The organism is Janthinobacterium sp. JC611 (assembly GCF_018682595.1).
Lineage (GTDB): Bacteria > Pseudomonadota > Gammaproteobacteria > Burkholderiales > Burkholderiaceae_D > Janthinobacterium.
Window position 1 is genome coordinate 397,013 of the sequence record NZ_JAFLJN010000003.1, and the last position, 115,343, is coordinate 512,355.

Below are 115,343 nucleotides of genomic sequence, written 5' to 3' on the forward strand. Positions count from 1 at the left end.
GCCAGGTTCACGCGCGTGAGGATCTGCTGCGCCAGCTCGGTGGCGGGCGCGCGCTTCATGCGCCTAATCATCAGCGGCATGGCGACGTTGTCGAGCGCGGAAAACTCGGGCAGCAGGTGGTGGAACTGGTAGACGAAACCCAGCGAGGCGTTGCGCAAGTCGCCGCGCGCCTTTTCGCTGAGGTTGGCGAAGTCCTTGCCCAGCAGGGTCACCTTGCCGCTGGTGGGCGTATCGAGGCCGCCCAGCAGGTGCAGCAGGGTCGACTTGCCCGAGCCGGACGCGCCGACGATGGCGACGCGCTCGCCGCGGTGAACGTCGATGTCGATGCCGGCCAGCACCTGCACCTTGTAGCTGCCCTGCGTGAAAGTCTTGCCCAGGCCGCGGCAGGAAAGCACGGCGGAATCGGCGGAAGCGCCGTTGGAAGCAGGTTTGTTCAGATCGGTCATGGTCGTAGTCAGTGGTTTATTCATAGCGCAGGGCTTCCGCGGGTTTGACGCGGGCGGCCCACCAGCTTGGGTACAGGGTCGCCAAAAAGGCGAGGATCACGGCCAGCACGCCGATCTTGGCGACGTCGGGCCAGCGCAGGTCGGACGGCACGGTGCTGATGAAATAGATGTCCTTGGAGAGGAATTGCACGCCCAGCAGGTGCTCGATGAAGGGCACGATGACGTCGATGTTCATGGCCACCAGCACGCCGCCGCCCACGCCCAGGATCGTGCCCAGGATGCCCACCAGCGCGCCCTGGATCATGAAAATCTTCATGATGGAACGGGGCGAAGCGCCCAGAGTGCGCAGAATCGCGATGTCGGCCTGCTTGTCCGTCACCGTCATCACCAGGGTCGACACGAGGTTGAAGGCGGCCACCGCGATGATCAGCGTCAGGATGATGAACATCATGCGCTTTTCCGTCTGCACGGCGCTAAACCAGTTGGCGTTCAGCTTCGACCAGTCGCGCAGCCACAGGTCGCCCGGCATGGATTTTTTCAATTCCGCCGCCACTTGCGGCGCCCGGTTCATGTCGGCCAGGCGCAGGCGCAGGCCGGACGGGCCATCGATGCGCAGCAAACGCTGGCCGTCTTCGATATTGATGAAGGCCAGGCCGGCGTCGAATTCGTTGTGGCCCGCCTGGAAGATGCCGCTGACGGTAAAGCTGCGCATGCGCGGCAGCACGCCGGCCGGCGTGACCTGCCCCTGCGCCAGCATCAAGGTGACCTTTTCGCCGAGGTTGACGCGCAGGGCGCGCGCCAGCTCGATGCCCAGCACGATATTGAAGGTGCCAGGCTGCAGCGCCTTGAAGCTGCCCATGCGCGTCTGGCCGGCCACGTCGGAGACGTTCGGCTCTTCCTCCGGCAGCACGCCGCGCACGATGGCGGGACGCAGCGCATCGTCGCGCAGCAGCATGCCCTGCGTTTCCACGAACGGCGCGGCGCCCTTCACGGCCGGATTCTTGAACGCTTGCGCCGCCTCGGCGCGCCAGTCCGGCATGCTGCCGCTGTTGTCGAACACCTCCACGTGGGCCAGCACGGACAGCATGCGGTCCGTCACTTCCTTCTGGAAGCCGTTCATCACGGACAGCACGACGATCAGCGCGGCCACGCCCAGGCCGATGCCGGCCATGGAAATGAGCGAGATGAAGGAGATAAAACTGTTGCGGCCACTGCGCTTGCCGGCTCGCGTGTAGCGCAGGCCGACCAGCCATTCGAAGGGCAGATTCTTGAAAATACTCATTGTTCAGGCGGTCTTTATCGTTTCTTGATGTGTTATTCGTAGCGCAGCGCCTCGGCCGGCTTGACGCGCGCGGCGCGCCAGCTCGGGTAGATGGTCGCCACCAGCGCCAGGCCAAAGGCGATCAGGCCGATCTGCGCCACGTCCAGCCAGTGCACGTCGGACGGCACGGCGCTGATCTGGTAGATTTCCTTCGAGATGAAGTGCAGGCCGAAGATGCCTTCGATGAAGGGCACGATGACGCCCACGTTCAGCGCCAGCACGACGCCGCCGATCACGCCCAAGGCACTCCCCAGCAGGCCGACCAGCGCGCCCTGGATCATGAAGATCTTCATGATGGAGAATGGCGAAGCGCCCAGGGTGCGCAGGATGGCGATGTCGGCCTGCTTGTCGGTCACCGACATCACCAGGGTCGAGACAAGGTTGAACGCGGCCACGGCGATGATCATGCTGAGGATGATGAACATCATGTTCTTCTGGCTTTGCACCAGCGCATACCAGCTGGCGCTGGCGCGCGACCAGTCGCGCATCCACAGCTGGCCCGGCATCGAGGCCTTGAGTTCACGCGACACCTGCGGCGCCTGGTTCATGTCGTGCAGGCGCAGACGCAGGCCGGACGGGCCATCGAGCTGCAGCAGCTGCTCGGCGTCCTGCATGTTGACGAAGGCCAGGCTGCCATCGAGTTCATTGTGGCCCGCCTCGAAGATGCCCGTCACCTTGAGCGCGCGCATGCGCGGCATGACGATGCCGTTGGCCGGGTCGCCCGCCTTTGGCTCGCGTTCCAGCATCAGCGTGACGTTCTGCCCCACTTTCACGTCGAGCGCCTTGGCCAGGTCGATGCCCAGCACGATGTTGTAGGAACCTGGGGTGAGGTCCTTGAAACTGCCCTGCTTCATCTGGGAGGCCACGCTGGAGACGGTCGCTTCCTGCTGCGGCAGCACGCCGCGCACGATGGACGGGCGCATGGTTTCGTCGTTCAGCAGCATGCCCTGGGTTTCCACGAACGGCGACACGGCCTTGACTTGCGGGTTGGCGTAGGCGGCGCGCTCCTGCGCCTGCCAGTTCGGCATGGAGCCGCTCGTGTCGAACACTTCGACGTGGGCCAGCACCGACATCAGCCGGTCGGTGACTTCCTTCTGGAAGCCGTTCATGACGGACAAAACGACGATCAGGGCGGCCACGCCCAGGCCGATGCCGGCCACGGAAATGAGGGAGATGAAGGAAATGAAGCTGTTGCGGCCACTGCGCTTCCCGGCGCGCGTATAGCGCACGCCGACCTGCCACTCGAAGGGAAATTGTTTGATGATGCTCATGCGCTCCCGCGACAACGATGATATGCGAGCGCGCAGTGTGCCACACAATGGGCATTTCATGCATCAACTCTGCGTGAAACAGCGCACGCCGGCCCTATTTTACCTCCTGCGCCAGGCCGAAAACCCGCAACAGCTGCCCCGCCAGCGCATATTGCCGCATCTGCGCCAGGGTCAGGCGGTGCAGCTGGTCGATGCGCCGCTGCTGTATCGTGAAATAGCTGTCGCGCGTCTGGATGACCTGCTGCAGGTTGCGCCGGCCCGCCTCGTACTGGATGGCCCCGCCGCGCACGACGAAGGCCATCTTCCTTTCCTGCTCGTCGAGCAGGGCCAGGGTGCGCTGCGCATTGGCGATGCGCGGCAGCATGCTGGCCAGGTCGGCGCGCGTGCCCTGCTCGGCGCGCGCCACGTCCGCCTCGGCCGCCTGGGCGCGGCTGACGCTCTCGTCGCGCTGCGCCAGGCTGCCGCCGCCAAGCGGGAATTCCCAGCTCACGCCCACCGACCAGCCCCGCTGCTGGATGGTCGACGGCGGCGGCGTCGTCTTGTTATTCAGCAGATGGCTGACATTCAGATCGATTTTGGGGGCCAGGGTGGCCGCCACGCCGCGCACGCGCAGCTGCGCCGCGGCAGCCCGCTCGCGCGCGGCGCGCAACTGCGCCTGCTGCGTATCGGCATGCTCCAGGGCTTGGGCCGGCAGCGGTGCAAAGGCGAAATCGGCAAACTGCGCCACCGGCTCGAAGGCCAGCGCCTCGAGCTTGATGCGCGCCGCCTGCTGGTCCGTCAGCAAGCCGTCGTGCACCAGTTCCGCGTCCAGCTGCGAACTTTGCGCCAGTTCGCGGTCCACTTCCGACGATTTGCCCAGCTCCGCCTGGCGCGTCACCTGCCGCACCAGCTGCGTCACGTCGCGCAGACGTTCCTGCGACTGCAGCAGGTTGCGTTCCAGGCGCTGCATGTCGAAATACGCTTCGGCCAGCTTTTCCGCGCTTTCCGCGCGCGCCCGCTCCACGTCGAAGGCGGCGCCCGCCATGTCGCGTTCGGACGCATCGAGTTCGGCGCGGTCGGCGCCGCCGTTGTACACGTTCCAGCGCACGCTCGCTTCCACCTGGTGCGTGCGCCGTTCCACGTCCAGCGCGCCATCGAGGTCCTTGCCGCGGCCCCGCGTCGCCTGCAGCGCCGCCGTCGGGAACAGGCGCGAACGGGCCTGCCTGTAGCGCGCTTCGGCGGTGGCCAGCGCCGCCTGCGCCGCGATCACCTGCGGATCGCGCGGCACCGCCCGCGCCAGCAAGGCGGGCAAGCCGCGCGTGGACTGCGCCTGGAAGGTGGCCGGCGGCGCGGTTTGCGCCGCCGCATTGGCGCAGGCGAGCGCCATGCACAACAAAAAGGCACGCATCACCGCTCCTGCAGGGAAGACTGCAAGCCGCGCAGCACGGGCTTGAACACATATTGCAGCACCGAGCGGCGCCCCGTCAGGATGCCCACGTCGACGGGCATGCCGGGCGTGACGGGCAAGACCTTGCCATGCGCCGTCAGCTGGCTGCGGTCGGTACTCAGCTGCACTTCGAAATACGGCTCGTTGCGCTCGTCGGGGATCGCGTCGGCGCCCACGCGCACCACCTGCGCCTGCATGCGTCCATAGGTAGTGGCGTCATAGGCCAGCACATTGGCCGAGGCGCGCTGCCCCACGTGGATAAAACCGATGTCCGACGGTTTCACGCGCACGGAAATCAGCATTTCCGAATCGGCGGGCACGATTTCCAGGATAGGTTTGCCCGGCTGCGCCACGCCGCCCACGGTCGCCACCAGCACGCGGTTGACGACGCCGTCGACGGGCGCCGTCACGTCGCGCCGGCTCACCTGGTCCTGCTGGCCTTTCACGGTGCTGGCCAGCGCGCCCGCCTTGGTTTCATATTCGCTGCGCTGCGCGCCCCACTGGCCGCGCATGCGCGCTTCCACTTCGCCCGCCTGCGCCTGCGCCTCGGCCAGGGTGGCCGCCAGGCGCGGCACGGACGCGCGCAGGCCGTCGAGTTCCGTGCGCTGCTGCTGCACGCGCTGCTGCGCATTCAGGTAGTCGCCGCGCGAACCGGCGCCCTCCTTGAACAGGCGCTCCTCGATCGACAGGCTTTCCAGCGCGATCTTCAGGCCCGTATCGAGTTGGGCGATGCGGCTGTGCGCCTCGGCCAGCTCGCCGCGCCGGCGCGTCACGCCTTCGCGCGCGGCCGCCGTGGCCGAGGCGAATTCGCGCTGCCCATCGCGCCACAACTGCGTTTCCTTGGCGATCAGCTCGGGCGCCTCTTTCTGCCATTCCGGCGCAAACCGGGGAGCAGCACCGGACAGCAGCGCATCGAGGCGCGCCCTGCCCGCCAGCGCGGCCAGGCGGTTCTGCACGCTGGCGCCCAGGTTGGCCTCGTACTGGGCCGTGTCCAGGCGCAGCAGCAAATCGCCGCGGCGCACCCGCTGGCCCGGCTTCACCAGCATGTCGCGCACGATGCCCCCTTCCAGGCTTTGCACTTCCTGCAGGTGCGACGGCGGCGTGATGGCGCCACGGCCATGCACGGAGACGTCGAGCTGGGCGAAGGCGGCCCAGGCCAGCACCAGCACCAGCAGCACGGCGATCAGGGCCAGCATGCGGATGACGATGCGCCGCGGCTCCCTTTCCGGGTCCGGATGGGCCGCCGGCAGAGGGCGGGCGTTCGGGGCGTTCAGCGCGCTCATGCCGCCACTCCCTGTTCCACCGCAGGCTTGGCCGCCTGGCTGTTCAGCACCCGCATGACCTCGTCGCGCGGGCCATCGGCCACGATGCGCCCCTTGTCGAAGACGATCAGCCGGTCCACCAGCGCCAGCATGGCCATGCGATGGGTGACCAGCACGATGGTCGTCTCTTTTAATGTCCGCAGGCGGGCGATCAAGCGCTGCTCCGTGGCCGGATCGAACATGCTGCTCGGCTCATCGAGCAGCAGCATCGGCGGTTTCACCAGCAAGGCGCGCGCCATGGCCACGGCCTGGCGCTGGCCGCCGGACAGGCGCTCGCCCCGCTCGCCCACTTCCGTCGCCACGCCGTTGGGCAGCTGGGTGATGATGTCATCGAGGCAGGCCAGGCGGATGGCGTCGAGCAGGCTTCCGTCGTCCGGCTGGCTGCGTCCCAGTTCGATGTTTTCGCGCAGGCTGCCGTGGAACAGGGTCACGTCCTGCGGCACGTAGCCGATCTGGCGGCGCAGGCTCAAGGGTTCCAGCTGGGTGCTGGCCAGGTCGTCGAACAGCACGCTGCCGCTCTGCGGGCCATATTGATTCAGCAGCAACCGCAGCAGGGTGCTCTTGCCGGAACCGAGCTTGCCGATCACGCCGACACGTTCGCCGGGGCGTATCTGCAGGTTGAGCTTATCGAGCAGCGGCGGCGAATTCGGATAGGCAAAGCCCACGTCGCGAAATTCGATGCGCCCGGACAGGGGCGGCGCCTGCAGGCCGGCCGCGTCGTCGTCGGTCGGCGCTTCCATGATTTTATTGAGTGCGCGATACGACAATTTGGTCTGTTCCCAGCGCATGATCAGGCCCGCGATCTGGCTCACGGGGGCCAGGGCGCGCCCCGTCAGCATGCTCACGGCGATGATCTGGCCCAGGGTCAGCAGGTGTTCGCCCATCAGCAAGGCACCCGTGGCCACGACGGCCACGCCGGACAGCGCCAGCACGGCCGTGTTGATGTAATTGACCCTGCTGACGATTTCGCGCGTCTCGACGCTGTTGGCGGCGATGGCCACCGTCAGGCTTTCCCATTTGCGCCGGCTCCATGCTTCGGCGCCCAGCGCCTTGATGGTGTCGAGGCCATTCATGGTTTCAAACAGGTGCGCCGTGCGCTGCGCGCTTTCCTGCATCGAGGCGGCCACGTGGCGCGCCAGGGCCGCGCGCGAGGCAAAGGCGACCAGCAGCAGGATCGGGATGGCGGCCAGGGGCACGAGCACGAGCCAGCCGCCCACCAGGGCGATCACCAGCAGGAACAGCAGCAGGAAGGGCAAGTCGCCCAGGGTCGTCAGCGTGGTGGAAGCAAAAAATTCGCGCACGGATTCGAAATCGCGCACGGTATTGGCCAAGGTCCCGCCGGAAGCGGGCCGGCTGGCCGCGCGCAGGCGCAGGCACTGGGCGAAGATATTCGACGACAGCGCCACGTCCATGCGGCGCGACGCCGTTTCCACCAGTTCGCCGCGCAGCAGGCGCAGGGCCAGCTCGAAGCCCGTCAGCACCACCACGGCGATCGTCAGCACCCACAGGCTGGCCGTGGCATTGTTCGGTATCACGCGGTCGTACACGGCCATCGCATAGAACGGCACCAGCGCGCCGATGACGTTGAGCACCAGGGTGCCCAGCAAGGCCCAGCGGAAGACCCAGCGGTTGCGGTTGAAGACATCCCAGAACCAGCGCCCCGCCGCCGGCACGCTGTAGAGCAAGCTGCGCTGGTCGAAAAACATCACGGGCCGCACGGCCACCCAGCGTCCATCGGGCACTTCCCGCGCCAGCGCCGCCGCATCGAGCCAGGCGCTGCCGGCGATGCCGGGCACATGGCATTCATATTTACCATCGGCAATCGCCAGCACCACCAGCGCCTGCCCTTCCCCGTTGAGCAGCAAGGCCGGCATTTCCGTGGCGCGGCGCGGCTTGTCCGCCGCCAGCGCGGTGCCGGCCAGGGTGGCTTGCGCCAGCGCCTGGTCGAGGAAACCGGCGGCGGCCGGGCCGGCCTGGGCCGCCACGCTGGCGCGCAGGCGCTCGGCCTGCACGGCCACGCCGAAAAAACGCGCCAGGAAAACGATGGCCTCGGCGATGGCATGGCTGGACGTGCCGGCGGAAGCGGTGGAGGTGTCGGGGGGTCGGGTCATGATGGATTCACAGTAAAACGCTGCGGCGCGCCGGTCGGGCGCGCCGCAGCGGGATCCTATCGCTTGCGCGACGGGCGAGGATTAATGCAGCGCGGCAGCGCCCTTGCGGCGGCGCGCCATGAAGCCCAGCAAGCCCAGGCCCGCGACCAGCATGGCCCAGGTTTGCGCTTCCGGCACGGGCGACACGCTGAGCAGGGTTTGCGAAGCCGGGTTGACGCTCGTCAAGCTCGTGTAGTTGTACAGGTTCTGGATGGCGCCATTGCCCGTGGCCACGCCCAGCATGGTGTTGGCCTGGCTGACGACGGCATTGCTCAGGTTTTTGAAGCGCAGCTCGCCCGTCAGCAAGTTCGTGTTGTCGTTATTCAATTCCCACAGGGCCAGCTGGAAGGCGGCGGCACTGTTGGCGCTGGTCGACACATTCGCGACGGACGAGGCGTAATACCCTTCATACAGGCGCTTGACGGCATCGCTGGCGGCGAAGGCGCCGCTGCTGTAGCTGTTCGAACTGTTGCTCAATGCGACGTGGGGATCGAGGCAAAACGCCAGGAAAGTGTTGCTGTCGTACTTGACTTCCCACAAGGTCGGCGAGATGGCGCTGCCCGGGCCGAAGGCGCCGCCGGCAGCCGTAAACAGGCTGACGCTGTGGGAATCGACAACTTGCAGGTTGGAAACGGCCAGGGCGTTGCCGCTGGCAAGGGCGAACGTGGCTGCGGCGATGGCGCCGCGAACGAGCAGGTGCATGGATTGTTTCATGGTGGTTTCCCTATTTCTGTTATCAAGTGTGGAAAAAAGCGTGGAAAAGCGCCGGCGCCCCGTGACGGGCGCGCCGGTGCGGCATTGCCGGGCAGGATTACGGGCCGGCAAGGGACATCAGGCAGCCATTTCCTGGGGCTGGGCATGCGCGTGGGCCATGGCGCGGCGCAAGACTTCGGCCATCTCGGATTGGGCATGGACTTCGGCGGCCGGGGCCGCAGGGGCGGCGGCGACGGTGGTCACCGCGCCATCCTGGCCCAGCACCACGTCGAGCGTGCTGTCGTCGCGCAGCAGGTCGGCCATGCTGGGCAGGCGTACGCCGGCGGCGGCCGCATCCTTGGCGTCGACGTTGAAATACACGTCCGTCATGTCGACCGTCTTGCCGTCGGCCAAGGTGGCGCTGCTGCGTTCCAGGTGCAAATTGCTGTTGGCGTCGAGGAATGGCAGTTCCGTGTAGCTGACCGCCAGGCTGGCCACGCCCGCGTCGTGCAGCGACATCAGCTCGCCGTCGTCCGTCACGCCGTTGCTGTTGGCGTCGCGCCAGATGCGCAGTTCGGCGAACTTGTCATCGCGCGCATCGACCACGCCGTCGTGGTTCGAGTCATAGCTGGACAGCTTGGCGAAGCCCGTGCCCTTCTCGTTGCCGCCGAACAATTCGGAGATATTATCGATCTTGCCATTGCCATTGCCGTCGATGGCCAGCAAGCCGTCGTGGGCCGAGACCCAGCCCGTCTGGATGGCGCTGCCCGTGCCCAGCAAGTCGAAGCCGCCGTGGAAATCGGCGCGGGCGATCGTGTGCACGCCGTCACCGTTGAGGTCGATCACGATGGGCGTGATGGCCGCATCCCAGCTCATGTCGTTCTGTCCCGACGCCAGTTTCAATATGTCCGTGTAGACCACGTTGGCCGTCGTGCCGTTGCTGTTGACGTCCGAATCGATGTTGTCGTTCGTGCCCACGTTCTTCGCGCCCCAGCGCCACGTGTCCATGGCGTAACCGGCGTGATACACGCCCGACTTGTCGAATTTGAGCGAATAACTGCCCGGATCGAGGTTGCTGAACAGGTAATTGCCGTAGGCATTCGTGTAGGTGGTGGCCAGCAGCACGCCGCTGCCCGAGTACAGCTGCACCTTGATGTTGGCGATGCCCGCCTCGTTGGCGTCCTGCACGCCGTCATGGTCGGCGTCGCGCCACACCTTGTCGCCCAGGCTGGCCTTGCGGTAAATGCCCGCATCCCAGCTCATGTCGTTTTGGCCCGCGGCCAGGTTGATCAGGCCCGAGCGCCCGGTGCCCGTATCGACGTCGGAATCGGCCGTATCGCTGCCGACATTCGCCTTGGTGTAGTAAAAGCCCGAGGGACGGATGACTTCCACCTTGTAGCTGCCGGCCGCCAGTTCGCTGAACAGGTAATTGCCGCTGGCATTGGTCGTCGTCGTGGCGATGACCTGGTTATACGCATTGAGCAGGTTGACCTTCACGCCCGCCACGCCCAGTTCGCCCGCATCCTGCACGCCGTTGTAGTTATTGTCTTCCCACACGCGGTCGCCGATGGAAGCCGTGTTGAGCTTGATCAGGCCCGCATCCCAGTCCAGCTGCACGTCGCCCGATTTCAGGGTGACCCAAGTGGTGGTCAGGCCGGTGGCCGGATTGACGTCCGAATCGGTGGCATAACCGCCGATATCGGCCTTGGTGAAGCCGTAGCCGGCCGGCGGCACGAAGCCCAGGTAGTAATTGCCGGGCACCACGTTGCTGAACAGGTAATTGCCGCTGGCATCCGTGGTGGCGCTGGCCACCACGGCGCCCTGCGCGTTGTACAGGTTGACTTTCACGCCGCCCACGCCCGCCTCGCCCGCATCCTGGGTGCCGTTGCCGTTCGCATCGAACCACACGCGGTCGCCGATGGAGGCCGTCTTGTACAGGCCCGCATCGAGATCCTTGTAGTTCTGGCCGGCAGCTACCGTCACCTGGCCGCTGTTGCCCAGCGCATTGATGTCGCTGTCGAGCGCGTCGTTGCCGCCCGCATCCTTGACGGTCGTCAAATAGCCGGCGGGCGCCACGACGGCGATGGAATAGGTACCGGGATCGACGCTGAAGTTGTAATAGCCGGTGGCGTCCGTCACGGTCGAGCCGATCACGCTGCCGGCCGCATTCTTCAGCTGCACGGTGACGCCGCCGATGCCGGACTCGCCCGCATCCTGCACGCCATTCATGTTGCTGTCATGCCAGACCCGGTCGCCCAAGGTCGCGGGCAAGGCCACGATGCCGGCGTCCACGCCGTGGTTGCTGTCGCCCGAGGCCAGCAGCACTTGCGCCGTGCGGCCGTCGGCATTCGCGTCCGAATCGCGCTGCTCGTCGCCGCCCTGGTCCTGGCCCGTGAAAGCGTAGCCGGCTGGCAAGGTGGTTTTATCGAACTGCACGCTGTAGGCGCCCGGCTTCAAATTCGTGAACAGGTAGTTGCCATTCGCATCCGTGAGCAGCGGGCTGCCGACGGCGTTGCCCGACGCATCGAGCAAGGTCACTTTCACGCCAGCCACACCCGCTTCGCCCCCATCCTGCACGCCGTTCTTGTTGCTATCGAACCAGACCCGGTCGCCCAGTTCGGCCGTGCGGTACAGGCCCGCATCGAGGCTCACATTGGTCTCGCCGGGCGCCAGGGTGACGGGCGCCATCTTGCCGCTGGCATCGATGTTGCTGTCCTTGCCCGCGTCGCCGCCCTGGTTCGCCGCCGTCGGCACATAGCCGGCGGGCGCCACCACGGTGACCGAGTAGGTGCCAGGATTGACGTCGAAGTGGTAGCCGCCGCTGGCGTCCGTCGTCGTGGTGGCCACGACATTGCCGGCCGTATCCTTCAGTTGCACGACGACGTTGGCGATGCCCGCCTCGCCCGCATCCTGCACGCCGTTGGCATTCCTGTCTTCCCATACGAAATCACCGAGGTGGGCCATCGGCACCTTGAAGGTCAGGTAATGGGGCGCCAGGCTCAGGTCCTGCGCATTGCAGCCGGCCGTGCCGCCATCATCGCGCACCTTGAAACCGAGGTCGAAGTCGCCGGCCACGGTCTGGCTCGGCACGAAGACCAGGTGGCCCGCGCGGATATCCTCGATGGAAACCTCCGTGCCCACCGCAACGGCCACGCCATTCAACAGGACCTGGCCCGCCGTGGTGGTATTGGTGATGACGATGGACTTGAAGCCGTCGTGCTCGACGTCGTCGTGGAAGCCGAAATCGCTTTCGCCCAGCACCACGCTGGCGCCGTCGACCAGGGTGAAGGTCTTGTCGGCCGCGTCGGGCGCGTCATTGACGGGATCAATGATGACTTGCAGGCTCAGCTGGACGATGTCGCCGTTGCCCTTGTCGATCGTCACCTGAATGGTGGAAAAGCTGCCGTTGTAGTTGGCGGCCCAGTCGCCGGGACGCACGTACACGGTGTCCGCGTCGAGCATGCCGAACAGGGGCGTGTTCTCCGTCGATTCCGTATCGTCCGGCAACAAAACCGTGAAATTCTTGATATTCAGTTCGCCTTGCACCGAGTAGCCGGCCTGGATCAGCAGGTCGCGGATGTCGAAATTCTTGTTGATGTCTTCGCAGACGTGGACCGTGGTCGACAGGTTGTAGGTAGTCATGCGGCCTCCTGACGGTACGCCACGGCGGCGGCAGGAGCGGAAATACGGGGGGCCAGGGCGCGATCAGCCTGGCCGCGCAAAGCGGCGAATGTATACATAGATGGGCTTCCAAGAAGAGACTTGTTAAAAAAATGAAGCCGGCAGATCTTGCATACAGTTTCGAGGGACACAGGAGCCAGACGACGCAACCACGCATCAGGGAGTGATTGTCTTTCCGATATTTAAGTTGTCGCAATTATATCCGCTATATTTTCAAAAGCAAATTAATTTCCAGTAATATCAATAAAATTTTTATAATTTTTTGCGTCTTTCCAGCGCCGCCGGTGTTGCCATCACGGGCCTGAAAACAGATGCGCCTTCTCGGCCCGCACCACAATCGCCTACAATCTCGGGATGAATCAACTTACCCTCGTCCTGCCCTTCGCCTTGCCCAATGCCGAACTGGCCGCCGACCTGCTCAAGGTCTTGCAGGCGCCCGCCCTGGCGGCGCTGCTGTCGCGCACCTCGACTTGCAATTTAGAAACTTTTGACAACGCCAACCGCCTGCTGCCGCACGAAGCGTGGCTGGCGCACGCGCTGGGCCTGTCGCCCGCGCCCAACGGCGAGGCGGCGCAGGCGGCCTTCGCGGCCCAGGCCATGCGCGGCTACGGCCTCGTGCCGGAACCCGGTGCGCGCTACTTCCTGCTGCATCCGGCCCACCTGGCCATCGCCCGCAGCCATGTCAGCCTGGAAGACTTGCGCCAACTCAAGCTGAGCGAAGCGGACGGCCGCGCCCTGTTCGACATCGCGGCCCCCTATTTCAACGAGATCGGCCAGCCCCTGTCGTATGGCGATGCGGGCACCTGGTTCATGCGCGCCGATGGCTGGAGCGATTTGCAGTGCGCCTCGCCGGACGCCGCCACCACGCAGGACCTGTCCGTCTGGATGCCGGAAGGCGAGCACGCGCGCGCCGCGCGGCGCCTGCAGAACGAAGTGCAGATGCTGTGGCATGAACATCGCGTCAACGCGGCGCGCGAAGCGCGGGGCTTGAAAGCCATCAACTCGTTCTGGATCTGGGGCGCCAGTGTGGCCACGGCGCAAGCGACGCGCTGCGCGGCCAGCCTGCATACCAGGGACGCGCCCGGCTGGCTGGCCGCGCTGGCGGAACCGGCGCGGCGCGATGCCGGTCCAAACAGTGTGCTGGCGGACCAATCCGACGCCATCGTCGTGCTGGGCGGCTTGACCGAAGCGGCGCAGGCGCAGGAATGGGGCCTGTGGCTGCAGCAGCTGCAAGCGCTGGAAGCCCACTGGTTCGCGCCCCTGCTGGCGGCCGTCAAGGATGGCCGCCTGGGGCAGTTGCGCCTGGTGCTCAGCCACCGCGACGCCTGGCTGGACTGCACCACCAGCAAGCATGCGCAGCGCAAATTCTGGCGCGCGATTACCCTGAACAAGTTGAAAGCATCATGACCCGTACCCGCATCGCCACCCGTCCCTGCCCCTACCGCGAATCCGAATTGCTGCGCCAGGGCGGCATCCATCCCGTGCTGGCCCGGCTGTACGCCTCGCGCGGCCTGTCCGACGCGAAAGAACTGTCGAGCGAACTGGCGGCCCTGATGCCGCCGTCCGGCTTGCTGCACATCGGCGCGGCCGGCGTCTTCCTGGCCGACGCGATTGCCGCAAAAAAACGTATGGTCATCGTCGCCGACTACGATTGCGACGGCGCCACCGCCTGCGCCGTGGCCATCCGCGGCTTGCGCGCCATGGGCGCCGACGTCGATTTCATCGTGCCCAACCGTTTTGAATACGGCTACGGCCTGACGCCGGAAATCGTCGCACTGACGGCCCGCGAAAAGTCGCCCGACATCATCATCACCGTCGACAACGGCATCGCCAGCATCGACGGCGTGGCCGAGGCCAACCGGCGCGGCATCCAGGTGGTCGTCACCGACCACCATTTGCCGGCCGACACCCTGCCCGACGCGGCCGTCATCGTCAACCCGAACCAGCCCGCCTGCGGTTTTCCCAGCAAACATCTGGCGGGCGTGGGCGTCGTGTTCTACGTCTTGCTGGCCCTGCGCGCGGAGCTGCGCCGCCGCGGCGTGTTCGATGCGCAGACGCAGCCCAAGCTGGACAACCTGCTCGACCTGGTGGCGCTGGGCACGGTGGCCGACGTCGTGCGCCTCGATACGAACAACCGCATCCTCGTCGCCCAAGGCTTGAAACGCATGCGCAAGGGCAATATGCACGCGGGCGTGGCCGCCCTGTTCCGCGTGGCGGGCCGCGAAGCGCGCAGCGCCACGCCATTCGACCTGGGCTTTGCCCTGGGACCGCGCCTGAACGCGGCCGGACGCCTGCAGGACATGTCGCTGGGCATCGAATGCCTCATCACGGACGACGAGGGACGCGCCTGGGCGCTGGCCCAGCAACTGAACGACATCAACCTGAAGCGGCGCGAAATCGAAGCGGAAATGCAGGATGCGGCGCTGCTGCACCTCGATGCGTTCGAACCGGCCAACAGCAGCACCATCAGCGTCTTCGACGCCTCCTGGCACCAGGGCGTGATCGGCATCGTCGCCTCGCGCCTGAAGGAAAAATTCTATCGCCCGACCATCACGTTCGCGCCCGGCGCGGATGGCTGGATCAAGGGTTCGGGCCGCTCGATTCCCGGCTTCCACTTGCGCGACGCGCTCGACCTCGTGTCGAAACGGGCGCCCAGCCTGATCGACAAGTTCGGCGGCCACGCCATGGCGGCGGGCCTGACCATCCGCGCCGACGCCTTCGACGCGTTTTCCCAGGCCTTCGAAGCCGTGGGCCAGGCCTGGCTCAGCGCCCAGCAGCTGGAGCGGGTGGTGGAAACGGACGGCCCGCTGGAAGACGCGTATTACACGACGGCCTTCATCGAGCTGATGGATGGGCAAGTGTGGGGCCAAGGCTTCGCCCCGCCCGTCTTCTGCGACGAATTTCGCGTCGTCAGCCAGCGCATCCTCAAAGAGCGCCATCTGAAACTGCTGCTGGAAAAGAACGGCGTGCGCTTCGACGCCATCTGGTTCGGCCACACGGACGCGCTGGGCGAACGCACGCGGGTGGCCTTCCGGCTCGATGCGAATGAATACAATGGCACGACGAAAGTGCAGTTGATGGTAGAGCACGCCGAGCCTGCCTGAGCACGCGGCATGCAGCTGTTGCCCTGCCTCAAACATCCGCCAGATAGTCAACATTCCCCCGAAGTAATAGCGTATCTAGTCATACAGGCAACCGCCGGTTGCCATGACTGGGAGGAAATCGCATGGAATACGGGGGATTCTGGCGCCGCGTGGGCGCGTTTTTTATCGATACGGCCATCATGCTGCCGCTGGTCCTGCCGATCATTTATCTGGGGCTGCCCTGGAGCCAGTCATTCCTGCTGTACTGGTTTTTGCCCGGTCTGGCGCTCAACCTTGCCTACAATGTTTACCTCGTCAGCCGTTTTGGCGGTACACCCGGACAGTTGCTGTGCAAATTGCGGGTGCGCATGCTCGACGGTGCGCCAGTGACGCATCAGGCGGCGCTGCTGCGCTATTCCATAATGCTCACACTGACAACACTGGCTGCCATCGCGGGCATTATCACTACCTTGCGCATCGATGAAGGCGCCTACGCTGCAATGACCTTCACGCAAATATCCGCCCACATAGCCCGTTCTAAACCCGGCTGGTCTGTGACGCTCGATACGCTGACGCAACTATGGATATACAGCGAATTCGTGGTGCTATTATTTAACAAGAAACGCCGCGCCCTGCAGGATTTCATGGCCAGCACGGTCGTCGTCAAGCTGCCGGCCCGCGCCGCGCAGCCGCTGCCATCCCCCTCCACCTGAACGAAAGCCAAACCGTCGTGCTGACCGGCCTGAACCACCTCACCCTATCCGTGCACGACGTGGCGCGCAGCGTCGTTTTTTACCGCGACACCCTGGGCCTGCGCCTGCATGCGTGCTGGGACCGGGGCGCGTATCTGTCGGCCGGGGATTTGTGGCTGTGCCTGTCGCTGGATGAAGAAGGCACTGCCGCGCTGGGCAGCCCCGGCTACACGCACTATGCGTTTTCCATTTCCCCGGAAGACTTCGCCGCCTTTGCCGCCTGCCTGCGCGCCGCCGGCGTACCCGAATGGCAGCAAAACCGCAGCGCCGGCGATTCCCTGTATTTCCTCGACCCGGACGGCCACCGGCTGGAAGCCCATGCGGGCAGCCTGGCGCAGCGGCTGGCGGCGTGCCGCGCGGCGCCGTATCAGGGCATGGTGTTCGAGGATTGACGCTTGAAGGCAGCACATTCGATGAATTCATGAAATTCATTAAAAATTAAAAAATACAAGCAGCGTTACCCTGAAAAAACACTGTCCTCCATCGATACCCCTCTGACAATCTTGTTCTTAATACCTGACCAAGCTGACAAAATTGCTTCCCAGAATAGGCAAATCCGCCACATTTCATTGCAAAACTTGAAATGTTGATTGAAAATAGTTAACACTTATTTGGTAAATTCACTAGAATTGATAGCGCATCAGCTAATTCCTAGTAATGCATGATCAGTTCTGAGGGCAAACCCGTCGAAAGGCGGGGACGCAAAGCCACCGGCCTACCGCGCGCAAGCGCCACGGCAGCGGGGCTGCCAATGCAAGGGCCGGGACCGCCAGCGCGCGGCGCCATGCCTGGATGCATTGTCGAGATGTGGCCCTCGCCCAACTCGGAGAGTTTCGCCATGAAAAAGATCCTTCCCCCGCATCCCCGTCACGGGCGCTTGCTGCTGGGCGCCACCGCAGCCCTCCTGCTGGGGGCGTGCGGCCCCGGCCAGGAGGCTTCGACGCCGCCCGCCGCCATCGCCACGGCCGCGACGCAGTTCACGGTCGAGGTGCCCGTCATCCCCGCCGCCGTCGGCGCACTGGTGGCGCAACCGATGTTCCATGCGGCCCCGGCCCTGCTCGACGCGCCTGACGGACGCGACAGCGCCAACAGCAGCGGTTCGGCCCACTGGCGGCCGCACTTGCAGAACGTGCCCGGCGCCATGCGGGACATGACCACGCGCCGCCTGACGGCGCAACGCATCGCCGCCGCGGAACAGACGGCGCAGAACATCGCGCCGCTGCTGGACGGCGGCGCGGGCGACAGCGCCGCGCCCATGGCCGGCAGCAGCGTGGTGGCGACCTATTCTCCCGCGCAAATCCGCGCCGCCTACGACTTGCCCGCCCTGCCGGCGGCCGGCACGGCGCTGACGCCAACCCAGGCGGCACAGCTGGGCGCGGGGCAGACGATCTACATCGTCGACGCCATGCACAACCCGAACGCGGCGGCCGAACTGGCCATCTTCAACCAGAAATTCGGCTTGCCTGGCTGCACCACCAAGGCCATCGCCACGAATGCCACCCTGCCATTGCCGCCCGCCCCGGCCAGCGGCTGTGAATTTTCCGTTGTCTACAACACGCCATCGAGCACCATGACGGCCACCGCGCCCGCGTACAACTCGGGCTGGGCCATGGAAATCGCGCTCGACGTGCAGTGGGCGCACGCCACAGCGCCGCTGGCGCGCATCGTGCTGATCGAGGCGCCCGACGCCTCCATCAACAGCCTGCTGGGCGCCGTGCGCCTGGCCAACCTGATGGGGCCTGGCGTCGTGTCGATGAGCTTTGGCGCCGCCGAAGGCAGCTGGACGGCCTCCGTCGACAGCGCCTTCACGGGCAAGAACATGAGCTACCTGGCCGCCACGGGCGATTCGGGCAGCGGCGTGTCATGGCCGTCCGTGTCATCCAACGTGCTGGCCGTGGGCGGCACCACGCTCAGCTACAGCGGCAGCGGCGTGCGCAGCGAAGCGGCCTGGTCCGGCACCGGTGGCGGCATCAGCGCCTACACGGCCCTGCCCACTTACCAGACGGTCAGCGTGCCCGGCCTGACCAACCTGCTGCGCCGCAACGTCGCCGACGTGGCCTTCAATGCCGACCCCGCCACGGGCCAGTACACGGCCGTGATGACGCCGGGCAGCAGCACCGCCAGCTGGCTCAGCATCGGCGGCACCAGCCTGTCCACCCCGCAATGGGCCGGCCTGGTCGCCATCGCCAACGCCAGCCGCGCGCTGCAAGCGAAGACGGCGCTCGGCTTGCCGCACAATATCTTGTACGGCCAGATCGCCACCGTACCCGGCACCTTTGCCAGCAGCTTTGCCGACATCACGCGCGGCAGCAATGGCACGTGCAGCGTGTGCACGGCCAGGGTCGGCTACGATCCGCTGGGCGGCCTGGGCACGCCCAACGTGAAAAGCCTGCTGGCCAGCCTGTCGGGCACGCAGATCGCCCCGGCCGCCCCCGTGGTGGCGCCGGCCAGCATCAGCGGCGCGGCCGGCAAGCCGCTGTCGTTCACCGTCTCGGCCACCGCCTCGAATCCACTCAGCTACAGCATGCTGGGCGCGCCGGCCGGCATGAGCATCGCCGCCACGGGCGTGGTCAGCTGGACCGCCCCCGCCGCGGGCACGTATGCCGTGACCATGGTGGCCAGGGATACCGTCAGCGGCCTCAGTGGCCAGGGCGTGTACAGCATCGTGATTGCCCCCGTCGCGCCGCCCGTCGTCGCCGCAGGCGCCATCACGGGCAAGGTTGGCACGGCGCTGACATTCAATGTCAGCGTCACCGCCGCCAATCCCGTCAGCTACACGCTCGCCGGCGCGCCGGCCGGCATGAGCATCAGCAGCGCCGGACTGGTGAGCTGGGCCGCGCCCGTGGCCGGCACCTACGCCGTCACCGTGACGGCCACGGACAGCAAGACTGGCCTGAGCGGCAAAGGCATCTACACGGTGGCCATCGCCGCCCCGCTGCCACCCGTGGTCACCGTCGCCAGCGTCAGCGGCAAGCCGGGCGTGGCCCTGTCGTTCACGGCCACGACGGTGGCGCCCAACCCCGTCACCTACAGCCTGTCGGGCGCGCCGTCCGGCATGACCGTCAGCGCCGCCGGCGTCGTCAGCTGGGCCAGCCCCGTGCTGGGCAGCTACAGCGTGGCCGTCATCGCCAGGGACAGCAAGACGGGCTTGACGGGCCAGGCCGTGGCGACGGTGAAAATCGCCGCCGCCGGCCCCACGATCAGCGCCGCCGCCATGACGGGCGTGGCCGGCAAGGCCATGAGCGGCAGCATCGTGCTGACGGCGCCGGGCGCGAACGCGCTGTGGATCTCGATCAACGGCGCGCCGCTGGGCATGCAGTTCTCCATGAGCGGCATGACGATCACGGTCACCTGGCCGCAGCCGGTGGCCGGCAGCTATGCGCTGAAGGTCGTGGCGCTGGACAATAACGGCTTGTCGGCGCAGCTGACCGTGCCGGTGACCGTCACGGCCAGATAAGCTGGCGCAGTCCGCCCGCCAACGGGGCGCACCGGGACTCCTGTCCTGGCGCGCCCCGTTTTTCATGCGCGCGGACCTTGCAACGAATCCATAAAAGGAGTATAAATAATCCACAAACAGAGTTTTAACGAAGGATACGCCATGCATCTCGCCTACGCCTACCCCAAGAGCCGCTTCGAGCCGGCCGTGCTCGTGGACCTGAATGCCAAAGCCGAGCGCGAGCGATTGTCGCAGGCGGCATTGAAAGGATTTTTCAAGCTGGCCGCCGCCTGGAAACTGCGCGACGACGATGCGCGCGAATTGCTGGGCGGCCTGTCCAGCAGCGCCTGGTACGAGTGGAAGAAGCACCCGGACCGCGTGCTGGAAGTGGACCGCATCACGCGCATTTCCTATTTGCTGGGCATCTACAAGGCTTTGCACATCCTGTATGGCGACAAGCTGGCCGACGAATGGGTGAGTTTGCCCAACAAGAATCCCATCTTCGGCGGCCGCACGCCCCTGTCGCAGATGCTGGCCGGCGGCTTGCTGGCCATGCAGACGGTGCGCAAGCTGCTCGACGCGCGCCGCGGAGGACTGTGACCTTGCCTGCCGCCCCGCATACCGCCCTGCCGCCGCTGGCCGCCTTGCGCCAGATCGACACCTGCCGCCTGATTCCCTCGCGTTTCGCCGACATGGAAGATTCCGTGCTGGCGCCGTTGGCCGAGGACGACGACCACTTGCGCGAGCTGTTTGAACTCGATAACGCGACGAATGCGCGCCTGGTGGCCGAGTACGGCGGCGCGCCAGGAATTGGCGTGGACGAGCTGGTTTTTGGCGTGCCGCACTTTCGCATCATTAACGCCGCCTACACCTACGCCCGGCCGGAAGGGGCGCGCTTCAACGATGGCGAACGGGGCGCCTGGTATTGCGCCTTCGACATGAAAACGGCGCTGGCCGAGATCATTTTCCACAAGACCGTGGAATACCAGGAAATCGACCATTTCGACGACAGCGTCAGCTACCAGTCGCTGCTGGCCGATTTTTCCGCCAGCTTCCACGACTTGCGGGGACAGGAGCGCTATGCGGCCTGCCTCGACCCGGCCAGCTACATCGCCTCGCAAGACCTGGCCGCCATCCTGCTCGAGGCGGGCTCCATGGGCATCATCTTCCCCAGCGTGCGGCGCGCTGGCGGCACCAACCTGGCCTGCTTCCGCCCCGCCCTCGTGGGCAATGTTCGCAAAGGCGCCGCCTATCGGTTAACATGGCGGGGTACGCCGACGCCGCAGGTGGAAGCGCTGTAAGCTCCGCCCCTGCGCGCAACGGCACCCAACTCACCGCAACCTGATATTTCGCATGCAAACCAATCCTGAAAAAGACACCGAACTGCGCCTCAAAGTCAACAGCGAAACGGCCCGCCTGGCCTGGAGCGAACTGGAAAAGCACTTCGCCCAAGGCAGCGTCGTCTGGGTCGCCAATGAACTCGACCTGGTCGAAGTGGCCGTGCGCATCTCGCACGACGACAAGGCCACCATCACGCAATGGATGGCCGACGGCAAGCTGGCCAAGGTCTCGGACCAGCAGGCGCTGGACTGGCAAGCGGCCGATGCGTCCCTGTGGGCCGTCGTCGTCAGCCCGTTCATTCTGGTGCAGCAGGAAAAGCCCACCAAACACTGACACTTGCAGGCTGCGCTCGGGCATCGGGCGCAGCGTGATAAGTTTGACAATGCGCCAGCCCGCGTCAGTGCCCGCCCCCCAGATACGCCGCAATCACCTTCGGATCGTTCTTCAGGCTTTCGGCCGGGCCATGCACGGAAATGCTGCCGTTTTCCAGCACGTAGCCGTAATCGGCCACGTTCAGGGCGGCGGCGGCGAATTGCTCGACCAGCAGCATGGTCACGCCTTCGGCCTTCAATCGCGTGATGATGCGGAAGACTTCCTCCACCAGGATAGGCGCCAGGCCCATCGACGGCTCGTCCAGCAGGATCACTTCCGGGTTCAGCATCACGGCGCGGGCCATGGCCAGCATCTGCTGCTCGCCGCCGGAAAGCGTGCCGGCCAGCTGGTCGCGCCGCTCCTTCAGGCGGGGGAACAGCTCCAGCGCCTTGTCCAGATCGCCCTTGATGTCGCCTTTCGGGCGCGCCCGCGTAAAGCGGGGGAAGGCGCCCAGCAGCAGATTGTCCGTCACCGACATCGAGGCGAACACCCTCCGCCCTTCCGGCGAATGGGCCAGGCCGGCGCGCGCGATCTTGTGCGAATCGAGGCCCGTGACGTCCTTGCCGCCCAGGGTGACGCTGCCGGACTTGGGTTTCAACATGCCGGAAATGGCGCGCATGGTGGTGGTCTTGCCGGCGCCGTTCGAGCCGATCAGGGTCACCAGCTTGCCCTTCGGGACGTCGAGCGAAATGCCGTGCAGGACTTCGACTTTGCCGTAGGCGGCGTGCAGATTATGAATGGTCAGCATGGTCTTCCTCTCAGTGCGCCGCTGGCGCCAGGGTTTCGGCGCTGCCGCCCAGGTAGGCTTCGATCACCTTCGGATCGCCCTGGACAAGCGCGGGCGCGCCTTCGGCGATCTTCTGGCCGAAGTCGAGCACCGTCACCACGTCCGACAGGGCCATCACCACGTCCATGTGGTGCTCGATCAGGATGATGGTGATGCCATGCTCGCGGATCTTGCGGATGATGGCCATCAGCTCCTTGATGTCGGGCGCCGTCAGGCCCGCCGCCGGCTCGTCGAGCAACAGCAAACGCGGGTTGAGACCCAGCGCGCGGCCGATTTCCAGCAACCGCTGCTTGCCATACGGCAGATTGCGCGCCTCTTCGTTGGCCAGGTCCGCCAGGCCGACGAATTCGAGGATGCTGGCGGCCCGCTCGCGCGCGGCCGCCTCCTCGCGCCTGTAGCGGGGCGTGTGCAGCATCACGTCCAGCACGTTCGATGTAAACGTGTTGTGCAGGCCGACCAGCACGTTTTCCGTCGCCGTCATCTCGCCGAACAGCTGCACGTTCTGGAAGGTGCGCGCCACGCCGCCCAGCGCGATCTCGGACGGCGTGCGCCCGGAGATCACGGCGCCGGCAAACTCCACCTTGCCCGCCGTCGGCTTGTAGATCCCCGTCAGCACGTTCATCATCGTGCTCTTGCCCGAGCCGTTCGGCCCGATCAAGCCATGCACGGAGCCTTGCGTGACGGTCAGGTCCACCTGGTTCAGCGCCTTCAGGCCGCCGAACTGCATCAGGGCCTGGTCCACCCGCAGCAGGGTCGAACCCTGTTGCCCGCCCTGGGCGTGGTCAAACGGCGCCACGCCGTGCGAGGCGACGGCTTGCACGTGGCGCCGGCCCTTGCCGATAAAGCTCATCAAAAAGCCGACGATGCCGTCCTGCAGGTAGTACACGACGAACAGGGTCATCAAACCGAAGATGGTCAACCGCCAGTCGACCATGTTCTCCAGTCTGTAGGAAAACGCGGCCAGGCCGATGGTGGCCACCAGGGGCACGAGCACGCCGCGCAGGGTGGATCGTTTTTTCGCCAGCATGAAGGCGGAGCCGATCACGCCCAGCACGGCGGCGGCCACGGCGATCTTGCGGAACAACTCGATGTCCGACAAGAGGCTGGGCAGCATGACGACGATCAGGGCGCCGATCAGGGCGCCCGAGCGCGTCTTGCGTCCGCCCATGATGACGGCCAGCAGGAACAGGATCGTCAGCTCGAAGTTGTAGGTATTGGGCGAGATATACTCTTCCGAATACGCGTACAGGCTGCCGGCCAGGCCCGCGAAACCGGCGCTGATGACGAAGGCATAGACTTTATAGCGGTAGACGGACACGCCCATGCAGTCCGAGGCGATGGGACTGTCGCGCAGCGCTTCGAAGGCCCGCCCGAGGTTCGACTTCAGGATGCGGTGCACCACCACCAGCGAGATCACCAGCAGCGCGGCGACCATGTAGTAGTACTCCACTTCCGTCAGTTTATGGCCGAACAGGACGGGCTTGTGGATCTTGATGCCCATCGGGCCTTCCGTCAGGAAGCTCATTTCATTGATCAGGATTTGCACGATGGTGCCGAAGGCCAGGGTCACCATGGCCAGGTAGGGCCCCGTCACGCGCAGGGCCGGCAAGGCCAGGATGGCGCCGAAAACGGCCGCGCCGAAAATACTAGCGGGGATGGCCAGCCAGAACGGCGCGCCCAGCTTGAACACCAGCACGCCCGTGGCGTACGAACCGATGCCGAACAGGCCCGCGTGACCCAGCGACACCTGCCCCGTGTAGCCGACGACGATGTCGAGGCCGAACAGCAGGATGGCGTAGATCAGGATGGTCTCGGCCAGGTGGATATAGTAAGGGTTCGGAATGACGATGGGGAACAGCGCGAGCGCGGCCAGGCCTGCCGCGCTCAGCGCCAGCATGGTGATTTTCTTGTTCATGTGATCCTCAGACTTTCTTGATCGCGGCTTTGCCGAACAGGCCGGACGGCTTGACGGCCAGCACCAGCAGCAGGAGCAGCAGGCCTGGCACTTCCTTGTAGCCGGTGGAGATGTAGTAACCGGTGGTCGTCTCGGCGATGCCCAGGATCAGGCCGCCGACGATGGCGCCCACGCCCGACGTCAGGCCGCCGATGATGGCCACGGCAAACGCCTTCAAGCCCAGCGAGGCGCCCATGGTGGCCCCCGTCAGTGTCAACGGCGCCACCAGCACGCCCGCGAAGGCGGCCGTGGCCGACGACAGCGCGTAGGAAAAAGTGATGACCATGCCCGTATTGATGCCCATCAGGCCGGCCGCGTCGCGGTCGTTGGCCGTCGCCACGACGGCCTTGCCGTAGATCGATTTGCGGTTGAACACTTCCACGGCCAGCATGATGGCCAGCGCGCCGACGATGACGGCCACCTGCATCTGCTGCACATTGGCGCCGAACACCTGGAACGGCGCGGCCGACAGCGGCGACGGGAACATCAGGTCATCCTTGCCCCAGATGTTTTCCGCCACGTTCTTGAAAATGATGGCCAGCGCGATGGTCGACATGATCCAGCCGAATTCGGACTTGATCTTGATGGCGGGCCGCACGCCTATCCATTCGACGAACACGCCCTGCAGGGCGCCGAAGACGATGACGATGGGGATCATCAGCAGATAGCTCATGTACGGGCCGCCGTGGATAGTGCCCACCAGGGAAAGGCCCACGAGCGCGCCCAGCATCAGGGATTCGCCCTGGCCGAAATTGAGGGTGCCGGAAGTGGCAAAGGTCAGCTGGTAGCCGAAGGCGATGACGGCATAGATCATGCCCAGCGCGATGCCGCTGAAGACGAGCTGCAGGAAGATTTCCATGGTGTTCCCCGAAGGACGGAAGATAAAAAAATGGCCAGTCCTGATTCCTCAAGGCTGGCCACTGTGCGGCATGCGTCCGCCAGGCTTATTTCGCCAGGACGACCTTGCCGTCCCTGACTTCGCCAAACACGGTCAGGTCGGCCGTGATGGCTTCATGGTTGGTCTTGCTGAACGGCTTGTTGTAGGTGGTGACGGCGCCTTCCACTTTCTCATTCAGGTTTTCCAGCGCGGCGCGCACCTTCGGGCCGTCCGTGCCGCCAGCCTGCGTGATGGCCGCGGCCAGCAGGTAGATGGAGTCGTAGCCCTGCGCGGCCGAGACGGCCGACGGCATGCGGCCGCCCGATGGCTTGTAGGCGGCCACGTAGGCGTCGATGAAGGCCTTGCGCTTCGGCGTGCTGGCATCCTGGATGAAGGTTTGCGGCATGCGCGTGCCATTGCCGTTCTTGCCCGCGTTGTCGATGAAGTTACCCATGGCCAGGGTCCAGCTGCCGATCAGCGGCACTTTCCAGCCCAGTTTTTCCATGCCGTTGGCGATCTGCGCCAGTTCCGGGCCGATGCCGTAGGTCAGCACGACTTCCGCGCCCGCCTGCTTGGCTTTCAGCAGCTGGGCCGTCATGTCGACGTCCTTGATGTTGTATTTTTCAACGGCGACGGGCTTGATGCCCTTCTTGTCGAGCGCCTTTTCCAGGTCTTCGCGGCCCAGCTGGCCATAGTTGGTGGAGTCTGCCAGGATCGCCACTTTCTTGAACTTGCGGTTCTCGATGGCCTCATGCACGATCATGCCGGACTGGATGGTGTCATTGGCGGCATTGCGGAAGATGTAGTTTTCCGGCTGGTCGGCGAATTGCTTGGTGACGATGGAGCCCGTCGCCACATTGTTCATGACGGGAATTTTCGCTTCCTGGTAGAAGCGCTGCGAAGCGAGGGCCACGCCCGTGTTGATGTAGCCGACGGTGGCGGCGACCTTTTCCTTGTTGATCAGCTCCTGGGCGATCTGCACGCCGCGTTCGTTCTTCGCTTCGTCATCGCGCTCGATCAGCAGCAGGGAACGGCCGAGTACGCCACCCTTGGCATTGATTTCAGCGACGGCCAGCTTGACGCCGTCGCGCATCGATACGCCCATCGGCGCGGAACCGCCCGTGAACGGACCGGACACGCCGATCTTGATGGGGTCGGCTGCGACCGCCGCCTGCGAGAAACCCAAAACCAAACTTGCCACGAGCAATTTCTGTTTCAAATTCATTGTCATCTCCTGTGCTACAACGTTTTGAATGCCACTTATTTTTATAGTCGTACGCTGGATAACCGCCCCATCGATAAATCATTGTAGGTGAGTAAACATGCACCAGCAACAACTACATATGACGCGTCGCAACATGCGGAAAAGACGCAATTGCTGGCCCCTTGTCAGTCTTTTGTAAGGAAAATATGACGCAAATTGGCGCAGCTGCGCCATGCGGCAACAGCCCTGCCGCCGATGCGGGACCGCCAGGCGACTGCGACGGCGAACTGATCTGGCGCAATACCGGTGCCGTCCAGCATGCTAACGTCGGCCATGCCAGCGCGTGCGCGCCGGTCCAATCAGCCGCTCCCACCGCATGGAGGCCCTATGCAGCGCCCGTCGAACTCGTCCATTGCCCCACTGTTACTTGGCGCCGTCGCCAGCCTGTTGCTGGGCGGCTGCGCCACCGACCTGGCGCCTGTGCGCACCTTCGCCGAACAGACGCACCAGATGTCGACCCACTTCGAACCCATGCTGGAGGGCGGCGTGCACAGCTGCATGGACAAGGCCATGCGCAAGCGCCTGATCCTGGCGGAGCGTTTCGATGCGCAAGCCAGCGAACAGGCGGCACGCGCCGATTGCGCCGCCATCGCGCAAGCCAGCGCGTCGGTCGCCAGCCTGAACGACGTCCTGCTGCGCTACGCCCACACCCTGGCGGCGCTGGCCGATGACAAGCTGCCCGTCTACAAGGAGGAGTTTGGCGGACTCGGCGATGCGCTGGGCGGGCTGGCGCAGCCAGGCGGCGGCGCGCCCCTGCTCGACGCGGATAAGCTGGCCAAGGTCGTCAAATTGAGCGAACACCTGAGCCGCCTGGCCACGCAGCGCCTGCAGAAATCGGCCTTGCGCGAACTGCTCGACGAACAGGAAGCCGTCGATATCGTCAGCGATGCGCTCAAGGAGTATGCCCAGCGCAGCTACCGCGCCGGCCTGCAGGAGGAATTGCGCGACCTGGACCTGCTGCGCGGCGCCGTCGACAAGGCCGCGCCGCGCGAACCGCTGGCCGCCAACTACATCCGCACGCGCTTGCACCTGGAAGGCCGGCAATTGCAGGAAAGGGAAAAAATCGTCGCCGCGTATGTGGCCGCCGTCGACGCGCTGCAAGCGAGCGTGGCGGCGCTGCGCACCAATCTCGAGCACTTGCAGGCGCCCGAACTGGAACGGCAGCTGGCGCAGTTTTCACGCGACGTCGCCACGCTGCAGCGGCAAGCGGCGTTCTATGCCCCCGCCCGCTGGTAAATGGCAGGCCCACCGGAGAATCCCATGGCCCAACTGACCGAACTGACGAAAGACCAAAGCTACGCCATCGCCGACAGCCTGGCGCAAGCGTCAAGCCTGGTGCTGGAATTGCGCATCCGCGAACGCGAAGCGCTGGCGCCGGACGAGCGCGCGCTGCTGGAGCAATATGAAAACCACCTGGACCAGATGGTGGCCCTGTTCCGCGCGTATGGCATTTACCTGACGGCCGAAGGCGCGGAACAGGCGCGCGGCGACATCGAAGGCGCCATCGCCAAGGGCAAGCTGCAGCTCAAGCGCGTGGCCGACGTCAAGACGGCCATCGCCGCGGCGGCCAGGCTGGTGGACCTGGGCGCCGCCATCCTGTCGCGCGACCCGTTCGCCATCGGCGAGGCGGCGGCCAGCCTGCGGGCCAGGCCGAAGAAGGAAGAGGCGGCCTGATCAGCAGGTTGCCGCCCTATTCGATGCTGAGTACGCCCTGATCAGAGCTCAGGTGCGTACCTGCGCCATCTGCCGTTTCGCGCAGGCTCCGGGCGTAGCCGCCTGCCGCCGGCGCCGACGTCAACGCATAATGGACGCCAGGTTTCAGGCCCGTGGCCAGGATGGCGCCGCCAGCCAGCGGCGAAGTCCAGTCCATGCGGGCAGCGGGAGCCGCTTCGCGATTGAACAAGGCGTGCAACTGTCCGCCCAGCAGCAGCGCCTCCGTGTTGGCCGCCGCCGACAGGCGCGTGGCACTCGGCGCAGCGGCTGGCCCCGTGCCGCCGTCATTGTCGGCAACAGCCAGCACATGCAGGAAGTATTCGGGCGCGTTCAGGGCAGGTGCTGCGGGAGCCGCCACTTCCAGGCGCCAGGCGCCGACATCGCTGGTCAACGATTGCTGCTTGCTGACCAGCGGCGTTTGATTACGCCACAGATAACTGCCATCGGCCTGGCGCCGGCGCACGGTGAAACGGCAATCGGCACCGTTGCCGGCAACCTCGCCGGTTTCGAGATTGGTCTGCGCGCAGCCATTTCCCCCTTCCTGCGCGCCCCCTACCTTGCGCACGCTGGCATTGAGCGGCAGGATCGTCTGTGCCGTCAACATGCCGCCGCCATTGCGAATGGTGACGATGCGCTCCTGGCCCGCGTTGTAGCCCAGCTGATACTGTCCATTGCCCAACGCCGTCACGCCCGGTGCGCCGGATACGGGATCATTTGCCGTATGCAGCAGGAAGGTGGCCGGCAAGGCCTGCTTGCTGCGCACGCTATCGAAGATGACGGCGACCGGCTTGCCCCAGAACGATGGCGAGCGCAGGAACAGCACGTTGCGCACAAAACCGTTGGCCATATCGAGCTTGCTGGACGCATAGGCCTTGCTTGCGTTGCCGCTGGTGTAGGTGTACTGCGGCGTATTTTCGTAACGGATGATGCCGTCAAGCGCATTGACTCCCGCAGGGCTGATTTCCTCTATGGTCGGATAGCCCTGTCTCGGCGCATAGAACCATTGGCCGCCGTCATTGCTAAACTCCCTGTCGCCGCGCGTAAAACGCTCATTTTTATCGAATATCAGCAGCGTATTATGGGCAATGCTGCGCGTATAGTAATTCCACCAGTGGCTGCTGCCATATTCTTCATACAAGCCGGTGTCGAGCAGCAGCGGAGCCTTGTAATTGAGAGAAAAACTGTTCTGATCGAAGTGCTGGTGATTTTCCGCAATAAAGGACGTCGATTTAAATTCCAGCAACGTGGCATTCGCATAGTCCCAGGTATCGCGCATCAACACCTGACCCGACGTCCTGAAATGGCGCGACAGTTCAAGCGACTCCAGCGGCGCCACAGGCAGTTGAACGGGCCACAACAGCCGTTCCAGTATCAAGGCATCGGGCGAACTGCGCGACGCCACGACATGCTCGCGATAAAACTGCCCGGCCACGCCGTCCGCCGTATCCGTGACCGCGCCCAGCGCCAGCTGCCCTATCAATGTACTGCCAAGCGGCGTCGTGAAATTATCACCGCTGGCGGGAAAGCTGCCGTCATGGCGCAAGCCGTAGATATACGGATAAATCAGCCTGGCTTGCCAGTCGGCCTGCATCAGGGGCGCCGTCCCCGTACTTTCCAGCGCGCTGCGCCACAGGAGCAGGCGTTCGGGGATGCTCGATACGCCATAGGCAAAGCCCATATGGTGGCCGCCATCGACCGAAATACGGGCGCGTGCCGCGAGAAAGCCCTTTTCATAGTGCGCATACGACGTTTCGATCATCGGCAATACTTCCGGATGCTCGTCGACGATGGCCAGCAAGCCCACCGTGACATTATTGACAGCGCTAAACGGATGGCCGCTGATATAGAAATTGGCAATGGAAGGCTTCGATTCGCTGCGGTCCCACTGTTCATACACGGGCTTTTTCTTGCAATCAAAGCTGGTGCTGGTGATATATAGCTGCTGGTAGCCGCACATCGAGACAAACAGGTTTTCATAGCCCTTGCCCGTATCGGCGGCGATCGTTTCCTTGATTCTCTGCGCCGTCAGGTCGCGGTAGCTGCCAAAGCCCACGGCGTCGGGAACGGCGCGGGCGCCCGTCTCGGCAAACAGCCAGTCGTACAGGATGCCCATGGCCCCCACCCGTCCACCCGACGACCACTCCCCGCCGGCAACGGGGGGCGTCACCAGCAACTTGTCGAGGTAATTCAGGGCGCCATCCAGATACTTCGCATTGCCCGTCAGGCGGTACGCCATGGCCAGCATCTGCGCACTTTCATAAATCGTGCCGCGACTGCCAGTTGCTACGTTGCACAGGTCCGGCACGCCGCTGGACGGCGGAATCAGCGGGCATGCCTGAAGCGTGGCCACCCGTCCATTGACGCGCTCCAGGAAGCTGTACCAGGCCTTGTTGAGGGAAGCATCCATCAGCGGTGCCTGCCACAATTCCTGGCCGCCGCCATCGAACAAACGGAAATTGCGCATGGTTTCATTGCGCCGCATGCCTATCCGGCTTATCTGACCATCCGCCTGCCACTCGATAGGTGGCGTGGCGCCGGTGCCGTCGACCGTTCGCCAGCCTGTGGGCACGACAACACCATTGACTCTCAATTCAATTTTATGGGCCTGGCTATTCCATGACAATTGAATGCGCGACCAGACATCGGGTTTCAGATCGATCCTGGCGGCAGACAAATACTGGGCCAGTCCATTGACCTGGAAACCGACCTGGAAACCGATGCTTTCCCCCATCGCGCCAGCCGGGCTATCGTAGGAATCAACGTGGCGGATAAAAAAGGCATTGCGGCTCGCATTGAATTCACCAAAAACCTGCTGGTTGACGCTATCGAGCGGATCCTTGCGCTTGGGCAACAACTCCAGGCTGATGCTGCCACCTGCGGCAGGAAATGTAGCTGGCAAATTCGGCAATTGCGGTTTCAGCACATCGAAACTGGCCTGATCAAGAAATAGCCGTGGATGGCCTTGCTTGATGGGCGCGGGCAATTGCGCCATAGCGGGAGAGGCAAGCAGGCAACACATGCCCAGCATGGCATGCGCCATTTTCCTCGGCAGGAACGGCATACGACTTCGGCGGTGGCTTACCACTGTTTTCTGTTGGTGAATCATTTGACTTGGCACACGGGCTCCCGGAATCATCCAGTTAATAAAAAAACCATACGGCGAATATTGCCATACAATTTTTCAAAAAAGCTAATGATGATCTTCAAATAACAGACTATTGAAAGAAAATCTAAGCAGTAATAATTATCACGAAGAATTGATATTTCCATTCAAAAACTAACAATTCCTTCAACACATGACAATTACAACCAGCCTCCTCCGTTAGCCGGCGATACCCTCAGGGCTCGGGCGGACGGTGTCCCATCGCATGCGTGGCCATCTTCAGGTACAGGTTCGCCTGTTCCTCGCTGTGCGCATAGCCCATGCGTCCTTCGCCCAGGGCGACGGATTTCTGCTGCAGCGCTTCCGGGTACTCCAGGTCGCAGGCGGCGTCGAGCCAATGGCGCGCCTGCTCCGGGTCAGTTTCGAGCAGCAGGTTCGCCACGATGAACATGGCCGGCGCCACGCCGCGTTGCGCGGCCAGTTCCAGCCAGCGCAGCGCGGCGGCGCCGTCCTGCGGTCCGCCCATGCCGTTCTTGTGCATCAAGCCCAGGTAATACGCGGCGGGTCCGCCGCCCTGCGCCGCCGCCTGTTCGAACAGGGCGCGCGCCTGCGGCTGGGTCGCCTCTCCCGCGCGCATCAAGACCTTGGCCCGGGCCGTGGCGTCGGGCGCCGCCGCTGCCACGGGGGACGCCAGGGCGGCAGCCAGCAGCAGGTTGGCCAGCATCATTTCGACAGGTCGAGCTGGTACAGCGCGAAACCCTTGCCCGCGCCGTCGTCCGCCTTCAGCTGCTTGACGTTGGCGATGCCGGCCGCCTTCGCCAGCTCGATCACGTTCGGCGCGGAGTGGAACACCACCGGGCCTTTCGTCGCGGCCCTGGCAAAGGTCCAGCTGCGCGCCGAGCCGTTTTTCGCGCGCGTCAGGTTTTTCTGCCGCGTGACGTAGGCGATCAAGAGTTCGCGGTTGTTGTCGGGCGAGGCCACCACCGTCTTGCTGCCGTCGAGGCCAGGGAAATTGCCGCCGCCGCTGGCGCGGTAGTTATTCGTTGCGATGAGGAATTCCTGGCCAGGGTCCACCGGCTTGCCCTGGTACGTGAGTCCCTGGATGCGCCGGCCCGGCGGCTGCGTGACGTCGATCTGGTAGTGCACGTCGGCGCTGGTGATGGCGTCGAAGTTGTAGCTCGGGTGGGCCGTGTTGACCAGTTCCTGCGGCTCCGTCCTGTTGACATCGATGGTATTGAAGCGCCGCGCCGACTGTTCCAGCCAGGCTTTCAGTTCCGCGCCCGTCATCTTCACGCCATACAGCGCGTTCGGATACAGATACAGGTCGGCCGCGTTGTTCAGCGCCACATTGCCCGCCTTGACGTCCGTGTAGTCGGACACGCCGGCCGAACCGCTCTTGAATGGCGACGACATCGACAGCACGGGCAGGTGCGCGTACTGCGGCAGGTTCGCCTTCACATACGCGGCCAGGTAGGCCGCTTGCGCCTGGTTCACCACCTCGATGGCGCTGACGTCGCCCACGTCGGCGAAATACGTCGACATGCGGAAGTCCGTGGCGCCCACCGGCGTCTGCACGTAGGCGATGGTGGCCGCGTGTTCCTCGGCCACCAGCCTGGCGATGGCCGCGTCGGGCTGGACGTAACTCTTGTCCGCGTTCTGGATGCCGCGCGCTTCCACCGTGGTGGCGTTCTTGTCGACCACCCACCGCTTGCCGTCGTGATGCAGGCGCAAGCCGATCACGCCCAGGTGCTTGCCCCACAAATTGGCCATCACGGTGGGCACGCCGTTGACCAGGCCACGGGCCTTGTCGACGCCGGGCAGATTAAACTGCGGCGCCGTGCTGGCCGCGTTCGGGAACAGCTGGTGCGAATGGCCGATCAGCATGGCGTCCACGCCCGGCACTTGCGACAGGTAGTAATTGCCGTTTTCCATGGTCGGCGAATACGGGCTGTCGTCGAGGCCGCCGTGCGAGATGGCCACCACCAGCTCGGCGCCCCTGGCGCGCATCTCGGGAATATATTTTTCCGCCGTCTCGCGCACGCCCTGCGTGTAGACGCGCCCTTCCAGCCAGCGCTTGTCCCAGGCCATGATGGTGGGCGGCGCGAAGCTGATGATGCCCACCTTCACGGTGGCGGTGATGGCCTTGCCATCGGGGCCGGTGGCCGTGATCTGCTTGTCGAGGATGTGATATGGCGCAAACAGGGGCTTGCCCGTCCTGGCGCTGTAGACATTGGCCAGCACTTGCGGGAACGCGGGACCGGCACAGCGCGGCTTGGCAGAGTCGACGCTGTCGACGTCGAACTGGTTGCCCGTCACCTGGCTCAAAAACGCCAGGCCGTAGTTGAACTCGTGGTTGCCGATGCCGCCGCCGTCCACTTTCAGCAGATTCATGGCCTTGTAGATGGCCAGGGTCTGGTCGCAGGCCAGCGGTTTCACGAGGGCCTGGTAGTCGGCCAGCGCCGTGCCCTGGATGGTGTCGCCGTTGTCGAGCAAAAGGTTGTTCGGATACTGCGCGCGCGCCTGGGCGATCAGGGCCGCCGTGCGTTCCAGGCCGATCGACGGTTCCGCCTGCAGCTTGTAGTAATCATAACTGAGCACATTCGCGTGCAAGTCCGTCGTCTCCAGCAGGGCCAGGGTGGCGCTGCTGCCGGCCGGCGCGGCCGATGGCGCCCGGGCAGGTCCGGTGGCGGCGGGCGGCAAGACGCCGCAGCCGGCCAGCAGCAGCGGTAACAGGGCTAGACGGGGAAGTTGAAGCATGATGTATTCCTGTGGAAAGACAATATCGCCAGCATCATACGCAGCCCGGCAGCCATCTTCAAGGCAAAAATATTGTCGTAAAAACAGCAAAATGACGATTTTATTGCCCCGCGCGCCATCGATTCGGCGCCGCCGGCATCAGAAACGCACCGCGCTCGCGTATAATTCAGGGTTTGATTTCACCATAGAAGACCAGAACATTATGGAAGCCGAACGCATCAATATCATCTCCGCCCTGCTCAACGACCTGACGGTCCGCGAAGCCGAACTTCGGAGGTATCTTTGACTTCACTGTCAAGTCGGAGAAACTAGAGCAAGTCAACGAAGAACTGGAAGATCCGACCGTCTGGAACGATCCCAAGCGCGCCCAGGACCTCGGTAAAGAGAAAAAGGCGCTGGAAGCCATCGTCTTCACCCTGGCCAAGGCCGATGCCGACCTGCGCGACACCCGCGACCTGTTCGACATGGCCCGCGAAGAAGGCGACGACGAGACGCTCGAAGCGATCGAACAGGACGTGCAGGAAATCCGCAAGGTCATCGAAAGCATGGAATTCCGCCGGATGTTCAACAATCCGATGGATCCGAACAACTGCTTCATCGACATCCAGGCCGGCGCCGGCGGCACGGAAGCCCAGGACTGGGCTTCGATGCTGCTGCGCCAGTACCTGCGCTATTGCGAACGCAAGGGCTTCAAGGTCGAAATCCTCGAGCAATCCGACGGCGAGGTGGCCGGCATCAAGACGGCCACCCTGAAGGTCGAGGGCGATCACGCCTACGGCTTCCTGCGCACGGAAACGGGCGTGCACCGCCTGGTGCGCAAGTCGCCATTCGACTCGGCCAACGGCCGCCACACCTCGTTTACGTCGCTGTTCGTGTATCCGGAAGTCGACGATTCGATCGAGATCGACGTCAACCCGGCCGATATCCGCGTCGATACCTACCGCGCGTCGGGCGCCGGCGGTCAGCACATCAACAAGACCGACTCCGCCGTCCGCATGACCCATGCGCCGACCGGCATCGTGGTGCAGTGCCAGAACGACCGTTCGCAGCACCGCAACCGCGCCGAAGCGATGGAAATGCTGAAAGCGAAACTGTACGAGCATGAACTGCGCAAGCGCATGAGCGAACAGCAGAAGCTGGAAGACTCGAAGACGGACGTGGGCTGGGGTCACCAGATCCGCTCCTACGTGCTGGACCAGTCCCGCATCAAGGACTTGCGCACCGGTTTCGAGACGGGCAATACCAAGGGCGTGCTCGATGGCGACATCGACGACTTCATCTCCGCCTCGCTCAAGCAAGGCGTGTAAGGATGAACGCATCCGCTCCGGCGCCGGCAAAGCAGGCCTTCCTGTTCGACATGGATGGCACGATCGTCGACAACATGGCCTTCCACACGACGTCGTGGCTGGCGTTCTTTGAACGCCAGAGCCATGCGCTGGATGCGGACGCCTTTTTCCGCGACACGGCGGGACGGCAGGGCCGCGAAATCATCGCCAAGTACCTGGGCGAGGAAGCCGACCACGTTGCCCTGCTGGCGGAAAAGGAAATCGTATACCGCGAACTGTACGGCCCGCACCTGGCCACGGTGGCCGGCTTCGACCGGCTGATCGCCAGCGCGCGCCAGGCCGGAGTCGGGCTGGTGGTGGGCACGGCCGCGCCGGACGAGAACATCGCGTTCACGCTCGACGGCCTGGACCTGCGCCACCGCTTCGACGCCATCGTCGGCGCGTCCGACGTGGAACGGGGCAAGCCGCACCCGGACGTGTTCCTCAAAGGCGCGCAGCTGGCCGGCGCGCTGCCCGAGAACTGCATCGTCTTCGAAGACGCGCCCCTGGGCGTGGAGGCGGCGCGCCGTGCCGGCATGCGCGTCGTGGTGCTCACCACCACCCTGCCGGCCGAGGCGTTTGCCGCATTCGACAACGTCATTGCCATCGTGCCGGATTTCTCCGCGCTCGACGTCGACGCACTGTTTGCCAGCATGGCGCCAGCGCTGGCGCCACATCATCAATCATCACCAACGAAGAACACCATGACTACGGATATCCAAGAACAAGCCGCCGCCCCCGATGAAAACAAGATCATCGCCGAGCGCCGCGCCAAGCTGGCCACACTGCGCGAACAAGGCGTCGCCTTCCCGAACGATTTCCGCCCAGAGCACAAGGCGGCCGACCTGCACGCGCAATACGACGACAAGTCGCGCGAAGAGCTGGAAGCCGAACCTGTCACCGTGGTGCTGGCCGGCCGCATGATGCTCAAGCGCGAAGCCGGCAAGAAAGCCGCTTTCGCCACCCTGCAAGACGCCTCCGGCCCGAAGGCCGACGGCCGCATCCAGATCTACGCCACCCTGGACCTGACGGGCGAAGCGGCCATGGCTGCCCTGCACCACTATGACCTGGGCGATATCCTGGGCGTGACGGGCACCCTGTTCAAGACCAAGACGGACGAACTGACCATCAAGGTCACGCAACTGCGTTTGATCACCAAGTCGCTGCGTCCGCTGCCGGACAAATTCCACGGCCTGGCCGACCAGGAAACGAAGTACCGCCAGCGCTACGTCGACCTGATCATGAACGAAGAGACGCGCCGCACCTTCAAGGCGCGCACCGCCGCCATCTCGTCGATCCGCCGCTTCATGGAAAAGAACGAGTTCATGGAAGTGGAAACGCCGATGCTGCACACGATTCCCGGCGGCGCGGCGGCCAAGCCGTTCATCACGCACCACAATGCGCTCGACATGCAGATGTTCCTGCGCATCGCGCCCGAGCTGTACCTGAAGCGCCTGGTCGTGGGCGGCTTCGACCGCGTGTTCGAGATCAACCGCAACTTCCGCAACGAAGGCGTGTCGATCCGTCACAACCCGGAATTCACGATGATGGAATTCTACGCGGCCTACACCGACTACAAATGGCTGATGGACTTCACGGAAGCCGTCATCCGCCAGGCCGCCATCGACGCGCACGGCACCGCCACCCTGACCTACGGCGGCCGCGAGCTGGACCTGGCCAAGCCGTTCCACCGCCTGACCATCGTCGAAGCGATCAACAAGTACGCGCCTGGCTACACGCCGGAACAGTTGAACGATGCGGAATTCATCAAGGAAGAGCTGAAGAAATTCGGCGTCAAGCCGTTTGCCACGGCCGGCCTGGGCGCGCTGCAACTGGCGCTGTTCGAAGAGACGGCGGAAGCGCAGCTGTGGGAACCGACTTACATCATCGACTACCCGGTCGAGGTGTCGCCACTGGCGCGCGCTTCCGACACGGTGGCCGGCATCACCGAACGTTTTGAATTGTTCATGGTGGGCCGCGAGATCGCCAACGGCTTCTCCGAGTTGAACGACGCGGAAGACCAGTCGGCCCGCTTCCTGGCGCAAGTGGCCGCCAAGGACGCCGGCGATGAAGAGGCGATGTTCTATGACGCCGACTACATCCGCGCGCTGGAATACGGCATGCCGCCAGCCGGCGGCTGCGGCATCGGCATCGACCGCCTGATGATGATCATCACGGATTCGCCGAACATCCGCGACGTCCTTCTGTTCCCGCATTTGCGCCGCGAAGAGTAATCGCGGACGCACACCGATAAAAAGCCGCCTGGTCTTGCGATCAGGCGGCTTTTTTACGTCTGTCGCTGGCCGTCAATCGGCCAGGGTCACGCGCTGGTGGCTGCGGCTGGCCTGCTGCGCCGCCAGCGCCGTGGCCAGCGCGCGCATGCCATCGTCGCCGGTAGCGGCCGGCTGTCCTTCGCCGCGCATGGCGCGCTGGAAGGCGCGCACCGAGCGCACGTACAGGTTTTCATGCTCGACGGGGATGTCGACACTGCCGCCGTCGCGGGTCAGGCAAATTGTGCCGACGGGGCGCTGCGTCATGACGCCGGTGGCGAAGATCGTGCCCTGGGTGCCGATGATTTCCACGCCGGACAGCGAATACAGCGCATTGAACGCGTCGTGCACCTGCACCAGGGTGCCGTTGTCGAACTCGATGACGGCCATCAGGCCCTCTTCCAGCCCGGCCACCGTCATGCCGCCGCTGGTGGCGCAGGCCGTGACGTGGCGCGGCTCCGAGTCCAGCAGGAAGCGCAGGGTGTCGACATCGTGCACGAACATGTCGAGCGTGACGCCGCCCGACTCCGGCGCGTCCAGGCGCCAGCCGCGCAGGTGCTGCGGCAGGTTGTTCGCGTGCAGCACGCGGCCATACAGGGGTTGGCCGATCTCGCCGGCGCGTATCAGCTCGCGCACCTTGCCGTGGCTGGCGGCGTTGCGCAGGTGGTGGTTAATCCCCAGCACCACGCCCGCCTCGGCGCAGCCGTCGACCATGCGGCGCGCGTCGTCCAGGTTCAGCGCCAGCGGCTTCTCGCACAGCACGTGCTTGCCGGCGCGCGCCGCCTGCAAGGTCTGCGCCATGTGCCACTCGTTGGTGGTGCTGATGTAGACGGCGTCCGCGCCAGGGTGCGCCAATGCCGCATCGAGGTCCGTGTAGCTGGCGGCGATGCCGAACTGCGCGGCAAAGGCGGCGCCGCGCGCGGCGTCGCGGCTGACCACGGCCAGCACTTCCGCGTCGCCCTGCTGGCCGATTGCGTCGACCATCCATTCGCGCGCCACGGTGCTGGCGCCGACCAAAATCCATCCGATCTTCTTCATTCGATTCTCCCGTTAAAAAGTGTGGCGCAGGCCCAGGTTCCAGGCCTGGTTGCCGCTGCCGCTGCCGTTGTCGGTGGCGTTGCCCACCACGTAGGCGGCGCCGTTGCGGTTGTCGATATGCGCGTAGGCCGCATACAAGGTGCTGCGCTTCGACAGCGCATACGTGTAGCCGATGCCGATCTGGGAGGCGTCGCCGTTGGCGGCGCGCCGGTCGTCGCGCCGCACGTACGAGAACAGGACGCGGTGCGGGCCCACCGGCACGGTGGCGCCCAGCATCAGGTCCGCGCTGTCGACCGTGGTGGCGGCGCCGGCGACGCTCTTGCTGACGGCGACGGCGCCATGCGCCTTGACCACGCCGAAGTCCCAGGTGGCGCCCAGCACCGTGTTGCGCGCCCTGCCCGCCACCAGCGCGGCGGACAGGGTGTTGGCGTCCTGGTGCGCCATGCGCAGATACAGCGGCCCGCTGGCATAGGTGGCCGCCGCGCCCTTGTAGCGCCGGGCCGACGCGTCGCCGGGCACCTCGCCGAAGCCGTAGGCCAGTTCGCCGGAAAGCCCGCCGCGCACGGGCGAGCTGTAGGTGATGCTGTTGTCGACCCGGCTGATGTAGCCGGCCGTGAAGACATTGCTCATCCTGCCCGCGAAGCCCAGGTAGAACGGGTCCAGCGCGCCCAGGCTGCTGTCGATGAAGGTGTACTGGCGGCCCAACCGCAAGGTGCCCGCCGCGCCGGCGAGGCCGACGAAAGCCTGGCGCCCGAACAGCAGACCGCCCTGGGCCGAGGCGCCCGTGTCGGCCAGGATGCCCGCATCCATCGTAAAGATCGCCGCCATGCCGCCGCCCAGGTCTTCGCTGCCCTTGAAACCCAATCGCGAGCCGTTGGCGATGCCGCTGGTCAGCTTGAGCACCCTGCCGCCGGCGCCGCCGCTCTCGGACACCACACCCAGATCCATGATGCCGTACATGGCCACGCTCGACTGCGCCGAGCACAAGCCGCTGCCGGCGCCGATGATCAATGCCCCTACTACCTTCTTCTTCATCTCTTTTCCTGTCTGTGGATACTGCGCTTAACTCACCAGATGGCGCGGACGCTCGCCGCGCAAACCCGTCAGCAGGTTGTCCACGGCCTGCTGCGCCATGGCGTAGCGCGTTTCGTGCGTGGCCGAGCCGATGTGCGGCAGCGCCACCACGTTGGCCATGCCCGGCAGCGGATTGTCCGGCGCCAGCGGTTCGCGCTCGAACACGTCGAGACCGGCGCCGTGGATGGTTCCCTGCTGCAGCGCCTCGATCAACGCCGCCTCGTCGACGATGCGCCCGCGCGAACCGTTGATGAAGATGGCGCCGGGACGCATCAGCGCGAATTCGCGCCGGCCCATCATGCGTTCCGTCTGCGCCGTCAGCGGCAGCACGACGCAGACGAAGTCCGACTCCGCCAGCAAGTCGTCCAGCGCCACCTGGCGCGCGCCCAGCGCCGCCTCCACCTCGGGTACCGCTTCGCCATTCACGTACAGCACCTGCATGCCGAAACCGAGCGCGGCGCGGCGGGCGACGGCGCGGCCGATGCGGCCCATGCCCAGCATGCCGATGGTCTTGCCATGCACGTTGACGCCGTACTGGCTTTCGCCCACGCTGCGCGTCCAGCGTCCCGCCTTGACGAATTCGGCCAGTTCGACGACGCGCCGCGCGCTGGCCAGGATCAGCGCGAAGATCGTGTCGGCCGTCGTTTCCGTCAGCACGTCCGGCGTATTGGCCAGCAAAATGCCCCGCTCGCGCAGGTAATCGACGTCGAACTGGTCGACGCCCACCGAAATGGTGGAAATGATGCGCAGCTCTTTGGCCGGGTCCAGCAATTCGCGGTCCAGGCGCACGCTGGCGCCCAGCAAGCCGTGCGCGCCGCGGATGGCGGCGGCGAAGGCGGCGCGGTTGCCCGCATCGATCGCCTCGAAGTACGTCACCTCGCACTCGGCGCGCAGGCGCGCCAGCAGCGGCTCGGCCAGTTTTTTATACACAAGCACATGTTTTTTCACGAGTGTTTCCCCTGTTCGGTTCAAGATGGGACCAGCGCGTCGAGCTGGGCGCGGGTCGGCAAGCCTTCCATGTCGCCGGCAACCTGGATGGCAAAGGCGCCGACCCGGTTGCCGCGCCGGACCGCCTGCGCCAGCGGCAAGCCTTCCAGCAAGGCGCTGACCAGGCCGGCCGCAAAGCCGTCGCCGGCGCCCACCGTGTCGACCACGTTGGCCACGCGCTCGCCCGGCACCATGCCGCTGTCGCCCTCGGCCGTGCGGTAATACGCCCCTTCTGCGCCCAGCTTGACGACCACCAGGCGCGCGCCCTGCTGCAGATAAAAGCCGGCGACATCGTGCGGCAGGTCGTGGCCGGTGAGAATTTTCCCCTCCCCCAGACCCGGCAGCACCCAGTCGGCCTTGGCGGCGAGGCGGTTGATCTGTTCGACCATGACGGCTTGCGACGGCCACAGCGAGGGCCGCAGGTTCGGGTCGAACGACACGCTGCGGCCATGCCCGCGCATGAAGTCGAGCGCCTGGCCGGCGAACGCCAGGCTGGTGTCGGACAGCGCCGCGGCCACGCCCGTGGCGTGCAGGTGGCGCGCGGACAGGAAATAAGCGGGGTCGAAGTGCTCGGGCGCCAGCCGGCTGGCGGCGGAACCCTTGCGGAAGTACTCGACCAGCGGATCGGCGCCGTTCTCGGCCTTTTCCTTCAGCAGGAAGGCGCTGGACTGGCCGGCGACGGTGACGACGCGGCTGCAATCGACACCCTCGGCCTGCACGCTGGCGCGGATGAAGCGGCCGAAGGAATCGTCGCCCACCCGGCTCAGCCAGCCGACTTTCAAGCCCAGGCGCGCCAGGCCGATGGCGACGTTGGTCTCGGCGCCGGCCAGGCGGCGCGTGAAATGCGCCACACCCGCCAGGTCGCCCGTTTGCTCGGCCACGAACATCGCCATCGCCTCGCCGTAAGTGACGACGTCGAGCGCGTGCCCCCCTTGAATGTCCTTTTGGCGCAGTTCTTGTTCCCTCATGCGGCCTCCAGCATCTGAATGTAACGGCCCGTTTCGGCCACCAGGTCGGCGCCCTCGAGCGGGAATTCGATGGCCCGCTGCACGCCCGGCGCGAAATGCGCGAAGACGGCGCGCCAGGCCGGATCGGCCTCGGAGACGGCGCAGGCGGACAGCCGGCCCGCATCCTCGATGACGGCCTTGCAATGCACATAGCGCACGTACGGCGCCAGCTGACGCGCCGCCTGCTGCGCGTCCTCGCCCACCCAGCGCCAGTTGCCGATGTCGAAGGTCAGTCCCACGGGCAGCCCGGCCTCGCCTGCCGCCGCCAGGAAGCGGGCCATGCTCGCCAGCTTGCCGCCATGGGCCGTCTGGTCGTTTTCCACCAGCAGCGCCACGGGCGCGGCCGCCAACTGAGCTTTCAAGGCTTGCAGGTCCGGTGCGGCCGGGTAGTGGCCGAGCGACACCTTCAGGTAGCGCGCCCCCAGGCGCGCCGCCTCGTCCAGCATCTGTTGCAGCTGCGCGTGCCGCGGCAGTCCATCCGCGCCCCACAATTCGATGGGCGTGGAATACACCGAGTACATGCCGCGCGCTGCCACCGCCGCGCCCATGCGCGCCAGGTCCGGCAAGTCGGAGGTGAACAGTTCGCGACGGATCTCGATGCCGGCGCCGCCCGCATCGGCCACCACGTCGATGAAATGGCTTTGCCCCAGCTGCCTTACCCTGCTTGCGCCATAGGCCGACGCGGCCACCAGGACAGGGCTCACTTGATCGCTCCCGCGCCGACGAACTGGCGCGCTTCCGGCGTTTGCGGATTGCTGAAAAAGGCTTCCGACGGTCCGCTCTCCCACACCAATCCCTGGTGCATGAAGACGGTGACGTCGGCCATGCGCCGCGCGAATTCCATTTCGTGCGTCACCAGCAGCATCGTCATGCCCGCCTGCGCCAGTTCTTCCATCACCTTCAGCACTTCCTGCGTCAGTTCCGGGTCGAGCGCCGACGTCACTTCGTCGAACAGCATCACCTGCGGCTCCATCGCCAGCGAACGGGCGATCGCCACGCGCTGCTGCTGGCCGCCCGACAGCTGCTCGGGATAAGCCTCGCGCTTGTGCTCCAGGCCCACTTGCTTGAGCACGCGCAGCGCCGTGGCGCGGCCCTGCGCGTCGGGCACCTTCTTGACGATGCGCGGCGCCAGCATGACGTTTTCTTCCACCGTCAGGTGGGGGAACAGGTTGTAGCTCTGGAAGACCATGCCGACATCCTTGCGCAGGTCGAGCAGGTGCTCCTGGCGCGCCGTCAGCGTATGGCCGGCCACGACGATGCTGCCGCTGGCTATGGTTTCCAGGCCATTGATACAGCGCAGCATGGTGCTCTTGCCCGAGCCGCTGCGGCCGATGACGGCGACCACCTGGCCGCGCTCGACGGCGAACGACACGCCCTTGAGCACGTGGTTGGCGCCGAAGCTCTTGCTGATATTATCGATTTCAACGATGGGCATGGAATTTCCTTTCCAGTGAATGGCTGTAGCGCGACAGCGGATAGCACAGCGCGAAGTAGATCAGGGCGACGACGGGGAAGACGATGAAAGGCAGGAAGGTCGCGTTGCTGACCAGTTGCCCTGCGCGCGTCAGTTCCACCACGCCGATGATCGAGGTGATCGAGGTGTTCTTGATGATCTGCACCATGAAGCCCACCGTCGACGGCAGCGAATGGCGCAGCGCCTGCGGCAGGATCACGTAGCGCAGCTGCTGGTAGCGGTTCAGCGCCAGCGCGGCGGACGCTTCCCACTGCTGCCGCTGCACGCCTTCGATGCAGCCGCGCCAGATCTCGCCCAGGTAGGCGCTGGCAAAGATCGTCATCGCCGCGCCGGCCGCGATGAGCGGCGACAGCTTGTAGCCGAACAGGGCCAGGCCGTAATAGGTCAAGAACAGCACGATCAGCACGGGCGTGCCCTGGACCAGCTGGATGTACAGGGCGCTGAGGCAACGCAGGAACGGGCTGCGCGCCGTGCGCAGCAGCGCCACCGCGAAGCCGGCGATGCCGCCCGTGATGAAGACGATCAGCGACAGGCCGATGGTCCAGCGCGTGGCCTCGAGCAGGAATTGCAGGTTATCCCAGGAAAAGTCACTGATCATGTCATGCTCCCATGCGCGCCGCGCCCAGACGGCGGCGGCGTTTGAAGACGATCTGGCCCAGCACCCAGAAGCCGAAGCGGAACAGCAGGGCCAGCAGGATGTACAGCACCATCACGACGATGTAGATCTCGAAGCTGCGGAAGGTTTCCGCGTCGAGCAGGTGGGCGGCGGCGGTCAGCTCTTCGGCGGAAATGGCCGACACGACGCTCGAGGCGAGCATCATCAAGGTGAACTGGCTGGCCAGCGCCGGATACACTTTTTCCAGCGCCGGCAGCAGCACCACGTGGCGCATCACCTGCCAGCGCGTCATGCCCAGCGCCTGCGCCGCTTCCAGCTGCGACGGATGCACGGCGCCGATGCCGGCGCGTACGATTTCCGCCGCGTAGGCGCCCAGGTTGACCGTCATGGCGACGAGCGCGGCGCCGTTCGCGTCGAGCTGCAGGCCCAGCGACGGCAAGCCGAAGTAGATGATGAACAGCTGCACCAGGAACGGCGTGCTGCGGATGATCTCGACATACGCGCGCACCGCCGCGCGGGCATGGGCGGGACCGTTCTTCAGGATGACGGCGGCGCACACGCCCACCGCCAGCCCCAGCACCATCGCCATGGCGCTCAGGCGTATCGTCAGCGCCGCGCCCCACAGCAGGCGGTCCAGCGATTGCATGACGAGTTCGAAATGAAATTCATACGGCATACTCAACTCCTTGTCTGCGTGCGCATCCCCGGCCGCGCCACCGTGGCGGCGCGCCGTGCGGACGAACACTCGCCTGTGGTATCAGAAGGTCGGCAGCGCCGGCAGCGGCGCGCCGCTCCACTTGCGCGCGATGGCGTCGAGTTCGCCGTTCAGCTTGACGTAATAGATGAAGTTGTTGAGCCACTGGTGCAGCTCGAAGTCGCCGCGGCGCACGGCCATCGAATTGGGCTGCAGCGAGTAGGCGAAGCGGACCTCGATCTTGCCCGCGCCGCGCGTCTTGATGATGTCGAGCGCCATCGTGCTGGGGATCGAGACGGCGTCGACCTGCTTGCTGAGCAAGGCCTGGGTGACGGTGGCGTCATCCTCGAAACGCACGATATTGGTGCCGGCCGGCGCCATGCGGCTCAGCGCCGTGTCATTCGTGGTGCCGCGCGTCACCCCGACCTTCTTGCCTTTCAAGTCGGCCAGGGCCTTGAACTTGCCGCCGACCGGCGCGACGATGGCCAGTTCGAAGGCGCTGTAGGGCATGGTGAACATCAGGGTCTTGGCCCGTTCCGGCGTGGGCGCCAGGGTCGCCACGAGGAAATCGACCTTGCCCGATTCCAGCGACGGCACGCGCGACGGCGCCGTCAGCGGCACCACTTCCACGGGCAGGTTCAGATATTTGCCGATCAGGTTGGCGACATCGACGTCATAGCCGACGGGCGCGCCCTTGGCGTCGATGCTGCCGAACGGCGGCGTGCCGCTGACCACGCCGATGGTCAGCTTGCCTTTCTTGAGCAGGTCGCCCAGCGTCTGGGCGCCGGCGTCGGCCGCCGCGCCCAGGGCGCACGTGGCGGCCAATGCGCAAGCCAGTATTTTCGAATAGAACAGTGTCGTCATCTTCATGTTTCCGTCTCCTGTGATCCCGGTGCCGGCCTCGTCGAGGCACTTCCGGGAATAGTGTCAAATGGACGATTTATTTCGTCTCTTGCCGTATCACTCCAACTGCATGCCAACCATTGCCCTGCCTGACTATTCACGCCCCTTTCCAGTGTGAAGAAATTCCATGAAACCGGTTCCAAAACTTACCCAAAAAAAAGGGCAACGCCCTCTTCCCCGTCAATCGCCGTTCTTGCGTGCTGCGTTCCCCTGGGTGGAATTGCGCACAATCAGCTTGCCTGGCAACAGCACCTCGCGCGGCGGGCATTGCTCGCCCTGCAGGCGCGACAGCATGCACGTCATCGCCGAAAAGCCGATCTCGTAGGTCTGCTGCTCGATCGTGCTCAGGCCCGCCAATGGCGACCACGGCAATTCGTCAAAGCCCAGCAAGCCCACGTCCTGCGGCATGCGCAGATCAAGACGCTGCAGCATCAGCGCCAGTTCCAGCGCCACCATGCCGTTCGAGGCCAGCAGCGCCACGCGGCGGCCGCGCCACTGCGCCAGGCATCGACGCACCTGCGCGTCGATCAAGGGCCGGTCGTCCAGGTCCACCGCCAGCACTTCGCCCACGCAAGCCGGATGTTCGGCCATCACGGACTGGAAACCATCGGCGCGCATCAGGCGCGAGCTGACGCCCGTCAAGGGCGGCGCGACGAAGGCGATGGCGTCGAAACCCTGTTCGATCAAGTGTCGGGTTGCCAGGCGGCCCGCCTGCACATTGTCCAGGCCCACCAGGTCGAAATCGACGCCCTCGATGCGGCGGTCGACCAGCACGATGGGCATGTCCGCCTGCTGCAGGTCGGACGACTCGATGTTGCGCCCCTGCGTGTTGACGATCAGCCCTTCCACGCTGTACGAGCGCAGCGCCGCCAGCGACTGCCGTTCGCGCTGTTCGTCATTGCCGGTATTACACAAGATCAAGGTATAGCCATGCTGCTGGCAAGCCGCCTCCACGCCTTGCAGCACGGCCACCGTGTAGGGATTGAGCATGTCGGCCACGACCATGCCGATCAGGCGCGTGCGTCCGCGCTTGAGGCCGCGCGCCATCTGGTTCGGCTGGTAGCCGAGGCGCGCGATGGTGCTGCCGATCTGCTGGCGGATGTGCTCGGACAGGGCATCGAGTTCGCCGCCGAGAAAGCGCGACACGCTCGTCTTCGACACACCCGCCTCGCGCGCCACCTGGGCGATGGTCACGGGCCGTGCCGGCTCGCCGGAGACTGTTTTTTTATTGCCGCGTACTGAATCCAAGCTTGCTCTCCACTACCTGTTGACATGTATGTTTTGATTTTGGAACCGGTTCCAAAGATAGCATCCGCGCATCGATGACGCAAGCGATTTGATTGCCTGTGGCGGCGAAGGAACACGCTGGCTGCATGGATGGGAACGCGGAAGAAAAGACGCCGCCCGCCCCCGGCGGATGCGGGGGACGGGCGGCGCAGATTGATAGACGGCTTACTGGATCACGGTATAGCAAGGCACGTACGCCGTGCCCGCCAGCTTCATGCGGTGCTGCGCCACGAACGAGGCCAGCAGCGCATCCATCGGGCCGGCGATGGATTTGTCGCCGTGGATCTCGAAGTTGCCGTGCTCTTCGATCGAGCGGATGCCGTCATCCTTGACGTTGCCCGCCACCACGCCGGAAAACGCGCGGCGCAGCTGGGCCGCCAGCAAGTGCGTGGGCTGGTTCTTGTGCAGGCTCAGGTTGCGCATGTTTTCATGCGTGGGCTGGAACGGCTTCTGGAACTCGTGATCGATCTTCAGCAGCCAATTGAAGTAATACGCGTCGCTGTGCGCCTTGCGGAATTCGCGCACCTGGCGTATGCCTTCGAGCATCTCGCGCGCCACCAGTTCCGGGTCGTCGATGATGATCTTGTAGCGCTGCTGCGCTTCCGGGCCCAGGGTGTCGCTGATGAACTGGTTGATCTGCACGAAGTACTCGCGCGACGTTTCCGGCCCCGTGAAGATCAGCGGGAACGGGATCTCGGCATTGTCCGGGTGCAACAAAATGCCGAGGATGTACAGAATCTCTTCGGCCGTGCCGGCGCCGCCGGGGAACACGACGATGCCGTGGCCGGCGCGCACGAACGCTTCCAGGCGTTTTTCGATGTCCGGCATGATGACGAGGTCATTGACGATGGGGTTAGGCGACTCGGCCGCGATGATGCCCGGCTCGGTGATGCCCAGATACCGTCCATTGTGCAGGCGCTGCTTGGCGTGGCCGATGGTGGCGCCCTTCATGGGGCCCTTCATGGCGCCAGGGCCGCAACCGGTGCAGATATCGAGGCTGCGCAAGCCCAGCTGGTAGCCCACTTCCTTCGAATAGTTGTATTCGGCGCGATTGATCGAGTGGCCGCCCCAGCACACGACCAGGTTCGGGTTGAGCTGGGTTTGCAGCACGTTGGCGTTGCGCAGGATGTGGAAGACGGCGTCCGTCACGCCTTCCGTGCTCTGCAAATCGAATTTCGGGTTGCCCGTGACTTCATCGCTGACGAAGATGATGTCGCGCAGCACGGCAAACAAATGCTCGTGGATGCCCTTGATCATCTTGCCGTCGACGAAGGCGATGGCTGGCGCGCCCTTGATGTCGAGCTTGATGCCGCGCTCGCGCTGGATGATGGAGATTTCAAACGATTGGTAGCGCTCCAGCAAGGCGCGGCCATCGTCGATGGTGCTGCCGCAATTGAGGACCGCCAGCGCGCAGCGGCGGAAAGTGTTGTACAGGCCGCCCTGGCTGGTGTCGAGCAGTTTGTTGACTTCAGTCTTGGAGAGCACGTCCAGGCGGCCTTCCGGTGAAACCAGAGTATCGATAACGTCGTGTTCCATAATGCGAAAAATCCCTTTAAAAATCGATGCTCGAAGGTCTTGCAGCCTCAATATACGACAAGTCAGGCAAGTTGTGCTGTGCCGCCAGCAAATCGCCGGGGCCGCCCTTGCCTGCAAACCGGTTTGACTAATATGAAACAGTCATTCTTGCTAATGCGAATCGAAATCTTCGCTCAGCGCAATTTGTAGATTAGAATGCCAGCCTATTGGAATTCCCGTGCGTGAGGTTCTTCATGAGAGTCCCCGCCGCCCGCAGGCTTCCATAAGTTCGTTGTATCGATTGACTATAATAATTTTTCAGGAGGAACCGCATGAGCGGTGCGACTACGCCCAACAAGGAAGCCGTTATTCCCGAGTTCAAGCAGATTATGGGCCATCCGAGCCCATTGTGGATGTTGTTCATGACTGAATTCTGGGAACGCTTCGCGTTCTACGGAGTTCGCTGGGCGCTGGTACTGTACATCGTGGCCCAGTTCCACGGCGGCGACGGTTCGGGACAGGCAGCGGCCAACCTGACCTACGGTTCCTTCCTCGCGCTGGTGTACGCCGGCGCCCTGTTCGGCGGCTACATCGCCGACCGGGTCATCGGTTACCAGCGCTCGATCTTGCTGGGCGCCATCTTCATGGCCGCCGGCCTGTTCTGCATCTCGGTACCGAACCAGGACATCTTCAACCTGGGCCTGGCCACCATGATCGTCGGTAACGGCATGTTCAAGCCGAACATCTCGACCATGGTCGGCAAGCTGTACACGACGGCCGATCCGCGCCGCGACAGCGGCTTCACGATCTTCTATATGGGCATCAACATGGGCGCCATGGCAGCCCCTGTCTTCACCCAGTGGCTGGCCGAGTCGATCTTCGGCACCAGCGCCATGCCTTCGTACAAGATGGTCTTCATGGCCTCCGGTTTCGGCATGCTGATCAGCCTGGTGTGGTTCTTCATCGGCCGCCGCGCCCTGAAGGGCATCGGCGCGCCGGAAGCCGGTTCCGGCAACCCGATGCGCGTCGTCTGGGTGGCCGTCGGCTCCCTGTGCGTGATCCCGCTGATGTACTTCCTGCTGACCGTCGGCGCTGAAAAGCTGCAAATCGTGCTGACCGTGCTGTTCGTCGGCCTGGCCGTGATGCTGATGATCGAAGGCATACGCAACGGTAAAATTGCGCGCGACCGCGTCATCGCCATGCTGCTGATCTTCGTCTTCAACATCCTGTTCTGGATGTTCTTCGAACAGGCTGGCAGCTCGTTTACCTTCCTGGCCGACAAGATCGTCAACCGCGACCTGGGCTTCTGGATCTTCCCGACCGCCTACTTCCAGACCGTCAATTCGGTCGCCATCATCGTCTTCGCGCCCATCATCGCCGCCGTCTGGGTCTTCCTGGCGCGCCACAACGTCAACCCATCGATCCCGCGCAAATTCGGCCTGGGCTTGCTGGGCAATGCGCTGGCCTTCGGCCTGCTGATCTTCGCTCTGTCGAGCCTGGTTGGCGCCGATAACAAGATCCCGTTCTGGACCCTGACCACCGTGTACGTGCTGCAATCGATCGGCGAGCTGTGCCTGTCGCCTATCGGCCTGTCGATGGTGACCAAGCTGGCGCCGGTGCGCCTGGTCGGCCTGGGCATGGGCGGCTGGTTCCTGTCTACCGGTATCGGCAACAATCTGTCGGGCATCTTCGCCAGCCACGTCAGCGGAACCAGCGGCATGTCGGTGCAATCGGCCCTGTCCGGCTACACCTTCGGCTTCTGGTCCCTGCTGGGCGCCGGCGTCGTGCTGTTCCTGATCGCACCGTTGATCAACAAACTGATGCACGGCGTGAAGTAAGCGTCCAGTCGTGACTCCGAACGGCGGCCTGCGGGCCGCCGTTTTTCATTCCGGCAGCCGTTTTCCCCGTGCCGGACGGTACAATACGGCCAGGGCCAGCGGCCATCCACCCACATTACTGAAAAATCCCATGTCCAGCATCTCCACCACCACGCCCCTCTCCGACGACGAATACGCCGAACTCGACACCCTGCTGGCCGCGCCCGCCCTGGCCGGCCGCGCCATGGATGTGTCGATGCTGGAAGGTTTTCTCACGGCCGTTGCCCTGAGCCCGAAACACATCGCGGCTGAGCAATGGCTGCCCTGGGTGTGGGACAAGGCGGCCGGCAGCGCCGCGCCGGCACAGGACGAGGCCAGCGAACGGGCCGCCAGCCTGGCCCGGCGCCACCACGCCTACATGGTCGAATGGCTGGCGAAAGACCCGGACAGCTTCGAGCCCATTTATGTGTGCGGCCCCGAATGGAGCGTGCCCGCCTGGTGCGCCGGTTTTGTCCTTGGCACCAGCCTGGACAAGCCCCAGTGGGCGGCCCTGGCCGTCAGCCACCCGCAGTACCTGGCGCCGTTCCAGCACCTGGCCACGGCCAGCGAACTCGATGACGAGGCGGCCGAAACGGCCATGGATGGCGTGATTCCTTCCGTGATCGCCATCAATGCGGCCTGGGCGCGCCAGCGCCACCTGAAACAAAGCCAGCCCGGCGCCACCGTGCTGCGCGAACTGCCGAAGACGGGCCGCAACGACCCATGCCACTGCGGCAGCGGCAAGAAGTATAAAAAATGCTGCGCCGACGCCGATAGCGCGGCGAACTAAGGCAGCACCTCCTTGCGCCAGCTGCTGACGGCCATCCTGCGCTTCCTGCTGCGCCACGCGCTGCAGTTCGCGCTGTTCATCGTCATCCTGCTGGCCGGCCGCCTGCTGCTGGCCGAATGGCGCGCCTACAGCGCCGGCAGCGAAGCCGTCGCCGCGCTCAGGCTGGCCGCCGACGGCGCCGATGATCATGGCGCCGGCCTGGCCGCCGCAGCCACGGCGAGGGTCAACGCCCTGCAGCACGCTTCCCAGGCGGCCATCGCGGCGCGCCTGGCGCACGTGCAGGCGCAATTGACGGCCTTGCGCGCGCGGCAGCAACCTTCGCTGTTTACCCTCCCCCTGCCCGACACGCACACCCTGGCCCTGCACGCGCAGGACGAAGCGGCGCGCCGCGTGGAGATCGAAGTGCTGGCGCAGGAAGCCCGCTATCTGACCTCGCTGCAAGCGGCGCTCAAAGGCGAGGATGCGCGGCACACGCTGGCGCGCCTGCATGCGCAGCACGTCCAGGCTTACGCGGCGCTGCAAAATAATCTGCGCCAGCGCCGGGAACTGGAAGCGCGGCACCCGCTGGCGGCGCACCTGCCCGGCAACGACGCCCACACGCAACTGTCGCGGCTCGAAGCGGAAGGCCAACGCCTGCGCGAGATCAACCTGCAAGCCTACCAGGCGTGGCAGGCGCAACGCGCCCGTACCGGCGCTGCCACTCACGCCGCCCATCCCGCCCCATTCGCCATCGACGAGCAAGCCTTGAGCGGCGCGCTGGCGCCCGTGCACGCGGCCATCGCGGCCGGAGAGAGCCAGCTGGCGCGCAACTGGATCGCCCGCTGGCGCGCGCCCGTCATGGACGTGGCGCCCACGGCCGCCCTGCTGGTGCTGTCGGCCATCCTGCTGCCCCTCATCATCAAGGCATTCTTTTACTTCGTGCTGGCGCCCGTCGCCGCGCGTCTGCCGCCGCTGTCGATCGCGCGCGAACTGCAACTGGCGGGCAGTTCGCTGCCACTGCCGCCGCAGGGGGAGTCGCGCATCTCCGCCGTCTCGCAGGGATTGCTGCTGCAGCCTGGCCAGCGGATGCTGATCCACCCCGAATACCTGCAATCGTCACCCGTCAGCAGCACCAAGCGCACGCAGTGGCTGCTGGACTGGCGCTTTCCGTTCACCAGCCTGGCCGCCGGCATGGTGGCGCTGACCCATTTGCACAGCGACGAGCAAGCGTGCGTGACGATTTCCGCCAGCGACGACCCGCTGCTGGAAGTGGCCGTCGTCCACCTGCCGGCCGGCAGCGCATTGGTCTTCCAGCCGCGGGGACTCGTGGGCCTGGTCTGCGACTCGAATGAGCCGCTGGCGATATCGAGCCACTGGCGCCTGGGCAGCCTGCATGCCTGGCTCACCTTGCAGCTGCGCTTCATCGTCTTTCGCGGCCCCGTCACGCTGATCGTGCGCGGTTGCCGCGGCGTGCGCCTGGAGCGGGCCGGCCAAGGGCGCTCCATCAGCCAGTCCGCCACCCTGGGTTTTACCACCGACGTGCTGTACTCGACGCTGCGCAGCGAAACCTTCATCCCCTACCTGCGCGGCCAGCAGGCGCTGCTCAACGACCGCTTCGACGGCGACAACGGCGTCTACCTGTACGAAGAAACCCCGCGCCACGGCAAGCAGCCGGGCAAGGTGGGCAGCTGGTTCGAGGGTTTCACGGACGCGATCCTGAAAGTGTTCGGCATCTAGCCGCGAAAATACGATGGACGATTTCCTGTTTGCCGATTTCCTCGAGGACCATGCCGCGTATGCGGCGGTAGAGGCTTACTGGCGGGCGCGCCTGGCCTTCCTCGACGGCCACTGCGCGCCGTATCTGCGCACGGCGTTTGCCAACGGCCAGCCGTTTTATGACGGCAATCCCATCGTCAACCTGGCCGACCGCAACGCCGGCAAGGCGGCGCGCATCGTGCAGCAATGCCCGTTGGAATGCGGCCACGGCTACACGAGCTTCGAGCGAGCCATCGAGCTGGCCGACGGCGACGGACACCGCCCGGCGCAGGAAAAGGTCATCGTGCTGACCCTGACGCAGGCAACGGCGCAGACGGCCGAAGATGAGCTGCGCGCCTGGTTTGCGCCGGCGTAGGGCCGCACGCTACGCCGCAATCGAATGCGACACCGTCAGCCACTCGCCCGGCTGCAAATTCGCTGCCGCCTCGCGCGTGGCCAGCACGCCGTCCGGGTCCAAATCAGACCGGTTCAGCTTGTAGGAATAGGCGAAATCGTCGGCATCGAATGCCTGCCCCGCCTTGACGTAATACTTGAAGCCGACAAAGGAGTCGGGATTGGTGACGACCGAATACTCAAGCGTGACATTGTTCATGGCGGGCCTCGTCGACGGTGGTGTAGCGTCCATTATGCGTCAATTCCGGCGGCGGCGACGCGGCGGATGATCCTTGCGGCAAGTCAATAGCCGTGCCGGCGGCCAGCGCTACAGTAGCCAAAGCCAACCACCACGCCATCGCCGCCATGCGCACCTTGCTCACGAAAATCAGAAACACCCTGGCGCCGCAGGCGGGCCTGCCGGCGGCGGCGCGCATGGAGCGGCTGTCGGACCGGCGCGGCCTGCCCGCGATGGACCCCGGCGCGCAGGCCGTCGTCAAGGCCTGCACGGCCTGGCTGTGCGCGGCGCAGGACCATTCCAGCTCAAACGACGGCGGCGTCGCGCGCGACTACAGCCTGCTGACAGGCTGGTCGAGTTCCTACCCGGAGACCACCGGCTACATCATCCCCACCTTCATCGCCCTGGCGCAGCGCACGGGCGATGAAGGTGGGGATGATGCGCTGCACCGGCGCGCGCGCCGCATGCTCGATTGGTGCGTGGCCATCCAGTTCGCGGAAGGCGGTTTCCAGGGCGGGAAGATCGACTCGACGCCGCGCGTGCCCGTCACCTTCAACACGGGCCAGATTCTGCTTGGCCTGGCCGCCGGCGTGGCAGCATACGGCGCGGACTACGACGACGCCATGCATCGCGCGGCAAGATGGCTGCGCGACAGCCAGGATGCCGACGGCTGCTGGCGCCGGCACCCGACGCCGTTCGCCGGCGCGGGCGACAAGGCCTACGAAACGCACGTGGCATGGGGATTGTTCGAAGCGGACCGCATCGCGCCGGGCCACGGCTATGGCGCGGCCGGCCTGCGCCAGGTCGACTGGGCGCTGAGCAAACAGCGCCCCAACGGCTGGTTCGATTCGAACTGCCTCGACAAGCCGCTGCTGCCCCTGACACATACCATCGGCTATGCCTTGCGCGGCCTGCTCGAAGCGCAGCGCTTTTCGGCGCGCGCCGACTTGCTGGACGCCGCCGCGCGCACGGGAACGAGCATCGCCAGGGCCGTGGCGGCCGACGGCTACCTGGCCGGCCGCCTCGGTCCCGCCTTCCAGGCGGGTGCCCGCTACGCCTGCCTCACGGGTTCCGCGCAAAACGCGCACTGCCTGTTCCTGCTGTACCGGCTCACGGGCGAGCGGCACTACCTCGACGCGGGGCGCCGCCTGAACCGCTACGTGCGGCGCGCGGTCAGCATCGACGGTCCGGCGCACGCACGCGGCGGCGTCAAGGGGTCGTTTCCCGTCGATGGCGACTACGGCGCCTGGGCTTACCTGAACTGGGCCGCCAAGTTCTGCATCGACGCCAACCTGCTGGAACTGGACCTGGATCGGGAAGCCGGCGATGCTTGAACAGGCCAGGCGCGCCGCCAGGGCCGCGCTGGAAGCGTGGCGCCGCGCCGCCGGCGCCCGGCACGTGCGCCACAATGCACCCCACGTGACGCGCGCAGGATTGGCCGCCGATCTTGCGCGGCTGGGCATCGCACCCGGCGATACGCTGTTCGTGCATTCCTCGCTGAAAAGCCTGGGCTACGTGGAAGGCGGCGCGCTGGCCGTGGTCCATGCCCTGCAGGACGCCGTCGGCCCGCAAGGCACCCTGCTGCTGCCCGCCTACTACCTGCCCGGCGGCACGGTGCGCGCCGCCTGCGCCATGCCCGATTATGTGTTCGACCCGCGCCGCCATGGCACGCACATGGGGCGCCTGCCGGAAGCGCTCCTCGCCAGCGCGGGTGTCCGGCGCAGCCTCCATCCCACCCATTCCGTCTGCGCGTGGGGCCGCCATGCCGCCGGCCTCACCGAAGCGCATCACCGTGCGCCCTCGATCTTCGGCATGGGTTCGCCTTGGCAGCGCTTCATCGGCTGCGAGCAGGCGAAGGTGCTGGGCCTGGGCATTTCCATGGGGCCGGTGACCTTCTATCACGCGCTGGAAGACGCCATGGGCGACGCCTTTCCCGTGCCAGTGTGGGAAGACAGAACAGCGCTGCTGGCTTGCCGCGACCACGCCGGCCGGCGCTGGGACGTGCCGGTGCGCCCTTTCGACCAGGCCGTCGCACGGCGCCGCATCGACCATCCGGGCCGCGGCGACCTGCGCGCATACTTTCACCGCGAATTCGACGCCGCCGGCCTGCGCGTCAACGGCCAGGTGGGCGACGCGGCGGCGTGGTGGATTCCCGCGCAGGGGTTTTATGACCACCTGCGCCAGCTGGCGTCCGAGCACGTGACGATCTACGCGAGCGCGGCGCAGCTGGCGGCGCGGCCCATCGGACGCGCATAAAAAAACCGCCCGGTGCGATCCGGGCGGTTTTCATTGGAGTGCTTAAAACATCAAGCCTGCGGGCTGCTCGTCTTTTTCTCTCTGGCGACGATATACAGCAGCACGATGATGACGGCATACGGCAGCAGCGAGAGCGCGTCCGAGTGCAGGCCCGCGTAGAACGGGTTACCGTGCTCGGCCCAGTCGGCCATCATCTGGTCGAAGTGCGTCAGCACGCCGGCCGTGATGGCGATGATGATGCCGGCCAGCGCGCCGCCGGCGATGTAGCCGGACGCCAGCAGCACGCCCGAACTGCGGTCGCCCGCCAGCTGGCGCTCTTCCTCGTTCAGTTTCGCGTTGTGTTCCAGCTTGCTGTTGCGACGGTCCGCCAACCAGCGCACCAGGCCGCCGACGAAGATCGGCAAGGTCGATGACAGCGGCAGGTACACGCCGACCGAGAACGCTAGCGACGGGATGCCGGCCATCTCCAGCACCACGGCGATCATCACGCCGAACAGCACCAGGGTCCACGGCAGCTGCTGGTCGAGGATGCCCTTGATGATGTAGGACATCAGCACGGCCTTCGGCGCGTCGTATTTTTTGACTTCCGAACCGTCCGGACGCTTGCTGTAATGGCCATTGATGCCCGGATCAACCAGGTAGGCCAGTTGGCCGTCTTCCTTGACGAAATACTTGCCGGCCGGGCCGCCCACGGTATCGGTCTTTTGCCAGACTTTATACGTGTTGTGGTCGGTCTCGGCTTGCGGGCCATGCAGCTCGCCCGTCACCGTCAGCTTGGACGCATCGACCGTCAGACCAGGCGCCACTTGCGCGGCCGGCACGTAGACGGTGCTCGCCTCGTTCAGCTTCAGCAGGATCGGACCGAGGATCAGCGCCGACGACAGCGCGCCGGCCAGGATCGCGTACTGCTGCAGGCGCGGCGTGGCGCCCACCAGGTAGCCGGTCTTCAAGTCTTGCGAGGTGGTGCCCGCATTGCTGGCGGCGATGCAGACGATGGCGCCCACCGACAGGGCCGTCACGTAGTAACGCCCGCCCGTCCAGCCCATGATCAGGAAAATCAGACAGGTAAACAGCAAGGTGGCCACGGCCATGCCGGAGATCGGGTTCGACGAAGAGCCGATTTCGCCCGTCAGGCGCGACGACACGGTGGCGAACAGGAAGCCGAAGACGAGGATCAGCAGCGCACCGAGGAAATTCATGTGCAGCGGCGTGGCGAAGGTGATCACGGCGATGATGGACAGGCAGCCGATGACGACCCATTTCAGGGGAATGTCCTGGTCCGTGCGCAAAGTCGAATCGGTCTTGACGCCCTTGCCGATGCCTTTCAGGCCGGCCGACAGGCTGCGCCAGATCATGGGCATGGCGCGCACCAGCGAAATCAGGCCGCCGGCGGCCACGGCGCCCGCGCCGATGTACAGCACGTAGGCGCTGCGCACGTCGTCGGCGCCCATTTCGCTGATTAACTTGGTACCCGGCGAGAGCACGGTGGTCAGGCTGTCGCCGAAGAACTTAATCATCGGGATCAAGAGCAGGTACGACAAGACGCCGCCGGCCGCCATGGTGGCGGCGATGCGCGGGCCGATGATGTAGCCCACGCCCAGCAACTCGGGAGAGATTTCGGCGCCGATGGAGCCGCCCTTGAGCGGCGCGGCGAATTCCACGCCCGGCGTGTCCTTCCAGCCCTTGAACGAGATATTGAAGACCTTGTACAGCAAGCCGACGGCGAAACCGCCGAAGATGATCTTCGCGCGGCGCTTGGCGTCCAGCGCGGCGGCCGAATCCTTCTCGATGCTTTCGCCGGCGGCGATGCGCGATTCTTCCGTGGCGGCCGCCTTCAGCACTTCGGCGCAGGCCGTGCCTTCGGGGAATTTGAGTTCCTTGTGCTGGTCGACGATCATGGTGCGGCGCATCGGGATCATCATCAGGATGCCCAGCAGGCCGCCGAGGACACCGACCAGCATGACGCGCGAGATTTCCAGGTCGAAGCCCAGGATCAGGATGGCCGGCATGGTGACGCCCAGGCCGAAGGCCAGCGATTCGCCGGCCGAACCGGCCGTTTGCGTGATGCTGTTTTCCAGGATCGACGAATCCTTGCCGCCCACCTTCTTGGCCAGGCCGAACAGGGTGATGGCGATGACGGCGACGGGGATCGAGGCGCTGACTGTCAGGCCCACTTTCAGCACCAGGTACAGCGAGGAGGCGCCAAAGACCATCCCCAGGATGACGCCCATGAACAGCGCGCGGAAGGTCATCTCGGGCAGCTTCGCATCGGCCGGGATGTAGGGCTTCACGACGCTCGGTGTTGCATCTTTTGCCATGGATATTTCCTTAATTTTTAAAAATAAACAGCCCGGATCGACGCCCGGGCTATTTTCTTGAAGCCGAGACTATCGCACAGCCGCGTTTCGATGAAAAGGTTTTTTGCTCCCCGTCCCGGCGCCCCGCCCGCACGGGAGCGCCGGCGCATTGGTCTATAATCGCTGCCACCGTGCCCTGCACGTTCACGTGAGACTGCCTTGACTGCCAAACGAACCGGATTCCCCTGGCCTTCCCGCCGCGCCACCGTGCGCGGCTTCATCCTCGCCGGCTGCGCCGCGCTGGCCGCCGCCCTGCTGCTGGCCGCCTGGCTGTTCCTGTACGTGCGCCCGCGCCTGCCCGAACTGGACGTCATCACCGACTACCAGCCGAAGATACCGCTGCGCGTCTACACGGCCGACAATGTGCTGATCGGCGAATTCGGCGAGGAGCACCGCGACTTCGTGCCGATTGCGCAGGTGCCGGAAATGATGAAAAAAGCCCTGCTGGCCATCGAGGACAGCCGCTTCTACGAACACCACGGCATCGACTTCGTGCGCGCCGGCGGCGCCGTGCTGTCGAACCTGCGCCACGGCTTCGGCCACGGCGGCGGCTCCACCATCACGATGCAGGTGGCGCGCAATTTCTTCCTGACGCGCGAAAAGGTCGCCTCGCGCAAGCTCAATGAAATCATGCTGGCCCTGAAGATCGAAGCGGCCCTGTCGAAAGACCAGATCCTCGAGCTGTACATGAACCAGATGTACCTGGGCCAGCGCTCGTTCGGCTTCGGCAGCGCGGCGCAGACCTATTTCGGCAAGCCGCTGCATGAGCTGTCGATCGCGGAAATGGCCATGCTGGCCGGTTTGCCGCAAAACCCCTCGCGCCACAACCCGATCAGCAATCCCAAAAAGGCGCACGCGCGCCAGCAGCTGGTCTTGAAACGCATGCGCGAACTCGATTACATCAGCGAAGGCCAGTACCGGCAGGCGCTGGCGCAGCCGCTGCATATCAACAGCCGCGGCAAGCAGGGTTTCGACACGCACGCCGAATACGTGGCCGAACTGGCGCGCCAGGCCGTGTATGCCCAATACAAGGAAGACAGCTACACCAAGGGCATCAGCGTCTATACGACGATCCTGAAGACGGACCAGGATGCGGCCTACGCCTCGACGCGCCGCAACGTCATCGCCTACGACCAGCGCCACGGCTACCGCGGCCCGGAAACCTTCATCGACATGCCGGCCGACCCCGAGCAGCGCGACGACGCCATCGATGCTGCGCTGCAAAAACGCCCGGACAGCGACGGCCTGATCGCCGCCGTCGTCACGGAGGTGGCCAGCGGCAAGGTCGTGGCCGACATCGGCGACGGCGACGCCAAGGCCATCACGGGCGACGGCTTGCGCTTTGCCGCCCCGGCCCTGTCCGCCAAGGCGGGCGCCGGCATCAAGCTGCGCCCGGGCGCCGTGATCCGCATCAGCCAGGATGGCAAGGGCAACTGGGCCATCACGCAAGTGCCGCTGGTGGCCGCGGCCTTCGTCTCGCTGGACGCGGAGACGGGCGCCTACCACGCCATGGTGGGTGGCTTCGACTACAACCTGCAAAAGTTCAACCACGTCACGCAGGCCTGGCGCCAGCCCGGTTCGGCCATGAAACCCTTCGTGTACTCGGCGGCGCTGGAAAAAGGCTTTTCGCCGGCCACCCTGATCAACGACGTGCCCCTGGAAATGCAGGCGGGCGGCAAGGTGTGGGCGCCGCAGAATGACGACTTCAAGTTCGACGGTCCCATCACCATGCGCTACGCGCTGGCGCAGTCGAAGAACGTGGCCTCGGTGCGCATACTGCGCGCGCTGGGGGTGTCATACACGCACGACTTCCTGGAGAAATTCGGCTTCGACCCGGCCCGCCAGCCCGGCAATCTCACCATGGCGCTGGGCACGGGTTCCGTCACGCCCGTGCAGATGGCGGGCGCCTACGCCCTGTTCGCCAATGGCGGCCACCAGGTGGAACCCTACCTGATCGACCGCATCGTCGACGCCAGGGGCACGGTGCTGATGCAGACCAAGCCGCCCGCGCCAAACGACGACAAGACCCTGGCGCTGGACCCGCGCAACGCCTTCGTGATGGACAGCATGCTGCGCGAAGTGACCCGCACGGGCACGGGCGCGGCGGCGACGAAAAAACTGGGACGCAGCGACATCGCCGGCAAGACGGGTACCACCAGCGACGCCGTCGACGGTTGGTTCGCCGGCTACGGCGGCGGCATCGTGGCGGTGGCGTGGATGGGCTATGACGAGCCGAAATCGCTGGGCGGACGCGAATTCGGTTCGACCCTGGCCATGCCGATCTGGATCGACTATATGCGCACCGCGCTCTCCACGCGCCCGCAAGTCACGCGCGCCGTGCCGGCGGGCCTGAGCCAGGTAGACGGCGAGTGGCTGTACGATGAATTCATCGACATGAATGGCGTGAAAACGCTGGATATGGAGGTGGAGACGCCGACGGATCCGGCGGCGCTGCCGGAGACGGTGCCGGTGGAAACCAACTAGTGAAAAAGCCAGGAGCGATCCTGGCTTTTTTTCGACGGCGTTTTTTTACAACGCCCTGGTCATGCTCAGGTATCCGCGCACCGTACCGACGACGCTATCGGCGAAATCGTCGACATTGACCTTCGCCGCGCGGTACTTCCAGCGCTTCACGTACCAGTCCTGGAACAGCGCCAGGCAGTGCGCGGCCAGCAGGGTGGGATCGCCCTGCGGCTTCGGTTCGATTTCGCCGATGGTGGATGCGATCAGTGTCTGCACATACAGTTCCGAATTCTTCGCCATGCTGCGCTGCTCCACCTGCAGCACGCGCGAATCCATGAAGACAAAATAAAACCACGGCTGCAGCACTTCGGACAGGTAGATCGATGAGCGTATCATCGCCTCCAGGCGGTCCAGCGGCGACTTCACGTCGGCAAACAGCAGCGGCAAGGCTTGCGTGGCATGGCGCACCACGTCCTCGATCATTTCGGCCAGTTGATCCTTGCTGGTGATGTAGCCATACAGGCCGCCCATCGACAGCCCCGTCTCGCGGCACAGGTCGCGCAAGCTCATGGCGCGGAAGCCCACGTCATTGGCCAGGCGGAAGGTGGCGACGAAGATGCGCTCCAGATTTTCCAGCGCCGGCTTGCGGCGCTTGACGCCGATGCGCTCCGCGTGGCGGTCAAGAATATATTCCCAGATGTTTTCGCCATTTAAAGGCGTCATCTGCTGAAACTGTTCAAAATTAAAATGGGTCGACAAGTGCATTCCCAAATAACGGTGTAGGAGCGATATCCATGCCATGCCGGTACACGGCACGGCAAGATGGCGGGACGGCTGATGCGGGCCCGATTATAGCTCAGGAAAACAACTGTGACTTTGCAACTATGCAATAAGCGCAACAGCACCGCCAAATTTCCACAGTTATTGCGCTGCATCATGTAATTCACAGCAATTTATATCCAGCAGTGCTACATTCAACAAACCGAGCGCTCGCTATTTTTAATGCATCGAGAATGTGCAGGAGCGCGCGGATCATCGCTACAGCATCGACATTTCCATATTATTCAAATAACGGAGACAAAATGAAGACACGCTTCTGGCAACTGCTATCGACCCTGCTGCTTTCCCTCGCCATCCTGCCCGGCAGCGCCAGCGCCGCCGGCTACACGCAAACGAAGTACCCGATCGTGCTCGTGCACGGCCTGTTCGGCTTCGACAAGCTGGGCCCCGTCGAATATTTTTATGGCGTCCCCGACGCCCTGCGCAGCGGCGGCGCGCAAGTGTATGTGACCACCGTGTCGGCCGCCAACAGCACGGAAGTGCGCGGCGAGCAGCTGTTGTCGCAGGTGCGGCAAATCCTCGCCGCCACGGGCGCGGCCAAGGTCAACCTGATCGGCCATAGCCACGGCGGCCCCACGGCCCGTTATGTCGCTTCCGTGCGGCCCGACCTGGTGGCGTCCGTCACCAGCGTGGCCGGCGTCAACAAGGGTTCGAAGGTGGCCGATATCCTCAGCGGCGCCATTCCCAACACCAGCGGCGCGCTGGGCAACGCGCTCGCCTCCCTGATCGGCATTTTGTCGGGCAACAAGGGGCTGCCGCAAAACGCGGGCGCCTCGCTCACTTCCCTGTCCACGGCCGGCTCGCTGGCCTTCAACAGCCGCCACCCGCAAGGCATTCCCACCAGCGCCTGCGGCGAAGGCGCCTACCAGGTGCAAGGCGTGTATTATTTCTCGTGGAGCGGCGCGCAGCCGTACACGAACGTGCTCGACGTGGGCGACCCTGCCCTGGCGGCCATCAGCCTGGCCTTCGGCGGCGTCAAGAACGATGGCCTGGTCAGCAGCTGCTCCAGCCACCTGGGCAAGGTGATCCGCGACGACTACGCCATGAACCACCTCGATGAAGTGAACCAGTTCGTCGGCATCGTCAACCTGTTCGAGACGAACCCCGTGACCGTCTTCCGCCAGCAGGCCAACCGCCTGCAAGGCCTGGGACTGTAAGGAGGCGACGATGCGCACGAACGCAAAATGGATCATCGGCGCCAGCCTGTCAGCCCTGGCCGTGTACCTGGTGCTGCGCCCGGGCGAACCGCCCGCGCCGCCGCCGGAAAAGGCGGAGCCGGACCTGTTCGCGTTCGTGCGCTCGATGCAGGGCACGCGGCCCGACGGCAACGTGACGGTGGCCGCCGGCGACAAGCTGGTGGTCGACGCGGAACTGGGCCACCTGTTCGACTACTACCTGGCGGGCCTCGGTGAAAAACCGCTGGCCGCCATCCGCAGCCAGATCGAGGCGGAGCTGGACCGGCGCCTGGCGCCCGTCCCAGCGCGCGAAGCGAAGCGCCTGCTGGGGGCATATCTGGCCTACAAGCAGGCGCTGGCCGGCGCGGAACAGGCCTTGCCGGCGCAAGCCGATGCGGCCCTGGCGGCGCGCGGGCGCCTGCAAGCGATGCGCGCCCTGCGCGGCAATTATTTTACGCCCGAGGAAAGCGCGGGCCTGTTCGGCGCCAGCGACGCGCATGACGATGACGCCGTGGCGCGCATGGCGATACTCGGCGACACGACGCTGGATGAAGCGCAGCGCCAGGCGCAACTGGCCGCGCTGGACCAGAAGCTGTCGCCGGCCCAGCGCGCCGCGCGCGATGCGCCGCTGCAGGTGGCGCAGCTGGATGAATCCGTGAAGGCGCTGCGCGCCCAGGGCGGCGACGAGAATGCGGTCTACCGCCTGCGCGCCAGCACCTTCACGCCGGCAGCGGCGGCGCGCCTGGCGGAACTGGACCGCGAGGAATCGCAGTGGCAGCAGCGCATCATCGCGTACCAGGCACAGAAGGCGCAGCAGGCCAGCCTGTCCGGCGGCGCGCAGGATGCGGCAGCCGTGCAGCAGCTGCGCGACGCCAGTTTCACGCCGGAGGAACAGCGCCGCCTGGGCGCCTACGAATAGTCCGTGCGCCGGCCGGAAAAACGGCCGCGCGAGGCGGCCGTCCGGTGACGCATGCTGGCGCCGTCAAGCCGTCAGAAGACTTCCCACTCGTCGTCGCGCGGCGCGCTCTGGCGCTGGGACGGCACGGCGCGCAAGGCCGGGCGGCCCGCGGCAGGACGGGAAACCGGACGCGATGCGGGACGCTTCGGCGCCGCGCCGGCCGCCACGGCGCGCGGTGCGGCAGGCTTTGCGTTCGCGTTCGCGCGCGCGGCAGGCGCCTGGGCGCCATCGAGCTTGAAGACGCTGACCACCTCGGCCAGCTGGCCCGATTGCTCCTGCAAGGATTCGGCCGCGGCGGCCGCCTCTTCCACCAGGGCCGCGTTTTGCTGCGTCACCTGGTCCATCTGGCCGATGGCCTGGTTGATCTGGTCGATGCCCGAGCTTTGCTCCTGCGTGGCCAGGCTGATTTCCGCCATGATGTCCGTCACGCGCTGCACGCTGGCGACGATTTCGGCCATCGTGCTGCCCGCCTCGGCCACCAGCTTGCTGCCCGCGTCGACGGCCACGACGGAGTCGCCGATCAGGGTCTTGATTTCCTTCGCGGCCGCCGCCGAGCGTTGCGCCAGATTGCGCACCTCGGTTGCCACCACGGCGAAGCCGCGCCCCTGCTCGCCCGCGCGCGCCGCTTCCACGGCGGCATTCAGGGCCAGGATATTCGTCTGGAAGGCGATGCCGTCGATGACGGAAATGATGTCGACGATCTTGCGCGACGAATCGTTGATGGCGTCCATGGTCTCGACCACCTTGCCCACCACGGCGCCGCCCTTCACGGCCACGCCCGAGGCGCTCAGCGCCAGCTGGTTGGCTTGCTGGGCGTTGTCGGCGTTCTGCCGCACGGTCGACGTCAGCTCTTCCATCGACGACGCCGTCTCTTCCAGCGAACTGGCTTGCTCCTCCGTGCGCGAGGACAGGTCCAGGTTGCCGCTGGCAATTTCCGACGACGCCGTGGCGATGGTTTCCGTGCCGCTGCGCACCTGGCCGACGATGTTGACCAGGCTGGAATTCATGTCTTTCAGCGCCTGCAGCAGCTGGCCCGTCTCTTCCGTCGTGTGCACCTCGATGTGGCTCGTCAGGTCGCCCGACGCCACCGTCTGCGCCACTTTGACGGCCGAATTGATCGGCTGCGTGATGGCGCGCGTGATGTAGGCGGCGCAGCCGATGCCCAGCGCGGAGGCCAGCAAGCCGAGGATGACCATCAGGCTTTCCGAGCGGATCACGGCCGCGCCGCCGTCCTTGACGCTGGCGTCGGCCACGCCGTTATTGAGCTTGATGATCTCGTTGAGCGTGCCTTCGGCCTTGCCGAACAGCGCACGCGAATCCTGGTACTGCTTGTAAAAGCCCACGAACAGCTCTTTCTGCCGCGCTTCGTCGCGGTTGTCGGCCAGCTGGCGCAAGACGGCGCGTACCTTGTCGTCGTCCGCCTTCCAGGCCGTCCACTCGCCCTGGAAGCGCTGCCACAGCACGGCTTCCTCGGGCGTTTGCGGCAGCGGCTCGTACAGCTTGCGGCCCGCCTCGATATTGTTCCAGGCGCGCGTGCGCAGCTGCAGCGCTTCCGCGAACTTGTCCTGCGCCTGGTAATTGTTTTCATAGATGGCGGCCGTCAGGGTGGCGGCGGCGACGGCCGTCTGGCCTTCGCTGATCATCATCAAGCCCTGGATCGACGGCAGGCGCACCACGCCGATTTCATTGACGGCGCGGCCCACGGTGGCGATGCCCGTATAGCCGCAGATGCCCACCACCAGCAAGGCCGCCATCATCACGGCGACGAGCGTCGCCAGCTTCCATTTGATCAGTAAATTCTTAAACATGGCTAGGTCCTTTATATAGTCACGACGGCTGCTGGCGAGGTTGGGGCTGGCATGTTCGAGTAAAACAGCTGACACTTGTATAAAGGTGGCGGGGGTGGGGCGTACGCTTCGTTACAATTGGCGAGATTTGATAATAGGAAGCATAGTGGAAAACGGGTGCGCTGACTGCTACATACTTGATACAAATCAATATTTCTTTCCGGACTGTGGCGCGCCTTGCACAGTGGCATCGAAAAACCGTCCGATGCCCTGCTTTGGTGCAAAAAAATCCCCGCGCGCGCCTATAGCCTACGCAGTTAATAGTCGTATAAGATGGGAAACACCCACACCACAGGTACAGCATGGCTTATCCTATCGAACACAAACTGGTGATCGGGGTCGCTTCCAGCGCCCTGTTCGACCTGGCCGAATCGCACCAGGTCTACCTCGACAACGGCCCCGAGGAATACCGCAAGTACCAGGAAACGCATATCGACACGGTCCTGCCGCGCGGCGTGGCCTTCCCCTTCATCCGCCGCTTCCTGAACATCAACAAGCACTATCCGCGCCAGTCGCCCGTGGAAGTGGTGCTGTTTTCGCGCAATTCGCCGGAAACGGGCTTGCGCGTCATGCACAGCATCGCCCACTACGGCCTCGATATCTCGCGCGCCGCCTTCATGACGGGCAAGTCGCCCTACCCCTACCTGCCCGCCTTCAACGCCTCGCTCTTCCTCAGCGCGAATGAGGACGACGTGCGCAGCGCGCTGGCCTGCGACTATCCGGCCGGCCTGGTGCTGCCGTCGCGCACGGAAGACGACGAAAACGACGAGGAACTGCGCGTGGCCTTCGATTTCGATGGCGTGATCGCCGACGACGAAGCGGAAACCGTCTTCAAGCGCAACAATGACGTCGACGAATTCCACGCCCATGAAACCCTGAACGTGGGCACGCCGCACCGCCCCGGCCCGCTGGCCGGCCTGTTCCAGAAGCTGGCCACCATGCAACGCCTGGAAGAAAGGGCCCAGCGTCGCGATCCCGGCTACAGGAAGATCCTGCGCATCGCCATCATCACGGCGCGCAACGCGCCTTCGCACGAAAGAGTCGTGACGACCCTGAAAAGCTGGGGCGTGGCGGCCGACGAGACGTTTTTCCTCGGCGGCATGGACAAGTCCCGCGTGCTGGCCGTGTTCAAGCCGCATATCTTCTTCGACGACCAGCTGAGCCACCTGAAATCGGCGGGCGGCACCATCCCCATGGTGCACGTGCCCTTCGGCATCGCCAATGTCCGCGCAGGATAAAACCTGCTGCGCGTCGCGCTTTGCGGCCTGCGATGCTCACCGTACTAAAGTACGGTTGCGCTTCTTAGCCACAAATCACTGCCGCTCACGACGGTTTTCTCAAGCGCGGAGATAAGGGCGATGGTCTATAATCTCGCCTGTCGGCGCCGTCACTGGCGGCGCTGCGCGCACCACAGCCGTCCCACTCAACTGCCTCTGCCACTAGTGTCATCGCCTGCATGTCCTTAGACTTAACAAAAGCCCTCCCCAAGCCCGGCAACCGCTACGCGCTGCCCGCCCTGTATGGTTCATCCGACGCCTATGCCCTGGCGCTGGCCGCCTTGGCCTTGAAAGCGCGGGGCCAGATGCTGGCCGTGGTGGTGGCGCAGGCCAGCGACGGCCAGCGCCTGCTCGATGAAATCCCCTGGTTTGGCGGGAAAGAGCTGCGCTGCCACCTGCTGCCGGACTGGGAAACCCTGCCCTACGACGCCTTTTCGCCGCACCAGGATCTGGTCTCCGAGCGCCTGGCCACCCTGCACGAAATCCAGACGCGCCAGTGCGACGTGCTGATCGTGCCGGCCACCACGGCGCTGGTGCGCCTGGCCCCGCCGTCGTTCCTGGCCGCCTATACCTTCTTCTTCAAGAAGGGCGAAAAGCTCGACGAAGCGCGACTGAAGTCGCAGCTGACCCTGGCCGGCTACAGCCATGTGTCGCAAGTGATGTCGCCCGGCGAATACTCGGTGCGCGGCGGCCTGCTCGACCTGTTCCCCATGGGTTCCGCCCTGCCCTACCGGCTCGACCTGTTCGGCGACACCATCGAGACCATCCGCACGTTTGATGCCGACACCCAGCGCTCGCTGTATCCCGTGCACGAAGTGCGGCTGCTGCCAGGCCGCGAATTTCCCATGGACGAAGCGGCGCGCACCACCTTCCGCAACCGCTGGCGCGAACAGTTCGAAGGCGACCCTTCGCGCTCGGTGGTCTACAAGGACATCAGCAGCGGCATCGCCTCGGCCGGCATCGAATACTATCTGCCCCTGTTCTTCGAGCAGACGGCCACCCTGTTCGACTACCTGCCGCCCGACGCCTCGCTGGCTCTGGTGGGCGAGATCGACGCGGCCATCGGACGCTTCTGGACCGATACCCAGTCGCGCTACCGCTTCCTGAAGGCCGACCGCGAGCGGCCGATTTTGCCGCCCGAAGCGCTGTTCCTGTCCGACGAGCAGTTCTTTGGCCTGGCCAAGCCGTATCCGCGCCTGGCGATCACGAAATCGAACGATGCGCTGGCGTCCGAACTGTCGGCGCCCGTGCCGAACATCGCCGTCAACCGCCGCGCCGACGACCCGCTGGCCAACCTGCGCAGCTATCTGCTGCAATCGGGCCGCCGCGTGATGATCTGCGCCGAATCGAACGGCCGCCGCGAAACCCTGCAGCAGTATTTCAGCGAATACGATCTGCACCTGACGCCGGTGGAAGGCTGCGACGGCTTCCTGCAGTCCGACGCCAAGCTGATGCTGGGCGTGGCGCCGCTGCACGCGGGTTTTGAATTGTTCACGCCGGAAGGCAACCTGGCCTTCATCACCGAGACGGAACTGTATGCCGGTTCCGGCCGCAGGGTCGGCACCAGGAAACAGGAAGGCGTGACGCAGGTCGAGTCGATGGTGCGCGACCTGTCGGAGCTGAAGATCGGCGACCCCGTGGTGCACATCAACCACGGCATCGGGCGCTACATGGGCCTGACCAGCATGGACCTGGGCGAAGGCGAGACGGAATTCCTGCACCTCGAATACGCGAAGGACACGAAACTGTACGTGCCCGTGTCGCAGCTGCACGTCATTTCCCGCTATTCGGGCGCCTCGCCGGAAGACGCGCCGCTGCACTCGCTCGGCTCGGGCCAGTGGGAAAAGGCGAAGAAACGCGCGGCCGAACAGGTGCGCGACACGGCCGCCGAGTTGCTCAACCTGTACGCGCGCCGCGCGCTGCGCCAGGGCCACTCCTTTGAATTTTCCTCGCACGACTACCAGCGCTTCGCCGACAGCTTCGGCTTCGACGAAACGCCGGACCAGGCCGAGGCCATCCACAACGTCATCAAGGACATGACTTCCGGCAAACCGATGGACCGCCTCGTGTGCGGCGACGTCGGCTTCGGCAAGACGGAAGTGGCGCTGCGCGCCGCCTTCATCGCCGTGATGGGCGGCAAGCAGGTGGCCATCCTGGCGCCCACCACCCTGCTGGCGGAGCAGCACGCGCAAACCTTCGCCGACCGCTTCGCCGACTGGCCCGTGCGCATCGCGGAATTGTCGCGCTTCCGCAGCGGCAAGGAGATCACGCAGGCGTTCAAGGGCATGGCCGACGGCACCATCGACATCGTCATCGGCACGCATAAACTGCTGTCGGACGACGTGAAATTCACGCGCCTGGGCCTTGTCATCATCGACGAGGAACACCGGTTTGGGGTTCGCCAGAAGGAAGCGCTGAAGGCGCTGCGCGCGGAAGTGGACGTGCTGACCCTGACGGCCACGCCGATCCCGCGCACCCTGGGCATGGCGCTGGAAGGCTTGCGCGACTTTTCCATCATCGCCACGGCGCCGCAAAAGCGCCTGGCCATCAAGACGTTCGTGCGCAGCGAAGGCGAAGCCATCATCCGCGAAGCGTGTCTGCGCGAACTCAAACGGGGCGGCCAGATCTACTTCCTGCACAACGAGGTGGAAACCATCCAGAACCGCCTGGCCATGCTGACGGCATTGCTGCCCGAGGCGCGCATCGCCGTGGCGCACGGCCAGATGCACGAGCGCGACCTGGAAAAGGTCATGCGCGACTTCGTCGCCCAGCGCTTCAACATCCTGCTGTGCACGACGATCATCGAGACGGGCATCGACGTGCCGACGGCGAACACCATCATCATGCACCGCGCCGACAAGTTCGGCCTGGCGCAGCTGCACCAGCTGCGCGGCCGGGTCGGACGCTCGCATCACCAGGCTTACGCCTACCTGCTGGTGCACGACGTGCAGGGCCTGTCCAAGCTGGCGCAGCGCCGCCTGGACGCCATCCAGCAGATGGAAGAACTGGGCAGCGGCTTTTACCTGGCCATGCACGACCTGGAAATCCGCGGCGCCGGCGAGGTGCTGGGCGAGAGCCAGTCGGGCGAGATGACGGAAATCGGCTTCCAGCTGTATTCGGACATGCTCAACGAAGCCGTGCGTTCGCTGAAGGCCGGCAAGGAGCCTGACCTGGCCGCGCCGCTGGCGTCGACCACCGAGATCAACCTGCACGTGCCTGCCCTGCTGCCGGCCGATTTCTGCGGCGACGTGCACGAGCGCCTGTCGATCTACAAACGCCTGGCCAACTGCGCCACGCAGGAGAAGATCGACGATATCCAGGAAGAGCTGATCGACCGCTTCGGCAAGCTGCCCGACGCCGTCAAGGCCCTGATCGAGACGCACCGCCTGCGCATCGCGGCGAAAACCGTGGGCATCGTCAAGATCGACGTGCATGGCGAGGCGGCCACCCTGCAATTCATGGCCAAGCCGCCCATCGATCCGATGCGCATCATCGCCTTGATCCAGAAGAACCGCCATATCAAGCTGCATGGCCAGGACAAGCTGAAAATCACGGCCGCCATGCCGGACCTGGCCGCGCGCGTGACGCAGATCAAGACCACCATCAAGCAATTGACGGTGTAGACTATTCCTATCATTTTTGCAGGACCGACCCATGACCACCACCACTTCCATCACCATGAATCTGATCCTGCAAGGCCTGGATGGCGACAGCGCCCGCCTCGAGCGCATCGCCGCGCTGGCCGCGCCCACGTCCATCACGCGCCTGGGACCGAACGCCGTGCGCTGCGAACAGATCGCCTACTCGCCCGCGCTGCGCCCCACCATCGAAGTGGCGGCCCAGGCGGCGCAGCTGGACGCCACCTACATGATGGGCCAGCGCGAGCTCAGCGAATTCAAGCTCGTGGCGATGGACATGGATTCGACCCTGATCACCATCGAGTGCATCGATGAAATCGCCGACATGCAGGGCTTGAAACCGCAGGTGGCGGCCATCACGGAAGCGGCCATGCGCGGCGAACTCGATTTCGCCGCCAGCCTGAAGCAGCGCGTGGCACTGCTCGAAGGCCTCGATGCGGCTGCCCTGCAGCGCGTCTACGATGAACGATTAAAGCTGTCGCCGGGCGCGGAAACCATGCTGGCGGCCGTGCAGAAGGCAGGCCTGAAAACCCTGCTGGTGTCGGGCGGTTTCACCTTCTTCACGACGCGCCTGAAGGAACGCCTGGGTCTCGATTACACGCACGCGAACGAACTGGAAATCGTCGACGGCAAGCTGACGGGCAAGGTGTTAGGGGGCATCGTCGACGCCGAGGAAAAGCGCCGCACCGTGGAACGCGTGTGCGCGGAGCTGGGCATTTCCCCCGCACAGGCCATCGTCATGGGCGACGGCGCCAACGACTTGAAGATGATGGGCATCGCCGGCCTGTCCGTGGCCTTCCGCGCCAAGCCCGTGGTGCGCTCGCAAGCCGATGTGGCGCTCAATTTCGTGGGCCTGGACGGTATTTTGAACGTCCTGAACTGATGCATGCAGGGGCATGGCCATCGGGCCATGCCCCTTTCCCCCTCCCTACAGCTGCCACAGGCGCAGCGGCAGCAGCCCCCACCAGGCCAGCACCAGCAGCAGTTGCAGGGCCGCCAGCAAGGCCACCCAATCCCACTTCGCCCAAGAACCCGCCTCGGCCGCCGTACCGCGGCTGCGCCAGCAGCGCGCCAGGCCGAACGCCGTCGCCAACGGCAGCGCCCCCGTCGCCAGCGCCAGCAGCACGCTGGCGATGGTCACGTCGCCCAGGCGCAGATACGACTGGAAGAAAAAGAATGGCAGGGGCAACGCCAGCGCCAGCAGCGACAGCAGGGGCGCGAACAGATGGTCGCCCCGCCCCAGGCTGCGCAGCGCGGCGCGCCACACGCCCACCACCAGCACATACAGCAAGCCCGCCATGCCCAGGGCCAGGCTGCCCCACAACACCAGCATGCGCAGCATCGACGCCCGCTCATAGCTGCGCAAGCCGTCGCTGAGGATATGCTTGCCATCCTCCTGCATCAGCACGTGCGACGGCGTGCTGCGGTCGCTGGCGCGGAACAGCAGGCCGCCCACCGGTTCCAGCTCCGTCGGCTCGCCCTGGAACGGGATCAGGAACAGCGATTCGCCATCCCATTTCAGGCGCGTAAAGCCGAACACGGCATCGACCCAGGCCATGCTGGCCATGGGGCTGGGCGACGGCACATACACGCCCTGCCAGTTTTCCACCGTGGGCGCGGGCGTGCCGCGCGGGGCCGGCGCGCGCAGCGGCAGTTCCAGGTCGCGCAATAGCAGGCGGTTGAAGCGTTCATAGTCGGCTGTTTCCGCATCCGTGTTGAAGGCAACAAAAAAGGCGCTGTCCTGCTCCGGGTAGATGCACAGCATGGCGCGGAAACCCACGGCCGTGCCAGGGTGGCAGGCGCCGACGACATTGTGGCGGTCGCGCACGGCCAGCGCCAGGCCGTGGCCCGTCGCCAGGCCCGCCAGCGCCACATCCGTGCCGGCCGGTTCGGACAAGGCGCCCATCAGGGCCAGGTCGATGAATTGCGCGCCCTGCAACTTGCCATCGCCCATCAGGAACTGCGCCAGCTTGCCCATGTCGGCCGCCGTGGTGGTGAACTGCGCGGCCGGCCGCAAATACTGGGGCACGGCCGGCTGGGCCACGCCATGCTCGAAGTGGCCCATGGCCAGGCGTGGGTCAAGCTGCGGGCCCGTTTGCGTAACGAAGGCAAACGTGCTGTCCGCCATGCCCAGCGGCCGCAGCAGCTGCGCATCGAGATAACGCTCATACGGCTGGCCCGTGACTTTTTCGATCACCATGCCCAGCAAGCCATAAGCCATGTTGGAATACGCATAGCGGCTGCCGGGCCGGGCGCGCACGCGCAGCAGATTGCGCCCGCCGTCAAAAGCGTCGGCCAGCGGCGTGTCCGGCGCCGGGTTCAGGCTGAACGCCTGCCAGAAGCGCACATTGTCGAGGCCGGACGTATGCGCCAGCAGGTGGCGGATGCGCACGGGGTCGCTGGCTTGCCACGGGTTGTTCAGCGCCAGTTCCGGCAGCACCCGCTGCACGGGCGTGTCGAGCGTGAGCCGGTCTTCGCTGACCAGGCGCAAGACGCCCAGCGCCAGCGCCACCTTGCCCACGGAACCGACCTGCACGCGCGTGTCCGCCTGCATGGGCATGTGCCTGGCGGCATCGCGCAGGCCGGACGCGCCCACTTTGACTGTGCCATCGGGCAAGACTTCGCTCCAGACGGCGCCTGCCAGGCCCTCGTCCTTCAAGCCGGCGGCGAATTCCGCCTCCAGGGTGGGGCCGGCGGCATGGGCCGCCGTAACGCACAGCAGCAAGGCCGGCAAAGCCTGCCGCAGCCAGGACATGGCGCGCGCGGCCAAGGCGCGATATCGATCTCGTTTCAACAATGTATTTCGCCTTTTTTCATGGACTGCGCTCCCGCGCCGCTTTGCTTGTTACAATTAAAAATTGAGCAACGACGGGAGCTTTCATGTCACAAGATATTATTTTGGATACCCAACTCCAGCAGACCAAAAACCTGGCCTGGTGGTTGTACCTGATACATGGCGCCAGCTTCGTGTTTTCGCTGGGCGCGTTTTCCTTCATTCCGCTCATCATCAATTATGTGAAGCGGGACGAGGCGGCCGGGACCTTCGTGTACAGCCATCACAGCTGGATGATCCGTTCCTTCTGGTGGTATGTGGCCTGGATCGTCGTCGGCGCCACCCTGTGGATCACGCTGATCGGCATTCCGCTGGCCTTCCTCGTGTGGGGCGTGGCCTGGCTGTGGAAAGCCTATCGTCTGCTGCGCGGCTTCATCGACCTGAACAACAACACGCCCGTTCCCCTGTAAATGGTGCTACGCGGCAAGCCAAGGACTTGCCGCTTCCTACATCGCCGCGAACGCCCGTTCGATATCGGCGATCAGGTCCTGCGGATCTTCCAGCCCCACGTTCAGGCGCACCAGCTGGCCCGGCAACTGCCAGCCCTTGCGCATGGCAGCGATGCGGTACGGCATCACCAGGCTGTTCGCGCCGCCCCAGCTGTATCCAATCTTGAACAACTGCAAGGCATCGACGAAGCGGTCCGTTTGCGCCTCCGTGTAGCGGGCATCGAACAGCACGGAAAACAGGCCGCCCGCGCCCGTGAAATCGCGCTGCCAGATGGCGTGACCCGGGCAGTCGTCGAAAGCCGGATGCAGCACCGTGGCGATCTCGCTGCGCCCCTGGAGCCAGGCGGCCACCGTGCGCGCGCCCGCATCGTGGGCGTCGAAGCGCAGCTTCATGGTGGGCAAGCCGCGCAGCACCAGGTAGGCATCGTCCGCGCCCACTCCCATGCCCAGACGCATGTGCGCGTGCGCCAGGCGGTCGTGCAGCGCCCGCTCGCGCGTGATCAGCGCCCCCATCAGCACGTCCGAGCCGCCCGACTGGTATTTCGTCAGCGCCTGCATGATGATGTCCACGCCAAGGTCAAAGCCGCGCAGGGCCAGTCCCGCCGACCAGGTGTTATCCAAAGCCACCAGCACGCCGCGCGCATGGGCGGCCGCGCAGATGGCGGGCAAATCCGGCACCTCCATCGTCACGGAACCGGGCGCTTCCGTCCAGATCAGCTTGGTATTTTCCTGGATCAGGGCGGCGATGCCGGCGCCGACGAGCGGATCGTAATAGCGGGCCGTGATGCCGAAATCCTGCGCCAGCCAGCGTCCCAGTTCGCGGTTCGGGTTGTAGATGTTTTCAGGAAGCAAGACGTCATCGCCCGTTTTCAACAGCGCGAAATCCGCCATGGCGATGGCCGCCAGGCCCGACGGCGCCAGCAGGCAGTGCTTGCCCCCTTCGATCTCGGCCAGGCGCGCTTCCAGCGTGAAGGTGGTGGGCGTGCCGTGCAAGCCGTAGGTGTAGGCGTTCTTTTCTTTCCAGTCGCCCGAGCGCATGGCCGCCACGTCCTTGAACAGCACGGTCGAGGCGTGATGGATGGCGTTGGGAAACGCCGCAAAGCCTTGCGGCGCCTGGTAATCGCTGTGGATCAGTGCGGTTTGCGGGGATTTGGGTGTGGTCATGGCGTCGTCGGAAAATAAAAAAAGGCGGGCCAGTCTTTGCTGGTCCGCCTTGATTGTAAGGGCTTTACGCCCTGTACGCCGTACGACTGTTACACCTGCTTACTCCGCAGCGCCCCACAGGTCGTGCGCGTCCGCTGAAGTAATTTTTACATCAACGAACTGGCCCACGGCCAGCTTGCGGTGCGGCTCGAACGGCGGCTTGACGTAGACGACGCCGTCGATTTCCGGCGCGTCGGCGGACGAGCGGCCCACGCCGCCGGAGCGGGTGACTTCATCGATCAGCACGCGCACGGTCTTGCCGACCTTGGCCTGCAGGCGCTTTTTCGAAATTTCTTCCTGCAGCAGCATCACGCGGCCGCGACGCTCTTCGCGCAGCTCTTCCGGCACGGGGTTGGCGATGGCGTTGGCCGTCGCGCCTTCGACCGGCGAATAGGCGAAGCAGCCGAGGCGGTCGATCTGCGCTTCCTTGAGGAAGTCGAGCAGGTACTCGAACTCCGCTTCCGTTTCGCCTGGGAAACCGGCGATAAAGGTCGAGCGGATGGTCAGGTCCGGGTTGATGGCGCGCCAGGCCTGGATGCGGTCGAGGTTTTTCTCGCCGCTGGCCGGGCGCTTCATGCGTTTCAATACGTCAGGGTGCGCATGCTGCATCGGAATGTCGAGGTAAGGCAGGATGTGGCCGCCGCTCATCATCGGGATGATCTGGTCCACGTGCGGGTAGGGATACACATAGTGCAAGCGCACCCAGGCGCCGTAGGACTTTGCCAGCTCGCCCAGCGCTTCCGTCAGCTGCGTCATGTGCGTCTTCACGGGACGGCCATTCCAGAAGCCGGAACGGAATTTCACGTCCACGCCGTAGGCCGAGGTGTCTTGCGAAATGACCAGCAATTCCTTGACGCCGGCCTTGAACAGGTTTTCCGCTTCGATCATCAATTCGCCGATCGGGCGCGAGACGAGGTCGCCGCGCATGGACGGGATGATGCAGAAGCTGCAACGGTGGTTGCAGCCTTCGGAAATTTTCAGGTAGGCATAGTGCTTCGGCGTCAGCTTGACGCCTTGCGGCGGCACCAGGTCGAGGAATGGCGCATGCGGTTTCGGCAGGTGGAAGTGGACGGAATCCATCACTTCGGCCAGCGCGTGCGGACCCGTGACGGACAGCACTTTCGGGTGCACCTTCATGATGATGTCGTCGCCGGCAGCATCTTTCTTGGCACCCAGGCAACCGGTCACGATCACTTTGCCGTTTTCAGCCAGCGCTTCGCCGATGGCGTCGAGCGACTCTTGCACGGCAGCATCGATAAAACCGCAGGTATTGACGATCACCAGATCGGCGCCAGCGTAGGATTTCGCCGTTTCGTAGCCTTCGGCGCGCAGTTGGGTCAGGATTTGTTCGGAGTCGACCAGCGCTTTCGGGCAGCCGAGCGAGACAAAGCCCACTTTCGGCGCCGCACCTGGCATGGCCTGCATGGCCTCGGGCTGGGCGGAAGGAACGGGAATACGGTGAATTTCGGACATAGTTGGCAGCTGGAAAATGGTGAGGCGAATCGGCTATTGTACCCCGAGCCGCCCTTAGCTGTCAGTGGCGGTCTGGTTTTGCTGCGGGATATGCAACGGTGGGAGACACGGGCGACCTGCCCTGAGCATATTCTTTCACGCATTCCATATCTGGCTGCAGCCCATACTTGACTAATGTACTTGTTATTTCATACACAGTCTCGCTATAATAAGATTTTATTGCACTGTGGAAATAAAATGTTCGCCAAAAATTTCGTTGCCAACGTTTTTGCAGGAGCCGTCTCTGCGCTGATGCTCGGTGGCTGTGTCACAACGCATGTGCAGCGCCCTCTCAGCGTCGGCGTGCCCTCCGAAGGTACAGCCGTTACTGTCAGCATTACTGCCAACACTGATGCGGTGAACGGATTGGGCCAGATCACCTTGGGCCGCCTGAGTAGCGGAGACGCAGTATCCAGCCTGGTCCTGCAGCAATATATCCTGAACCAGGTTGCCAAGGATATGGCGCGCGACACGACTCTTTTCATGGGGACCCTGCCACCGGGGAAATACTACTTCAGTCAACTGGCCGACGCCGGCAAATCAAACCGCTACATCAAAATGGGCGGCGGCCTGGGCTTATTTACTGTCGAGGAAGGCAAGCCGGTCGATCTGGGCCGCCTGATCGTCACGCCTCTTTATGGCGAGCGTGTACTGGTCGGCCGCAGCGTGCGGGTGCGAGACAACCGCACGCTGCTCGAACGCTATTCTCCCGAGCACCTGAAGCTGTTTGCACCCGAAAAGACAGTCAGCTGGTCCGGATCGCGCAGTGATACGGATCGCGCTGAGGAAGTCGCCATGGCCCGCCCCACCGGCGCCGAATGCGTGACGGAGCTACCAGACGGCAGCGTGGCGGCCGCAACCCGCATGGGCACAGTGCTGTGGCGCAGCCCTGAGGGAACATGGAAACAACTGGCCAGCGACAAAATAGAGACGCTGAACTGCGTGCAGCCGGTGCAAATGCCGGATGCAGACTTGCTGGCCTTCGGCGAGTTCGGCACCCTGCTGCGCCATGCGCCGGGACAGAACAAGCTTGAACCGATTGACACTGGCAACCTTCCCTATGGCAATCTGGTCGGACTGGCTGGCAATATGGACGCTGGCTGGTATGTCGCCGTCCAGCGTAACAATGAAGTCACGATTTATCATTCCGCCCGTCTCGAGCGCGGCGAGTGGAATCAGGTACGCAGTGAGAAGCTGGGGAAATGGCTCCTGAACCAGGACACCTGGTTCTGGCTGCGCGATATCGGCACAGGCTTTGCCTACACGTCGACGAAAGGAACGCTGCACCTCTACGACTACGCCAGTGGCCAGTGGTCGGAGCGGGCAATGCCCGATCGCCGTGTGGATGCGATGCGCATCAGCGGCAGCGGCATGTGGAGCCTCATAACACAAGGTTACGGGCCATTTGCGATTACCTCCAGAGATGCTTTCGTTTCAGTGAATCAAGGTCAAACCTGGCAAGAGGTCACCGCTAGCCACATTCCGCTGGTTCAGCGTACCGATGGCACCCTGCTGCGTTTTGAAAGCAGTCTGATGAGCGATACGACCTTACATGCCAGTAGCGACATGGGCAAAACGTGGACACTGGTGGACGCCAAACCGAAATCACGCGAGTTGACCCCGCTTAAATCGGGTGCGATTCTGGGAAAAATAATGCGCTGGAGCGTGCCGGCGCAATTTGAAATATCGAACGACGGCGGTAAAAGCTGGACTGCCGAAAGCATGAAGTGAAAGTTCTGACCGTCAGTCGACAATGCCATGCCCACCCGATGTGAACGATGACTACCAGGCGGCATCCGTGCCGTCTGCCTGGATCGACTTGCAGAGCAAGAGCCGGATGGCGGACGCGCCTGAATATGTGGTAAACCCTGATTGAGCAGATCTTTGGCAATCAGGAAGTCAGCTATATCCACCTCCACAACGCCAGGCGCGGTTGCTACGCTGTCCGGGTGGACCGGGCATAGGTAGCAATGGATTGCATGTGCGATTCTCAGGCTCCTGCATCGCTTATCATCAAATGCAGGCTATGAGCTTGCTCAGTCCGGTTCCAAAGCACGGCAGGAAGCAGCACCTGGGAATTCAATACGTAGCTTGGGCCAGGTACCTTGCCAATTCTTGCCACGCACGCGGCCTGCGTAGACCGATTGCTTCGCTGTCAGAAATCGCTCTGTCGGCCGGACCACCAGATCGAAAAGATCATGCAGGCCGAAAGGAGCCGCTATATCGATGCCTGCAAGGTCATTGAGTCCCACACCCACGGCAGTGGCGGTTTCCGGCCAGTATCTCATGGCATCGGAAGCGGTCAGGTAAGGCAGGTCCGCATTGCGTTCATGCATACGCGCCTGATTCTTTACCGACCAGCCCAGCGTGCCGTCCCGCGCTCTTAAACTCGACTCAAGCATGGCGTCATGCGCCTGTGTCGCCTTGCTTGGGTCGTACCAGATGACGTCGATATCGTGAGGCAGTGGCGAAGGCGAACGTTGGTGCAAATGATCCCAGACACAGCATCGCACAAATCCCGCAGCAACCCAGCAATCGGGCAGATCAAGTTCCCTGACAAGACGAAGGACATGCATACGCTCATTATCGGCTGCAATCATTGCCTGCAATTGCTCAAGCAGCGCCATATATATACTCCTCGTGGACCTGCAGTTGCATATCAAACGAACGCTGAGATGTCATCCTTGCCGGACAGCGTCTGCCCATCAAGGAAAAATGGTTGCACCATGCTCCGATAAAAACCCGGCACACCGAGGCGATATGGCGCCTGAATGCACAACGGCACAGGAACTCCTGTGCCGTTGTGCGACGTAAAAACCGGATCAGCTTATTTTTTGTCCGTCGGCGGCACCGGCGGAACGAACGGGAAGGTGCCGAACAGATTCTTGCTCTGGCTCTGCATCTGCTCCTGCATCTGCACGAACAGGCTCTTGCTCTGGTCGATGTAGTTGTTCATCATGCCTTGCATCATCGGGCCCTGGACATTCATGAACTGGGTCCACATTTCCGGGCTGAAAGGCTTGCCTTCGAAACTGCCGGCCGACGTGCCCGTGAACTTGTGCTGGATATCGGTGAACGCTTGCACGTTCTTTTCCAGGTAGGATCCCATCATGCCCTGCATGGCGTGGCCATAGTAGCGGATGATCTGCGACAACACGCTGCTCGAGAACATGGGCGCGCCGTTCGCCTCCTCTTCCAAAATGATTTGCAGCAAGATGCTGCGCGTCAGATCTTCATTGGATTTGGCATCGACGACGGTAAACACTTCATTGTCCAACACCAGCTGCTTGACGTCCGTCAAGGTGATGTAGGAACTGGTTTGCGTGTCATACAGACGGCGGTTGGGATATTTTTTAATCAGGCGGTCTATACTTTTTTTTGCACTACTCATCACAAGTTCCACTTATTGCGCCGCAGCGCATACTGAGTTAATCCGAAAAAAAAGCGAACGTGGGTCCGCTTTCGCACCTGCCTACGTTTTCCATTATAGAGTGGAAAACGGCTCCATTGCACATCAGGGTAGTAGATTCCCGCATTTATTGCAACGCAACTAAAAGTAGATTCCTGACAAGACCGGTGATTACGCCAGTCTTGTCAGGCCAGAAGTTTTGCAAACTAGTCCGCCCTGACTTTAACATACCGCCCCGGCGCCGGCTCGATTGCCGCATGGCGTTTATTGCCCGGCTTGCCTGGCGCCTTCACCTGCGCGCCGCCGTGCTCGGCCAGGAAAGCCGCCCATTCGGGCCACCAACTGCCCACGTGCTCGGTCGCGCCTTCCATCCACTGCTCGGCCGTCAAGGGCTTGGCTTTCGCCGTGCGCGCGCCCTTGGCTGCGTCGTTGCTCCAGTAACTGCGCTTTTTCTTCGAGGCAGGATTGATCACGCCGGCGATGTGGCCCGAGGCACCGAGGATAAACCGGTTGGCTTTCGGTTTTTTCGGGTTCAGCAAGGCCGTGCTGGCATAGGCCGCGCCCCAGGGCACGATATGGTCTTCGCGCGAACCGTAGATGAAGGCGGGCGCGTCGATGCTGCTCAGGTCGACCTTTTCGCCGGCCACCATCAGCTTGCCCGGCACTTTCAGGCTGTTTTCCAGGTAAGTGTTGCGCAGATACCAGCAGAACATGGGACCCGGCAAGCCCGTGCCATCGCCATTCCAGTACAGCAAGTCGAACGCGGGCGGCTCCTTGCCCTTCAGGTAATTCGACTGCACGTAGTTCCACACGAGGTCGTTCGGCCGCAGGCTCGAGAACGTGCTGCCCAGGTCGCGTCCCGTCATCAGGCCACCCTTGGCCAGGGTTTGCTCGCGCAGCGCCACTTGCGGTTCGTCGATGAATACGTCGAGCGCGCCCGTGTCGCAGAAGTCGAGGAAGGTGGTCAACAGGGTCAGGCTGGCGGCCGGATTCTCGCCGCGCGCCTTGAGTACGGCCAAGGCCGTCGAGACGATGGTGCCGCCCACGCAAAAGCCGAACAGATTGAGCTTGTCCTGGCCGGAAATGTCCTGCGTGACACGGATGGCTTCGATCACGCCTTGCTCGACGTAATCGTCCCACGTCAGGTGCTGCATGCTCAGGTCAGGATTGCGCCAGGACATCAGGAACACGGTATTGCCCTGCTCCACCGCATAGCGCACGAGCGAGTTTTCCGGCTGCAAGTCAAGGATATAGAATTTATTGATGCACGGCGGCACCATCAGCAGCGGCCGCTGGTGTACCGTGGGGGTGCTTGGCGTGTACTGGATCAGCTGGAACAAGGCGTTTTCAAACACCACCGTGCCCGGCGTCGTGGCCACGTTGCGGCCCACTTCGAAGGCCGATTCGTCCGATTGCGAGATGCGGCCTTTCTGCATGTCGGCCAGCATGTTGCTCAAGCCCTTGGCCAGGCTTTCGCCCTTGGTCTCGATCAGGGTTTGCTGGGCGTCGGGGTTGGTGGCAAGAAAATTGGCGGGCGACATGGCGTCAACGATTTGCTGCACGGCAAACGCAATCTTTTGCTTCTGGTGCGGCGTCGCTTCCACGGCGTCGGCCATGGCGCTGAGGAACTCCGCGTTCAGCAAATAGGCGGCCGCATTGAAGGCCGACAGGGGGCTGGCGTGCCAGGCGGGCGCGGCGAAGCGGCGGTCCTTCAGCTCCGGCGTCTTGCCGGCCATAAAGTCGGCCCACAAGCCCGTCAGCTTGGCCACGTAGGCATTTTTCAGTTGCTCGATCGCTTCCGGCTTGATGCTGGCGCCCGCATCCTGCAAAATGCCGGCAATCGGATTGCCCTGGGGCTGCGGTACCATGTTGAACCACGTCTTCCACTGCTCAGGATTGCTGATCTGCGCCATCCATTCCTTGGTCATCATTTGAGGATCGGGCATATTCATAGATGTATGTAAGTCCATTCAAGAATTAATAAATAACTACTTCCGGGCCACCTGCATGCAAACTCTTACTGACTGCCACTACTCATGATGCTCATGACCGCTGTTGCCTGGATCTATGTCGTCGGCCTCATGGCGCTGACGGAACCGTCCATCGTCGCCGGGGTGATGACCTTCGTGCTGTACTGCGTCATCCCCCTGTCCATCCTATTCTATCTGACGGGCTCGCGGCGACGCAAACGCAAGGCTGAGCTAAAAGCGCGCGCGCTTGCCTCAGCAGACGATAAAACAAAAACGGCAGACACATAAGTGTCTGCCGTGCAGATTATTTGCGCCAGATCAAGCTGGCCTGTCTTCCCGTGACGCCATCGCGCCGGTACGAGTAAAACTGCGCCGCATCGCTGACGGTGCAATACTCGCCGCCCGCCACTTGCGCCACGCCGTCGCGCAGCAGCATGGTACGCGCCAAGGCATAAATGTCGGCCAGATACTTGCCAGGCTTGCCAGCGATGGCGACGAAGGAAGCGCTCAGCACTTGCCGCTCGGCAGCGTCGCGCGCGCCATCCTGGAACGCTTGCAGCACGTCCTGCCCCACTTCGAATTGCTGCGGACCGATGGCCGGCCCCAGCCAGGCGAGGATATCCGTCGCGCCCTGCGCCCGCATGGCTTGCACCGTGCGCTGCAAGACGCCGTTGGCCAGGCCGCGCCAGCCCGCATGGGCCGCACCGACGACCAGGCCGTCCGTCGAACAGAACAGCACCGGCAGGCAATCGGCCGTCATCACCACGCACACGGCGCCCGGCTGCGTTGCCACGCTGGCGTCGGCGTCCGGCACGCAGCCGCCCAGGCTGGCGGCGTCGGCCACGGCCACGCCATGCACCTGCGACAGCCAGGCAGGCTGGGATGGCAAGGCGCCCGCCAGCCGCGCGCGGTTGGCAGCCACATGCGCGGCCGCGTCACCCACGTGCGTACCCAGGTTCAAGCCACCGCCGCCCTGCCCGTCACCATACGGTCCCTGGCTGACGCCGCCCGCGCGCACGGTCGCCAGCGCGCCCACGTTGGCGGGCAGGCCGGGCCAATGGGGAGTGATATAAGGCAAGGCAGCCGTCATCAGACCTGTTCCGGCTCGGGAATGCCGGCCGTGGCGATCAGTTGGGCGAAATCATCGGCCAGCGGCACGATCCACTCGCACGCTTCCAGGGTGCCCGGATGCACGAGACCCAGGCGGCGCGCCTGCAGCGCCTGACGCGAAAAGACGGACACCAGGTGCTGCTTGCCGTACACGTAGTCACCGACCAGCGCGAAGCCCAGGTGCTGCATGTGCACGCGGATCTGGTGCGTGCGGCCTGTTTCCAGACGGCATTGCATCAGGCTCACGGGACGGCGGTCGAGTTCGCCGCTGCCGATCAATTCATAGTGCGTGATGGCGGGCTTGGCCGTGAAATTTTCCGACACGGCCATCTTGACCCGGTCGCGCGGGTGGCGCGCGATCGACGCATCGATGGTGCCCGCCTGTTTCGGCGTGCCCCACACGAGGGCGAAATACTCGCGCTTGACGGTGCGCGCCTGCAACTGGCGCACCAGGTCCGTTTGCGAGGCCAGGGTCTTGCCGACGACCATCAGGCCGCTGGTATCCTTGTCCAGGCGGTGCACGATGCCGGCGCGCGGCACGCCGGCCAGTTGCGGGCAGTGGTGCAGCAGGCCGTTGAGCAGGGTGCCCGACCAGTTGCCGGGGCCCGGATGCACGACCAGTCCGGCCGGTTTGTTGATGACGATGATATGCTCATCTTCGTGCACGATGTTCAATTCCATCGCTTCCGGCTTAAAAGCCTCGTCTTCCGGCGCGCTTTGCGGCAGAATGACGATCTTCTCGTCGCCATAGGCGGTCATGTTGCGTTTGGCAACTTTTCCATCGACGGTCACGAAACCGGCTTCCAGCCACAATTGCAGGCGGCTGCGCGAATATTGCGGCACCAGCTGGGCGATGACTTTATCGAGGCGGTGGCCGCAGGCGTCCGGCGTCAGTTCCAATGTAATCGGGGCCATTTCCTCGAAGACGTCGTCGGCGGCAAAATCGCCGTCAAACGCCTCTTCGGCAGCATGGTCAGAAAGGGAGTCAAACGCGGGGTCAGCCAAATTAGGCTTCGGAGTTAATATCACAGCATTCCCATCGGCTATAATCAGCCTATTGTAAAATCTTGGTTAAAACCTTCTTGCAAAACGTCATGCAAAAAAAATTATCGTTGGTAGTCGCTTCAGTCGTTCTGCTCGGCATGTCCGCTTGCAGCTTGTTGCCTGAAAAAGTGGATGAGACCAAAAACTGGTCCGTTACGAAATTATACTCGGAGGCGCGTGAAGAAATGGCCGGGCAGCACTATGAAGCTGCAATCGGCCTGTTCCAGAAGCTGGAGGCTAACTATCCTTTCGGCAACTATGCTCTGCAAGCGCAGATGGAGATCGCTTACGCGTATTATAAGTCGGGAGACCAGGCTCAGGCACTGGCCGCCGTCGAACGCTTCATCAAGTTGCATCCGAACCACGCCAATGTGGACTATATGTACTACTTGCGGGGCCTGATCAGCTTTAACGATCAGATCAGCTTCCTGAACTTCCTGTACGAGCAAGACCCGACCGAGCGCGACCCGAAAGCCACGCGCGAAGCGTTTGCCGCGTTCAAGCAACTGGTCGATAAGTTCCCAAATAGCAAATATGCGCCCGATTCGCTGGCCCGCATGAACTATTTGATCGATGCCATGGCGAAATACGAAGTGCACGTGGCGCGCTATTACTACCGCCGCGGCGCCTACCTGGCCGCCGCCAACCGCGCGCAAACGACGGTCAGCGATTTTTCCGCCTCGCCCGCCATCGAAGAAGCGCTGTTCATCATGTACCGCTCGTACGACAAGCTGGGCTTGACCGACCTGCGCGACGATACCTTGCGCGTGCTGACCAAGAACTACCCGAACACGGCATTCCTCAGCCCGGAAGGGGTGAACAAGGAACGCAAGTGGTGGAAATTCTGGCAGTAAGCTGCAATAAAAAACCGGGCTAGCCCGGTTTTTTTACTTATTCGCCCACTTTGCGCCTAAATACCCAACTAGTATCGTTCGATGCTTCCGGCACGAAACCGTAGCCGTCCACGTCGAACTGCTTGAGCTGCTGCGGGTCGCGGATCTGGTGAACGGCGGCATAGCGGGCCAGCATGCCGCGCGCGCGCTTGGCGTAGAAGGAGATGATTTTATACTTGCCGTTCTTCCAATCCTCGAACACGGGCGCGATGACGGGCACCTCCAGCTGGCGCGGTTTGACGGATTTGAAATATTCTTCGGAAGCAAGATTAACCAGCACCTTGGCGCCCTGCTCCCTGGCCGCGCGGTTCAGACCGTCGGTGATGGTGTCGCCCCAGAACGCATACAAATCCTTGCCGCGCGTGGTCGACAAACGCGTGCCCATTTCCAGGCGGTGCGGGTGGATCAGGTCCAGCGGGCGCAGCAAGCCATACAGGCCCGACAGGATGCGCACGCGCGACTGGGCATAGTCGAGCTGGGCCGGCTGCAGGCTGCGCGCCTCGAAACCGGCGTACACGTCGCCATTGAAGGCCATGATGGCCTGGCGCGCGTCGTCCAGTTGCGGCGTCCAGGACGCGTAGCGGGCCACGTTGAGGGCCGACAAGGCGTCGGAAATACCCATCAGGCTGCCCACTTCGGCCGGCGAGAACTGGCGCATGCGGGCGATCAGCTGGGCGGAATGGTCGAGAAAATCGGGGGTGCTGTGCAACGAGGTTGTTGGCGGCGTCTCCAGGTCGAGACTCTTGGCGGGCGAAAGCACGATCAACATAAATTATCACTACAGAATAGAATTGCCGACATGATACCTGCTCCACAAAAACTCGTCCTCGACACCAACGTCTGCCTCGACCTGTTCGTCTTCAACGACCCGCGCTGGGCGCCTTTGCTGGCGGCCATGGAAAGCGGCGCCGTGCACGCCATCACGCGTGAAGATTGCCGCGCGGAATATCTGGTCGTCTTGCATTACAAACATTTGCCGCTGGACGAAGCCAGCCGCGCGGTGGCCGCCGCCCGCTTCGACGCCCACATCACGGTGGTGGCGCCGCCCGTCTCTGGCGTGCGCCTGCCCGTCTGCACGGACAAGGATGACCAGAAATTCCTTGAACTGGCGCGCGACGCCAACGCCGACATCCTCATCACCAAGGACAAGGCCCTGCTGAAACTGGCCCGCAAGACGGCCAAGGCCGGCATGTTCAAGATCATGCTGCCGGAAGGCTGGGCCTTGCCGGGCTGAGCCATCGAGGCCTGCACGGAACGCCACGCGCTGCGCTAGAATGGGAAACGATTCCACTTTCCGCACCGCGACCCTACCGTACATGAACAGCCCGTCCCTGCCCCACCTGACTCCCACCCTGACCAGCCGTTTGCCTCTCGTGGGCACCACCGTGTTTACCCGCATGTCCAGCCTGGCGGCCCAGCATGGCGCCGTCAACCTGGGCCAGGGCTTTCCCGATTTCGATTGCGACCCGGCGCTGGTCGATCTGGTCGGCGACGCCATGCGCGCCGGCCACAACCAGTATCCGATGATGACGGGCGCCGCGCCCCTGCGCGAAGCGATTGCCGCCAAGATCGCCAGCCTGTACGGCCACAGCTATGACCCGGGCACGGACATCACCGTCACGGCCGGCGCCACGCAGGCGCTCACCACGGCGATCCTGTGCTGCGTGCATCCGGGCGACGAAGTCATCGTCATCGAACCGGCCTACGACAGCTATCTGCCCGCCATCGCCCTGGCCGGCGGCGTGCCCGTGCTGGTGGCCATGCAAGTGGGTGAACAAGGCTACAGCGTGCCGTGGGACACGCTGGCCGCCGCCGTCGGCCCCAGGACACGCTTGATCATCATCAATACGCCGCATAACCCGACGGGCACGATTTTGCGCCCGTCCGATATCGCCGCGCTGGCCGACATCGTGCGCGGCACGCAAATATTGATCTTGTCCGACGAAGTCTACGAGCACATGGTGTACGACGGCGTGCCGCACGCCTCGCTGAGCCGCCACCCGGAACTGGCGGCGCGCAGCTTCATCGTTTCCAGCTTCGGCAAGACGTATCATGTGACGGGCTGGAAGGTCGGCTATGTGGCGGCCCCGGCTAGCCTGACGGCGGAGTTCCGCAAGGTGCACCAGTACAATGTGTTTACCGTCAACACGCCCATGCAGCACGGCATCGCCGGCTACATGGCCAAGCCGCAGCCCTATCTGGACTTGCCCGCGTTTTACCAGCGCAAGCGCGACCTGTTCCGCGACGGCCTGGCGGGCAGCCGCTTTACCCTGCTGCCGGCCGACGGCACGTATTTCCAGTGCGTGCGCTACGATGCCATTTCGCAAGAGACCGAAGCGCAGTTCGCCGAATGGCTGACGACGGAAATCAAGGTGGCCGCCATTCCCGTGTCCGCGTTTTATGCGCAGGGCAAGGAGTCGGGCATCGTGCGCTTCTGCTTTGCCAAGCAAGACGAGACCTTGCGCCTGGCGCTGGAGCGCCTGCGCAGCATATAACCGAGCACTGAGCATGGCTTCGCTGCGGCGGAGCAAAGGAAGACAGCATGGTACAACGTCGCATCGGCCCGGCCGACCTGGTTCCCGGCGAACCCCTGCCCTGGGATTTGTTTCTGGCTGACCATAGTGCCGGCCCGCAACTGCGCAAGGGGCAGATCATCACGGATGGCGCGCAGCTGGGGCGACTAATGCAGCTGGGCCTGTACGTGGGCGCGCCCGAGCAGCCGTCCGTCTTGCGCCTGCTCAATGAGGCGGCGCAGCGCCTGGAACGGCTGCTGCTGGACTTGCGCAGCGAAAGCAATGCCGAACGCGACGTGCGCGACCTCGCCCGCGAACTGCTGCGCGCGCTTGAGCACGATGCCGACATCGCCCTGGCCAGCATCCTGCTCAACCAGATCGCCGGCAGCTACGCCGTGCGCCACTGCATCGAAACGGCGCTGCTTGCCATGCAGGTGGGGCGCAGCATGCACAAGTCCCGCGATGAATTGCTGTTGATCGGCGCGGCCGCGCTGACGATGAACGTGGGCATGCTGCGCCACCACGACAGTTTCCAGGACCGCCGCGGCCCGCTGAATGACGACGAAATGCGCATCGTGCGCCAGCATCCGCAGGAAAGCGCGGAATTGCTGCGCTGCGCGGGCGTCGATGACGAGGAATGGCTGAGCTGCGTGCTCTTGCACCATGAAAACGACGATGGCAGCGGCTACCCGCAGGGGCGCACGGCCGATGACATCCTGCAAAATGCCAAGCTGATCGGCCTGGCCGACCGCTATTGCGCCCGCGTCTCGGCGCGCAACTACCGCCGCTCCATCGTGCCCGACCAGGCACTGCAGCACATCTTCCTCGACCAGGGCGTGCCCATCGACCCTCTGCTGGGCGAACAGTTCGTCAATCTGCTGGGCAAGTATCCGCCAGGCACCCTGGTGCGCCTGCGCAGCGGCGAACTGGGGGTGGTGATGCAACGGGGCGCCGCCCACGTGCATCCGCTCAGCGATCCGCTGGGCGCGCCGCTGGCCGCCGCCGAGCTGGCGCAACTGCCCGCGCGCGACACGGCGGACAGCCGCTACGCCATCGTTTCCTCGCTGCACGAAGACGATGCCGGCCTGCATTTCAGCATGCGCAATGTGTGGGGCGACGAGGCGCGGCTGTAGGCTGGCAGGGAAAGGCCGGCGCCAGACCCAATGTCAGCTTACGGTTTCGGCGGACGGATACCGGTGTACTGTGCGCTGACCAGCAACCATTGCTTGTCAACAAGCCGCGCCACATACCCGGCGCGCAGGGCGAAGGTGCGGGCGCCCCCCTCCTGATTGACACGGTAGGACAGCCGCGCCGAGATGAGCGCCGTATCGCCCAACAGGCGCACCACCGGCTCATCGACCTGGAGCTGGGGACTCGGCCGCTTCTGCTCTGGCCCATAGAACGAGAGCATTTTTTCACGCCCGTCCACCTCGCCGACCGGCGATATCTCCACATAATTCTCGGCCGTGGTGGCTTTCAAGGCACCTTGATCAAAGTTATTCTGCGCCTGCGCATGGCGCTGCACCAAGGCCAGCAGTTCGACATCGGCGGGAGCCGCGTGCGCGCTGCCGATCACGCCGACAGCGCCCAGCAGGCAGGTGGAAAGAACATGTGGAAGGGTCAATTTCATGCGTATCATCCTGGTCGAGGTCATGGAGGGGCGTCCGTTGCCTGCCGCGACAGTACGGGACACTCGCTTGCGGGCAACTCATCACGAGAAAGCCCAACATATGCTATCCCCTTGCCATTTTCTGACACCGGCCATTGCGACAAACTGCTGGATTCGGGGATTGAAACGTCATTTCGCCGGCCCGCAAGCCATGCCTCAACTCGCACCCGCAGGCGCATCCAGCAACTTCTGTTTCAGGTCGAGGTTGAGCGCCCACTGCTCCGCCACGGGAATGGCGCGCCGCGAACTGGTCTTGAGGGAACCCTCTTGCGTCCACAGACATGGATAAAAGTTCAGGCATAGCTCGCCGGGCAAGGGCAATTCGGGCAATTCGGGTAATTCGTCAAAGCCATCCGCATCGCCAGGCTGCCGGCCGTAGAACTGCCGCAACCGGCTGCTAAAGGCCCATTCGACGAACGCCGTGAAGCCGATCTCCAGCGCTTCCCACTCCAGCGTCTCGGGGGCAAGGTAATACAGCTTGCCCTGGTCGGCCCCGAGCGCGCCGCCGTTGATGGCAAAAAAACCGCCGAGCACGTCATCGGCCACCAACAGAAAGCCCTCGGCCTTGCCTTCATTCCACTTAGCAATATTCCGGCCCAGCTTGTCATGGCCCGATCCCAGTATCCGCAGCCAGCCCTCATCCACCAGGATGCCCCCCGTTTCATAGGCGATCGCGCCGAGGGGGGAACGCGTGGTGACCTGCAGGCTCAGCAGCACATCCTCCCTGCCGGCCGAGGGCGACAGCAACTCCACCGGAATGTCGGCCTCGCTGGCCCATTGCCGGATCAGCGGAAACGCCGGATCTTCAGTATCCAATAATTCATTCAATGTACGCATGTCAGCTGACCTTATCGATGACCGCTTCCGGCGGTCGGAATCTGCATGGCGACGCCGGCACTGTCTGGCGGGCGGCGCCCGGCACCGTTCATTTTGCGGACGTCAGATACGCCCGCAATCCATGCGTGAGCAAAAGCGGAAACACGCTCGCGTGATCTTCATCCTCGAAGACGCGCAAACGGGTTTTCAAGCCGGGGAACTTGCGCGATTTCAACTTCCCGTCGAACTCGCGCAAGTCGGCCAGCATGTCGGCCTCTTCCTCCAAACGCGAACGCTTCTTGCCTGCCGCCAGCTTTTCCAGGCCGCCGATGCCGAAGAATACGGAAGCGGGCAAGTCCTTGTGGCTGGCCGCATACGCCTGTTCGCGGTCGAACATGACGCCGGCGTCGTACCACAGCGACGGGCTGCCGAGGATGTAATGCTCGAAGGTGCGCGGTTCCGTCAGCAGGAATTGCAAGCCCAGCAGGCTGCCGTAGGAATGGCCGATGAACACCTTGCGCTGCATGTTCACGCGATAGTGACTGGCGATAAAGGGGAACACCTCGCCCGAGACGAACTGGCCATACGCCTTCGCTTCGCCGAACGCCGGCTGGCGTCCCGGCATGTCCGAGCGGTAATCATGCTTGCGCGGCGTGGTGGGCGTGTAGTCGCGGCGGCGACTGTACACCCCGCCGTCGCCATTCGCGTACGACAAGCCGACCACGATGACTTCTTCCATCCCGGCATGCTTGTTCAGGCGCTGCGCGATATTGCGCACGACGGGAAACGCATAATTGGCGTCGGTGACGAACAGCACCGGATAGCGCTTATTTCCCTGCCGATAGGAATCGGGCAAGGCGACATATAGCTGATAGTCGCGTTTGAGGGCTTGCGCGCGGATGTCGCGCACTTCCGTATTCTCAAGGACGTAGCTGGCGGGGGCGCTGGCGGGGGCAGCCAGCGCGCTGTTGCACAGACAGCAGAACGCAAAGAGCAGGCTAAACGATTTCAAATGGGTTTCCTTCTTTATCACAGTAAACATGCGACAGCCACATCAATGTCGCAGGGAATTTCACAGGCGAGGTCGGCAACAATACCGTCAAAACTCGCCAGGCATGATCAAATCTTGCGGCAACGAAACAGGCGCGATCGCCAGCAACGCAGGCGGAATAGATTGGGCGGCTTGCAGCTCATCTTCCGCCAGGCATTGATACTTGACGATGAAATGCGCTACATGGCTCAGATACTGCTCGATCAGATTACGATACGGCTCACTGACACGCTCCGACTTCAACGCCAGCAGCGCCCCATGCGCGCGCTGAAGGAAGATCGGAATCATATAATAGTTCTTGCTCAAGAAAAGTCCCGTCACCTGGTTGACGTAGCACACCAGGGCATAAGTCGGACTGGCCATGCGATAACACTGATCCGGGCAAAGGCGCGGCGAATTGATATGTTCCTGGTATCGCTTGATTTCCTGACGGGCGTCTTTCGCACCTTCGCGTTCATTTCGCACGACGTTTCCTTTCATGCCTATTCATGAGCAAGGTCTGCCACATGCAGGGGATGAAACGAGATAAGGTCGCCGTATTTGGCCGCCGGATGCTGCGGATCATTCTCGATGGTGCCGGTGTACCAGCCCTCCTCTTCATCGATGCCGGTCACTAGCACCCACATTCTTTCGCACTGGCCATCTTCGCGCGCACCATCTTCGGCGGCGAAGCGAAAAACCAGTTTCACGCACGAACCGATGGCCAGTTGCTCGCGCACTTCCACAGGCGGCGGCTTGATATCTGTCAAAAACTGGGCAAGCCAGATGGCGTCTTCCAGATAATAGCCATGCTCCGAAAACGAGGGAAATGGATTGTCCTTGAAACGCTCCCAGCTTCCTGCGCCTGCATTCCATTGCGCGCTCCAGCCATAGGGCAAGTCATGCAGGCGCGCCAGCAAATCATCGGTACCTATCATGTATGCCAGACTGACGATTTTGACGGAGGTCGATACCGTTGCGCCTGGCGCGCCGTGAAATTGCCAATCCCCTTCGTAATCATGGGACACATGCACGACGGGAGCACCATTCAATACCTCCGTGGTCGTGAAGCAGGCAGTATTGGGAGCATCGGAGAATTTCCAGGCAGTCGTCATCTTGTTTGCGGGATCATCCGCTTCAGTCATGTGGTACTGATCCATCCCCCCACTGCCTGCGATGTCGCTGGCGGGGGATATGGAAGTGATGCGCTCGGCTAGCGCTTATTTGGTGGTAACCGCCGTCAGCTGCACCAGCTTGCGCTCGACAAACGCCTGCAGCTGGGGCGACAGGGTTTGCAAGCCCTTGGCCCGCTCGAACGCCTGGCGCGCCTGGGCCGGGTGGTTGTCGGCCTGCAGGGCGATGCCGAGACCCATCCACCAGACGCTGTTGTCGGGTGCCGCCTGCAGGGCCTGCTGGTAGTGCTCGGACGCTTCGCGGTAGCGCTGCTCGCGCTGCAGCACGCCGGCCAGGAAGGCGTGGTATTCGCCGCTGTCGCTGGCGTACGGCAAGCTGCGCATGAGAGTGTCGAGGGCGGCCGCGCCGCCGCCGGTTTTATCCAGCTGCAAACGGGCCAGCATCATCGCCTGTGCCGGCTGTTTCGGGTCCAGCGCCAGGCTCAACTGCAACTGGCGGGCCGCCTCGTCGGGGCGCTGCGCTTCGAGCAGCAGGCGCACCAGCGTTTCGCGCGCGCCCTGGTGGCGCGGGTCCAGCTCCAGGGTCTGCTGCAAGGCCAGCATGGCGTCGGACACGCGGCCATCCTGCAACTGGGCCAGCGCGCGCCGGTATGCATTCTCCACGCGCTGCTGCGGCGTGACTTGCTTGCCATCGACGATGCGCTCGCTGGCGGCCGGTGCCGGCGTCTTCACCACGACCACAGGGGCGGGCTTGACGGCTTGTTCCGTGATGCGGCGCAATTCGGCTGGCCGCGCCTTGACAGGCGCGGGGGCGGCTTCCTCGGCCTCGAACACGGGTTCCGCTTCAACCGCCACGACGGGCACCGCTGCGGCGACCACCACTGGCACGGGAGCAACGGCCGCAGGCACGGGCGCCGGAACGGAAGTGCTGGCAACATTGACCAGCACGGGCGGCACGGGCGGGCGTTTCAGGTAAACCCAGCCCAGGGCGATGGCGGCGGCCGTCAAGCCGGCCGCGCCGCCGAAGACCAGCGCGCGCGAGACGCCCCGCTCGCGTTCGGGCACCGAGCGGATGCCGGCCGCGTCGCCGCGTCCATCGGGGGTGCCGCGCGCATCGAGGTCTTGCAACATCTTGTTAATCAGGCTCATCTACAGGCTCATCTTCGTCATCGGTTCAATAAGGTCCAGCTCACGCCGCAGGCGGCCAGCACGCCGGCGCCGGCCAGCCACGGCCATGGCCGCCGCCACAAGCGGCGCGGCTTGCCGGCCAGGGTATCGCTGGCGGCCAGCGCCACATGGCGGGCGCCCACTTGCTGCCGTCCTTCGCCATACGCCACCATCAACGCCTTGTGCGCCATGATGTTGATCAGGCGGGGAATGCCGCCGGATGCCTGGTACAGCTTGCCCACGCCGCCACGGCTGAACAGGCGCGCGCCGTCGAAACCGGCCACGCGCAGGCGGTGCGCCACATAAAAATCCACGTCGTCGCGCGAAAGCGGACCCAGGTGGTAATGAAAGGTGATGCGCTGCGCCAATTGGCGGATTTCCGGCAGGGCCAGCTTGACGTCCAGTTCCGGCTGGCCGAACAGCACGATTTGCAGCAGCTTGCGCTTTTCCGTTTCCAGGTTCGTCAGCAGGCGCAAGGCTTCCAGGCTGTCGACGGGAATCGCCTGCGCCTCGTCCAGGCACAGCAGCACGCGCTTGCCCTGCGCCGCCAGGTTGAGCAGGCGCAGGTTGAGCGACTTGAGCAGTTGATGCTGATCAGCATCTTTCTCCAGCAACACATCGAGGTCGTCCGCCAGCGCCAGGATCAGCGAACGGGGCGGCAAGTTCGGATTCGGGATATAGGCCGTGACGAAGTCCGGCCCCAAGGATTGCATGAACTTGCGGCACAAAAAGGTTTTACCAGTCCCCACTTCGCCAGTGATCTTGATGAAGCCCTCGCCATTGCGCGCCGCCACCAGCAAGGTGTTGAGCGCCTTTTGCGACTGCGGGCCGTTGAAGAAGAAACTGGTATCGGGCGTGAGGCCGAACGGCGCCTCGCGCAAGCCGAAATGGGCCTGGTACATTTAGCGCCGCTCCGACGGACGGCGCGGGTCGAGCGCCTCGATGCGTTTGCCCGAATCGAGCAAGTCCTCGTTCCAGCTATTGGCGCCATCGACGATGGTCGGCTTGATCAGCACCACCAGCTCGCGCTTCTGGATCACCTGTCCCGTGTTGCGGAACAGCGCGCCCAGCACGGGGAGATCGCCCGCGCCCGGCACTTGCGAGCGGTCCGCCGTGGTGGCCTGGCGCATCAGGCCGCCGATGGCGACGATGCGGCCATCCTGGCTGCGCACCATGCTGTCCATCTCGGACGTGCTCGATGCGGCCAGCGGCAGCTTCAGCGAACCGGCGCTGCCCAGGTCGATTTCCTTGCTGATGGTCGACACCTGGCTGACGGACGGATGTACGTGCAGGATGATGTTGCCGTCCGCATCGATCTGCGGCGTGACGTCCAGCACCACGCCGGAAAAGAACGGCTGCAAGGTCACGTTGGGGCTGGTGGTCGCGCCGCTGGCCGTCGTATTCGTCGTGGTCGACACGCCCGTCACGTAAAACTCGTCCGTGCCGATCTTCAGCACGGCCTTCTGGTTATTCATGGTGGCGATGCGCGGGCTCGACAGTACGTGCACTGAGCCTTGCGATTCGAGGAAGGAAATCATGGCGGCGAAATTGGCCGTCTGGAAAGCCAGGCCGAACATGGAGCCAGCCGAGGTCGCCGCCGAACTGAGACCAAAGCCGCTGCTGGCCGTCAAGCCGCTGCCATTCGTCATGTTGGGCGGCTGGCCGCCGTTGAACGGCAGCGGCGCCAGGGTGCCGCCCGGCTGGATGAAGCCCGTCGAGATGCGGTTCGTGTGGCCGCTTTTGATCGAGGCGAACGAGGCCCAGTTGATGCCCGTCTGCGTGTTGTCGTTGAGCTCGACTTCGAGGATTTTCGCTTCCAGGATCACCTGGCGGTCGACGGACAGCTGCGTGGCCTTCAAATACATGTCGACATTGCGCAACTCTTCCGGCATGGCGCGGATGACGATCACGCCCGACTGCGGACTGAGCACCACTTGCCGCCCCCCTTCGCTGCTGCCGACGATGGCTTCCAGCGCCGCCCGCAATTCCGGCCAGAAATCCGCCGTCGACGAGGTGGTCAGGTTGCTGCTGTCCAGGGTGCGGCCGCCCTGGCCGCCATTCGTTTGCTGGTTCTGCTCGTTGTTGTTGCCCTGGTTGTTATTGCCGCTATTGCCGCTATTGCCCGAGCCGCCCGAGTTGGTCGAACCGACCGAGCCTACCGAGGTCGACGACACGCGCAGGTTGGAACTGCCGCGGCGCGCGCCCGTCAGGTAATTGACATGGAACAAACGCGTCTGCATGGTCAGGGGCTTGATGTAGATCTGCGTGCCCTCGACCTTGTAATCGTAGCCATACAGTTCGCGCACGGCGTCGAGCGCCTGGAACAGGGTCACGTCCTTCAGGTTGGCGGAAATCGTGCCGCCGATGTCGGGATGGACCAGCATGTTGTAGCGCGTGCCGGCCACGATGGAGCTGAAGAACTGGCGCGCCGGCACATTGTTGAACGCCACGTTGAAGCGCTCGTCGAGCGCGGCGCGGGCCTTCGGCAATTGCTGCGCCAGGGCCGCGACGGGCGGCAGCAGCGCCGCTTCCACGGCGTCCGGCTGGGCCGCTGGCGCCGTCGTGGCCGCCGCGCCCTTGACGGCATCGGTGATCGCATTATAGGTGTCACGCTTGACGGGCGCGACATTGCAGCCGCCCAGGCCCAGGCTGACGCTGATGACAGCCGCCATCGTACTGATCTTGAACATGCTCGCCTTGTGTTGATTGAGTTGCTTCGCCACTTCTTCTACTCCTGCTTGCGGTCGGTCTTGCGATCGGTCTGATTGTCGGTCTTGCTGCTCGGGTACAGCTTGAAGGTTTCCAGTGATTTTCCACGCCGCAACAATACGGCCGTGTCGTGGATCTCCGTCACCACGGCGTCGCCCACCTTGCCGCCCACCTTGACCGTCTGGCCATCGATGACGGCCAGGCGGCGTCCGCCCGGCTGGGTGGAGATGAGCACCGATTGCAGCTGCGGCCGGGCCGCGACGACGGGCGCGGCGCTGGCGGGCGCCCACAGGGCCGCCGGCGGGCGCGTCGGGTCGTCGAGCGCCTGCGCCTGCGCGCCCGGCGATGCCAGGCCCAGCGCCAGCAATAGCGCCGGCAGCGCGGGCCCCGAGGTCAGAGTGCGATCCATGTGTCGTCCATGCTGAGGGTATGTAAGGTCAGGGTCAGGGTGGCGCCCGGGTAGCTGGCGGCGTCGAGGTGGGCGGCGCCCCAGAAGACGCGGGTCGGCATCGATTGCAGCGCCTGCATGTATTGCACCATGTCGGCATAACTGCCTTGCAGCACCACTTCCACGCCATGCTGGTGCAGCAGGGGCGCCGGGGCCGCAGCCTTGGCCGCCGCATCGCCGTTCGCGCTATCGGCCTGGCGCGCGCCCACGGCGCTGGAGGGCAAGGTTTTCAGCGACACCACGCGCAGTCCCGCGTGCCGGCGCAGCAAGTGTTCGAGCAGGGTCACCATGCGCTCGGGCGCCACCAGCCCGTGCTGCTTCGCGCGCAGCGCCTGCGCCAGGGACGCCGTTTCCGCCTGCAAGGCCAGCAGGCGCGTGCGCGCTTCCTGGTCGGGATCGGTGGCGTGGGCGAGCATGGTCAGCGCGATCTCCTTGTCGGTGGCGGTCAGCAGGCTTTGCTTTTGCGCAATGCTCGCCTCCAGCGCGGCGCGCTTCGCCAACAGGGGATTCAAGGTCATGAAATAAAACACGAACAGGATGGCGGCCGCGCCGGCGCCAAACACCATCAGCCGCTCGCGCAGGCTGAGGGCATCGAAGGCGGTGGCCCATTTTTTCAGCAGGGGCAGCATCAGCGGCTTCCTCCGGCGACAGGTTCTGCCGGCGTGGCGGCACGGTCGGCCGACTGCAGGCTGAACGCGACATAGGGCAGGCTGGCCGCCTTGCCCTCGGCTGCGGCCGGCGGCGCGGGCTGGCCGATGTCGAGGCTGGCGAAGGTCTTGCCTTTCAGTACCTCCTGCTGGCCCAGGCGCGTGATGTAGGCGGGCAACAGCGACGCGTGCAAGGCGCGGCCCTGCAAGCCGAAATCATTGCCGGCGCCGGCGATGTCCACGCCCGTCAGCCATACGCCCTCGACCCTGGCCTGCGCCAGCGCGCGGAAATAGCCGGCATAGCCATGGGTATTGCCCAGCTTGCCGCTGTCCAGCACGCTTGACGCATCCTGCAGCAACTGGCGCTGCGCCTCGACGGCCGCCAGTTCCTGCGCCAGGGCCGGATCTTTCTTGCGAGGCGGGAAATCGCGCAAGATCTGGTCGCGCTTCGCCTCGCCTTGCGCCAGCGCCGCCTTGACGCCCGCTTCGCGCCGCTCCAGGCCGCCTATTGTCCGCTGCGCCAGCACGCTCAGGGCCAGCAAGAGCAGCGCCAGCCCCCCCAGGCCCAGGCTGGCCGTGCGCGCCGACATGTGGTGTTTTTTTAGTTCAAACTGGGGATTGAACAGATTGATCTGCTGGCTCATGCGGCCTTCCCTTCGTGCTTGCCCGGGTGCAGGCCTACCTCGCGCAAGCCGGCGCCGATGGCCAGGAAGTAGCGCGCCTGCATGGCGGGGTCGCGCAACTCGGCGGTCTGGGACAAGTCCAGCACCATGGCCAGGTCCAGCTGCTCGACGGGCATGTAGAGATTGTCGGCCAGATACGCGTGCAAGCCATCGGCCGCGCCCGTCATCAGCATCAAGCGGGCCAGCGAAATGAAATGGAACTGGCGGTCGAAGTGGTCGAACGAGCGCTGCAGTTCCAGGGTGACGCGGTCGTAATACTGGCTCGCGTCGGGCGACTGCAATTGCGTCGAGGTCACGTCGATGCGGCGCGCCTGGTACAGCTCGCCATTGAAGCTCATGGTCAGCAAGCCACCGTCGCCATCGAAAAACAGCACGGCGATGCCGCGTCCCGGCGTTTCCAGCAAGGTGGCGATATTGCGCTGCGCCATCTCGGGGATATCGATCACGGACAGGCCGATCTTGCATTCGGCGTACAGCGCCTGGCGCCGCGACACGGCGCTGTTGCGCGCGGCGACGGCGAACACGCTGCTGCCCCGCTGGGTGGCGTTCGGGTCGCCCGGGATGTCGAACACGTCGATGGTGGCCTCGGCCAGGGGAAAGTCCAGCATGTCCTTCAGGCGCCAGCCCACGGCCGTCTTCAGCTCTTCGCGCGGTACGGCCGGCGCTTCCAGCGACAGCAGCTGGTATTCGCCGCCGGCCAGCACGGTGGTGCAATGGCGCGCTGCCGCCTGCAGCTCCTTGCCCAGTTTTTCCAGCACCTCGGCCGGCGCCGGCCGCGCGGCCGCCTGGTAGCTGGCGCCCAGCACGCGCGGCATGCCGCCGGCGCGACGTTCGACAACGACGGCGCTGACGCCCTCGCGGCCAAACGCCGTGGCCAGCCAGCCATCATCCTTCCTTGCTCTTGCGAATAAACCCATGCGAACTATCCAGTGTAAGTGCCTGCCCGATCTTGTCGCGCAGATAATGCAACCGACCAATTTTAATTCATGAAGCCAACTTTATTGCGTAAAAACAATAAATTAGCGATCTTTTTTTTCACGCAGTTGACCTTACTGCGACAACACGGCTTGCAGGCGGCGCTGGACGTAATCGGCGTTGTTGCCCGCGTTCGGACAGCGTGGCTCGGTCGACTTCGGCTGGTTGCAGGCCGTGGCCGTGATGGTCCAGCTGGTCAAGGTGCCGGGCCCCGTGGCCGTGGCGCATTGCACGCTGACGCTGAACGACGACAGCGTCGTGCCCGCCGGCAAGCTGAACGTGGTGGCGCCGATACACGCCGCGCCGGCCGTCAGGCCAGCGCTGATCTGCTTCTGCAGCCCCCATTCGAGGCCGGCGCGGGCGGCCTGTTCGGCGCGCACGCCCTGCACGTCCATCGCCGATTCCGTCTGCTGGAAGGTGGAGATATTCACCATCACGGCCGCCAGCGCGGCCAGCACCACCAGCAGGAAAATGGCCGTGACGAGGCTGAAACCGCGCATGCGGCCCGTGCGGTGGCGCAGCACATGCTTCATGGCGTATTTCTCGCTTGCACCTGTTGCACCAGGCGCAGCACGCCCGTATTGCTGTCCGCCGCGCCCAGGCTCAGGTCGATATTCACCAGGCCCCGCTGCACATTGGCCAAAATGCCATAGCTGAAACGGCAAGCCCTCACCTGGCGCGCCAGCAGCGCGCCATCCTTCAAGTCCGCCGCAACCGGCTGGGTGGCCTGGATCGCATAGCCGGCGTAACGGGTCAGCGTACCGGTCGCCAGATCGCAGGCATAGGTGACGGGCGTCGACACCACCTGGAAGCGGTTCGATGGCGACGGCAGCGGCGCGGGCGCCGTCGTGAAAGGATAACTGCCCAGGGTGACGACATTGCCGGCCACGGCCGTGACCGGCGCGCGGTTGCAGCCGGTCGCCGCGCTGCAGGAATAGGCGTCGTTCGGCGTGTAAGTTCCGCCCAGGTTGTAGACGACGATCTGGTCGCCCACGCTGATCGCCTGGCGCGCGCCCAGCGCATCGGCGGGCATGGCGCCGACGACGGTGAAGCTCGCCGGAACGCCGGGCGCGGGAGGCGTCTCGAAGCTCAGCACATTGCCGAGGCCGGCCGGGTCGCTGTCGCTCAGGTAGCGCCCGCCCGTCTTGGTCAGCAGCAATTCCAGCAACAGGCCGTCGTTCGATACGCGCACGCTGTTGGGCAGAGCCAGGCGCACGTCGCGCGTCAGGCGGCGCGCCGCCGTATCGGCCGTGTCGGCCAGCGCCGCGCGCGCGGTGGTGTCGATATAGCCTTGCACGGGCACGCGGATGAAGACGGCGACCATGGCGCCGATGATGCCCGTGATGACGATCACGATGACCATCTCGACGAGGGTAAAGCCGCGCGGGCGGCGCCTGGGATTGAGGATAGTTTTCATGGAATGCTGTTCGGCGCATAGCGCACGCGATAGCCGTCGAGCACGATCTTCTGGTCCGCATACGGCACGACCACCTGGATATGCAAGCTTTCCGAGGCAGGCAGGTCGTTCAGGGCTTGCTCGGTGATCGTCACCGAGGCAGTGTAATTCTGAGCCCAGGCATTGCCCTGGGCATCCGTCGCGTACTCCTTGGCCGTACCATACGCGCTCACGTAATCGTTGACGTTGTCGAAAGGCCGCGTCACGCCGCCCGCCTCTTGTCCGGCCACTTCCGGGATGGCGCAGCCGGCCGGGCTGGTCGCCGTTTCCGCGGCCGGGTCTTGCGGATCGCAATAGCTAAACCGCGCCAGCTGGATTTCTTCCAGCATGCCTTCGGCAATCGCCAGCGCCTGCTTGCGCAGCTGCGGATCGGCGCTGCGTTGCGTCGTCAGGCTCATCACGCCCAGGATGGCGGCCGAGGCCAGGCCGACGATGACGATGAACAGCACCAGTTCGATCAGGGTCACGCCGCGTTCACGCCGGCGCCGCTGGCTAATGGACATAGCCCGTCTCCCCCTCGACCATGACGTCGCGCGGCGTGCCGTCGCCGCGGATACTGATGTTCAGCCGCGCCGGGAAGGCCGATGGCGCCGGGAACACATCGTTCTGCGCATACGGCTTGCCCAGCGCGTCGAAATAAAAACCCGCCGTATTGAGGGGAGCGGTGGCCATGGAGACGTTGGACGGACGGCCTTCGCACAGCCAGTTGGTTTCCGCGCAATACTGTAGCGTTTCCTTGCTGCCGCTGTTCTTGCCCGTCGGCGGCACCACCTTCTGCGCGGCGCTGCAAACGGCATCGAAGCACAGGGCCACCCTGTTGGCATCGATGCGCACAAACACGGCACGGTTTTGCGCCACCGCCAGCTTTTGCCCGTAGCGCACGATATTCGTCACCTGGTCGGCAAAACCGCGCGCGTCAAAAGTGTCGCGCTGGAAAAAGCGGTTGACGGCAAAGGTCGCCAGCAAGCCCGCCAGCACCAGCACGGCCACCAGCTCGATCAAGGTGAAGCCGCGCGCAGCCGTACGCCGCAGGGGGCGTGGCGGCCCTGCCTGGCGATGCGGAAAGTCTGTCGGTGGCTGCTGCAATGGATGGCCCGTAAAAAAGCCCAACGGGCTGACGCCTGGGGTTGGGCTGGTGGTGCGCAAGGAAGGCCGAATGTTGATTGGCGCTCCTTGTTGCGTACTTATATGTTTAGCCGCAATTTTCGGGTTTTGCATTGACCGTGATCACAGGTGCTCCGCCTGCAGCGGCAGGGGCGGCATAGACCACCGAGCAGTCCTTGCGCGCCGCGTTTGTTGCCACATCCACGGTCACCGTCAACGCTGTGCCAGCGGTAGCCAGACCATAATCCTTATCTGAAATGCCTGCAGCGACTTTGATGCCTTCCACAGTCGGGTAGCCAAACTGCCCGGCGACAGTAACGCCTTCCATCACTACATCCTTGGTCGAATCGGCATTGACCAAATACTGCGCATGGTACAGCGCAGCCCCCGCCTTGATGGCGCCGGCGGCCGCCTGCATCTTGGCCACGCGCGCTTCGGTCGACATGTCGATGAATTTAGGAATCGCCGTCGCCGCCAGGATGCCGAGGATCACGATGACGACGATCAGTTCGATCAGGGTAAAACCTGCCTGGGCGCCGCTTTTCATACTACGTAAAGACTTGTTCATTCTTGCTTTCTCCAAAATCAAATAAAAAACTTCAAAACCAACGCCATGACACTGTCGCTGCAGCGGACCAGGAAGCGCCTCAGTTGGCTGCAGGGTCCGGTGATTTCCACACCACGATATCGGGTTCCTGGGTGAGCTTGTCAAGATCGGCATCTACACGTGGCAAGGTTACCTTAAATTTCACTAAATCAACCCCTGTACTGGGAAAAATATTGCCATTACTAAACAAATAGATGATTTTTTGTTCTTTTTTGTCGTACAACCAATTCCCTGCTGGTAATTTTGCAAGGTCCGGCTGCGCGAACTCGCCCAGGTAGTTGGCCGGCTTGTCCATCAGCCAGTCGAACGGGTTTTGCCGCGCCAGCGCCGGCAACCGGTCGCGCCGGTCCGCCAGGTACAAATGCAGCACCTGCACCCGCAAGCTGGTGCGCAAGACACCCAGCATCTGCGCCACGGCCACCTGCTGCGCCTGTCGCTGGTAATAGCCGACGCGATTCAGGAACACCGCCACCAGGATGGCGAACACGCCCGCCACCACGGCCAGCTCGAACAGGGTGAAACCGCGCTGGCGGAACGGTCTTGCCATCAGTGCAGGGCCGCCCGGCCCAGGTCCCAGATCGGCAGGAAGATGCCCAGCGCCAGCACCAGCACCATGGCGCCGAGGAAGACGATCAAGATCGGCTCGATCTGCGCCGACAGGGTTTTCAGCTCGTAATCGACTTCGCGCTCGTACATGTCGGCGATCTCGTCCATCAGGTCGTCGAGCGAACCGGATTCCTCGCCCACAGCGATCATCTGCAGCACCACGGGCGTGAACACGCCGGCCGTGACCGAGGTGCGCAAGATGCTTTCGCCCCGCTCGACGCCGTCGCGCATCTGCTCCACGCGCGCGCTCAGATACGTGTTGTCGACCGTCTGCGACACCACCGTCAGCGCCTGCACGATGGGCACGCCGCTCGTGCTCGACAGGGCGAAGCTGCGCGCGAAGCGGGCCATCGTGCCTTTCAGGATGATCTTGCCGGCGATCGGCAGGCGCAGCTTGGCGCGGTCCCATTTATACAGACCCTCTTTCGTGCGCAGCCAGGCGCGCCAGCCGAAAAATCCGCCCACGCCCAGCAGCAGCAAGATAGGCCAGTACGTCACCGTCAAGCGCGACGTGCCGATCAGGATGCGCGTCATCAGGGGCAGTTCCGCGTGGAAGCTGGCGAACACCTTCTCGAACTGGGGAATGACGAAGATATTCACCACCACCATGGCGGCCAGCATGGCGAAGACGACGAAGGTCGGGTAGCGCGTCGCCGTTTTCACGCGCGCGCGCATGTCGCGGTCGAATTCCAGGTGGTCGAACAGGCGCAAAAACACTTCATCGAGGCGCCCCGTCATTTCACCGACGCGCACCATCGACAGATAAAACGGCGTGAAGATGGTCGGGTGGCGCGCCATGGCGGCCGACAGTTCGCGGCCCGCGTCGAGCGACTCGCGCACATCCTTGATGATGCGCCCGAACGCGGGGCTGATGGCGGACTCCTGCAAGCCGGCCAGGCCGCGCATGATGGGCACGCCCGCTTTCAGCAGGGTGTACAGCTGGCGGCTGAACAGTTGCACGTCCATCGGCGTGACCTTTTTCTCGGTCAGCCTGGCCCACCAGCCCAGTTGCTTGGCGCCGGCCTTCGTCACCGTCTGTTTGGTGGCGCTGATGTCGACGGGCGTGCTGCCGCCCGCCATCAACTGGTCGGCCACGGCGCCGCTGTCGGCGCCTTCCATCACGCCGCTCAGCAATTCGCCACTGGCGCTGCGCGCCCTGTAGGAAAAAAACGGCACCTCAATCCTCGCTCTGGTTGCTGATACGCATCGCTTCCATCACCGTCGTGCGGCCCTGGACCACCAGCTGCACGGCGTGGCGGCGCAGGGTTTCGCCCGCCATCTGCGCCGTCGCCACCTTCATGAAGTGGGAAGGATCGGCATGGTTGGCGGCGTCGGCCACGGCGCGCGTGATTTCCAGCAATTCGTACACGCCCGTGCGGCCCCGGTAACCCATGCCATTGCAATGCGAACAGCCCTTGCCGTGGAAATACTGGTTGCGTTCGACCAGCTCGCCCAGTTCCAGGCGCAGCCATTCGTATTCGTTCGGCGTGGGCGCGTACGGCGTGCTGCAGCTTTCGCAGATCACGCGCACCAGGCGCTGCGCCAGCACGGCTTGCAACGAGCTGCCCACCATGTAGCGCGGCACGCCCATGTCCATCAGGCGCAGCGGCGTGCTGATGGCGTCGTTGGTATGCAGGGTCGACAGCACCAAATGACCCGTCATGGCGGCGCGCAAGCCGATCTGCGCCGTTTCCTGGTCGCGCATCTCGCCGACCAGCACGATGTCCGGGTCTTGCCGCAGGGCCGAGCGCAGCACCCTGGCAAAGTTCAGCTCGATCTTGTCGTTGACTTGCACCTGGTTAATGCCAGGCAAGCGGTACTCGACGGGGTCTTCCACCGTGATGAGCTTTTTTTCCACCGAATTGAGTTCGGACAAGGCGCAATACAGGGTCGTCGTCTTGCCGCTGCCGGTCGGCCCCGTCACCAGCACGAGGCCGTTCGGACGGCTGACGATGGCGCGAAACTGCGCCACCAGCGCAGGCGGCATGCCGATGGCGTCCAGGCGCAAGGTCGTACCGCCCTGGTTCAGCAAGCGCATCACCACCGATTCGCCGTACTGCGTCGGCATGGTGGAGATACGCACGTCGATGCGCTGGTTTTTCACGCGGATGGCGAAGCGGCCATCCTGCGGCAGGCGCTTTTCGGAAATATCGAGGTCCGACATCAGTTTCAGGCGCAGGGCCAGCGAACTGGCGATCTTGCTGTCCGCTTCCGTCTGCAGGTGCAGCACGCCGTCGATGCGGAAGCGAATCTGCAGCCGGCCTTCCTGCGGCTCGATGTGGATGTCCGAGGCGCGCACCTGCGTGGCATCCTCGAACACCGATTGCAGCAGCTTGACGATGGGCGCCTCTTCCAGGCCCGGATTGGCGGCCAGCGCGCCGAAGTCGACGGACACGTCGCCCAGGTCCTGCTCCAGCTCGCGCGTCAGGGTGGAAATGTCTTCCGTGCGGCGGTAGATGCGGTCGATGGCGGCCAGCACTTCCGTTTCATTGACCACGGCCAGCTCGATCTGGCGCTTGACCAGTCGCGAGATTTCATCGTAGGCGAACAGGTCGGTCGGATCGGACATGCCGACCAGCAAGCCCTCGCGGCGGTCTTCCAGCACCAGCGCGCGGAAGCGCCGCGCCTGGGTTTCCGGCAGCAGACGCACCAGTTCGGGATTGATGTTGAAAAACTTCAGGTTGATGTAGGGAATGTCGAGCTGGCGCGCCAGGGCGCCCGAAATCTGCTCTTCCGTGACGAAGCCGTGCTCGACAAAAACGCGGCCCAGCTTGCGCCCCGAGCGCTTCTGTTCCGTCAAGGCCTGGCCCAACTGTTGTTCCGTCAGCAATTTCTGCTGCACCAAAATCTCACCGAGCCGGACTTTCTCTGGCCTTGCCATGCTTGCTCCTCGACAAATTTTTCAAACGATGCACGCCAGCGGCGCGCGCAGGTATTTTATTCCAGAACCTGTTGTTTCTTAAAGAAAATACATTCCATCGCTTGATTTTTACGCATTTCCACACTCTGCAAGGAAACACTTGCCGCCCACCTGCGCCCGTGGCAATAATGACGATCGCTCACCGTCTTGCTGCCGACCATTGCCCCTATGAACGCCTGCGCCATCGAGTTTCACAACGTGCATCTGCAGCTGGCGGGCAGCGCCGTGCTGCGCGGCGTCGACCTGCAGGTGCGCGCGGGGGAACTGTTCGGCCTGGTTGGCGTGAATGGCGCGGGCAAGACGTCCCTGCTGAAATGCCTGCTCGACTTTTGCGCGCCCGAGCGGGGCGAGATCGCCATTTTCGGCCAGCCGCACCGCCACGGCGCGGCGCGCCAGCCTCTGTCGTTCTTGCCGGAACGTTTCCAGGCGCCCTATTACCTGACGGGCGGCGACTTCCTGCGCTACCTGTCGCGCCTGCACAATGTGCGCCCCGATGCGCAAGCCGTGCAGCATGCCCTGGACGCGCTGGATCTGGCGCCGGACGCCTTGCTGCGCCCCGCGCGCGCCTATTCGAAAGGCATGCTGCAGAAACTGGGGCTGGCCGCCTGCCTGTTGTCGGGCAAGCCGCAACTGGTGCTCGATGAACCGATGAGCGGACTCGACCCGAAGGCGCGCGCGCAGTTCAAGCAGGTGCTGCGGCAAGCGCGCGCGCAGGGCCGCGGCGCCCTGCTCACCTCGCATGCGCTGGCCGACGTGGAAGAATTGTGCGACCGCATGGCCATCCTGCATGCGGGACGCATCGTGTTTGCGGGCACGCCCGCCGAATGCCGCGCGCGCCATGGCGGGGCGCAAGACGCCAGCCTGGAGCAGGCCTTCCTCAATTGCATCGCGGCATGAACGCCGGCACGCAGGCCTCCTGCCAGTACACGCCATCGCCGCACGGCATGTACCTGCGCCATTTCGGCTTGCGCACGGCGCCGTTCGGCATCACGCCCGATCCGGCCTTCTTTTATACAGGCAATACGCGGGGCGAACTGCTCGCTGCGCTGCTGTATGCCGTCATGCAAGGCGAAGGCATCATCAAGCTGACGGGCGAAGTGGGCAGCGGCAAGACCATGCTGTGCCGCATGCTGGCCGAACGCCTGCCGCCCCAGGTCGACGTGCTGTACCTGCTCAATCCCCGCCTCGATGCGGATGAAGTCCTGCACGCCATCGCCGCCGAACTGGGCCTGGCACTGGACGGCTGCCGCGCCGACGCCGTGCTGCGCGCCCTGCACGGCGAGCTGATCGCACGGCATGCGGCGGGGCGGCAAGTGGTGCTGCTGGCCGAGGAGGCGCAAGCGATGCCGGGCGCCACCCTGGAAGCGCTGCGCCTGATGACGAATTTGGAAACGGCCAGCCACAAGCTGCTGCAGATCGTCCTGTTTGGCCAGCCCGAATTGCAGCACACCCTGGACTTGCCCCAGTTCCGCCAGTTGAAGGAACGCATCACCCACAGTTTTACCGTGCCGCGCCTGCCGCAAGCCTTGCTGGGCGACTATCTGGCCTGCCGGCTGGCCGCCGCCGGCCGCATGACGCCGCTTGTTTTTACCCCGGCCGCGCTGCGCCGGCTGGCGCGCGCCGCGCAGGGCATCGTGCGCAGGGTCAATATCCTGGCCGACAAGGCCTTGCTGGCCGCGTTTGCCGACGATGCGCAGACAATCAGCGCGCGCCACGTGCGCCTGGCCATTGCCGACAGCCCCTTCCACCGCCCGCCCTGGCATGCGGGCAAGCTGCTGGCGGGCGCCTTGAGCGTGCTGATGCTGCTGGCCGCCGCGCTGCTGTGGCAATGGCTGACGCCGGGGCACACAACGGGCATGACGGCCCCGGCCGCGCACGCCAGCGCGCCCCCCAGCGCGTTGCGGCAAGCGCCTGGGGCTGCGCCGCTGCCGGCGCCGTCCACGCTGCTCGACAGCAAGCTGGCCGAATCGCGCGACTGGCTGGCGCAGCAAGGGCCGCAGCAACTGGTGCTGCGCATCGCCAGCCTGCCCGCCAGCGAGACAGTGGCGGCGGAAACGTTCTTGCAGCAAGCGCAGCAAGCCATCGGCCTGCGCAACGTGCACGTGTTTCGCCTGCCAGGCGCGGCGCCCGCGAGCGCCGCCGCGCGCCTGGACATCGTTTACGGCAGCTTTGCCGATCGGGCCGGCGCCGAAGCCGTCTGGTCCAGGATCGCGCCCATGTCGCCACAGAAAATATTGCTGAGCGACATAGACAGTATCCGCACAGAAATGAACTCCACGGCGGCGCTCCAAACGGTGCGTGGCGCCCCCTGACTTTATTTCGGCATATTGCCTCTCCAGCCCGCACAGCCGATTGCTTTTAGGCCATCATGCTGGGTAAAATTACAAAAGCACAACACGACTCCAAGGGCGAACTTTTCATGAATCAACACCCTATTCCTGTGCTGACCTCCTGGGTCGCCCTCGCCTGCGGCACCATGCTGGCTGGCTGCGCCACGCATCAGCTGCCGCTGTCGCCGGCCCACATCCACGCCGCGCCCATCCCCGCCGGCAGCATTCCCGAACCGGTGCAGCAAAGCAGCGCGCTGGCCGCGCCCCTGCCCGCCGCCAAGGTGGAAACCTACAGCGTCACCGTGCACAAGGTGCCCGTGCAATCGCTGCTGTTTGCGCTCGCGCGCGACGCGGGCATGAACATCGATATCCACCCGCAGATCGAAGGCAGCGTCACCCTGAATGCGCTGGACCAGACCTTGCCGCAATTGCTGGCGCGTATCAGCAAGCAAGTCGACATGCGCTACGAAATCGATGGCAAGAACCTGACGGTGTTGCCCGACGCGCCAGTGTGGCGCAATTACAAGGTCGATTACGTCAACATGGCGCGCAGCACCAACAGCAGCGTGAACATCGCCACGCAAATCTCCACAGCGGGCGGCGGCTCGAACAATGCCAGCAATCCCGTCGGCGGCACGCAAGGCAGCGGCAGCAATGGCAATAACAATTCGACCACCCTGGTGGTGAATCGTTCGGAAAATAATTTCTGGTACAGCCTGGAAAAGAATATCCGCGACCTGCTGCGCGAGACCACGCTCAACGACGTGCAGGTGGACCCGCTGGCGCAGCTGAACCAGCAATTGACGAGCACGCCCGGCCAGCAGGGGCAGCAGGGGCAGCCTGGCCAGCAGCAGAACCAGGCCGGCAATTTCCCTGCCAACGGCGCCACCGGCCAGTACGGCGCCCAGCCGCCTATGCAGTATGGCAATCCGAATGGTGGTCAAAATGCGCCGGGCCAGCAGCAGGCCAGCCAGAACGCGAATCCAGCCCAGCCGCTGGACGCGAACGGCATGCCGCTGCTCAAACTGGCCAACAAGGGCAGCCCCTCGTCCGTCGTCGTCAACGTGGAAGGCGGCTTGATCGCCGTGCGGGCCACGGGGCGCCAGCACGAAAAGATCGCCGCATTCCTCGACGCGGTGTTGCACAGCGCCAAGCGGCAAGTATTGATCGAGGCGACCATCATCGAAGTGCGCCTGAGCAATGAGTACCAGCAAGGCATCAACTGGTCGCGCCTGACGGGCAGCCTGAGCCTGACCCAGAAACAAGTGGGCTCGGCGGCCCTGTCCAGCGGCGTGACACCGGGCGCCACGCCCGGCATCTTCGTGCTCAATTATCTGAAGGACAGTTTTTCCACCACCATCCAGCTGCTCGAATCGTTCGGCAAGGTGAAGGTGCTGTCCAGCCCGAAAATTAGCGTGCTCAACAATCAAACGGCCATGCTGAAGGTGGTCGACAACAATGTCTTCTTTACCATCAAGGTGACGCCCGCCGTGATCAGCTCGACGGGCACCATCACCACGCCGGCCACGTATGAATCGAAACTGGAAACGGTGCCCGTCGGCTTCGTCATGAGCGTCACGCCGCAGATTTCCGAGGCAGATGAAGTCACCCTGAACGTGCGCCCCACCATCACGCGCATCGTTGGCTACGTGCAAGACCCGAATCCGGCCCTGGCCACGGCGAACGTGCAAAGCCGGGTGCCCGTGATCCAGGCGCGCGAGCTGGAATCGATCATGAAAGTGGGCAATGGCCAGATCGCCGTGATGGGCGGCCTGATGCAGGATTCCATCGACAACGCCCGGGATGGCGTGCCCGGCCTGTCCAGCCTGCCTTTGGTGGGCAATTTGTTTACCTATCGTAATGAGGCAAGCAGCAAGACGGAGCTGGTGATCTTCATGCGCCCCGTCGTGGTCAAGGATGCCAGCGTCGATGGCGATTACCGCGACTACCGCTACCTGCTGCCCGGCCAGGCGCCGCTCAACAGCCAGCCGTACACGGACGGCCCGCCGGCGCCCGCCGTCCAGCCGCAGGCCCGCCTGCAGGGAGACTTCCCATGAGCTTGCTGATGCAGGCGCTCAAGAAGGCCGAGCGCGCCAAGCAGAACAGCCTTTCCGACGAGGAACTGGAAAAGCCGTCCGAAGCCTACGACCAGGTGCTGGAACTGGCGCCGGCCGACGCCCTGCCACCCCGTCCCGCGCCCGCCGCGCCGCCCGTGCAGCCGCCCAGCACCTTGCGCCTGGAACCGCTGGCGGACGCGCCCGCGCCGCAGCCGGCGCGCAATGCGGCCCGGCCAGATTCACAGCCAGGTGCGCAGCCAGGCGCACAGCCTGGCCCGCAGCAACCCCCTCGCCCCGAACCGCCGCCCGCCCGGCCACGCGCCAGCCGCAGCAATCCGCCGCCGAACGGTCCCACGGGCCCCATCAGCGTCGACCCGGCCACCGTGCGCCTGGCCGTGCTGCTGGCGATCCTGCTGCTGGTGGCCGGTTCCATGGCGTATTGGTACTGGCGCGCCAGCACCAGCCCCGGCGCGGGCGCCAACCTGCCCGGCGTGCCCATGCCGCTGACGGATGCCCCGGGAACGGCCGGCGTTGCCGGCCCCATCCTGGTGGCGCCCGGGGCCGCTGGCGCCATGCCGGACGCGCCCGCACCGTTGCCGCAGGACGCGCCGCGCGAACAGCGCCAGCCGGCCGGCGCGGCGGAGCAGCAGGCGATGATCCAGGCCGCCGCGCAAGCGGCCGTGGCGGCCCAGCTGGCGCAACTGCCGCCGCCTGCGCCGCCCAGCCTGCCGCCCGTGGCCGCGCCCGACAATAGCCAGATCCAGGTGCAGCGCAGCATCGCCGCACCGCAAATCCCACCCGGCGTGCAGCAAGCCTACCAAGCCTTCAACGGGGGCCAGCTGGGCCTTGCTCGTCAAGAATATGAAACGGTGCTGCGGCAGGATGCGAGCAACCGCGACGCGCTGCTGGGCCTGGCGGCCGTGGCCCTGCGCGAGGGCCAGGGCGCGCAGGCGGCGGCCCTGTACGTGCGTTTGCTGGAAATCAATCCCGACGATGGCGAGGCGCTGGCCGGCCTGATCGGGCTGCGCCAGGGCGACGTGGCGCAGAGCGAGGCAAAACTGAAAGCCATCCTGGCGCGCAGCCCCGACAGCGGTCCCGTGCTGTTTGCACTGGGCAATGTGTACGCCAAGCAGCGCCGCTGGAACGAAGCGCAGCAGCAATTTTTCCGCGCCTACGGCGCCGCGCCCGGCAATCCCGACTATGCGTTCAACCTGGCCGTCGGCCTGGACCGGCTGAACCAGCCCCGGCTGGCCGCCACGTATTACCAGCGCGCCTTGACCCTGGCGCAAACGACGCCCGCCGCCTTCGACCAGGCCGTCGTGCAAACGCGCTTGCGCGAACTGGCGACTCCCACGCCGGCGGCCACGGCCGAGCCGGCCACCATCCCACCCCGTCAGGAATAAGCATCGCATGGCAGAACAGGCAAAACTTCCGCTCGGCAAGCTGTTGATCCAGAAAGGCGTGATCAGCGAAGACCAGCTGCGCATCGCCCTGATCGAGCAACGGCGCAGCAGCGAACCGCTGGGCAAGCTGCTGATCACCCTGGGTTTTGTCACGGAAGCAACCGTGCGCGAAGCGCTCAGCGAAAACCTGAAACAGGTCAGCGCGGACTTGTCGAGCCTGGTGGTCGACGCCATCGCCCTGAAACTGATCCCGAAGGACGTGGCCAAGCGCTACCGCGTCTTTCCCATCGTGTATGAACGGCAGGCGGACAATCTGATCCTGGCCATGGCCGACACGAGCAACATCGTCGCGCTCGACCAGATCAGCGCCATGCTGGTCAAGGGCATCACGATTTCCACCGTGCTCGTCAACGAATCGGACATTTCGCGCGCCATCGACCAGTACTATGGGTTTGAACTGTCGATCGACGGCATCCTGCACGAAATCGAAACGGGCGAAGTCAGCTATCAAAGCATGGCCTCGCCGTCGGATGAATACAGCCAGCCCATGGTGCGCCTGATCGACGCGCTGCTGGCCGACGCCGTGCAGAACGGCGCCTCGGACATCCATTTCGAGCCGGAACAGTCGTTCCTGCGCATCCGCTACCGCATCGACGGCATCCTGCGGCAAATCCGCAGCCTGCACAAATCGTACTGGCCGGCCATGGCCGTGCGCCTGAAGGTGATGTCGAACATGAACATCGCCGAGGCGCGCGCGCCGCAGGATGGACGCATCAGCATCAAGTTTTCCGGACGGCAAATTGACTTCCGCGCGTCGGCGCAGCCCACCACGCATGGCGAGAACGTCGTGCTGCGCGTGCTGGACCGTCAGAAAGGCATCGTTCCGCTGGACGCGCTGGGCCTGGCCGAAGCGGAACTGAACTTGCTGAAACTTATGATCGCGCGCCCCGACGGCGTGATCCTCGTGACGGGCCCGACGGGCAGCGGCAAGACCACCACCCTGTATTCGATACTCAACCATATCAATACGGAAAGCGTCAACATCATGACGCTGGAGGATCCGGTCGAGTACCCGATGAACATGATACGCCAGACCTCCGTCAACGAATCGGTCAAGCTGGGCTTTGCCGACGGCATCCGCTCGATGATGCGGCAAGACCCGGACATCATCCTGGTGGGCGAGATCCGCGACCGCGAAACGGCGGAAATGGCCTTTGCCGCGGCCATGACGGGCCACCAGGTGTATTCGACCCTGCATACGAGTTCCGCCATCGGTTCCGTCGCGCGCCTGCTCGACATCGGCATCCTGCCCGACATCATGGCCGGCAACATCATCGGCATCGTGGCGCAGCGCCTGGTGCGCCGGCTGTGCCCGCACTGCAAGGACACGGTGATCGCCGACGACGTCGAGCGGCGCCTGCTGGGCCTGGCGGCAGAGCAGGCGCCCGTCTCCATCTGCCGCGCCGTGGGCTGCGAGCGCTGCGCGCACCAGGGTTACAAGGGTCGCCTGGCCATCATGGAAATCCTCAAGATGACGGCCGAACTCGATGAATTGACGGCGCGCCGCGCCAGCTTGCGCGAATTGAAGAACGCGGCGCGCGCGGCCGGCTTCAAGGGCATCATCGACGACGGCGTGCGCCGCGTGCTGGAAGGCGTGACCACGCTGGAAGAAGTGGGCCGCGTCGTCGACCTGACGGAAAGGCTGCACTGATGCCGCAATATGTCTACCGCGCCATGGATGCGGCCGGCGCCCTGATTCCCGGCAGCATGGAGGCGGCCAACGTGCCGGACCTGGAAGCGCGCCTGCACCGCATGCAGCTCGACCTGATCGATTGCAAGATCACGGGCCAGTATCTGGTACTGCTGGGCAAGCGGATCATCCACCGCCGCGACCTGATCAATTTCTGCTTCCACATGGAGCAATTGACGGGTGCCGGCGTACCCATCCTGGAAGGCTTGAATGACTTGCGCGAAAGCACGGACCACCCGCGCCTGCGCGAAGTCGTCACGGACTTGATCGAAAGCATCGAGGGCGGCTTGCCCCTGTCGGGCGCGCTGGCCCAGCATGGCGACATCTTCGACGCCACGTTCACCAGCCTGATCCTCGCTGGCGAACAGAGCGGGAAGATCGCCGAGGTGTTCAAGAACCTGTCGGAAAGCCTGAAGTGGCAGGACGAGCTGGCCTCGCAGACGCGCAAGATCATCATGTACCCCGTCATCGTGGCCATCGTCGTGGCGGCCGTGACGTTCTTCCTGATGATCTACCTGGTGCCCCAGCTGACGGCGTTCATCCGCAACATGGGCGGCGAACTGCCGCTGCACACGCGCGTGCTCATTGCCGTGTCGAATGTCTTCATCGATTACTGGTATCTGTTGCTGGCCTTGCCCGTGCTGCTGTTCTTCGGCGGGCGCGCCCTCGTGCGCCGCAGCGAGGCGGCGCGCCATGCGTGGGATGGTCTGAAACTGCGGCTGTGGCTGGTCGGTCCCGTGCTGCACAAGATCATCCTGGCCCGCTTCGCCACGTTCTTTGCCCTGATGTATGCCTCCGGCATCACGATACTCGAATGCATCCGCCTGTCCGAAGGCATCGCCGGCAACCAGGTGGTGGCGGCCGGCCTGCGCCGCGCCGCCCAGCTGATCAGCGAGGGTTACGGCGTCACCGCCGCCTTCCAGCACACGGGCATCTTCCCGCCGCTGGTGATCCGCATGCTGAAGGTGGGCGAAGCGACGGGTTCGCTGGACACGGCCTTGCGCAATGTCAGTTACTTTTACAACCGTGAAGTGAAGGAATTGATTGAAAAAGTGCAAGCCATGATCGAGCCGGCCATGACGGTCATCCTGGGCTTGCTGCTAGGCTGGATCATGCTGTCGGTGCTGGGGCCGATTTACGACACCATCAGCACCATCAAAACCTGAGGCCGCCGTGTTCCGCAAACAATTGCTCTACATCACCAGCGACACCCTGTGCGCCTACGACTGGGACCACGGCGTGCTGGGCGCCGGCCAGGCCTTCCCCGCCAGCGCGGCCGGGCTGGACGGCTTCGCCGCGTGGCTGGAAGATCCGCAGGCACAGCGGCTCAATGTGCCCGCCTATCTGCTGACGGACTTGATCGAGGAAGATTTCCAGCGCCAGCTGCTGCCCCATGTGCGCGGCAAGGCGGGCCGTGCCTTGCTGGAGCGGCGCAAGCAGCAATTGCACCGCGACACGCCCTATCGGGGCAGCACCCTGCTGGGCCGCGACAGCACGGGCCGCCACGATGACCAGGTACTGTTTTTCGCCCTGACCAACCCAGGCTTGCTGCAGCCGTGGACGGAGGCGCTCGAGCACTTGCGCGTGCCCGTGGCCGGCATTTATTCGACCAGCCTGCTCAGTATCGCGCTGGTCAAAAAGCTGTCGATCGCGCACGAACACCTGCTGCTGGTGACGCAGCAATCGGGCGGCTTGCGGCAAAGTTATTATGAAAAAGGGCAGCTGCGCTTTTCGCGCCAGACGGCCACCATCGCGCTCGACGGCGTGGCCGTGAATATTGCGCTGGAAACGGAAAAGACGCGGCAATTTCTCACCAGCACGCGCATGCTGGCGCGCGGCGACGTCTTGAATACCGTCATCCTGGCGCCGGCGGCGCAGATCGCCAAGCTCGAACTGCTGTGCGACAACGGCGTCGAAGTGGCTTACCACTTCATCGACCTGCAACTGGCCGGCAAACGGCTGGGCTTGCGCCAGACGCCGGCGCTGGCCGACGAATTGCTGCTGACCCTGCTGGGCAAGCATCCGCCGCCCAGCCACTATCCGCCCGGCGCGCTGGCCCGCTATTACCACTTCCAGCGCGCGCGCAAGACGCTGTATGGCGCCAGCGCGCTGATCGGCGCGTCGGCAGCGCTGTGGTGCGCGATTAACCTGCTGGGCGGCATCACCGACGGGGCCGCCATCGAGCGCCTGGCGCAGGAAACGGCGTCCTACCAGGAACGCTACCGCAGCGTCATGTCGACCCAGCCGCCGGCGCCGGCCAAGACGCAGAACATGAAAGTGGCCGTCACCCTGGGCCAGATGATCGCCAGCCAGGCGCCGGAACCGGGCCGCCTGCTGGGCATGCTGAGCGCCGCGCTGGACCAGTCGCCGCAGGTCGCGCTCGGCCAGCTGCATTGGCATGCGGGCCGGGCGCCCGCGCGCGCGGCCGATGGCCAGCCGGCGCAGCAGCAGCAGCAGCAGCAGCAGCAGCAGCAGCAGCAGCAGCGGCAGGGTACGGACGGGCCGACCGGCAGCGCCCTGGCCGGCATTCCCGTCGCGCCGGCGCAATCGCTGCGCCTGGAAGCGGACGTGGCCATGCCGAACAGCGATTATCGCGCGGCCCTGTCCGCCATCACGGCCTTCGCGCAAACCCTGGCGCGCCAGCCGGGCCTGCAGGTGACGATCGAAGAAACGCCGCTGGACCTGCGTCCCAGCGTGGCCCTGTCCGGCAAGAGCGCCGCACCCGCGCCGGCCAGCCAGGCCCGCTTCACCCTCTTGCTCGCGTGGCAGCCATGAGCGGCCCCGTCAAGCAGCCGCCCCTGCCCGGCATGCAGCGGACCGGCGCGCCCGCGCGCACGCTGCCCGCCTGGCTGGGCGAACTGCACCTGATACGCCGCGCCCTGCTGTGCTTTGCGCTGACCATGCTGGCCAGCCTGCTGCTGCTGAGCCTGAGCATCGCCTACCGCGCGCGCGAAGCGCAGCAGCTGGACCTGGCCCAGCGCACGCGCTCGGCGGCCAGCACCCTGTTCAACCACGCGGAGGCGGAGAAGCAGGAAATCCGCGCCTACGAACCGCAATTCCTGGCCTTGCGCCAGCGCGGCCTGATCGGCGAGGAAAACCGCCTGGCCTGGATCGACGCCATCCGCCGCAGCCAGGA

Annotated in this window: 101 protein-coding genes, 1 pseudogene and 1 riboswitch (2 of these 103 running past the window's edge); of the genes and pseudogenes, 43 read left to right on the forward strand and 59 right to left on the reverse strand. The window is 64.4% G+C overall.

The annotated features are described in order from the left end of the window. The 8 genes from lolD to J0O65_RS04765 form a co-directional block, all read right to left on the reverse strand. A protein-coding gene (gene lolD / locus J0O65_RS04730; protein WP_215404577.1) for a lipoprotein-releasing ABC transporter ATP-binding protein LolD crosses the window boundary here: on the reverse strand, positions 1-446 show its 5' portion. It extends 289 nt beyond the left edge of the window; 446 of the gene's 735 nt are visible here — the first part of the coding sequence; it begins with the start codon at positions 444-446; the stop codon falls past the left edge of the window. 16 nt (positions 447-462) lie between these two features. Further along, positions 463-1,728 carry a lipoprotein-releasing ABC transporter permease subunit gene (locus tag J0O65_RS04735; protein ID WP_215404579.1) on the reverse strand — a complete coding sequence of 422 codons (1,266 nt, stop codon included), beginning with the start codon at positions 1,726-1,728 and terminating at the stop codon, positions 463-465. A gap of 32 nt (positions 1,729-1,760) precedes the next feature. Continuing rightward, entirely contained in the window at positions 1,761-3,038 is a 1,278-nt protein-coding gene (locus J0O65_RS04740; protein ID WP_215404581.1) for a lipoprotein-releasing ABC transporter permease subunit, read from the reverse strand. Between the two features lie 94 nt (positions 3,039-3,132). After that, the gene (locus J0O65_RS04745; protein WP_251373428.1) at positions 3,133-4,425 is read right to left on the reverse strand and encodes a TolC family protein; all 1,293 of its coding nucleotides are present in this window, start codon (positions 4,423-4,425) and stop codon (positions 3,133-3,135) included. Beyond that, complete coding sequence (locus tag J0O65_RS04750) at positions 4,425-5,747, reverse strand: HlyD family type I secretion periplasmic adaptor subunit (RefSeq protein WP_251373431.1); 1,323 nt, start codon at positions 5,745-5,747, stop codon at positions 4,425-4,427. The genes J0O65_RS04745 and J0O65_RS04750 overlap by 1 nt, the downstream gene beginning before the upstream one ends. Beyond that, positions 5,744-7,897 carry a type I secretion system permease/ATPase gene (locus J0O65_RS04755; protein WP_215404583.1) on the reverse strand — a complete coding sequence of 718 codons (2,154 nt, stop codon included), beginning with the start codon at positions 7,895-7,897 and terminating at the stop codon, positions 5,744-5,746. Before J0O65_RS04755 ends, J0O65_RS04750 begins: the two co-directional genes overlap by 4 nt. Before the next feature lie 81 nt (positions 7,898-7,978). Beyond that, positions 7,979-8,650 (reverse strand): PEP-CTERM sorting domain-containing protein, encoded by a 672-nt coding sequence (locus tag J0O65_RS04760; RefSeq protein ID WP_215404584.1) that lies wholly within the window; start codon positions 8,648-8,650, stop codon positions 7,979-7,981. A gap of 117 nt (positions 8,651-8,767) precedes the next feature. Beyond that, positions 8,768-12,271, reverse strand: a complete 3,504-nt coding sequence (locus J0O65_RS04765) for an SdrD B-like domain-containing protein (protein WP_215404587.1) — start codon at positions 12,269-12,271, stop codon at positions 8,768-8,770. Between the two features lie 393 nt (positions 12,272-12,664). Between J0O65_RS04765 and J0O65_RS04770 the strand changes: the two genes are divergently transcribed. From J0O65_RS04770 to J0O65_RS04805, 8 genes are all read left to right on the forward strand, one after another. Continuing rightward, positions 12,665-13,717, forward strand: coding sequence for a hypothetical protein (locus J0O65_RS04770; protein WP_215404589.1), 1,053 nt, complete (start codon positions 12,665-12,667; stop codon positions 13,715-13,717). Further along, complete coding sequence (gene recJ, locus J0O65_RS04775; RefSeq protein ID WP_215404591.1) at positions 13,714-15,414, forward strand: single-stranded-DNA-specific exonuclease RecJ; 1,701 nt, start codon at positions 13,714-13,716, stop codon at positions 15,412-15,414. The genes J0O65_RS04770 and recJ overlap by 4 nt, the downstream gene beginning before the upstream one ends. A gap of 122 nt (positions 15,415-15,536) precedes the next feature. Further along, positions 15,537-16,106 carry an RDD family protein gene (locus J0O65_RS04780; RefSeq protein WP_215404593.1) on the forward strand — a complete coding sequence of 190 codons (570 nt, stop codon included), beginning with the start codon at positions 15,537-15,539 and terminating at the stop codon, positions 16,104-16,106. A gap of 17 nt (positions 16,107-16,123) precedes the next feature. Then, positions 16,124-16,537, forward strand: a complete 414-nt coding sequence (fos, locus tag J0O65_RS04785; RefSeq protein ID WP_215404595.1) for a fosfomycin resistance glutathione transferase — start codon at positions 16,124-16,126, stop codon at positions 16,535-16,537. Between the two features lie 274 nt (positions 16,538-16,811). Further along, positions 16,812-16,898: riboswitch (cyclic di-GMP riboswitch) on the forward strand. 85 nt (positions 16,899-16,983) lie between these two features. Further along, on the forward strand, positions 16,984-19,602 hold the full coding sequence (locus J0O65_RS04790) for a S53 family peptidase (RefSeq protein ID WP_215404597.1): 2,619 nt from the start codon (positions 16,984-16,986) through the stop codon (positions 19,600-19,602). Positions 19,603-19,743: 141 nt separating this feature from the next. Then, positions 19,744-20,181 (forward strand): MbcA/ParS/Xre antitoxin family protein, encoded by a 438-nt coding sequence (locus J0O65_RS04795; protein ID WP_070219985.1) that lies wholly within the window; start codon positions 19,744-19,746, stop codon positions 20,179-20,181. A 2-nt stretch (positions 20,182-20,183) separates the two neighbouring features. Next, entirely contained in the window at positions 20,184-20,882 is a 699-nt protein-coding gene (locus J0O65_RS04800) for an RES family NAD+ phosphorylase (protein WP_215404599.1), read from the forward strand. Between the two features lie 52 nt (positions 20,883-20,934). Beyond that, a complete protein-coding gene (locus J0O65_RS04805; RefSeq protein WP_215404601.1) occupies positions 20,935-21,255 on the forward strand; it encodes a DUF2288 domain-containing protein in 321 nt (106 codons plus the stop codon). Between the two features lie 64 nt (positions 21,256-21,319). Here J0O65_RS04805 and J0O65_RS04810 read toward each other — a convergent pair whose 3' ends face one another. The 4 genes from J0O65_RS04810 to J0O65_RS04825 all read right to left on the reverse strand — a co-directional run bounded on the left by J0O65_RS04810 (position 21,320) and on the right by J0O65_RS04825 (position 26,137). After that, complete coding sequence (locus J0O65_RS04810; protein ID WP_215404603.1) at positions 21,320-22,042, reverse strand: ABC transporter ATP-binding protein; 723 nt, start codon at positions 22,040-22,042, stop codon at positions 21,320-21,322. 10 nt (positions 22,043-22,052) lie between these two features. Beyond that, positions 22,053-23,996: a branched-chain amino acid ABC transporter ATP-binding protein/permease gene (locus J0O65_RS04815; protein ID WP_215404605.1), complete on the reverse strand. Its 1,944-nt coding sequence runs from the start codon at positions 23,994-23,996 to the stop codon at positions 22,053-22,055. A 7-nt stretch (positions 23,997-24,003) separates the two neighbouring features. Then, positions 24,004-24,894, reverse strand: coding sequence for a branched-chain amino acid ABC transporter permease (locus J0O65_RS04820; protein ID WP_010398938.1), 891 nt, complete (start codon positions 24,892-24,894; stop codon positions 24,004-24,006). An 85-nt stretch (positions 24,895-24,979) separates the two neighbouring features. After that, the gene (locus J0O65_RS04825) at positions 24,980-26,137 is read right to left on the reverse strand and encodes an ABC transporter substrate-binding protein (protein ID WP_215404607.1); all 1,158 of its coding nucleotides are present in this window, start codon (positions 26,135-26,137) and stop codon (positions 24,980-24,982) included. Between the two features lie 366 nt (positions 26,138-26,503). On the opposite strand from J0O65_RS04825, the gene J0O65_RS04830 reads away from it, so the two are divergent. Both J0O65_RS04830 and J0O65_RS04835 read left to right on the forward strand, forming a co-directional pair. Then, entirely contained in the window at positions 26,504-27,412 is a 909-nt protein-coding gene (locus tag J0O65_RS04830; RefSeq protein ID WP_215404609.1) for a hypothetical protein, read from the forward strand. 24 nt (positions 27,413-27,436) lie between these two features. Further along, the gene (locus J0O65_RS04835; RefSeq protein ID WP_215404611.1) at positions 27,437-27,850 is read left to right on the forward strand and encodes a hypothetical protein; all 414 of its coding nucleotides are present in this window, start codon (positions 27,437-27,439) and stop codon (positions 27,848-27,850) included. 16 nt (positions 27,851-27,866) lie between these two features. Here J0O65_RS04835 and J0O65_RS04840 read toward each other — a convergent pair whose 3' ends face one another. After that, the gene (locus J0O65_RS04840) at positions 27,867-30,371 is read right to left on the reverse strand and encodes a heparinase II/III domain-containing protein (protein ID WP_215404613.1); all 2,505 of its coding nucleotides are present in this window, start codon (positions 30,369-30,371) and stop codon (positions 27,867-27,869) included. Between the two features lie 141 nt (positions 30,372-30,512). Here J0O65_RS04840 and J0O65_RS04845 point away from each other — a divergent pair, with 141 nt between their 5' ends. Continuing rightward, a complete protein-coding gene (locus tag J0O65_RS04845; RefSeq protein WP_215404615.1) occupies positions 30,513-30,839 on the forward strand; it encodes a hypothetical protein in 327 nt (108 codons plus the stop codon). Positions 30,840-31,227: 388 nt separating this feature from the next. On the opposite strand, the gene J0O65_RS04850 is transcribed toward J0O65_RS04845, so the two are convergent. Together J0O65_RS04850 and J0O65_RS04855 are read right to left on the reverse strand one after the other, a co-directional pair. Next, on the reverse strand, positions 31,228-31,719 hold the full coding sequence (locus tag J0O65_RS04850; RefSeq protein WP_215404617.1) for a tetratricopeptide repeat protein: 492 nt from the start codon (positions 31,717-31,719) through the stop codon (positions 31,228-31,230). Further along, on the reverse strand, positions 31,716-33,749 hold the full coding sequence (locus J0O65_RS04855) for a bifunctional 2',3'-cyclic-nucleotide 2'-phosphodiesterase/3'-nucleotidase (protein WP_215404619.1): 2,034 nt from the start codon (positions 33,747-33,749) through the stop codon (positions 31,716-31,718). The genes J0O65_RS04850 and J0O65_RS04855 overlap by 4 nt, the downstream gene beginning before the upstream one ends. A 91-nt stretch (positions 33,750-33,840) precedes the next feature. On the opposite strand from J0O65_RS04855, the gene J0O65_RS04860 reads away from it, so the two are divergent. The 4 genes and pseudogenes from J0O65_RS04860 to lysS all read left to right on the forward strand — a co-directional run bounded on the left by J0O65_RS04860 (position 33,841) and on the right by lysS (position 37,308). Continuing rightward, positions 33,841-34,035: a hypothetical protein gene (locus J0O65_RS04860; RefSeq protein WP_215404893.1), complete on the forward strand. Its 195-nt coding sequence runs from the start codon at positions 33,841-33,843 to the stop codon at positions 34,033-34,035. Next, positions 33,952-35,056, forward strand: a protein-coding gene (gene prfB / locus J0O65_RS04865; RefSeq protein WP_139143151.1) for a peptide chain release factor 2 whose coding sequence is annotated in 2 segments (ribosomal slippage) — positions 33,952-34,032 and positions 34,034-35,056 — 1,104 coding nt in all. Because the reading frame shifts where the segments join, the coding sequence is not laid out codon by codon here. Before J0O65_RS04860 ends, prfB begins: the two co-directional genes overlap by 84 nt. A gap of 2 nt (positions 35,057-35,058) precedes the next feature. Next, positions 35,059-35,613: pseudogene (locus J0O65_RS27810) on the forward strand (HAD family hydrolase); the annotation flags it as partial. Positions 35,614-35,778: 165 nt separating this feature from the next. Further along, positions 35,779-37,308: a lysine--tRNA ligase gene (gene lysS / locus J0O65_RS04870; RefSeq protein WP_251373492.1), complete on the forward strand. Its 1,530-nt coding sequence runs from the start codon at positions 35,779-35,781 to the stop codon at positions 37,306-37,308. 72 nt (positions 37,309-37,380) lie between these two features. Here the strand turns inward: lysS and J0O65_RS04875 are convergent, their stop codons facing one another. The 11 genes from J0O65_RS04875 to ppnN all read right to left on the reverse strand — a co-directional run bounded on the left by J0O65_RS04875 (position 37,381) and on the right by ppnN (position 47,960). Continuing rightward, the gene (locus J0O65_RS04875; protein WP_215404623.1) at positions 37,381-38,382 is read right to left on the reverse strand and encodes a Gfo/Idh/MocA family protein; all 1,002 of its coding nucleotides are present in this window, start codon (positions 38,380-38,382) and stop codon (positions 37,381-37,383) included. A 12-nt stretch (positions 38,383-38,394) separates the two neighbouring features. After that, positions 38,395-39,417: a porin gene (locus J0O65_RS04880; RefSeq protein WP_215404625.1), complete on the reverse strand. Its 1,023-nt coding sequence runs from the start codon at positions 39,415-39,417 to the stop codon at positions 38,395-38,397. A 27-nt stretch (positions 39,418-39,444) separates the two neighbouring features. Next, positions 39,445-40,404, reverse strand: a complete 960-nt coding sequence (locus J0O65_RS04885) for a 2-hydroxyacid dehydrogenase (RefSeq protein WP_215404627.1) — start codon at positions 40,402-40,404, stop codon at positions 39,445-39,447. 20 nt (positions 40,405-40,424) lie between these two features. Then, positions 40,425-41,411 carry a sugar kinase gene (locus tag J0O65_RS04890; protein ID WP_215404628.1) on the reverse strand — a complete coding sequence of 329 codons (987 nt, stop codon included), beginning with the start codon at positions 41,409-41,411 and terminating at the stop codon, positions 40,425-40,427. Beyond that, the gene (locus J0O65_RS04895; RefSeq protein WP_215404629.1) at positions 41,408-42,154 is read right to left on the reverse strand and encodes a sugar phosphate isomerase/epimerase family protein; all 747 of its coding nucleotides are present in this window, start codon (positions 42,152-42,154) and stop codon (positions 41,408-41,410) included. Before J0O65_RS04895 ends, J0O65_RS04890 begins: the two co-directional genes overlap by 4 nt. Continuing rightward, entirely contained in the window at positions 42,151-42,885 is a 735-nt protein-coding gene (locus J0O65_RS04900; RefSeq protein ID WP_215404630.1) for an amino acid ABC transporter ATP-binding protein, read from the reverse strand. The genes J0O65_RS04895 and J0O65_RS04900 overlap by 4 nt, the downstream gene beginning before the upstream one ends. Continuing rightward, a complete protein-coding gene (locus J0O65_RS04905) occupies positions 42,872-43,522 on the reverse strand; it encodes an amino acid ABC transporter permease (protein WP_215404631.1) in 651 nt (216 codons plus the stop codon). Before J0O65_RS04905 ends, J0O65_RS04900 begins: the two co-directional genes overlap by 14 nt. A gap of 1 nt (position 43,523) precedes the next feature. Beyond that, positions 43,524-44,216, reverse strand: a complete 693-nt coding sequence (locus J0O65_RS04910) for an amino acid ABC transporter permease (protein ID WP_215404632.1) — start codon at positions 44,214-44,216, stop codon at positions 43,524-43,526. 81 nt (positions 44,217-44,297) lie between these two features. Then, a complete protein-coding gene (locus J0O65_RS04915) occupies positions 44,298-45,104 on the reverse strand; it encodes a transporter substrate-binding domain-containing protein (protein ID WP_215404633.1) in 807 nt (268 codons plus the stop codon). Between the two features lie 213 nt (positions 45,105-45,317). Continuing rightward, a complete protein-coding gene (locus tag J0O65_RS04920) occupies positions 45,318-46,385 on the reverse strand; it encodes a LacI family DNA-binding transcriptional regulator (protein ID WP_215404640.1) in 1,068 nt (355 codons plus the stop codon). Positions 46,386-46,589: 204 nt separating this feature from the next. Continuing rightward, a complete protein-coding gene (gene ppnN, locus J0O65_RS04925) occupies positions 46,590-47,960 on the reverse strand; it encodes a nucleotide 5'-monophosphate nucleosidase PpnN (protein ID WP_215404642.1) in 1,371 nt (456 codons plus the stop codon). Between the two features lie 368 nt (positions 47,961-48,328). Between ppnN and J0O65_RS04930 the strand changes: the two genes are divergently transcribed. The 4 genes from J0O65_RS04930 to J0O65_RS04945 all read left to right on the forward strand — a co-directional run bounded on the left by J0O65_RS04930 (position 48,329) and on the right by J0O65_RS04945 (position 52,695). Continuing rightward, entirely contained in the window at positions 48,329-49,777 is a 1,449-nt protein-coding gene (locus tag J0O65_RS04930) for a peptide MFS transporter (RefSeq protein WP_502793540.1), read from the forward strand. A 130-nt stretch (positions 49,778-49,907) separates the two neighbouring features. After that, positions 49,908-50,585 carry a UPF0149 family protein gene (locus tag J0O65_RS04935; protein WP_215404647.1) on the forward strand — a complete coding sequence of 226 codons (678 nt, stop codon included), beginning with the start codon at positions 49,908-49,910 and terminating at the stop codon, positions 50,583-50,585. Between the two features lie 12 nt (positions 50,586-50,597). After that, on the forward strand, positions 50,598-52,301 hold the full coding sequence (locus J0O65_RS04940) for a coiled-coil domain-containing protein (protein ID WP_215404649.1): 1,704 nt from the start codon (positions 50,598-50,600) through the stop codon (positions 52,299-52,301). Positions 52,302-52,314: 13 nt separating this feature from the next. Then, complete coding sequence (locus J0O65_RS04945) at positions 52,315-52,695, forward strand: hypothetical protein (protein WP_215404651.1); 381 nt, start codon at positions 52,315-52,317, stop codon at positions 52,693-52,695. Positions 52,696-52,704: 9 nt separating this feature from the next. On the opposite strand, the gene J0O65_RS04950 is transcribed toward J0O65_RS04945, so the two are convergent. Continuing rightward, positions 52,705-52,932, reverse strand: a complete 228-nt coding sequence (locus J0O65_RS04950; RefSeq protein ID WP_215404653.1) for a hypothetical protein — start codon at positions 52,930-52,932, stop codon at positions 52,705-52,707. Between the two features lie 92 nt (positions 52,933-53,024). Between J0O65_RS04950 and J0O65_RS04955 the strand changes: the two genes are divergently transcribed. Both J0O65_RS04955 and J0O65_RS04960 read left to right on the forward strand, forming a co-directional pair. After that, positions 53,025-54,284, forward strand: a complete 1,260-nt coding sequence (locus tag J0O65_RS04955; protein WP_215404655.1) for a prenyltransferase/squalene oxidase repeat-containing protein — start codon at positions 53,025-53,027, stop codon at positions 54,282-54,284. After that, a complete protein-coding gene (locus J0O65_RS04960) occupies positions 54,277-55,206 on the forward strand; it encodes an AAC(3) family N-acetyltransferase (RefSeq protein WP_215404657.1) in 930 nt (309 codons plus the stop codon). The genes J0O65_RS04955 and J0O65_RS04960 overlap by 8 nt, the downstream gene beginning before the upstream one ends. 50 nt (positions 55,207-55,256) lie before the next feature. On the opposite strand, the gene J0O65_RS04965 is transcribed toward J0O65_RS04960, so the two are convergent. Then, on the reverse strand, positions 55,257-57,524 hold the full coding sequence (locus J0O65_RS04965; RefSeq protein ID WP_215404659.1) for an OPT family oligopeptide transporter: 2,268 nt from the start codon (positions 57,522-57,524) through the stop codon (positions 55,257-55,259). Between the two features lie 198 nt (positions 57,525-57,722). Between J0O65_RS04965 and J0O65_RS04970 the strand changes: the two genes are divergently transcribed. Continuing rightward, positions 57,723-60,047, forward strand: coding sequence for a penicillin-binding protein 1A (locus tag J0O65_RS04970; RefSeq protein ID WP_251373436.1), 2,325 nt, complete (start codon positions 57,723-57,725; stop codon positions 60,045-60,047). A gap of 45 nt (positions 60,048-60,092) precedes the next feature. Here J0O65_RS04970 and J0O65_RS04975 read toward each other — a convergent pair whose 3' ends face one another. Beyond that, a complete protein-coding gene (locus tag J0O65_RS04975) occupies positions 60,093-60,749 on the reverse strand; it encodes a TetR/AcrR family transcriptional regulator (RefSeq protein ID WP_251373438.1) in 657 nt (218 codons plus the stop codon). A gap of 359 nt (positions 60,750-61,108) precedes the next feature. Between J0O65_RS04975 and J0O65_RS04980 the strand changes: the two genes are divergently transcribed. Together J0O65_RS04980 and J0O65_RS04985 are read left to right on the forward strand one after the other, a co-directional pair. After that, a complete protein-coding gene (locus J0O65_RS04980) occupies positions 61,109-62,023 on the forward strand; it encodes a lipase family alpha/beta hydrolase (protein WP_215404663.1) in 915 nt (304 codons plus the stop codon). A gap of 10 nt (positions 62,024-62,033) precedes the next feature. Continuing rightward, positions 62,034-62,960 (forward strand): lipase secretion chaperone, encoded by a 927-nt coding sequence (locus J0O65_RS04985; protein ID WP_215404665.1) that lies wholly within the window; start codon positions 62,034-62,036, stop codon positions 62,958-62,960. 71 nt (positions 62,961-63,031) lie between these two features. On the opposite strand, the gene J0O65_RS04990 is transcribed toward J0O65_RS04985, so the two are convergent. Beyond that, a complete protein-coding gene (locus tag J0O65_RS04990) occupies positions 63,032-64,807 on the reverse strand; it encodes a methyl-accepting chemotaxis protein (RefSeq protein WP_215404667.1) in 1,776 nt (591 codons plus the stop codon). Between the two features lie 341 nt (positions 64,808-65,148). On the opposite strand from J0O65_RS04990, the gene J0O65_RS04995 reads away from it, so the two are divergent. The 3 genes from J0O65_RS04995 to serB all read left to right on the forward strand — a co-directional run bounded on the left by J0O65_RS04995 (position 65,149) and on the right by serB (position 70,644). Next, a complete protein-coding gene (locus tag J0O65_RS04995) occupies positions 65,149-66,084 on the forward strand; it encodes a 5'-nucleotidase (protein WP_215404669.1) in 936 nt (311 codons plus the stop codon). A 218-nt stretch (positions 66,085-66,302) separates the two neighbouring features. Next, on the forward strand, positions 66,303-69,746 hold the full coding sequence (mfd, locus tag J0O65_RS05000) for a transcription-repair coupling factor (RefSeq protein ID WP_215404670.1): 3,444 nt from the start codon (positions 66,303-66,305) through the stop codon (positions 69,744-69,746). Positions 69,747-69,801: 55 nt separating this feature from the next. Further along, on the forward strand, positions 69,802-70,644 hold the full coding sequence (gene serB, locus J0O65_RS05005) for a phosphoserine phosphatase SerB (RefSeq protein WP_215404872.1): 843 nt from the start codon (positions 69,802-69,804) through the stop codon (positions 70,642-70,644). Between the two features lie 45 nt (positions 70,645-70,689). On the opposite strand, the gene J0O65_RS05010 is transcribed toward serB, so the two are convergent. Beyond that, complete coding sequence (locus tag J0O65_RS05010) at positions 70,690-72,555, reverse strand: serine hydrolase domain-containing protein (RefSeq protein WP_215404673.1); 1,866 nt, start codon at positions 72,553-72,555, stop codon at positions 70,690-70,692. A gap of 86 nt (positions 72,556-72,641) precedes the next feature. On the opposite strand from J0O65_RS05010, the gene J0O65_RS05015 reads away from it, so the two are divergent. Further along, entirely contained in the window at positions 72,642-73,004 is a 363-nt protein-coding gene (locus tag J0O65_RS05015) for a DUF4870 family protein (RefSeq protein WP_215404675.1), read from the forward strand. Positions 73,005-73,040: 36 nt separating this feature from the next. Here the strand turns inward: J0O65_RS05015 and J0O65_RS05020 are convergent, their stop codons facing one another. Together J0O65_RS05020 and rimO are read right to left on the reverse strand one after the other, a co-directional pair. Further along, positions 73,041-74,207, reverse strand: a complete 1,167-nt coding sequence (locus tag J0O65_RS05020; RefSeq protein ID WP_215404677.1) for a cystathionine beta-lyase — start codon at positions 74,205-74,207, stop codon at positions 73,041-73,043. Between the two features lie 99 nt (positions 74,208-74,306). Continuing rightward, positions 74,307-75,662 carry a 30S ribosomal protein S12 methylthiotransferase RimO gene (gene rimO, locus J0O65_RS05025; protein WP_215404874.1) on the reverse strand — a complete coding sequence of 452 codons (1,356 nt, stop codon included), beginning with the start codon at positions 75,660-75,662 and terminating at the stop codon, positions 74,307-74,309. 294 nt (positions 75,663-75,956) lie between these two features. Between rimO and J0O65_RS05030 the strand changes: the two genes are divergently transcribed. After that, positions 75,957-77,489, forward strand: coding sequence for a beta propeller repeat protein (locus tag J0O65_RS05030; RefSeq protein ID WP_215404679.1), 1,533 nt, complete (start codon positions 75,957-75,959; stop codon positions 77,487-77,489). A 149-nt stretch (positions 77,490-77,638) separates the two neighbouring features. After that, entirely contained in the window at positions 77,639-77,722 is an 84-nt protein-coding gene (locus J0O65_RS28230; RefSeq protein WP_353056156.1) for a DUF1203 domain-containing protein, read from the forward strand. Positions 77,723-77,794: 72 nt separating this feature from the next. On the opposite strand, the gene J0O65_RS05040 is transcribed toward J0O65_RS28230, so the two are convergent. The 3 genes from J0O65_RS05040 to phaC form a co-directional block, all read right to left on the reverse strand. Next, positions 77,795-78,385 (reverse strand): nucleotidyltransferase family protein, encoded by a 591-nt coding sequence (locus tag J0O65_RS05040; RefSeq protein ID WP_215404681.1) that lies wholly within the window; start codon positions 78,383-78,385, stop codon positions 77,795-77,797. A 200-nt stretch (positions 78,386-78,585) separates the two neighbouring features. Beyond that, a complete protein-coding gene (gene phaR / locus J0O65_RS05045) occupies positions 78,586-79,149 on the reverse strand; it encodes a polyhydroxyalkanoate synthesis repressor PhaR (protein WP_010399000.1) in 564 nt (187 codons plus the stop codon). 224 nt (positions 79,150-79,373) lie between these two features. After that, positions 79,374-81,098, reverse strand: a complete 1,725-nt coding sequence (phaC, locus tag J0O65_RS05050) for a class I poly(R)-hydroxyalkanoic acid synthase (protein ID WP_251373440.1) — start codon at positions 81,096-81,098, stop codon at positions 79,374-79,376. Between the two features lie 105 nt (positions 81,099-81,203). On the opposite strand from phaC, the gene J0O65_RS05055 reads away from it, so the two are divergent. Then, positions 81,204-81,425 carry a hypothetical protein gene (locus J0O65_RS05055; protein WP_307789224.1) on the forward strand — a complete coding sequence of 74 codons (222 nt, stop codon included), beginning with the start codon at positions 81,204-81,206 and terminating at the stop codon, positions 81,423-81,425. Between the two features lie 16 nt (positions 81,426-81,441). Here the strand turns inward: J0O65_RS05055 and pgeF are convergent, their stop codons facing one another. Both pgeF and J0O65_RS05065 read right to left on the reverse strand, forming a co-directional pair. Next, positions 81,442-82,227, reverse strand: a complete 786-nt coding sequence (gene pgeF, locus J0O65_RS05060; protein WP_215404685.1) for a peptidoglycan editing factor PgeF — start codon at positions 82,225-82,227, stop codon at positions 81,442-81,444. Further along, complete coding sequence (locus J0O65_RS05065) at positions 82,227-83,252, reverse strand: RluA family pseudouridine synthase (protein WP_215404688.1); 1,026 nt, start codon at positions 83,250-83,252, stop codon at positions 82,227-82,229. The genes pgeF and J0O65_RS05065 overlap by 1 nt, the downstream gene beginning before the upstream one ends. An 89-nt stretch (positions 83,253-83,341) precedes the next feature. On the opposite strand from J0O65_RS05065, the gene J0O65_RS05070 reads away from it, so the two are divergent. Continuing rightward, positions 83,342-84,145, forward strand: coding sequence for an outer membrane protein assembly factor BamD (locus tag J0O65_RS05070; protein WP_152251933.1), 804 nt, complete (start codon positions 83,342-83,344; stop codon positions 84,143-84,145). A 37-nt stretch (positions 84,146-84,182) separates the two neighbouring features. Here J0O65_RS05070 and yaaA read toward each other — a convergent pair whose 3' ends face one another. Next, positions 84,183-84,953, reverse strand: a complete 771-nt coding sequence (gene yaaA / locus J0O65_RS05075) for a peroxide stress protein YaaA (protein ID WP_215404690.1) — start codon at positions 84,951-84,953, stop codon at positions 84,183-84,185. Between the two features lie 30 nt (positions 84,954-84,983). Here yaaA and J0O65_RS05080 point away from each other — a divergent pair, with 30 nt between their 5' ends. The 3 genes from J0O65_RS05080 (at position 84,984) to J0O65_RS05090 (ending at position 87,830) form a co-directional block, all read left to right on the forward strand. Further along, a complete protein-coding gene (locus tag J0O65_RS05080) occupies positions 84,984-85,418 on the forward strand; it encodes a putative toxin-antitoxin system toxin component, PIN family (protein WP_215404692.1) in 435 nt (144 codons plus the stop codon). Positions 85,419-85,500: 82 nt separating this feature from the next. Further along, on the forward strand, positions 85,501-86,679 hold the full coding sequence (locus J0O65_RS05085) for a pyridoxal phosphate-dependent aminotransferase (RefSeq protein WP_215404694.1): 1,179 nt from the start codon (positions 85,501-85,503) through the stop codon (positions 86,677-86,679). 47 nt (positions 86,680-86,726) lie between these two features. Next, entirely contained in the window at positions 86,727-87,830 is a 1,104-nt protein-coding gene (locus tag J0O65_RS05090; protein WP_215404695.1) for an HD-GYP domain-containing protein, read from the forward strand. A 38-nt stretch (positions 87,831-87,868) separates the two neighbouring features. Here the strand turns inward: J0O65_RS05090 and J0O65_RS05095 are convergent, their stop codons facing one another. The 20 genes from J0O65_RS05095 to J0O65_RS05190 all read right to left on the reverse strand — a co-directional run bounded on the left by J0O65_RS05095 (position 87,869) and on the right by J0O65_RS05190 (position 104,628). Next, positions 87,869-88,327, reverse strand: coding sequence for a nuclear transport factor 2 family protein (locus J0O65_RS05095; RefSeq protein WP_215404697.1), 459 nt, complete (start codon positions 88,325-88,327; stop codon positions 87,869-87,871). 195 nt (positions 88,328-88,522) lie between these two features. Further along, positions 88,523-89,203: a DUF2625 family protein gene (locus tag J0O65_RS05100; RefSeq protein WP_215404699.1), complete on the reverse strand. Its 681-nt coding sequence runs from the start codon at positions 89,201-89,203 to the stop codon at positions 88,523-88,525. A gap of 88 nt (positions 89,204-89,291) precedes the next feature. Beyond that, positions 89,292-90,194 carry an alpha/beta hydrolase gene (locus J0O65_RS05105; RefSeq protein WP_251373442.1) on the reverse strand — a complete coding sequence of 301 codons (903 nt, stop codon included), beginning with the start codon at positions 90,192-90,194 and terminating at the stop codon, positions 89,292-89,294. Positions 90,195-90,281: 87 nt separating this feature from the next. After that, positions 90,282-90,713, reverse strand: a complete 432-nt coding sequence (locus tag J0O65_RS05110; protein ID WP_215404703.1) for a hypothetical protein — start codon at positions 90,711-90,713, stop codon at positions 90,282-90,284. 2 nt (positions 90,714-90,715) lie between these two features. Next, complete coding sequence (locus tag J0O65_RS05115; protein WP_215404705.1) at positions 90,716-91,357, reverse strand: DUF2314 domain-containing protein; 642 nt, start codon at positions 91,355-91,357, stop codon at positions 90,716-90,718. A gap of 75 nt (positions 91,358-91,432) precedes the next feature. Then, positions 91,433-92,494 carry a tetratricopeptide repeat protein gene (locus tag J0O65_RS05120; RefSeq protein ID WP_251373444.1) on the reverse strand — a complete coding sequence of 354 codons (1,062 nt, stop codon included), beginning with the start codon at positions 92,492-92,494 and terminating at the stop codon, positions 91,433-91,435. 17 nt (positions 92,495-92,511) lie between these two features. Then, positions 92,512-93,414 carry an ExeA family protein gene (locus J0O65_RS05125; protein ID WP_215404707.1) on the reverse strand — a complete coding sequence of 301 codons (903 nt, stop codon included), beginning with the start codon at positions 93,412-93,414 and terminating at the stop codon, positions 92,512-92,514. Beyond that, entirely contained in the window at positions 93,415-95,202 is a 1,788-nt protein-coding gene (gene mshL, locus J0O65_RS05130) for a pilus (MSHA type) biogenesis protein MshL (RefSeq protein WP_215404709.1), read from the reverse strand. A gap of 38 nt (positions 95,203-95,240) precedes the next feature. Next, positions 95,241-95,630, reverse strand: a complete 390-nt coding sequence (locus J0O65_RS05135; protein WP_215404711.1) for an MSHA biogenesis protein MshK — start codon at positions 95,628-95,630, stop codon at positions 95,241-95,243. After that, positions 95,615-96,298: a type II secretion system protein M gene (locus tag J0O65_RS05140; RefSeq protein WP_215404713.1), complete on the reverse strand. Its 684-nt coding sequence runs from the start codon at positions 96,296-96,298 to the stop codon at positions 95,615-95,617. The genes J0O65_RS05135 and J0O65_RS05140 overlap by 16 nt, the downstream gene beginning before the upstream one ends. Further along, positions 96,298-96,960: a PilN family protein gene (locus tag J0O65_RS05145; protein ID WP_215404715.1), complete on the reverse strand. Its 663-nt coding sequence runs from the start codon at positions 96,958-96,960 to the stop codon at positions 96,298-96,300. The genes J0O65_RS05140 and J0O65_RS05145 overlap by 1 nt, the downstream gene beginning before the upstream one ends. Next, entirely contained in the window at positions 96,957-97,916 is a 960-nt protein-coding gene (locus J0O65_RS05150; RefSeq protein WP_215404717.1) for a type IV pilus biogenesis protein PilM, read from the reverse strand. Before J0O65_RS05150 ends, J0O65_RS05145 begins: the two co-directional genes overlap by 4 nt. A 132-nt stretch (positions 97,917-98,048) precedes the next feature. After that, entirely contained in the window at positions 98,049-98,507 is a 459-nt protein-coding gene (locus J0O65_RS05155; protein WP_215404719.1) for an agglutinin biogenesis protein MshP, read from the reverse strand. After that, positions 98,504-99,391 (reverse strand): prepilin-type N-terminal cleavage/methylation domain-containing protein, encoded by an 888-nt coding sequence (locus J0O65_RS05160; RefSeq protein WP_215404721.1) that lies wholly within the window; start codon positions 99,389-99,391, stop codon positions 98,504-98,506. Before J0O65_RS05160 ends, J0O65_RS05155 begins: the two co-directional genes overlap by 4 nt. Beyond that, a complete protein-coding gene (locus J0O65_RS05165) occupies positions 99,388-99,933 on the reverse strand; it encodes a type IV pilus modification PilV family protein (RefSeq protein ID WP_215404723.1) in 546 nt (181 codons plus the stop codon). Before J0O65_RS05165 ends, J0O65_RS05160 begins: the two co-directional genes overlap by 4 nt. Beyond that, the gene (locus J0O65_RS05170) at positions 99,923-100,576 is read right to left on the reverse strand and encodes a pilus assembly FimT family protein (protein WP_251373446.1); all 654 of its coding nucleotides are present in this window, start codon (positions 100,574-100,576) and stop codon (positions 99,923-99,925) included. The genes J0O65_RS05165 and J0O65_RS05170 overlap by 11 nt, the downstream gene beginning before the upstream one ends. Positions 100,577-100,622: 46 nt before the next feature. Further along, a complete protein-coding gene (locus J0O65_RS28105) occupies positions 100,623-101,102 on the reverse strand; it encodes a prepilin-type N-terminal cleavage/methylation domain-containing protein (protein WP_285896775.1) in 480 nt (159 codons plus the stop codon). Between the two features lie 79 nt (positions 101,103-101,181). Beyond that, complete coding sequence (locus tag J0O65_RS05180) at positions 101,182-101,688, reverse strand: type II secretion system protein (RefSeq protein ID WP_215404727.1); 507 nt, start codon at positions 101,686-101,688, stop codon at positions 101,182-101,184. Continuing rightward, a complete protein-coding gene (locus J0O65_RS05185) occupies positions 101,688-102,923 on the reverse strand; it encodes a type II secretion system F family protein (protein WP_215404729.1) in 1,236 nt (411 codons plus the stop codon). Before J0O65_RS05185 ends, J0O65_RS05180 begins: the two co-directional genes overlap by 1 nt. Position 102,924: 1 nt before the next feature. Then, positions 102,925-104,628 carry a GspE/PulE family protein gene (locus J0O65_RS05190; protein ID WP_215404731.1) on the reverse strand — a complete coding sequence of 568 codons (1,704 nt, stop codon included), beginning with the start codon at positions 104,626-104,628 and terminating at the stop codon, positions 102,925-102,927. Between the two features lie 207 nt (positions 104,629-104,835). Here J0O65_RS05190 and J0O65_RS05195 point away from each other — a divergent pair, with 207 nt between their 5' ends. From J0O65_RS05195 to J0O65_RS05230, 8 genes are all read left to right on the forward strand, one after another. Continuing rightward, a complete protein-coding gene (locus tag J0O65_RS05195; protein ID WP_215404733.1) occupies positions 104,836-105,564 on the forward strand; it encodes an ABC transporter ATP-binding protein in 729 nt (242 codons plus the stop codon). After that, positions 105,561-106,979: an ExeA family protein gene (locus J0O65_RS05200; protein ID WP_251373448.1), complete on the forward strand. Its 1,419-nt coding sequence runs from the start codon at positions 105,561-105,563 to the stop codon at positions 106,977-106,979. The genes J0O65_RS05195 and J0O65_RS05200 overlap by 4 nt, the downstream gene beginning before the upstream one ends. A gap of 107 nt (positions 106,980-107,086) precedes the next feature. Then, positions 107,087-109,054, forward strand: coding sequence for a secretin GspD/PilQ domain-containing protein (locus J0O65_RS05205; RefSeq protein ID WP_251373449.1), 1,968 nt, complete (start codon positions 107,087-107,089; stop codon positions 109,052-109,054). After that, a complete protein-coding gene (locus J0O65_RS05210; RefSeq protein WP_251373451.1) occupies positions 109,051-110,457 on the forward strand; it encodes a tetratricopeptide repeat protein in 1,407 nt (468 codons plus the stop codon). The genes J0O65_RS05205 and J0O65_RS05210 overlap by 4 nt, the downstream gene beginning before the upstream one ends. Positions 110,458-110,464: 7 nt before the next feature. Continuing rightward, positions 110,465-112,168 (forward strand): GspE/PulE family protein, encoded by a 1,704-nt coding sequence (locus tag J0O65_RS05215; RefSeq protein WP_215404736.1) that lies wholly within the window; start codon positions 110,465-110,467, stop codon positions 112,166-112,168. Beyond that, positions 112,168-113,373, forward strand: a complete 1,206-nt coding sequence (locus J0O65_RS05220; protein ID WP_215404737.1) for a type II secretion system F family protein — start codon at positions 112,168-112,170, stop codon at positions 113,371-113,373. The genes J0O65_RS05215 and J0O65_RS05220 overlap by 1 nt, the downstream gene beginning before the upstream one ends. 7 nt (positions 113,374-113,380) lie before the next feature. After that, positions 113,381-114,982: a hypothetical protein gene (locus J0O65_RS05225; RefSeq protein WP_215404739.1), complete on the forward strand. Its 1,602-nt coding sequence runs from the start codon at positions 113,381-113,383 to the stop codon at positions 114,980-114,982. Next, a protein-coding gene (locus tag J0O65_RS05230; protein WP_251373453.1) for a hypothetical protein crosses the window boundary here: on the forward strand, positions 114,979-115,343 show its 5' portion. It continues 325 nt past the right edge of the window; only the first 365 of its 690 coding nucleotides appear in the window; its start codon is at positions 114,979-114,981; its stop codon lies beyond the right edge, outside the window. The genes J0O65_RS05225 and J0O65_RS05230 overlap by 4 nt, the downstream gene beginning before the upstream one ends.

Excerpts from the sequence above, each read along its gene's own strand:
- J0O65_RS05190 (WP_215404731.1), bottom strand. The coding sequence starts at position 104,628 with ATGGCAAGGCCAGAGAAAGTCCGGCTCGGTGAGATTTTGGTGCAGCAG.
- J0O65_RS05055 (WP_307789224.1), top strand. The coding sequence starts at position 81,204 with ATGATGCTCATGACCGCTGTTGCCTGGATCTATGTCGTCGGCCTCATG.
- J0O65_RS05160 (WP_215404721.1), bottom strand. The coding sequence starts at position 99,391 with ATGAAAACTATCCTCAATCCCAGGCGCCGCCCGCGCGGCTTTACCCTC.
- J0O65_RS05155 (WP_215404719.1), bottom strand. The coding sequence starts at position 98,507 with ATGAAGCATGTGCTGCGCCACCGCACGGGCCGCATGCGCGGTTTCAGC.
- ppnN (WP_215404642.1), bottom strand. The coding sequence starts at position 47,960 with ATGGAACACGACGTTATCGATACTCTGGTTTCACCGGAAGGCCGCCTG.
- J0O65_RS04915 (WP_215404633.1), bottom strand. The coding sequence starts at position 45,104 with ATGAAGATGACGACACTGTTCTATTCGAAAATACTGGCTTGCGCATTG.
- J0O65_RS04995 (WP_215404669.1), top strand. The coding sequence starts at position 65,149 with ATGGCTTATCCTATCGAACACAAACTGGTGATCGGGGTCGCTTCCAGC.
- J0O65_RS04835 (WP_215404611.1), top strand. The coding sequence starts at position 27,437 with ATGGCCCAACTGACCGAACTGACGAAAGACCAAAGCTACGCCATCGCC.
- phaR (WP_010399000.1), bottom strand. The coding sequence starts at position 79,149 with ATGAGTAGTGCAAAAAAAAGTATAGACCGCCTGATTAAAAAATATCCC.
- J0O65_RS05085 (WP_215404694.1), top strand. The coding sequence starts at position 85,501 with ATGAACAGCCCGTCCCTGCCCCACCTGACTCCCACCCTGACCAGCCGT.
- J0O65_RS04820 (WP_010398938.1), bottom strand. The coding sequence starts at position 24,894 with ATGGAAATCTTCCTGCAGCTCGTCTTCAGCGGCATCGCGCTGGGCATG.
- J0O65_RS04975 (WP_251373438.1), bottom strand. The coding sequence starts at position 60,749 with ATGACGCCTTTAAATGGCGAAAACATCTGGGAATATATTCTTGACCGC.
- mfd (WP_215404670.1), top strand. The coding sequence starts at position 66,303 with ATGTCCTTAGACTTAACAAAAGCCCTCCCCAAGCCCGGCAACCGCTAC.
- J0O65_RS05090 (WP_215404695.1), top strand. The coding sequence starts at position 86,727 with ATGGTACAACGTCGCATCGGCCCGGCCGACCTGGTTCCCGGCGAACCC.
- J0O65_RS05145 (WP_215404715.1), bottom strand. The coding sequence starts at position 96,960 with ATGAGCCAGCAGATCAATCTGTTCAATCCCCAGTTTGAACTAAAAAAA.
- J0O65_RS04765 (WP_215404587.1), bottom strand. The coding sequence starts at position 12,271 with ATGACTACCTACAACCTGTCGACCACGGTCCACGTCTGCGAAGACATC.
- J0O65_RS28105 (WP_285896775.1), bottom strand. The coding sequence starts at position 101,102 with ATGAACAAGTCTTTACGTAGTATGAAAAGCGGCGCCCAGGCAGGTTTT.
- J0O65_RS04880 (WP_215404625.1), bottom strand. The coding sequence starts at position 39,417 with ATGAAGAAGAAGGTAGTAGGGGCATTGATCATCGGCGCCGGCAGCGGC.
- J0O65_RS05195 (WP_215404733.1), top strand. The coding sequence starts at position 104,836 with ATGAACGCCTGCGCCATCGAGTTTCACAACGTGCATCTGCAGCTGGCG.
- J0O65_RS04810 (WP_215404603.1), bottom strand. The coding sequence starts at position 22,042 with ATGCTGACCATTCATAATCTGCACGCCGCCTACGGCAAAGTCGAAGTC.
- J0O65_RS05215 (WP_215404736.1), top strand. The coding sequence starts at position 110,465 with ATGGCAGAACAGGCAAAACTTCCGCTCGGCAAGCTGTTGATCCAGAAA.
- J0O65_RS05200 (WP_251373448.1), top strand. The coding sequence starts at position 105,561 with ATGAACGCCGGCACGCAGGCCTCCTGCCAGTACACGCCATCGCCGCAC.
- recJ (WP_215404591.1), top strand. The coding sequence starts at position 13,714 with ATGACCCGTACCCGCATCGCCACCCGTCCCTGCCCCTACCGCGAATCC.
- phaC (WP_251373440.1), bottom strand. The coding sequence starts at position 81,098 with ATGATGACCAAGGAATGGATGGCGCAGATCAGCAATCCTGAGCAGTGG.
- J0O65_RS04805 (WP_215404601.1), top strand. The coding sequence starts at position 20,935 with ATGCAAACCAATCCTGAAAAAGACACCGAACTGCGCCTCAAAGTCAAC.
- J0O65_RS04795 (WP_070219985.1), top strand. The coding sequence starts at position 19,744 with ATGCATCTCGCCTACGCCTACCCCAAGAGCCGCTTCGAGCCGGCCGTG.
- J0O65_RS04890 (WP_215404628.1), bottom strand. The coding sequence starts at position 41,411 with ATGAGGGAACAAGAACTGCGCCAAAAGGACATTCAAGGGGGGCACGCG.
- J0O65_RS04860 (WP_215404893.1), top strand. The coding sequence starts at position 33,841 with ATGACGATTTTATTGCCCCGCGCGCCATCGATTCGGCGCCGCCGGCAT.
- J0O65_RS04750 (WP_251373431.1), bottom strand. The coding sequence starts at position 5,747 with ATGAGCGCGCTGAACGCCCCGAACGCCCGCCCTCTGCCGGCGGCCCAT.
- J0O65_RS04830 (WP_215404609.1), top strand. The coding sequence starts at position 26,504 with ATGCAGCGCCCGTCGAACTCGTCCATTGCCCCACTGTTACTTGGCGCC.
- J0O65_RS05120 (WP_251373444.1), bottom strand. The coding sequence starts at position 92,494 with ATGAGCCTGATTAACAAGATGTTGCAAGACCTCGATGCGCGCGGCACC.
- J0O65_RS05180 (WP_215404727.1), bottom strand. The coding sequence starts at position 101,688 with ATGGCAAGACCGTTCCGCCAGCGCGGTTTCACCCTGTTCGAGCTGGCC.
- lysS (WP_251373492.1), top strand. The coding sequence starts at position 35,779 with ATGACTACGGATATCCAAGAACAAGCCGCCGCCCCCGATGAAAACAAG.
- J0O65_RS04905 (WP_215404631.1), bottom strand. The coding sequence starts at position 43,522 with ATGATCAGTGACTTTTCCTGGGATAACCTGCAATTCCTGCTCGAGGCC.
- J0O65_RS05165 (WP_215404723.1), bottom strand. The coding sequence starts at position 99,933 with ATGTCCATTAGCCAGCGGCGCCGGCGTGAACGCGGCGTGACCCTGATC.
- J0O65_RS05135 (WP_215404711.1), bottom strand. The coding sequence starts at position 95,630 with ATGGATCGCACTCTGACCTCGGGGCCCGCGCTGCCGGCGCTATTGCTG.
- J0O65_RS04985 (WP_215404665.1), top strand. The coding sequence starts at position 62,034 with ATGCGCACGAACGCAAAATGGATCATCGGCGCCAGCCTGTCAGCCCTG.
- J0O65_RS04840 (WP_215404613.1), bottom strand. The coding sequence starts at position 30,371 with ATGCGGCGCAATGAAACCATGCGCAATTTCCGTTTGTTCGATGGCGGC.
- J0O65_RS05115 (WP_215404705.1), bottom strand. The coding sequence starts at position 91,357 with ATGACTGAAGCGGATGATCCCGCAAACAAGATGACGACTGCCTGGAAA.
- J0O65_RS04745 (WP_251373428.1), bottom strand. The coding sequence starts at position 4,425 with ATGCGTGCCTTTTTGTTGTGCATGGCGCTCGCCTGCGCCAATGCGGCG.
- J0O65_RS05100 (WP_215404699.1), bottom strand. The coding sequence starts at position 89,203 with ATGCGTACATTGAATGAATTATTGGATACTGAAGATCCGGCGTTTCCG.
- J0O65_RS05030 (WP_215404679.1), top strand. The coding sequence starts at position 75,957 with ATGTTCGCCAAAAATTTCGTTGCCAACGTTTTTGCAGGAGCCGTCTCT.
- J0O65_RS04945 (WP_215404651.1), top strand. The coding sequence starts at position 52,315 with ATGGACGATTTCCTGTTTGCCGATTTCCTCGAGGACCATGCCGCGTAT.
- J0O65_RS04755 (WP_215404583.1), bottom strand. The coding sequence starts at position 7,897 with ATGACCCGACCCCCCGACACCTCCACCGCTTCCGCCGGCACGTCCAGC.
- J0O65_RS05140 (WP_215404713.1), bottom strand. The coding sequence starts at position 96,298 with ATGCTGCCCCTGCTGAAAAAATGGGCCACCGCCTTCGATGCCCTCAGC.
- J0O65_RS04825 (WP_215404607.1), bottom strand. The coding sequence starts at position 26,137 with ATGAATTTGAAACAGAAATTGCTCGTGGCAAGTTTGGTTTTGGGTTTC.
- yaaA (WP_215404690.1), bottom strand. The coding sequence starts at position 84,953 with ATGTTGATCGTGCTTTCGCCCGCCAAGAGTCTCGACCTGGAGACGCCG.
- J0O65_RS05110 (WP_215404703.1), bottom strand. The coding sequence starts at position 90,713 with ATGAAAGGAAACGTCGTGCGAAATGAACGCGAAGGTGCGAAAGACGCC.
- J0O65_RS04790 (WP_215404597.1), top strand. The coding sequence starts at position 16,984 with ATGAAAAAGATCCTTCCCCCGCATCCCCGTCACGGGCGCTTGCTGCTG.
- J0O65_RS04960 (WP_215404657.1), top strand. The coding sequence starts at position 54,277 with ATGCTTGAACAGGCCAGGCGCGCCGCCAGGGCCGCGCTGGAAGCGTGG.
- J0O65_RS04990 (WP_215404667.1), bottom strand. The coding sequence starts at position 64,807 with ATGTTTAAGAATTTACTGATCAAATGGAAGCTGGCGACGCTCGTCGCC.
- J0O65_RS05150 (WP_215404717.1), bottom strand. The coding sequence starts at position 97,916 with ATGGGTTTATTCGCAAGAGCAAGGAAGGATGATGGCTGGCTGGCCACG.
- J0O65_RS04855 (WP_215404619.1), bottom strand. The coding sequence starts at position 33,749 with ATGCTTCAACTTCCCCGTCTAGCCCTGTTACCGCTGCTGCTGGCCGGC.
- J0O65_RS04910 (WP_215404632.1), bottom strand. The coding sequence starts at position 44,216 with ATGCCGTATGAATTTCATTTCGAACTCGTCATGCAATCGCTGGACCGC.
- rimO (WP_215404874.1), bottom strand. The coding sequence starts at position 75,662 with ATGCCAGGTGCGGCGCCGAAAGTGGGCTTTGTCTCGCTCGGCTGCCCG.
- J0O65_RS04950 (WP_215404653.1), bottom strand. The coding sequence starts at position 52,932 with ATGAACAATGTCACGCTTGAGTATTCGGTCGTCACCAATCCCGACTCC.
- J0O65_RS04780 (WP_215404593.1), top strand. The coding sequence starts at position 15,537 with ATGGAATACGGGGGATTCTGGCGCCGCGTGGGCGCGTTTTTTATCGAT.
- J0O65_RS04930 (WP_502793540.1), top strand. The coding sequence starts at position 48,329 with ATGGGCCATCCGAGCCCATTGTGGATGTTGTTCATGACTGAATTCTGG.
- J0O65_RS04900 (WP_215404630.1), bottom strand. The coding sequence starts at position 42,885 with ATGCCCATCGTTGAAATCGATAATATCAGCAAGAGCTTCGGCGCCAAC.
- J0O65_RS04875 (WP_215404623.1), bottom strand. The coding sequence starts at position 38,382 with ATGAAGAAGATCGGATGGATTTTGGTCGGCGCCAGCACCGTGGCGCGC.
- J0O65_RS05125 (WP_215404707.1), bottom strand. The coding sequence starts at position 93,414 with ATGTACCAGGCCCATTTCGGCTTGCGCGAGGCGCCGTTCGGCCTCACG.
- J0O65_RS04735 (WP_215404579.1), bottom strand. The coding sequence starts at position 1,728 with ATGAGTATTTTCAAGAATCTGCCCTTCGAATGGCTGGTCGGCCTGCGC.
- J0O65_RS05040 (WP_215404681.1), bottom strand. The coding sequence starts at position 78,385 with ATGGCGCTGCTTGAGCAATTGCAGGCAATGATTGCAGCCGATAATGAG.
- pgeF (WP_215404685.1), bottom strand. The coding sequence starts at position 82,227 with ATGACGGCTGCCTTGCCTTATATCACTCCCCATTGGCCCGGCCTGCCC.
- J0O65_RS04770 (WP_215404589.1), top strand. The coding sequence starts at position 12,665 with ATGAATCAACTTACCCTCGTCCTGCCCTTCGCCTTGCCCAATGCCGAA.
- J0O65_RS04935 (WP_215404647.1), top strand. The coding sequence starts at position 49,908 with ATGTCCAGCATCTCCACCACCACGCCCCTCTCCGACGACGAATACGCC.
- J0O65_RS05095 (WP_215404697.1), bottom strand. The coding sequence starts at position 88,327 with ATGAAATTGACCCTTCCACATGTTCTTTCCACCTGCCTGCTGGGCGCT.
- J0O65_RS05070 (WP_152251933.1), top strand. The coding sequence starts at position 83,342 with ATGCAAAAAAAATTATCGTTGGTAGTCGCTTCAGTCGTTCTGCTCGGC.
- J0O65_RS05080 (WP_215404692.1), top strand. The coding sequence starts at position 84,984 with ATGATACCTGCTCCACAAAAACTCGTCCTCGACACCAACGTCTGCCTC.
- J0O65_RS04815 (WP_215404605.1), bottom strand. The coding sequence starts at position 23,996 with ATGAACAAGAAAATCACCATGCTGGCGCTGAGCGCGGCAGGCCTGGCC.
- J0O65_RS04980 (WP_215404663.1), top strand. The coding sequence starts at position 61,109 with ATGAAGACACGCTTCTGGCAACTGCTATCGACCCTGCTGCTTTCCCTC.
- J0O65_RS05210 (WP_251373451.1), top strand. The coding sequence starts at position 109,051 with ATGAGCTTGCTGATGCAGGCGCTCAAGAAGGCCGAGCGCGCCAAGCAG.
- J0O65_RS04760 (WP_215404584.1), bottom strand. The coding sequence starts at position 8,650 with ATGAAACAATCCATGCACCTGCTCGTTCGCGGCGCCATCGCCGCAGCC.
- J0O65_RS05220 (WP_215404737.1), top strand. The coding sequence starts at position 112,168 with ATGCCGCAATATGTCTACCGCGCCATGGATGCGGCCGGCGCCCTGATT.
- serB (WP_215404872.1), top strand. The coding sequence starts at position 69,802 with ATGAATCTGATCCTGCAAGGCCTGGATGGCGACAGCGCCCGCCTCGAG.
- J0O65_RS04740 (WP_215404581.1), bottom strand. The coding sequence starts at position 3,038 with ATGAGCATCATCAAACAATTTCCCTTCGAGTGGCAGGTCGGCGTGCGC.
- mshL (WP_215404709.1), bottom strand. The coding sequence starts at position 95,202 with ATGTTCAAGATCAGTACGATGGCGGCTGTCATCAGCGTCAGCCTGGGC.
- J0O65_RS04965 (WP_215404659.1), bottom strand. The coding sequence starts at position 57,524 with ATGGCAAAAGATGCAACACCGAGCGTCGTGAAGCCCTACATCCCGGCC.
- J0O65_RS05205 (WP_251373449.1), top strand. The coding sequence starts at position 107,087 with ATGAATCAACACCCTATTCCTGTGCTGACCTCCTGGGTCGCCCTCGCC.
- J0O65_RS04850 (WP_215404617.1), bottom strand. The coding sequence starts at position 31,719 with ATGATGCTGGCCAACCTGCTGCTGGCTGCCGCCCTGGCGTCCCCCGTG.
- J0O65_RS05015 (WP_215404675.1), top strand. The coding sequence starts at position 72,642 with ATGTCACAAGATATTATTTTGGATACCCAACTCCAGCAGACCAAAAAC.
- J0O65_RS05020 (WP_215404677.1), bottom strand. The coding sequence starts at position 74,207 with ATGACCACACCCAAATCCCCGCAAACCGCACTGATCCACAGCGATTAC.